Below are 115,343 nucleotides of genomic sequence, written 5' to 3'. Positions count from 1 at the left end.
AAACAAGCTCATCAAACTTCAGCCCGTTACGATAAAGACGAGTCTGAGTTTGATGCTACAGGGTTAACGCCTGAATACTTAAACGACTTTGCAGCGCCTTTTGTAAAAGAAAGCCGCTTAAAGTACTCGGTTAAATTTGTAGAAAACCAACATTTAGCCATCAATGGGACTGAGCTCGTTATTGGCGAAATTATGGATGTTTTTGTTGATAAAGCCGCGCTGCAAAGCGATGGTTTCCTAGATTTACAAGCAATAGAAACAGTGGCAGTAACCGGGCTTGATAGCTACCACACAAGTAATAAACTCACGCGTTTACCTTACGCTAAAAAATAATATGACCTTTTAAGAGGTTATTATTTTATAGCCTCTTATCGCATAACATTGAATTTTACCTTGGTATTAATCACACTAGCTAAAAATCCAAGGAGAAAAACATGACCACTACGGGCATAGGTACACAATCAAGCGAGCAAGCGCTGGCAAGCCTAAGTAATATGACGCAAACGCTAACCCCTATTGCAGCTGACGAACATTTAGAGCGCATAGCCAAAGCGCAAGCTTATATGCTTGCAAACAACATAGATGCAATTTATTTAAACGCTGGCACCAACCTAACCTACTTTACAGGTATGAAATGGTACGCGAGCGAGCGCATGGTTGGCGCAATACTACCGGCCCTTGGTGAAGTACAATACATTGCGCCTTATTTCGAAATTGGTTCACTAAACGGGTTTAAAGTAATAGAGGGACCTATTCATGGGTGGCAAGAGCACGAAAATCCTTATGCACTTTTTGTTGAAGTACTAAAAAAGTTAAATATTAATGAAAACGCAACCATTGGCATTGATGAAAGCGCACAATTTTTTATATTCGACGGCATTAATAAAGCGCAAACGGGTTTAACACTCATAAACGCACAACCTGTAACGGCGCATTGCCGTATGCATAAATCAATTCACGAGCTTAGCTTAATGCAGCGCGCGATGGATATGACCTTAGCCGTACATCAAGCCACAGCAAGCATGCTTTATGAGGGAATAACCACCACCGAAGTAGAAGCCTTTATTAAGCAAGCACATCAAAAAGTAGGCGCGCCAGGTAACTATTTTTGTATTGTTTTATTTGGTGTTGCAACGTCTTTTCCGCACGGTGTTAAAGACGCGCAAGTGCTTAAAAAAGGCGATATGGTATTAATAGATACCGGCTGTAAAGTACACGATTACCTATCAGATATAACCCGTACCTATGTATTTGGCGAACCGACAATGCGCCAACGGATGTTTTGGGATCATGAAAAAGCAGCGCAAATGGCCGCGTTTAATGCCGCTAAAATCGGTGCTACCTGCGAAGACGTAGACGCGGGCGCACGTACTTATTTAGCGGCGCAAGGGCTAGGTCCGCAGTACCAAACACCGGGTTGCCCGCATCGAACGGGTCACGGCATTGGGCTAGACATTCACGAATGGCCATACTTAGTTGGCGGTGATAAAACCCCACTTGCCCCTGGCATGTGCTTTAGTAACGAGCCAATGTTAGTTATACCCGATGAATTTGGCGTGCGTTTAGAAGATCATTTTTACATGACCGACAACGGCCCTCATTGGTTTACACAACCAAGTTATAGCATTGACGACCCATTTGGGCTTAACGCCTAAAACTGAATACCTTCAAGAGCAGCTGTTTAGCTGCTCTTTTTAGTTTGGTATTGATAAAGTGCAGTTCATCCCAATATCCCCTGTTATACCAAAGCAATCCTCAAAAGGATAAATATGAAAAACTTTAAAATTGATATCGTTTCAGACGTAATGTGCCCTTGGTGTGTAGTGGGTTATAAAAACCTAGAAACTGCACTAGAGCAACTTAAAGACGAAATGAGCGCAGATATTACATGGCATCCTTTTGAACTAAATCCAGATATGCCAATTGAAGGTCAAGACTTAAACGAACACTTAATGCAAAAGTACAACCTAAGTGAAGAGCAAGGCGACGAAAATCGTAAAAACATGTTCGAAGCCGGTCAGCGTGCTGGGTTTACCTTTAATTTTGATGGCAAACGTATCATGATCAACAGCTTTGATTTGCATCGTTTATTAATGTGGGCACGTGAAGAAGGTAAGCAAACCGAGTTAAAACTCGCCTTTTTTGAAGCGCACTTCACAGATTTAAAATACTTAAATCAAGAAGAAGCGTTGCTCGACGTTGTTGAAAAAGTGGGTCTTGATAAAGAAACTGCGCGCGGTATTCTACATTCAGACAAATACGTACAAGACGTACGCCAAGAGCAAGACAACTTTAAACAGATGGGTATTACTTCTGTCCCTACGTTTATCATAAACGATAAATATGCACTCACTGGCGGACAACCAAGCGACTCATTCATTCAAGCACTAAAACAAATTAGTGAAGAAGAAGCCAAGCAAGACGCTTAACGAGTAAAATTGTTGTTTAATACTTAAAAAAGGCTGCACATTGCAGCCTTTCTTATATATTTATCAGTTCAAAAATAATACAAAGTTGTTATTTACCTTAGATCTCTTTTGGTGTCATTATAGAAACTACATTTAACAAATCGATAACAATACCTATAAAGGGATTTATAATGAAATATATAATTACAACATTAACTTCACTGTTTCTTTTAACCGCATGTTCAACAACACCTTTAGCTGATAACCCTCGCTCTACGCTAATAATGCCCAGTCCTCCGGAGTATCCAATTAAAAGTGTCCGTGAAAAAATTGAAGGTAGTGTGACAATGTCTTTTGATGTAAATGCATCTGGTAAGCCCATTAATATTAAAGTGATTAAAGCTGAGCCTGTGAAAATTTTTGATAAAGCAGCGATTCGCTCTCTTTCTAAATGGCGTTACGCACCTAAAGTAGTTAATGGTATTGCGGTAGTTGATGAGAATTTAGAAATGACTATAGATTTTAATTTAGCAAAATAATAACTAACTAAAACAGGCTGCACATTGCAGCCTTTTTCTATATAGCCAAGGTTACTTCTTACTAAAAAGTAAACTAAGTACGATAAAGCACTTTAATAACATGCCAGCCGAATTTTGTTTTAACTAGGTGGGGTTCTAAAATTGCACCTTTAAATGCAATTTTGTCAAACTGTGGGACCATTTGCCCGCGTCCAAATTCACCTAAATCCCCGCCTTTTTTACCCGATGGGCATGATGAATACTTTTTAGCTAAGGTTTGAAACTTTGCACCTTTACCCAATTGCTTAATAATATCTTCTGCAATTTCTTTGTGCTTAACCAAAATGTGAAGTGCATGTGCTGTGTTTGCCATTAAAAAAGCCTTTTATACCGTTAGCTAAAATTAAACGCGGCGATTTTAGCACAGCCACCTAAACCTAGCATCTACTTATAGCTAACCAATCTAATAATTGGCAACACTCAATAGTACACTTTAATTCACGAAACCTGATATTTGATCTAAGCAGCTATATTCAGGGTCTGAGAATGGGCTTAACCTAGTTACTTTCCTTATTCGTGGTGCTTTACTTTTTTCATGGCTGGAAATAACGCCCTCCACTAAAAGCATTCTATTGCTACAACGCTTAACAAACCCCTCAGTTACATCACCGTAAAATGGGAATACTAAGTATTGCTTTGACATATTCTCTAAAGCTGCACGATCTTCATAAAAATCAAGGTGTCCATAATATCCAACTAAGCACACTTTAGTTCCAATCAGCTCACTTTGATTCTTAAACAGTTGACCCCATGATACTTTTTTACATTCAATATTTTCCTGTAAAGGAAATGCTTTTACAGAAAAAACAGCTACTATTAAAAATAACAATTTAGACATAGATATAAATTTTTTCATATTTTCCTCCTATGTTTACAATAAGAAAAATTATACATTTGGCTTCTATTAATTTTCGGGGAGGATAGCCCTATAACGCATCCGTACACTCTAACCTGAGAGGCCTAGCCATTTTATAACCTATCAATTTGTATAAATTAATACCTCAAGATTAGCAGTAATCAACCAAAGGCAAGAAAAAAAAACCCTAACAGCTGACCGATGCATAAGCAGCTTATATTGCATCATTGCGGTTATTCCACTGCTTAAAGTATTTGTCTAATGGAGCACTATGATTCAAAACATTAGTAAATTTCTTTACCTGCGTTCAGGTTAAATAATGTTTAGCATCCTCTGGGTTGGGAATTCTGCAATACTGATATTTTCCAAATAACGAATACCTATTTAAAGCAACCCTATCGTATAACCAATTATTAAACCTATTTGGCAAAATACTAAATACGTTTGCTAGCTTATATGGGTAACCTAGCTGCTTAACAACGTTAAAAAAAGCATGGCTTTGCGTATACGCTTTACCGTTTTCTAGGTAAACCATTGAGGCATATTCAATTGTTGAAAAACCAAAGTGTGCTAACAACAGTTCTCCTTTTGGAGATTGCACACTACATAATCTAAAAATGGTATTGACATCATTGTTAATAATAAAATTACACCACGCGCTGCACAGCTTACATTGCGCATCAAATAATATAATTTTTTGATTTTGCATTAATGTAGCTGCATCATCGCTCATAACACTTTCCTTAAATTAAGTACTAAATTACTGCTGCACCGGCTTTTTTTGTAACTTGCGCTGCAAAGTACGTCTATGCATATTAAGTTGCCGCGCGGTAACCGACACATTGCCATTATTACTGTGCAGTACTTGTTGAATATGCTCCCACTCTAAGCGCTCCGGCGACATAACTGCATCATCAATAACATTCGATGCCGATGCCACAGGCTCGGTGTTAAGCGCTTTTAATAATGTTGCCATATCAACCGGTTTAGTAAGGTAATCGTTTGCACCTAAACGCATTGCCTCTACTGCGGTTGCTATACTTGCAAACCCAGTTAGTAAAACAATATGAGTTTGGGGGAGCAAACTACGCAGCGGTTTTATGAGTGCAAGTCCGTTATCGCCGCCTAGCTTCATGTCTAATAAAACAAAGTCGGGCAATAGTTTACGCGCGGTAAGTAACGCATCACTTTGATTATGCGCCACCTCACAGGTAAAGCCTTGTTTAGTTAAACGCCTTGCCAGTGTGCTGGCTAAATTTATGTCGTCTTCAATTATAAGTAACTTCATGAGGCGTTATTCTCAGTGTTTACAATAGCGAGTTTAACTTTGGCGACAGCGCCGCCATCTGCATGGTTAAACAAGGTAAGCGAGCCATTTAAACGCTCAAAAGTAACGTTTGATAAAAGCACAGCAAGCCCCATTCCTTGATCGCTTGGCATAAGTTGCCCGCCCAGCTCTGCTAATTGCGATGACGAAAAGCCACAGCCAAAATCACGAATTAACAAGTAAACGCATTCGCTATGTAAGTTATCTTGCTGCCAACTCAGCTCTAACTGGGTTTGACCTTGTTTTTGATTAGCAAGCGCGGCGTTTTGCAATAAATTTAAAATAGCGGGCAATAACATCGCATCACTCAATAATGTTGCCGCAATTGGTGGCGTAATCCATTTAATTTGCTGATCAGGGTATTGCAATAAAAGTGTGTCTGTAATTTGTGTTTGCAGTTGCTTTACCGTCACATGTTCTTGTGAATTTTTAAGGCGTAACTGCTCCGAGAGCTTTCTAAAGTCGTTAAGTTGTGTACTGCACTGAGTAAGCGGCGCTTGCATGTGCTTAACAATAGGATTGTTTGGTTGATCCTCTAATAACTCTTCAAACAGTAACTGTAAATTTGCAATTGGGGTCGCTAGTTGATGGGTTATTTGTGCAGCAGCCCCATCAAGGGTAACAAGCTGTTCATTACGTAATTGTTTTTCACGCACGTTAGCAATAATACGCTCTCGCTCTTTAAGTGCCCTGCTCATTGCGCCAATCACTAATGCGATTACGCTAGCACTTAAAACAAAATTAACCCACATACCAATAAAGTGACCACTCATATTCATTTGATGCATACTGTGATCGGGCATCTTTATCAGTAAAAAACTGTATGCGGCAATGGCTAATACCGCAATATAAGCTAATCCTTTTTCTCGCAGCGTCACAGCGGCTATCATTATTGGGAGCAATAACAGTGATACAAATGCATTGGTTGCACCACCGCTTAGCGAGAGTAAAACCGTTAAAAATAATACATCAGCGGTTAATTGCATCAACATACCCAAAGGTTTAGCCTGGCTCACATTACGATAAGCAAATAGACTAATAAGCTGAAACACAGCCTCAACGGCAATAACAATCAGTAAAGGCAGTAATGCAATTTGATGTTCTAGTAAAAAATAAACGCTAAGCACCGCAATTAATTGCACGGCAATTGCGCCGCTTCGCAGCATTAATAGTCGACTAATGGTGGGGTCGGTTTGCATTAACAAGAGGTAATTACCCAATCAAATGTTTAATAAGGTTATTTTAACGGTTATGTGATTTTTAATCATCATCCATCGAAATTGAAAACGGTGCACAAGGCGTTCCTTGATGAAACACCATCTTCCATTGCCCATTAGTTTGGCGCCAAAGCGACATACGCAATGAATAATTAAATTCACTGCGAGCAGAGCGCCTATAAGCAGCTTGATAACTAAGTTGCACTACATCATCGCTCAGCATTCGGCCCTTAAAATGCTGATTATAAAACTGTGGCACAACCTCGGTAGGTAAGCGGGTAAGTACTTGGTATTTATTAAATGTAGTGCCATTGGCAGCAATTTCGATAAATTCATCATCGAGTAAAGCATCTAATGCGCGCTCAGATTGGCGAACTTCTGGGTCGAGTAACTGGCGCTCAGCGTCAATTAAATGATTAAATAACGACACTTTTATTTTGCTGCTCATAACCTTCCCTATTGTTTATAAACTTGCCCGGCTTTCATAACAAATTGCACGTTTTTAAGTACGTCGATATTTTTAAGCGGTGAGCCATTCACACTGATAATATCTGCTTGTTTACCAACACTCAAGTCGCCAATGAATGCGCTTTGCCCCAGCAGTTTAGCTGCATGTATGGTTGCTGATTTAATAGCTTGGGCTTCGCTCATACCATTGTTTACCATTAAACTAAATTCGTTAGCATTAAGCCCATGACGCGACACACCTGAGTCTGTTCCAAAAGCTATATTAACCTTGTTTTTCAGTGCAAGTTTAAACGAAGCTTGCATTTTTGGAGTCACTTCACGCACTTTGTCGGCTATTGCCGGTGGCATATTTGGATTTGTAAGCACCTCTTCACTTACCGTTGCACCCGCTAAAAGCGTCGGTACTAAATAAGCTCCCGTTTTTTTAAATAACTTTATTGCCTCTTTATCTAGATAAGAGCCATGCTCAATAGAATCTACACCGGCTTTTATGGCCGCTTTTATACCTTGTGTACCGTGTGCATGCGCTGTAACTTTACGCCCCAAGTGATGAGCAGTATCAACAATTGCAATCAGCTCTGCATCTGTAAGTTGTTGGTTAACACCAGCAGCGGTATTACTTAGTACTCCACCCGTGGCAGTAATTTTAATTACATCAGCGCCACTTTTAATTACCTCGCGTACCGCACGGCTACAATCATCCGCGCCATTACATATACCAATCCCGCCTGTAACCGCATCTGTAATATCTTTTCGATAACCGTGCATATCTGCGTGTCCACCGGTAGGCGATATTGTATTACCCGCTGCAAAAATGCGAGGGCCGTTAATATCATTTCGCTCAATAGCACGTTTTAGCGGAAATATAACTTTGTGATCGCTACCTAAATCTCGCACTGATGTAAAACCCGCATCGAGCGTACGTTGTAAATATTTAATTGAGCGCAAAGCATAATCGGCATCATATTCTGTTGCCCAGCGGTGAGGGTTTGCTTTAGCATCTCGCTCAAACGTAACGTGAACATGCATATCAATAAGACCAGGCATTACAAATTGATTTTTAAGATTTATAATATCGGCATCAGGTAGGTTAAGTTCTACTTTTGTGAGGTAGCCGTTTTTAATGGCTGTTATTGTATTATCTGTTATGACTAACGTTTGCTCTGTTTTTACTTTTTGATCCTCGGATGCAAGTAAACTGCCCGCATAAATAATTTTATGCTGTTGAGCAAAAGCCCCATTTGCTATTAATGCCAGCGTTATTGCAGTGAATGTTGTTATTAGTGTTGTTTTCATACTTGCTCCTTTTTTATACTAGCATTACCTTAAATAACCTGTAATTGCGAATATTTACGACACAAAGCATGCTATAAACTAGTCTTGAAAGCCGTTTTTTGGTATAACTCACCCATTAGTAATACATGTCAGACCACCTTAAGAGAACATACTATGCCTTACGCACATATCACTGGTTGGGGTAAATGCATTCCACCAGCAAGCATTAGCAACGATGAAATTAGTGAAATAGTTGATACCACCGACGAGTGGATAACCTCGCGTACAGGCATTAAATCTCGCCGAGTGAGCCATGTAAGTACCGCCGAGCTGGCAACCGTTGCTGCTAAGCATGCTATTGCGTGCGCAGGCGTTGATCCTAAAGATATTGATTTAGTGATATTAGCAACCTGTACACCTTCTACTGTTGTGGCAAATACCGCCTCACAAGTGCAAAAAAACATTGGTGCAACAGGCGCTGCCGCAATGGATACAAACGCGGCATGTTCGGGCTTTTTATATGCATTGCAAGCTGCTACAGCACAAATTCAAGCGGGTATGATCAAAAAAGCAGTGGTAATAGCCGCTGAGCGTATGACCTGGTACGTAAACTGGGCACGCCGTGACAGCGCTGTATTATTTGGCGATGGCGCAGGTGCAGTAGTACTTGAAGCGGCAGATACGCCAGCTGGTTTACTAGCAACCAAAACTGGTTGTGACAGTGAAGACCGCGATATTTTACACATCACTAACTTTGGTAGTGATTTAAATAAATATGAGCCAATTGGTCCATCTGATTTATTATTTGAAGGTCGTGAAATTTTCAAACGTGCTGTTAAAGGCATGAGCGAAGCATGCGACGATGTACTTAAACAAGCCGATTTGAGCCTTGATGACATTAATGTACTCGTTCCACACCAAGCTAACTTACGTATTATTCAAGCTATTCAGCATCGCTTAAAAGTACCTGACGAAAAAGTAATGGTTAACATTGGTGAGTATGGTAATACCTCTGCTGCTACGATTGCTATTGCGTTATGTGAAGCCGTTGAGCAAGGGTTAATTAAACCGCATTCAAACATTATGTCTGCTGCATTTGGTGCAGGTCTTACGTGGGCTGCAAGTTACATAAAATGGGGCGAACGTGTAACGCCTATTAGTGTAAGCGATGCCGCTTTACCGCCATGTGATAAAACCGGTTTAGAACTTGTAGCACCGGCCGTTAAAGCATGTAAAGAAGCGCAGCCAAGCTAACACAACATGTAGTAAGCAACATATAAAACGCACTTAATTAAGTGCGTTTTTGCTTTTTAAGGAATTAAATTTGAAACTTTTAGGTATTCACCACGCTGCTATTATTTGCAGTAACTATGCACGTTCTAAACACTTTTATAGCAATGTACTTAAACTTAACGTTATTAATGAGCACTTTAGAGCTGATCGTAATTCATATAAATTAGATTTAGCCATGCCCGATGGTAGCCAAATAGAGCTATTTTCGTTTGATGGATCGCCCGCAAGACCAAGCTATCCCGAAGCACAAGGCTTAAGACATTTAGCTTTTAAGGTAGCGGATGTACAGAGTGCAAAAACGTATTTAGAGTCGTGCGATGTAAACGTTGAGGATATTAGAGTGGATGAAATAACCGGCAAAAAGTTTACCTTTTTTGCCGATCCAGATAACTTGCCACTTGAGCTTTATGAGGTTTAAAACTCATAAGCTCAAGTTCTTACTATTGAATCAAAAACTTATTTATTAAAACGATTTTGTAAGTAGTTAAATACAGCACGAATACCTAATGCTTCACCACCCGTTGGACGACCTGGTAATGCACGTAAGTTCCACGCCATTACATCAAAATGTACCCACGGTGTTGTTGGCTCAACAAATTCTTTTAAGTAAAGCGCTGCAGTAATAGCACCACCAAACGGTGTACTTGCACAGTTTGCCATATCGGCCACATCACTTTTTAGTAAGTTTTTGTATTGCTCAAACAACGGAAGTTGCCAAACAGGGTCATGTACACTTAAACCTGCATCAATAATACCATTTGCTACATCGCGCTCTGTTGAGAAAAAGCCCGGAAGCTCCGTGCCTAACGCAACACGACATGCACCCGTGAGGGTAGCAAAATCAATAATTAGCTCAGGATTATCGTTTTGTGCTTCGCTTAATGCATCACACAATACTAAGCGCCCTTCTGCGTCTGTATTATCAATTTCGACCATAATGCCTTTGCGTGTTTTAACAACATCGCCAGGGCGAAATGCATTGCGCGATACTGCATTTTCAACAGCGGGTACAAGCACTCGTAATCTAATTGGTAAGTTAGCTGCCATAATAAGCTGTGCTAGTGCAATTACGTGCGCCGCGCCGCCCATGTCTTTTTTCATGTTACGCATGCCAGAGCTTGGTTTTAAATCAAGTCCGCCCGAGTCAAAACATACGCCCTTACCTACTAGTGTAATTAATGGAGCATCTGTTGCGCCCCATTTTAAATCAAGTAAACGCGGTTTATTTTCGCTTGCACGACCCACCATGTGAATAGTCGGGTAGTTTTGCTCTAGTAACTCATCGCCAATCCACTGTGAAAATTCGCCATTGTAAGTTGCAGCTAAATCTTCCATTACTTGCGATAAATGTTGCGGCATCATATCTACCGCTGGCGTATTAACTAAATCACGTGCAAGTGTAATGGCATCAGCTTGTTGCCTAATACGCTCAAACAACGCTTTATCGCTAATGGCTAATTGCGCTTTTGCTGTTGGTTTTTCTTTATATTCACTAAATTCGTAACCACCAAGCACAAACCCTAAAGCAACTTGCTCTACAAAAGCGCTCTCGCCTTGAATTTGATAAGTACCAGTAGGAAGTGTATTTGCTAAATTACCCGCAGCCCAAAAATCATCGCTACTTTGCATTAAACAAAATACCTGGCTTAACTCGCCCGTTTTAGCATCAGGGATTAAAGCAACACCTTGCTTTTCGAAACCTGTATTAGTTAACCAATTTTGTATAAATGCAGGCTGCTGTGCTTGCCAGTCAGATAATTCGTTTTTAAGAATAAAAGATAAAGGAATACCAGAAGATGTATGACGTAGTAATGCACTCATTAAAAAGCTCATATAATATAAAAATGGTACTTAAGAGCATATCAATAAGCGCACCTAAAAGGTATCGCTAATTTGAAGGGATTTTAGCTACTTTTTTAAGCTGTTTTTGGATTCTTGCTTTTGATTTTCTTGATCTATTTTAGCATCAAGTTCTTTAATAGATTTGTTTATATTAAACGAGCTTGGCAGTACATCAACTCCCACTAAACTCCCTAATTTAACAACTAAAGGAATTGTAAGCGGGGCAAAAGGTAATACAGCAAACACACCGAGCCCTAGCCCTTTTAGAATATCAACAAACTGTTCATTAGCGCGTTTTAACTCCTCTTTACTTGTTTGGCCTTGGGTATAGCGCCTATAAATAGAGAGCATTTCTTTGGTTTCTTGTTTTTCTTGGGCAAGTGCGATTTTAAGCGCCACCATAGCACGACGAAAACGCAGCTGTTGGCGTTTCTTACTAATTTTAACTACCCGCCAAGGCGCACGGTGAATAACTTTATATAATCGCATAGCTTTTATTTTCACACAGCGGCGCAGGTTCACAAAGAATAATTTACTTGCTACGGCCTTTCACTTACTCTTATTGCACCAAATTAGTATTAAATACATACAATAATGCAAAATTTATCAAGTCAAATACCGCAAAAACCTGAAAAAACAAAATCTGATGAATGTTGTGGTGGTGGCAGTTGCTGCCCCTGCGTGTGGGATGAATATAAAGAGAAATTAGCAACTTGGCGATGCGCACAAAACATTGAAAACCCCACCAAAAAGAAACAAATAAATAACATTTAAATACTGATAACGCATTAATTTTCCTCTCAACAACCCTATTTGCACTTATTTAGTTCATTTTAGCTTTACTTTGCACCATTGTTGCATTTTTTCTTAAATTGAATCTTTTTGTTATCAAATGGTTAATTAGTAATTGCCCTTCCCGTTTTTTACCTATAGTCTGTAAATAGGACTTCACAAAAAGTAAGCTTAATTGATTAGGCTTTTGAGCTAAACCCTCAAACTTATGTGAAACAAAAAATTAAGTTAAAAATAAATGATGTGAAATTAGCATCAAAAATAAGAATTATTCTAACTGGGGAAAATTAGAATGAAATTAAAAAATAATGCGCTAAACCAAGCAATCAAATTTGCTTTAGCTACAACCACTGCAGGGTTGTTTTTTTCAGGCACTGCTGTTGCAGCAGACGAGCAACAACAAACTAAAGTAAACAAAAACGTAGAGAAAATTGCCGTAGTAGGTACGCGCTCAGCTCCACGTTCAATCGGTGACTCACCAGTGCCAATTGATATTATTGGTGGCGAAGAATTAGAAAGATCAGGCAATACCGACATGCTTGAGCTATTAAAAGGTGCAGTGCCATCTTTTAACGTACATCAAAATCCTATTAGCGATGCGGCCTCTCTTGTTCGCCCAGCTAACTTACGTGGTTTACCATCAGACAGCACATTGGTTCTTTTAAACGGCAAACGTCGTCATCGTGCTTCTGTAATTGCATTTTTAGGCGGTGGTATTAACGATGGCGCGCAAGGCGCAGATATTTCAGTTATTCCAAGCATTGCTATTAAACAAGTAGAAGTACTTCGTGATGGCGCAGCTGCACAATATGGTTCTGATGCAATAGCCGGTGTAATGAACTTCCAACTAAAAGACGCTTCTGAAGGTGGCAAATTAGAAATCCGCCATGGTCAATTTTATGAAGGTGACGGCGATACAACACAAGTGTCGGGTAACGTGGGTTTACCGTTTACCGACAATGGCTTTGCTAATTTAAGCTTTCAATATAAAACAGCTGATGCAACAAGCCGCTCAGTTCAACGTGCCGATGCCGCAGCACTTTCAGCTGCCGGTGTTCCTGATGTATCTTCTCTTGCACAAGTATGGGGCGCACCAGAAGTAAACGACGATATTACAATTTTTGGTAACGTAGGTTTAGAGCTAACAAACGATTCTGAATTTTACATGTTTGGTAATTACTCTGAACGTGATGTACGCGGCGGCTTTTACTACCGTAACCCTCAAACGCGTTCTGGTGTTTATTCAAATGATGGTGGCGAAACTCTGCTTGTTGCAGATTTAACACCTGATATGAGCGCTAACTGTCCTACTATTGCAATAACAGATGGCAACGTACTAGATGATCCAGCTTACATAAATGGTGTAGCGAACAATCCAGATTGTTTTGCATTTAACGAATCGCTTCCAGGTGGTTTTACACCTAACTTTGGCGGCAACATTACTGATACTTCTTTAACTATCGGTACTAAAGGGCGATTCACTGGTGGTTTCTTAAAAGATACTTACTATGACTTAAGCGGTACTGTGGGTTTAAATGAATCACGTTACTTTATTTACGATACGGTTAATGCCTCTTTAGGTGCAGATACACCACGTGATTTCAGCCCAGGTAAATATGAGCAACTAGAGAAAAACTTTAACTTTGATTTATCAAAGGGTGTCGACTTTGGTTTAGCTTATGATGTAAATATTGCCGGTGGTTTTGAATGGCATGAAGAAACATTCACTATCATTTCTGGTGATGAAGAATCTTACACAGCAGGCCCTTTAACAGAACAAGGTTTTGGTATTGGCTCTAACGGCTTCCCTGGTTTTAAACCATCACAAGCAGGTGAGTTTTCTCGTCGTAACTATGCAGCATATGTTGATGTTGAAGCACCGTTCACTGAAGATTTCCTAATGGGTGTGGCGCTTCGCTTTGAAGACTACGACAGCTTTGGTACTACAACTAACTACAAAGTAATGGCTCAATACCATTTAACTGAAGATTTAAATATTCGTGGCTCTGTAAGTAGCGGTTTCCGTGCACCTACAGTTGGTCAAGCTAACGTAAGTAACGTACAAACAAGCTTAGACAGCGGCGTGTTACAAGATTCAGCGCTTCTTCCACCAACAAACCCTATTGCAGTGCAATTAGGTGGTACAGAGCTTGAGCCGGAAGAATCACAAAGCTATACGCTTGGTGCTGTATACACAATCGGCGAGTTATTTTTAACGCTTGATTACTACAACATTCAAGTAGATGACCGTATTAGCCAATCAGATAAAATCAACTTAAGCCAAGCAGATAAAGATACACTTACAGCGGCTGGAGTTCCTAATGTACAAGGTCTTGCTCAGGTAAGCTTTTTTACAAATGACTTTGATACAACAACACAAGGTATCGATTTAGTTGCCAACTATACAGCTGAACTAATGGGCGGTAGCTCTACATTTAGCCTTGCTTATAACTGGAATGATACTGAAGTAACTCAATTTAGTGAGATTACAGGTGCGTTTAAGGTTAAGCGCTTAGAAGAAGATTTACCTAACCATCGTGCAACGTTCACATTGTCTCAACAATGGGAATCAGTTTCTGCATTTGCTCGTGCAAACTACTACGGCGAATACCAAGGTGTTCACGTTGATTATGATGCAACAGCTAAAACAGCAGATGCTGCAGTCACTATTGATGCTGAAGTAACTTACTTCTTAAATGAATCAGTTAGCTTCTCTGTAGGCGCTCAAAACTTATTCGACCAAGATGCTGAAAAACTTGATTTTGCAGATGCAACGGGTATCCCTAATAACAACTGGGGTGGTCAGTTCTACGAAACATCTCCGTTTGGTATTAACGGTGGCTTTTACTACGCTAAAGCAACATATACTTTTTAAACTATTTTCATGAAGAACCAAAGGCGAAATGTTAAAGACATTTCGCCTTTTTAATTTTATAGTTAATAAAAATAATAATAATGTCTAACTATGTTAATTAATAAAGCCAACCAATTATTTCAAGAGAATAAACTCAAAGAAGCCGAGTTCCATTTTAAAGCGATTTTAAATAGTAATCCCGAAAATGGTGAAGCTTTATTTGGCTTAGGCAGAATTGCCCTACGACTAGAGCGTTATGACGCTGCCGTATACTTACTCCAAAAAGCGTGTGAGCGCATGCCTCATATGCTTGAACCATTACATGCCCTTGCTGATGCATTTAACGGTGTTAATTCGCCAAACGATGCGTTAACGGTGCTCGAATACGCAAAAAAATTAGCAAGTCATAACCCAGAGCCTCATTATTACTTAGCACAGCACTATTTAACACATGGCGAGTTAGATAAAGCCCATACAACCTTTGCTCATGCACTCAGTATTGGGGTATACCCTGTAACAGCTTATATTTTATTTGAACTTGTGCAGTTAGGCCGCTTTGATAAAGAGCATAATTATGTAAGTAATTTGCACCACTTACTAACTCAAACGAGCAATTTACGTTTAAAAATGGTGTGTTACTACGCATTAGCAAACAGTTACGATGCACTTGAAGATACCGAGCAAGCATTTAATTATTTTATATTGGCGAATAAATTACAAAGAAAATTAAGTGAATTTAACACTAAAGATTTAATCCCTTTTTACAATGAAATAATAAAATACAACACCGAGGAATTTATTGCCTCTGCCGATAAAAAATTTACAGGTAATATTACACCTGTATTTATTATTGGTATGCCTCGTAGTGGCTCTACCCTCCTGGAGCAAATGTTGGCAAGCCATAGTCAGTTTTCGAGCCTAGGAGAAAGTACGAGTATTAGTAATAACGCGGTTGCTTTTATCGAGCAAAAAACGGGAGTTGCTTACCCGCAATGTTTAGCGCATTTAACGCCTGACTTAATCAAAAAAGCCCGCGAGCTTTATATCACAACATTAAAAACAGCATCGCCCATCAGACCTTTTATAATAAATAAACTGCCGAGTAATTATCAGTCGCTCGGACTAATATATATCCTATTTCCAAATGCCAAATTTATAAACTTAAGTCGTAATTTTAATGCTACAGCGTTTTCTATTTTCACTAATTACTTTGCTGAAAACGAGCCTTATTTTTGCTCACTATCTGAGTTTAAGCTTTACCATAGTGTGTATGAAAAACTGATGAGCCATTGGCACTCCTTTAAAGGTATGCCAATTTATGATGTCAGTTACGAAGATTTAGTGAGCAACCCAAAAGAGCAGCTAACGCAGTTACTTGGCTTTTTAAACTGTCATTTTCAAGAGCGCTGCTTAGCGTTTTATAAACAAAAAACACCGGTAACCACGTTGAGTAAACATGCTATTCGCCAACCTATTAATAACGCCGCAATCGCTAAGTGGGAGCGTTACAAAACACCGCTTTTAAAGTTACTTGATGAGAATTAATCGGACGTGCTTTAAACCAATTAAGTAAATCTTTAAATTGATCATCACGCGCACTTGGGTGGGTAAGCATATTAATATGATCGTAATCAAAATTATGCCCGTGTTTACGACCGTAAATTCGCATTTGTTGAATGCCAGGCCCTGATTCGTCCATAAACTTTTGAATATCGATTGGTTGCGCTAATGCTTTATCTTTTACCGCAGCAATATGAAGCGTTGGCGGTAAATGCAGGTTGTTTAGAGCTTTTGCATAATCAAAATTATCATCAGAATCTATCCATGGCTTCTTTTTAGCCCATTGCATACTTTGATAATGCGACTTTTGAGTTTCGTTATCGCTTCCCCACTTATAACCTTTAGCATTTAAATAGCCGTGTTTTTTAGCAAGTAAAGGTGCCATAAAATACCAAATTAAATTGGCTTGTAATAATTTTTGAGGATGATTATTAAATAAAGAGCGCTTAGAGCCAAAATACACACACGCTTTTACATCATTAATATATTCTGGAAAACGTGCAAACGCGCTGTTCATCAATACCCCGCCCCAAGAGTGAGCGACCCAGTAGTCAGGCTTCTTGCCTTCAATCAACTCTATTTGCTTAATAAAGGCAGGAATGTCTTCTAGGATAGACTCAGTTTGTCCATATTCTGACTCACTTGAAATAACCGGTTTACTATCACCTCGTCCACGTAAATCAGCCACATAGCATCGGTACCCATGCTCAGCCAAAAAAGGGGCTAGCCCTTTATTAGAATGGGTGTAAAAAATTTTACCGTTTTCTACAGCTCCATGCATAAAAAATACGACAGGCCCTTGCTGATTATCATCGCTGATTCGACGTAAATGAAGTGTTTGGTGAGCGTCTAAATTGATAATTATTGATTGCTGAGAAATCGCCACAGTTATTCCTTTTTATTATTTTCAACTCATCCTACCAGCAATATTAAATATACCAAAGGAAATGTCTGCACTTTACTCATCAGCATTTGTTACAATCACCACATCATATCTGTTGTTAAAATGAAGCCATGAAAGAAAATAAAGCACGTTCAAAATTACACCCTCGTAACCTACATAAAAATGGGTACGACTTCGATTTATTAACAACAGAGCACCCTGCTCTACTGCCTTTTGTTATAACCACACCTGCAGGTACTAAAAGTATTGATTTTAGTGATAACAAAGCCGTTAAAACACTCAATCAAGCTCTTTTAAAAGCACATTATAATATTGATTTTTGGGATATTCCTGAGCACAATTTATGTCCACCTATACCTGGGCGTGTTGACTACATTCATTACTTAGCCGACTTATTAAGTGATGATAATCAACAACAAATACCTTTAGGTAAGCAAATTAAAGTGCTTGATATTGGCACTGGCGCTAACTTAGTTTACCCGCTTACTGGTACAAGTGAATATAAGTGGCATTTTACAGGGACTGATATTGATGCAGCCTCAGTAAAAATAGCAAAACAAATTGCTCAGTTTAATGGTTTAAAAATAACCCTAAAACAACAAAAAAACGCATCACATATTTTTAAAGGCGTTGTAAATCAAAAAGATTTATACCACTTAACGCTCTGCAACCCTCCGTTTCATGCAAGCGAAGAAGAGGTAAGTAAAGGCAGTGAACGCAAGTGGAAGAACCTAGGAAAAACACCCAGTAGCACGCTTAATTTTGGTGGTCATAATAATGAATTGTGGTGTGAAGGCGGTGAAGTACAGTTTATCTCTAATATGATTAAAGAAAGCGAAGACTTTGCAGAGCAAGTACTGTGGTTTACGTCGTTAGTCTCTAAAAAAGATAATATTGCAGCCCTTGAAGAAGTATTAAAAGCTCACCCAATAGCACAGTATAAAATAGTTGATATGGCACAAGGTCAAAAAATTAGCCGCTTTATTGCATGGAGCTACTTTGATAAAGAAACCCGTGAACAAATATGTAGTGAACTGGCTTAATACCAATTTTATTAAAAACAATAAAAAGGATAAGGCAATCATGATAGATTTTCGATCTGATACAGTTACAAAGCCCTCAAAAATAATGCGCGATATTATGCACAACGCACCGGTTGGTGACGATGTATATGGCGATGATGAAAGCGTTAACCAACTAGAAGCCTATGCGTGTAAGCGTTTTAACTTTAAAGCCGCTCTTTATTGTAGCTCAGGTACACAAGCTAACTTACTTGCAATAATGGCGCATTGTGAACGAGGTGACGAATACATATGTGGCCAAAATGCTCACAATTATAAATTTGAGGGTGGCGGCGCAGCTGTATTAGGATCTGTGCAACCACAGCCTATTGAAAACGATGCTGATGGCAGTATCCCTTTTAGCAAAATAGCGGCGGCTATAAAACCAGACGATTGCCATTTTGCAAAAACGCGATTGCTCAGCTTAGAAAATACCATAGGCGGAAAAGTACTCCCGCTTGAGTACTTAGCCCAAGCTCGTGACTTTGTTGACACACATAATTTAGCGCTGCACCTAGACGGCGCACGTGCTTTTAATGCCGCTGTTGAGCTAAACATTGATATCACTGAAATTACAAAACACTTTGATTCAGTTTCTATTTGTTTATCTAAAGGTTTGGGGGCGCCCGTAGGCTCTTTATTATTAGGCTCACCAGCACTTATTAATAAAGCAAGACGATGGAGAAAAGTACTTGGTGGCGGTATGCGCCAAGCCGGAATGCTTGCAGCTGCCGGGCAGTTTGCACTTGAGCACAATGTAGAGCGCCTAAAAGACGATCATGAAAATGCACGCTATTTGGCTCAACAATTAAGTGAAATCAGTGGCTTTACTGTAGATATGAGTAACACCACTAATATGGTTTACGCAACATACACTAGCAGTATAAACATTGAAGAGATTGCTGAGGCACTTAAACAACAAGGTATACTATTTAGCCCAAGCAAGCAGCTTAGGCTAGTAACGCATTTAGATATTACGCGCGAAGATATTGATACATTTTTAAATGCTTTGTCGGCCCATATTTAACGCGGCTTTATAATGTTTGCGGCATACCGAAACGTATCGGTCATTGCCGCCAATTTCTACTTGGTTACCATCGGCTATTGCTTCACCATTTTCATCGGTACGCAGTACATGGTTTGCTTTACGTCCACAGTGGCATACAGTTTTAAGCTCAACTAACTTATCAGCCCACGCAAGCAAATATTGCGACCCTATAAATAGCTCGCCTCTAAAGTCGTTACGCAAGCCATAACACAATACCGGTATACCTAATTCATCAACCACATCGGTTAATTGCATTACTTGTTCTTTTGATAAAAATTGGCACTCGTCAACTAACACACAATGGCGTTTTTTTTCATTATTGAGTGATTGAATAAGATCAAAAACATCTTTGCTAGCATCAAATACATGCGCATCTGCTTGCAAGCCAATACGAGACGATACTTTACCCACGCCTTGTCTATCATCAATGGCAGCAGTAAGGATCACAGGTTCCATGCCACGTTCTTTATAATTAAATGCAGATTGTAATAACGTGGTTGATTTACCTGCATTCATTGCAGAGTAGTAAAAGTATAATTGAGCCATTGTGGTGCCATTTTATAAAAAGTGCGCTTATGCTACCTTAATATTAAATTAATACCAATTTACAAACGCGAATTTAATGAGGTTATTAGGGCCTGTTGACCTTTCAGGATTAAAATTTGTTCAACCTAGGGGCTATTTAATCGCGGCGTGAGGTTTGTAACCTAGCGGGCTAAGTAAAAACCGAACAACAAAGAGTAAATTGCCCCTAGGCAGAACCCTTCGGGCAGCGCATGTTTGGCATTTATGCTGCGTTATCGCCTATTTATGGGGAATAACCACACTATATAGACTCTGCCTTACCTAAATACCAAACAGTCTGCTGCAAATTCAACCTCGAAAGATAAACAGGCCCTAAGTGTTTGTAAATATTTAATATAGATAGGTGCACTTTCAAATTTTGATAGCCAATGCCATATTTCCCAACTTAGAGTGTTATTTTCTTCGTAGAATTTTTTTGAAAAAACAAGGTAACCATGGCTGGTTTCGTAAGGGGGATAAATAGGTTTGACATTATTACCCTCATACGGATAACTCGACACTTTTAAGCCATCAACTTGGCATAGATCAACGCTCGCCTGCACCACGCCCTTATCTAGCAACTCAAAAGCTTTGCTTTTAGAAAACGTATTATGAATAAAAAATGGCTCTTCTTTTAACGCGCTATTTAGTCCATAGCCATTAGGAATAGCTATCGTAAATGCTTTATTTTGAAATACTTCGCGAGTCTCCCATTCTTTATGAAATTTATAACGCCCTATAAGGCAGCTACTAAATTCACTTACTGCATAGTCATCTTGTAACTTACCTTGCTGATCAACAGGGTAAACAGCAACGTTTTCTCGTCCTTTGCGGTAACTGGCAATAACAGCATTAACTCGATTAAATTCTAAATCGCTTAAGCATCTACGCCATGGTTTTCTAACAAACTTAATCTCAACACCATCAATCGCTTTATCTAATAAACTTAAAACCTCAACTGAGGCATCAGGTTGATCAATAGGTATAGCCTTATCAACACCTAAAAATAGTGGTGCTGCGTTTTTATCTTCATAACAAAAAAGTAATTCTTTGGCCGTAACGCCATCGCAAAAAACAATACACTTCAAAACAAAAATATAAAGCAACGTTCTAATTTTCATAGTGATTTTTATTTATAAACTAAATCTACAGTGTAGTATGTAGAACTAAACATACAAAATATTCGTTACATTAATTTACATTAATCCTTCGTGTTTCAGCAACCAAAGCTTCCTATCAAGCCCACCAGCATAGCCCGTTAACTTTGCATTTGCGCCAATAATTCGGTGGCAAGGCACTATAATACTAATCGGATTTTTACCATTCGCAGCGCCTACTGCCCTCACTGCTTTTGGGTTATTGAGTTGGTTTGCAATATAGCCGTATGTTTGCGACTGTCCAAAAGGTACCGTTAATAGTGCTTGCCATACGCTTTGTTGAAATACTGTACCGTTAGTATCAAGTGGTACATCAAAAGTAGTGCGTTTTTTTGCAAAGTACTCATTTAACTGCGCAGCGCAAATAAGCACCGCCTTGTTAGCGACTTGCTCAAATGGCGTATGAGGGTGCTCAACTGGAGGATAAAACCCAACGTAACTCACTCCTTTATCTGTCGCTTGAATAATTATGTCGTCTATAGGGCTCGAAATTGATGTTTGAATGATCATTATAATTGCTGCCAAAGTTGAAACGTTAGGTAAGAACGAAAAGGAGCGCTGTTAGCAGATACGAAAGGGTTTGCCGCCGCTTGAGCTTTTTTAACACCTAAGTCGCCATCAAGTAATATATCGGGCTGGCTTTGCCCTCGCAACTTTGCATAATTTACCGTCCAAGGACCAATTCCCTTTAAATTAAGCCATTCGTCTAAATCGTCATTTTCAGGATTTAGTGCACAAAACTGGGCTAAGTTGTGTAGCGCATTTTTACGTGCTTGTGGCATTTTAAAAAATGCAAAATCACTATTAGCAACAATTTTAGCCGAAGGAAAATAAACGGTATCGCCCTCTTTTTCGCCTAATTCATCAACTAACTTTGTTACTAAATTATGCGCCGCAGTAACACTCACTTGTTGTCCGAGTACCGCCCTTATACCGGCTTCAAAACTTGACCAAATCCCTGGAAGTCTGAGCCCTTCACACACTGTAAACGCATTGTTTATATTGGCGCTTAAATGCGTTTCAATTAAATTAATATCGACATCTAAATCAAGCACACGGCGTATATTATTTATAACAGGTTGTAAGTACACCGTATTGTCTATATTGATAGATACACTAAAGTGATTTTTACTCGCTATAAATTCAGCGGTAAAGCTTCCTTTATATTCCTCACTTGCAAAAGTACGTCCGTAGCTCGTTTGTGTTATCCACTCCATTGGTTTTATCAAGCGCCTTTGTAAAAAGCCCTGCAAAGCAGGCCAATTATAAGGCGGCCTAAATGGCAGGGTTAAAGTGAGTGTTGACGTTGGTTTTTTATCGCCACTGCGCAGCTTCGAGGGAGCTATATTTAACTGCTGTAAAAATGCATCATTAAAGCGCCTAATGCTTTTAAAGCCAGCTGCAAACGCTATTTCGGTAAGGGGTAAATGTGTTTCTTGAATCAGCTTTTTAGCAAAGTGACATTGGTTAAATAATCGATATTGCGTAATCGACACGCCAAAATACTGCTTAAACAACTGTCTTAAATAACGACTACTTACACCTAGACGAGCTGCTAATTTTTCGCAGTCGTGCTCGTCATTTTGATCTATTAACTGTTTTGCTCTAAGTGCAGTCGTTTTTGTACCCTGCCATGCTGCGCTGCCAGGAGCACTATCGGGCCTGCATCGAATGCAGGGTCTAAAACCATCTTGCGCCGCGTTATGGGCAAACTGATAATAAGCAACGTTTTTTTCGTGAGCCGTTGGTGCAGGGCAAATAGGTCTGCAATAAATACCGGTACTTTTTACCGCTACGTAAAAAAGCCCGTCAAAACGAGGATCGCGACTCTGACGTGCTTTTTGCCAATGTGAAGTGTCCATAAACGGCTCTATAAGTTAACCTAATAAAGCCTAGCTTATACAAAAAAACTCACATTACTAGCCATATTCGGCACTTAACCAATAGCCAATAAATAGCGATTTTGTACTTCTTGCCAATTAATTACATTATAAAATGCATCAATATAATCAGGGCGCTTATTTTGATACTTTAAGTAATAGGCATGCTCCCATACATCAAGTCCCAAAATAGGGATATTTCCCTGCATTAAAGGACTATCTTGATTAGCACTATTTTCTACAATCAACTTTTCATCTGGCGTTACACATAACCACGCCCAACCACTACCAAATTGGCTAATTGCCGCAGCTGTAAATTGGTCTTTAAATTTATCAAAACTGCCTAGTTGCTCAGTTATAGCCTGAGCCACAATACCACTTGGTTGACCTCCTCCTTGTGGGCTCATTACTTGCCAAAATAAGCTGTGATTAAAATGCCCTCCTACATGCTCTTGTACTGCTTTTTGTAAATTACTAGGCAGGCTGTTTATTCCCTTAAGTAATTTTTCAGCATTTGCGTTTGCATATACAGTATCGGCTAAAGCAGCATTGGCTTTATTGATATACGTTTGATGATGCAATGTGTGGTGAATATGCATCGTTTTACTGTCTAAATGAGGCTCAAGCGCATCATATTCATAATCAAGTGCTGGCAATGTAAACGCCATAAATTACTCCTTTATTTTAATGTAGCAGGCTGTTTGTTGAGTCTTTAGAGCATAAGCAAAAATTCACTTGCTCTATTAGCTCAGGTAAAAAATGATAACGTCTTGCAAATGACACAAGTTCAGAGGAAGTTTTAATGTAATGATGCTTACTCACTTTTTGTATATCGTAATGAGTATGCTTAATTAATGAAGAGAGTGTTAAGTGTACTTCGCATAGCCATTTGCATGCATTTTCAGGCTGTTGCATAGCTATATAAGTATCAGCTAAATTATGTGACGCAACAACAAGTGCGGGTATACAGTGCTCAATAGCATGAATGACAGTGTTATTAATCTGAGCATATAAAAATTGCTGAAGAAGATGATCTGCAAGTGTTTTAGCTAATAAGTATTTATCGCGGGCTTCGAGAAGTGCACCTTGTTCAAATGCATAATTACCTTGCATTATATTCGACTGCCAAGGGCTTAATGCTTGATCAAGATAAAGTAAATCTGAGTGGGGTTGTTTTTGACTTGAGATCATATAATCATCTGCACGTTTATTTATGAGTGTGTATTTAACTTACACACCCACAAAACTAAATGCAAATGATTTTCATTAACTATTTAGCGAAGTCTAATAGTTCCTGCCCTGTTAAGCGATATATAATCCACTCGTTTTGCGGCTTTGCACCAATGCTATTGTAAAAATCGATAGCGGGTTTATTCCAATCAAGCACTACCCATTCAAAACGCCCACAGTTATTACTAATCGCCTTATTAGCTAAGTGCTTCATAATGGCTTTACCTGCGCCATTGCCACGGCTATCTGGGCTTACGTATAAATCTTCAAGGTATAGGCCATTTTTACCTAACCAGGTAGAGTAATTATAAAAATATACCGCAAAACCAATTGGCTCATCACCTTCTAAACAAATTATGCTGTGCGCAGTTGCACCTTCACTAAACAGAGTATCTAAAATTGCCTGCTCGTCTGTTTTTACTGCATCAGGTTCTTTTTCATATATGGCAAGTTCGGTAATAAAGTGCAAAATTGTTTTTGCGTCACTTGGTTTTGCATCACGTATTATAACGGGTTGGCTCATTGTATTTTTACCTTAAATATACTGCTCTAATTTATCTTTTAAAATATCTAATTGAATAGGTTTACTCAAGTAGTCATCCATTCCAGCTGTTATACAACGCTCTTTATCTGAGTTCATTGCATTTGCGGTGATAGCGATTATTTTAATGTTTTTATGCTGTATGCCCGCCAAGCCTTTACGAATAGCAGCGGTTGCAGCAAAACCATCCATAACAGGCATTTGGCAATCCATAAGTACGAGCTTAAAGTATCCTGAATCATGCGCTTCTAATATATCAATCGCTAATTGGCCATTCCCGGCAATAGTAACGTCACAATTAAGCTTTTTGAGCATTAATTTAGCCACCTGTTGATTAATAGGATTATCTTCCACCAGTAGTATTTGGGAAAACTCCTGCGCCTTTTCTTTTTTAAGTGACGAAATATAGCCTGACGTAACAAGTGGGAGCGTCTCGCCTGCATCATTACTCGTTATAACCGACAGTGCAGAAATTAAATCGGCAGTGGTTACTGGTTTAGGAAAATATGCCTGAAAGCCAGCATCAGAATAACGCTGCGCGCCTTCCATACCTGCAATACTGGTCATCATTACAAGTGGCATTGATTTATAATGTTCATGTGCTTTTAGTGCTTTACACAGCTCTATGCCATCCATTCCTGGCATTTGCATATCAAGCACTGCAATATCATACATGCAATTTTTATCTTTATAGTGCTGCGCGCACATATCAAGTGCTTCATGTGCATCACATGCGAGTGCAACCTTAGCGCCCCAATGTTCAAGCTGTTGTGAAATTACAATTCGATTTGTCTCGTTATCGTCAACAACTAAAACTGTTAGCTCTTCCATATTAATATTAGGAATATAACGCTCTTTTTGATCTCCCGGAGTTAGCATTATAGTGGCGGTAAAGGTACTCCCTTTACCTGCTTCACTTGTAAGAGAAATTGCTCCTCCCATTAACTCACAAAGCTGCTTACAAATAGCCAGCCCTAAGCCACTGCCCCCGTATTCACGCGTTGTTGATGCATCTACCTGAGAAAAAGGGGTAAATAACTGCTGTTGCTTTTCTTCACTTATTCCTATGCCTGAATCTTTTATACTTGCAACAAATTCTAAACCTTGAGCCACTTTATTAATTTTGGCGCTTACCACAACCTCGCCCTTACTCGTAAACTTAACGGCGTTACTCAGCAAATTAGTAAGTACTTGTCGAATCCGCCCAGGATCTCCGCATAACTGCGAAGGCTCTAGCGCTACCAAATCTAAAATTATTTCTATACCTTTTTCTTGAGCAGTCAATGCTTGTGCGGCAGCAACTTCGCCAATTAAATCACGTCCATTAAAGTTAATCTCTTCAAGTTCAATTTTACCCGCTTCGGCTTTAGAGAAATCTAAAATATCGTTAATTACACCCAATAAAGAGTGCGCACTTGTTTTGGCTATACCTACTTTTGTTTCTATTGGTTTAGGGAGTGACTCTAATTGAACAAGTTCTAGCATACCGAGTACACCATTCATTGGCGTTCTTATTTCATGGCTCATGGTTGCTAAAAATTGGCTCTTCGCAATGGCTGCATCTTCTGCTTTTACAAGGGCTACTTTTAACTCCTCACTGATTACTTTTCGTTGCTGAGAAATTAAAGTACTTCCCACTAAAGTAGCCAATGATCGAAGATAAGTTTCTTCACTTTGCGTCCAATTGTGATGTTCGCCTACCGTTTCAGCGCACAAAATACCTAAATTACCATCACCAGTTGCTATTACTGCATCAAGCATCGATTTAATATTTAATGGCTTTGTATACGCTTCTATAAAATCAACAGTTGCTGGATGGGTATAAACATCATCAATGGCTACTAAGTTTTGCTTATAAATGGCGCTATAATATGCAGGGTAGTCTTTAGCAGTTAAAACAGCATCTGTATCTACAAACCCTTGTCCATCTATGTATAAACTATGACATGTCATTACATCTCGTTGATCGTTAAAAATCCATACCGACGCACGTGCAACATTTAGCACTTCGCACATAGATTTAACGGCTAGCTTTTTAACTTGCTCTACATCACTATTTTGCACTTCAGGTGCGACTGTAAGCGCGGCTAAATTTTTGTTATAGCGGTTTGCTTTTTCGCTTTCGAGTTCAAGGCGCTTATGTGCATCAATACTTTGAAATGAGCCAAAAACACGTACGCATTTACCATCTTTAAGCTCTGCTTGGCCCATTGATTTAACCCAACGCTCTTGCCCCGAATAGGTCAAAATAATAAGCTCTACACTCCAGCTTTCACCTAAAGTCACAGCGCATTCAAATAAGGTACTTATAGTGTCTCGGTGTATTCCTGGTTTATAAAAATCAATAGCAGTATCTATCCTCGGCTCAAATCCCTCTGGTACTTCGTGGATAACTTTAACTTCATCAGACCAATAAAGGGTATGCGCATCTAGGTCCATCTCCCATGCACCAATCTGGCCTTGCTTACTCATTGATTCAAGCAGGCTTTGCTGACGGCTTATTTTTAATTGTGTATTGTAACGTTCTGTAATATCTAAAATAAATCCATCTAAATACAATATATTGCCATCATCTGCGTAAATCGCTTGGCCTTTTTCGTTTACCCAATGCAAAGAGCCATCGCGGGCTTTAATTCTATACTCAACAGACCATGACTGCTTAGCGCTAACACAATGGACAATTTCATCTTTTATTTTTTGAGAATCGTCTTCACATATTAAATCAAAGAAGCAAAGGTCTTCATTGTGTATCAACTCATCGGGTGAATAACCGGTTATTTCACTCGCTTGCTCGCTCATGTAAAGCATGCTTAATTTGTCATCAAACTTACATCTATAAATTATGCCGGGGATATTTGATACCAAAGATGCAAATCTGTCTCGACTTCCTTGTAGCTCAAGCTCTGTAGATTTTCGATCTGATATATCTAAATGCGTACCGATCATGCGTTTTGGAGAGCCATCGGTATTCCACTCAACTATTTTTGCAGTATCGAGAACCCAAATCCAATGTCCATTTTTATGCTTCATGCGGGCTTCACTAACATAATAGTCAGTCTCGCCGGAAAAATACGCTTGAAGTTTTTTCTCCGACATAGCTAAATCATCAGGGTGCGCATAGGTATACCAAGTATCTATAGTACAAGGTTCAATATCACTGAGCTTGTAACCTATAATCTCGGCCCAGCGGTTATTAAATGTCACCTTTTTAGTATCAATGTACCAATCCCAAATACCCACTGCTGTTGAGTCAATCACTAGTTGTAGCTGTGTTTTGTGCTGTTCAAGCTCTAGCTCTTGTAACTTAAGCGCTGTAATGTCGGTACGAATAGCAATATAGTTTTGTGGTATACCGTTTTCATCTAAAAATGGTGCAATGGTGGTATCTACCCAATAAAAACCACCATTTTTAGCTTTATTACAGATTTGCCCGTTCCATACATCACCGCGTTTAAGCGTTTTGTACATATTTTTAAAGAATTCTTTTTCGTGTTTCCCTGAATTTAATAAGCGATGGTTTTCGCCTATTAATTCATGTTCGTCGAAACCACTGATCTCACAAAACTTCTTATTTACAAAAGTAATAGTGCCATGTAAGTCAGTTACCGCAACAATGGCATGTTCATCTAATGCACTTTTTTGTTCTGCTAATTGTTTTAATGCAATTTGAAGTGCCGAACGTTGTTTTTGTAATATACTTTGTTGTTCTTCTTTTACAGCTACTAACTTACGTAAGCCCAATGAAAGCTGATTAAATTCAATGCTATCGTTTATTATTGGAACTTTAACTAAATCGCCTTTTGTAATATTTTCGACAATTTTAGCTAAGTTAATTAAAGGCTGAGACAGCCGGCGACCAAACCACCACGACAACGTTAATATCAGCAGTAAGGCACCTGAATTAGTTAATACAGCGAGCTGCTTATAATAATTAGCACCTTGTAGTGCGACTTCTTTTGGTTTTGATACAAGTAGCTGCCAGCCAGACTCATTTAAAAACTCTAATGAATTAATATACCCATATAAAGTGACTTCATTTTTATCAATATAAGAAAAAACACGTTGTATTGGTGAGCTATTTTGAGAGAAAAATGATGGTTGGGTATCGTCTGAAGTATTACTTTTTTGAATTTTATTATTGTGCATAACATAAAATGTTATGTCTTTATTAGCAGCGTGTATTTTACTTAGATTATTTAATAAGCCATTTAAATTTATATCTGCAAGCAATATTGCTTGTAACTTATTTTCATCATTTAATATCGGTAAGCCAATAATATGATATTCACGCCCTGAGGCAGTCATTGACTGGAATTGGATTTTACCTGTATTTATAATCCCAGAACGTATGTTATTAAAGCGCGGCTCTTTAATAACATTTAAAAAAGGTGATGAAGGTAGTGAATTAACGAGGTTTACATCAATAAGCTCTACATGATTAACAAAATCATACTGCTCAATAAATTGATTAATTAATTTTTGCTTTTTATTGGGGCTGATATCAAATTGTGATCTAAGCAAATATAAATCTTTAACATGGTCTGTAAACCAAATATCAGCAAATTGCTTACCTATATTATTAAGCTCGTTAAGTTCAGTGTCTGCATTTTGTTTAAGCGTGCTATTTACATGTTCAAGACTAAACCACGTAAGTATACAAAGTGGCCCTAAGGCTATAATTATAAAGGTTATAATTAACTTACTTCGAACAGACTGTCCTTTACCTGTTAATTCACCAAAGTTTAAACCTTTGTCCATGCTTAATATCCAGCAACTTATAATCATTTAATATTACTTACATTAATGCACTAAATATATAAAGACGCAAGTTTTGAGCGGTAAACTCCTTAAAAACTGGGTATTTAGCGTTACAATCTTAAATTCACATTTTTTAAAAAATACGCCTTTATTACTAACTTATAATTACACTTGCTTACGCTACAACTTCTGTAGCTGTTTTAAACTCCTCGTGATATAAGCAGTATTTAATCAATGCGTTTGAGGGCATTATGGCGCACGATCACTCACATAGTCATGTAGACGAAAACCAAAGCAATAAACAGCTCACCGTCGCTGTGGTTATTAATGTATTGCTAACCGTAGCCCAAGTTATTGGCGGGATATTTTCGGGCAGCTTGTCACTTATAGCCGATGCCCTTCATAATTTAAGTGATGCTGCCGCTATATTTATAGCCTTGGTTGCACGTAAAGTTGGTAATAAGCCTGCTGACGGCACTCATCATTTTGGCTATAAACGCGCTGAAATACTTGCCACACTTTTTAATAGCAGTACATTAATATTAATTGGCGTGTATTTAATTTTTGAAGCCATTTCGAGCTATTTAAACCCTCAACCAATTAATGGCTGGATAGTTGTGTGGGTGGCAGCAATAGCGTTGGTAATTGATTTAGCAACAGCGTATTTAACCTACCGAGCTGGAGCAAATCACAGTATAAATATAAAAGCGGCCTTTATTCATAACGTATCAGATGCAATGGCATCTATTGTTGTTATTATTGCAGGCACCTTAATTATTTTATACCAATGGTATATTGTTGATTTAATTGCCACTGTGCTTATTTCTGTGTATGTAATTTATCATGGCATTTTACTATTAAAGCAAAGCTGCAAAATTTTAATGCAAGCAGCGCCTAGCAACATTGATACACACGCAATATCACATGCTATTAGCAATGAATTTAATATCGAATCGGTAGTTAGCATTAAGCTTTGGCAACTAGATGATAAAGAAAATTATTGTGAGCTTGTTATTAGCACTCAGCACTTAATTAATTTGCCAACAATAAAAAGCTTTTTACACGACAATTTTAATATCGAAAATTGCATAATAGAAATCCGACCAATCGCAAATTAAAGCCCAATTTAATGTTCTTAATAACAAGCTAAACCAAATACATAACTATTTAATTGAAAACAGCTCGTATTATCATTTACAATATTGCCATTAACTCATAATGAGATACCGTTTTTGAAACTTTGGTTACGTAGAATTCATTTAGGCCTTGCCCTTATTAGCGGACTATTTTTATTAATAGTGAGCTTAACCGGTGCTGTTATGATTTATGCAAAAGATATACAGCACTTAATAGAGCCTGCAAAATGGCAAGTAACACCACAAGAAAATTTAATGCCTTACGATGAACTTATACAAAATGTACGAGCTCAAACTAAGCAAAAAATCACTTTTTTTATGCCCGAACAAGCGCCAAACGCCGCATGGCAATTTAGGTTAGCCAATAAATATTACGCCAGTGTTAATCCCTACTCTGGGAGTGTACTAAACGTCTATGAATCAACAGATACTATTTATGGGTTTGCGATGGGATTGCATCGCTGGCTGTTGTTTGAAAACAGTAAGGGTGAAAAAACCTTTCGAAATTGGATGTCGGTGTGTGCATTGCTACTTTTAATAAATGTATTACTCGGCTTTTATTTATGGGTAAAGCCCAAAAACAGAGTTAAACGTTTAGCTATAAAACCAAAAGCCAAATTTAGAGTGCTCATGTATCAATTACATACAGTGCTTGGTGTTTACTTTTTTATACCCCTTATGCTTATTGCCTTTACTGGTATGGCATTTAACTGGAAAACACAAACTCAATCTGTATTAGAATTTGTAACGTTTAATAAAGTAGAACAAAGACCTGAAGCGCCAAAAATAATAGCCGCTTCTCAAGCTGCGTTAAACTACAATGAAGCAATTAAAAATGCAGAGAACGTATTTCCGGATGGTAAAGTATATAGAATTTACTTACCTAAAAATGATGACGAAGTAATTGCACTGAGAATGCAAAACCCTGGCGAAAGCCACGCTTACAGCTGGGTTTGGACTAACCCATTTACTGGTAAAGTATTAAACTCATTTGACGCCAGTAAAACCAACTTCACAACACAAGCATGGAACTTTAAGTATAAGTTTCACATTGGTGATTTTGCAGGTCCTATTGTGCAGTTTTTATGGTTATTAATAGCCCTTTCACTCGCATTTTTTATTGTAAGCGGTGTATATTTTTGGTTAAAACGCCATAAATGGAAATAAATCTCATTAACACTTGCGTCATTAGTTGATAATAATTACCATTACGTAAATTGTTATCAACTAAGACACCCCATGTTAAAAACTTCGCTTTGCCTTATTGCTGTTGCAATAAGTACTAACACGTTAGCAAATGAAAATAATAAAAATGAATACACTTCTGATCAGTTAGAGCATGTCATTGTATCTGGCAGCCGCATATCAGAGAACATTGACGAAGTACCTGCCTCGATTACCGTTATAAATCAGCAACAAATACAACAGCATTTAAAAGTAAGCTCAGAATTGGGGAGCTTACTCGCGCAAATGGTTCCTGGCCTTGCCCCAGATACTGGCAGTTCAAGTAATTCAGGACAAACACTACGCGGCCGTGCGCCATTAATAATGATTGATGGTGTACCGCAATCAACACCTCTTCGTAATGGTTCTTTAGGCGTAAAAACGCTTGATGCAAGTGCCATAGCGCGCATTGAAGTCATAAAAGGCGCAACGTCTATTTATGGTAATGGTGCCTCAGGTGGCATTATTAACTACATAACAAAACAGGCTCGCAGTGATGGTAAACCGGAAGGTGAAATAAGTATTTCAAGCCGCTTTAGCGCTGTTAAATTAGCAGAAAGTGGCGGCGGTAGAGTATCAGCCGCAGTAAACGGTAAGCTCGACCAACTAAGCTACCTGCTAACGGCAAGCTATGAAGAAAACGGCGTACAACGCGATGCAGAGGGCGATATTTTAGGCTTGCAATATGGTTTATCAGACTCTGAAACTCAAAACTATTTTACCAAACTAACTTATGATTTTGACGACGAAAAGCAACTGCAGTTTAGCTATAACTTTTACAGCTCACAGCAAAAAACTGATTTAGGCGATGTTACTGGCGATGGCAATATAGGGGAGAAAACATACGCTATACACGTCCCCTTAGAGCTTCAAAAACAAGGTAAGCCGCAAGGCCCAGAAGGCAACGAAAATATAACCCTAAAATATGTTGATTACGCGCTGTTTGAAAACACACAAATGACCCTCGATCTGTATAAACAAAATATAGAAAACGTATTCTTTTTCTCAACCGCTTTAGCCAATCTTGATGAAGGTTATAGCGGTGGTCAATCGGTTATTAAATCAGACAAGCAAGGTGCCAGAGCTACATTTAATAGTCAGTTTGATTTTGAAAACGTAACAGCCACCCTAATCTACGGTATTGATGCCTTAAACGATAAAACATCGCAACCTTTAGTAGATGGCCGTGTGTGGGTGCCAGAAATGGACATGGAAAGTGTGGCTGGCTTTTTACAAACCAAATGGGTAATAAACGACGACATTATTGTAAAAGCGGGTGTAAGAAAAGAAAGCATTGATTTGAGCGTAAGTGACTACCAAACGCTAAAACTTTGCAAAACCGCATCGCAATGTTCAGTACCATTAAATGTGCGTGGCGACACCATTAATTACGATGCAACAACTTATAACGCCGGTATTAAATATAACTTAACAGATGCCTTTAGCCCGTTTTTTAGCTACTCACAGGGCTCTGATATTTCTGATATTGGTCGCTTACTTCGCGCTGCAACCGTTGACGACATTGCACTTATTCAAACACAAGCCTCAATAATCGACAATTACGAAGTTGGTTTTACCTCACAGTTTGAAAACGTACGTTTTGAATTTGCTCTTTACAGAAGTACCTCAGAGCTTGGTACAAGTAATGAGTATAATGAAGTAACAGGAGTTTACGAACCTGTGCGTGCGCCACAAGAAATATGGGGTTACGAAGGACTAGTTAACTACACTATTACCCAAGACCTTAAATTAAGTGCTACTTACAGCTATGTTGAAGGTAAAAACACCGAAGCTGATGACTATCTAGGCGCAAGCCAAATTAGTCCACCTAAAGCAACAGCGAATGTAACGTGGCAAACAAATGACGAACTATCACTTGCTATGAGCTTTTTATATGTAGGCGACAGAAAGCGCTTTGATAAAAATGCGCAAGGCCAATACTCTGGCGATCAGGGCCCTGTTAGTAGCTACAACACATTTAACTTAAGTGGCCAATACAATGTTAACGCCAAGTGGAGTGGGTATTTTGGAATAGAAAACCTATTCAATAGTGATTACTACCCTGCCCGCGCACAGGCTTACACCTACGGTGGATATAACATTAAAGGATTAGGAACAACGGCTACCCTAGGTGCTAAATACCAGTTTTAATTAGTGATAGACTCAATAAATAGGCATCAGCATGCCTATTTATTTAAAAAGATAATATGAAAAGCAGTATCTCTACTTATTATTTATAAATACCTCTAGTAATCATTCTCAGATACTAATACAAATAAAAAACTGTCCATAAACCAAGCAGTAACGCAAACTTAAATAAGAATCAAAACCAATAGTAACGCAATGATTTTTATAGAGAAAACTTGCAATATAGGCTATTTGTACTACACTGCATACAATTGAAATAGTTAAGGCGATTTATCATGAAAGGTAATCAAAAAGTAATCGATGCGTTTAATACATTGTTAGCTAACGAGTTAGCAGCAATCGATCAGTATTTTATACACTCGCGCATGTATGACGACTGGGGTTTAAATAAGCTATACGAGCGCCTTAACCACGAGATGGAAGAAGAAAAAGATCACGCAGACTGGCTTATTAAGCGCATCTTGTTTTTAGAAGGTGTACCAAATATGACTAAGCGCCGTGATTTACTTATCGGTAACGATGTAAAAAGCATGATGCAAAACGATTTAACACTAGAGCTTGAAGTAGTTGCGTGTGTTAAAGACGTCATCGCAATATGTGAAGAACAACAAGATTATCAATCTCGTAGCATTTTAGAAAAACTGTTATTTGATACCGAAGAAGACCATGTTTACTGGTTAGAGCAACAACTTGGCTTAATTGATAAAATTGGTTCTGAAAATTATCATCAAGCACAAATGGCTTAGTAGGAGCATATTATGAAAGGCGATAAAGACGTTATTGCAGCGCTTAATAAAGTACTCGCTAATGAGCTTGTTGGTATTAACCAATATTTTTTACATGCACGCATGTTTAAAGATTTTGGCTTTACGCAACTAGACAAAGCAGATTACAAAGTATCAATTCAAAAGATGAAAAACGCCGATCGTTTAATCGAACGTATTTTGTTTTTAGAAGGCTTACCAAATCTTCAAGACCTAGGCCGATTACGTATTGGTGAAAACAGCGAAGAAATGATTGCAGCTAACATGAGTTTTGAACTTGATACTATTGGCGAGTTGCAAAGCGCAGTAAAACTGGCTGAAAGCAAAAAAGATTACATTACCCGTGAAGCCCTTGACCACATTTTAAATGAGCAAGAAGAGCAAATTGATTGGTTAGAAACCCAACAATTGCTTATTAAAAATACGGGTATTAAAAACTACTTGCAGTCTCAACTGTAAATAGTAACAAGCATAAAAAAAGCAGCTAAAAAGCTGCTTTTTTTATATCTAAGTTTTTATATGTAATTAAGCAACTTGATCCGTTACATCAGCAATTTGAATAAGTCTGCGATTAAGGATCTTTTTAGTACAACCACAACACTTACCGCATTGGCTGCCTACTTTAAGCTCTTTAGTTAATTCACGCATGGTCGTTGCACCATCGTCAATTGTTTGCTCAATTTTTTTATCAGTCACACCGTGACAAAGACAAATATACATGAATACAAACCACTCTCAATTTCATTTAGTGCGTACATACTAATCTAAACGAAAATGGTTATCAATTGTTATTTAACTAATATGTATTATTTTAAACTTTTTTTGGCCAGTGCCACTTAAATTGAGAATTCGCGACAGCTTTAAAAAACTAAACTAAATTCAGCTAAAGTATAGTGCATAAATTGAGCATTGTTAATTAGAGCCTACCTTAAATGTAAGTAAAATTAGGTTTAGCTAAATATTTGAATGGTTGAAAATTAATTACATTAAGGCTTAAAAACCTTAATGTATAAATACGGAATTTATGGAGGGGTGATTTCCGGTTTGTGCCATGAGCGGATATTGGTAACGCTTTGAATATGGGGATTTTACAAGCGCTTTGGCCGAAGGCCAGCGAGTAAAATTCCCTCCATAATGTTTTTGTTAGCCTTCATTTTTAGAATTTCTGAGTTCTTTTAATATTGGTAAAGCTGTCTGCTCAGTGTGTTTGATAATGGAGGCTTTTGTCTTCCCACCAGTTACAACTAGAGCGCCAGCAGGAATTACATAAAAATCCTCTAGTTCATGGGTCCATTCATAATAGTAAATTTCACCAGACTTAAAATCTTGCTCAACTGAAGTTTCATTCGCCCAATCTGTTTCAGTTACTTTTGGTAATTTAATAACTCGCTTACCTGGAGGAGTTTCCACTCTCAAAAAGCCCGCATTCTTGATACACCCAATATCAGAATTGTTTACTAATACAGTTCGACATCCAGCAGCACCAAGAAATTTATCCTGCCTCATAAAATATATAGTGGCAGTCTTTTTGTTGATCAGAGTCGGTTCAACAAATTTTACGCCGGTAGCTGAACAGCCACTTATTAAAATAGCTAATATAATTCCATATAGTTTCAAAGTTTTCTCATCCCTATCCTATGAAGGCTAACGAGCCTGTAGATTAACTCGTTTTTAAATTTGTTTTTATTGATAAACAAACCATAGCTGAGTTCCTATTTTGGTTCAATTGATTACTGTATTTTTACGCAGAATATAGAAGTGTTTGATATTGTTTTAATTGGCGTTTTGGAAGGGATTACGGGTGTTTGAGTGGCTTTTATTTAGAGTAAGAGGGCTTACCCTTCTTAATGCATCGTGTTTTGCAGCTTTTCTGTATTATGAACAAGGTAATACATTTGCCATTGCGCATTCACTTTCGTTTGTCCTCGCAAGGTCAGTTTATTCATGCCTTTGTTCACTGTAATGTTCCGCTTTTTTATTTAAAGGACAGCCGGTTCGATACAGCCGAGTCGTTTGCTATATTGTCGTCGACCTATCGGACTGTCTATTTTTACTTTCATCTTATCAACATAGCTCAGTTTTTTGCGTAACTAATTATTTATAAAAATGCACTCTTCATACTGTTTTTGTTGGCTTTTTTCATAATAATTAGGATGGGTGTCATCCTAATTACTAATTAATTTATTAAGCGGACGGGCGTAACCTTAGATTCTTGTAATATTTACGTTTAAACAGCACTGTTTTTTAAAAGTAAATGTGACAAAAGTAGTGACAGTAAACTATTAATCAATTGAGAATTGCTTTCGCTAGTTTTATTGAGTGAAACCCAGCCATCAGTTCCCATAACTTCGATTGATTTAATTTTGATATTTTCAACTTCAGGTTTTTCTGAACACCAATCACCTGATACACGAGAAATCCCAAAGTCTGTATTTAAACGGCCAATGTTGAAAAACTGTATTTCATCATTTTTTAACAGCTTGTTATGCATATTTGAACACCACATGTTTAGCTAGTGTTGGTATTTTAAGATACTCATATGCAGCATTAACTTTTTTAATAAAATGCTCATCATTGGATAAAAGGAAATTACAAAATGATGCTATAGATGCGTGACTATTATCACTTGCTGCTGCAATAAATCGTCTTTCTTTGTGTACTTTTGAATCTGGATAATACCCCAGAGTGTTTAACATATTATAAATCCCCGTCACTTTTTGGTGTTTAAAATATGGCTGTTCTGGGTAAATAGGATTCTTCTTTAGTTGAAACAAGTCATCAATATCCATGTTTGCTTGGCTATAGGTTGGGAGACTTTTTAGTTTACCCCAAATTTTGACAAGTACATTTGGTGGTTCAATATTATTGAGTTGCTTGGGGCCAATTCCGACCTGTGAACGGAAATCTTTAATTCCATCCCAATTTTTATCATCTTCAATATTCTCAATCATCATGTTTTCAGTTCTTTCTAATGTTGCTTTGTACTGAGAAATCATTTCCTGAGTGTAGCTTTGCAATTGTCTTTGAGTCTCTACGGGAAACTCGTCAGAGTTATCCATTACTGATTCCATTAGCTCGGAGAATGCAGAGATTTGTTCATTATGAATATCATTTATGCTATCGCCTTTTCTGCCACCAGAGAATTTGAACAACCATTGTTGCATTGCATTTTCTATGTCGACACCATCGTCAATATTTTCACAGTATTCTTTATAGACAACAAAAGGATCACGTTCACTTATTGTGGCGTTGTCAGTGATGGTAAAGCTAGGTGGCTCAACAATTAATTTTAAATAGTTAGCTTTAAGATCTTTAAGCACGTTAAGGAAAATCTCTTCAAAACCTTTAGAACGCCGAATTTCCTTAAGCGTTTCATCTGAATAAACTACTTGATAATCTTTTATAAGCATTTGGCCGAATTCACCTAATCCTTGTGTCGTGAAAAAATCTAAAACATTCTGATCAAGGTAAACCGTTGGCTTTCCTTCGTATGGTGGAATTGACTCCATTACTTAATCCTTTATGCATAACTGCTTATTGAACAGCATTTTAGTGGTTTATAGCATATCAAAACGGGGGATTACATACCCTGATAATTTCACCAACAATTACTTTTGTAAACAAGTAATTAAACAGCTAGGAATTAAGGATCTTATTTTGCCCCAAAGCGGCGTTTAATAATGTTATTGGACAAAATTAGATTTCTACTCGAAACACAGGAATAAATTTAACTTTTTCAGTGTCCGGTTATCGCTCTTTCCTGACTATCAACTAATTACTAAAAGCTAACGTTATTACTCCCAAATAAATTAACTATGTATGATTCTTAATATTTACCGCACAAAAGTTTTGTGGAATAATGCCCGCCTCTTAGGGGAGTAGCCCGCTCAGTAATGAGTAAACTTATCAACATAATTGCACCTCATGTGCATGGTAAGTTTGTAATGTTGTAGCAAGCGTTATCGGCGAGACCTAGGTAGACACTATCCTCATGGCGGGAGATAGTTGTTTGCCTTGGTTTAGTATTCCCGCCTGTAAGAATCAATAATGGAAGTTTTTTTAACCTCAACCGTCACTGTCACACTTGCCGAAATAGGCGATAAAACCCAGCTTTTATCGCTCCTGTTAGCCGCCCGTTTTCGTAATAAAGGCGCGCTTATTCTTGGTATTTTAGCCGCAACCTTACTCAATCATGGTTTATCAGCGTGGTTTGGGCAGTGGTTAAGTAATAGTTTTTCTTCTGAATATTTACCTTGGCTTGTAAACATCAGCTTTATTGTTGTTGGCCTTTGGCTATTAGTCCCAGACAAAGACGAAGCTGTAAGTAGTAAATACGATAGCTACGGGGCTTTTTTAGTCGCTTTTGTATTATTTTTTATTGCAGAAATTGGTGATAAAACACAAATAGCGACGGTGTTGTTAGGCGCACAATATCAGTCTGTGTTTTGGGTAACGGTAGGAACCACGTTAGGTATGCTAATTGCTAACGTGCCTGTTATATACGCTGGTAATGCATTACTAAAAAGAATATCGCTAAACACCGTACGTGCTATTGCTGCTTTTGTGTTTGTGTCATTAGGTATTTATGGCTTAGTTACAATTTAATCAATATTAAAGCTCGCAACTGTTGATTTAAGTGCGAGCTTTAGTTTATCGATACGTTATTTATGCATTATTTACACAGTAACATCCCTTGGTTTGTGTAATTAAGAGATTTGAGTTAAAACCAGCAGCTAAATTAGTGACCGCAGTTTCAACAAAACCACTTCCTTGGGCACAAGCTAATCCTTCAGAGAGCGGCCCAGCATAAACAAACTCACCGTTTTTATTAATAATAACGGCGGCAGGCGTTGCCGGAATAACGTGTTTAAGCTTTGGTGTTAATTCAACTTGTACAACCTTCATAGCTTTATTGGCAGCAAAAGAGGTTAACGATGAAATATGCGGCTTAGCTTGTATAGTACACCCGCATTTTTTTTCTGTTATAAGCACTAAAGACGGCTCACCAGTATTAACCCAATCCAATTGCTTTTTAAAGTTATTAAACCAGTGTTTTTGCAATAAAACTTTTGAGCTATCAAACGGTTTAAGCTGCTCTAATTGAAAATAAACTAACCCTGCAACAACACAAATAAGCCATGTAGCTATAAGCGAAAATACGAAAGTGTTGGATTTATTTAAACTTGGCAATGCTTTGCTCTAACACATCAATACTTACATCGATTAACTGCACCTTGGCGGTTAACTGCTGCACTATTTGCGTATCTTGGTACTGATTTTGGCGCATAGTATCAGTACTGCTTGCTATTAACTCAGTATTACCTGCCTGCTCAGCTACAACTTGTGCAACTGAATCAGAGCTTGAAGATACTGCGGCTATTTGCTCGCTCATTGCTGAAATATTCTCTTTCATTGCAGCACTAATACTTGTTAAATCAACTACAAAGCTCACACACTGACTCATTGATTGTGTTGACGTTTTACTATTATTAACAAGATCTTTTAATGTTAGACTAATTTTATCTGTTGTTGCTTTACTATGGTTAGCTAAAGATCTTACCTCATCAGCAACGACAGCAAAACCTCGACCATGTTCGCCTGCACGGGCAGCTTCAATAGCGGCATTTAAAGCAAGTAAGTTTGTTTGCTCAGCAATACCTGATATCTCATTAAGAAGACCTGAAATAACATCGCCCGCTGCCACTAAGTGGTTTATTTTTTCTTCAGTATGGTTAAGTAGTGTTAACAGCTCTCTACTTTTAGCATCTGTTTGAAGTACTTCTTTTAATGCGTCGCTCGCAGCTTGTGTAATATGGTCTACTTGACGCTTAAGCACCTCACTTTCTTCTTCTACAAGTTTAAAACCATTAGCAACTTGAGCGCCAGAATTAGCAATATCATCAGTTTGTTGTGTACGCTGCACTGCACCACCGGCCAGCTGATCATGAACATGTATAAGCTCTTGTGAGTTTTTTTGCAGTGATTCTGATTGAGTTTGTACCTGCTTAATAACATCAGATAAGTAATCTAGTAACGTGTTAAACCCTGCTACAGCCTCACTTTTAGTGTCATCAGCGCGAAGAGAGAGTTTAATATTTTCAGGGTCTTGCATGATTTGCTCTGTCGCATAACTTAAAGATAGGCCCGCACGACGTTCACGTTGCAACATTACGGCAATGTAGCCTGCAACTAACACTTCAACTATTGCGTATCCAGCATGAATAAGCACCGTAGTAAAAGCAAGCCTATCAGGGTCAAATACGTAAAACCCTGTATTTTGAGTTTGTAAATAATAAAAAGACAAATGATGAACTGCCACGAATACAATTGCAGTAATAAACACTCGCCATTGTACAAAAACAATTAACATGGGCATTAAAATAAATATTTCAAAATGGACTTCAATCAACCCAAAAGTTTGTTGTATGTGCAAAAAAGAAAACATCATTATGGCGGCAGCTACGACATGCGGGGTAACAGGGCTGTCCCCTTGTGTGTTTAAAAGCCATATAGGTAATAAACACAATGGCAAACCTATCATAAAGGCCTGCGCTAATGTGTCGAAATACAAGCCAATAGCGATAGACTCGACAAACAAAAGACTGAAAATAATTGTAAATAACCGGCCAATACTAGACATAAAAACCTTAAAATTGTTGTTTGCATTGTTGTTTTATAAAGCAGTCTGCAATATACGTGTAAAAACGAGTTTCAGTTCACTGAACACAATAATAAACTACCGACACATCAAAAAAAATAATACATTTAATTTACATTATATACATGCGGTCTACTTAATTATAGGCAGTATTTTTTTAAACGTAGGCGTTGCTGCTTTTTTTGTCCATTGAAAAATAACTATTTCAGCGCATGAAATTACCGCACCCGCTTGGCGTAGCTGTTCAATCGCCAAATTTTTATGTTGCGGATTTCTCGAGCCAACTCCGTCGTGTACGATAATAACTTCAAAACCATTTTCTATTAAATCTAAGCATGTTTGTAAAACACACACATGCGCTTCAGTGCCAACAACAATAACTTGCTTTTTACCATAGCTTTTTAACTTATCAACAAAGCCAGGCTCTGCACACGCACTAAAGTACGTTTTATGAAAATACGTAGCATTAGGTAACGTATTTTTAATTTGCTGATTAATCTCGCCCAACCCCTTGACATATTGCTCGGTTATTAAGACTGGGACACCGTGAATAATACCCGCCTGCGCTAACTGCAGTGTACTTTTTAAAATATTCGGAAAGTCTTTAATTGCAGGAGCAAGCAACTCTTGTAAGTCTATTATTAATAACACGCTATTTTTTGCATCAATATTAGATAAAACCACTATACTCTCCTTATGAACATTAACTGTTATCTATATAGATTAGCTCACTATTTGAAAATAGAGCTTTTAACTTTACGTATATTATTTGTAATTAAAAAATAAAAACTTATGCTATATTTACTATCTAGCTAAGTATCATCCTATCCTCCACTGAGAGTGTTTATAAGTGCGTTTGAGCAAACTTTTTTTTCATATCACCATTGTTTTTTTACTATGCATCCAAAGCACTTTTGCATCACAAAACTATGCTCAACAATTACAACGAATTTCTACTGACGAAGGCCTATCGCAAAGTTACGTTTTGCAGACTCAAGAGGATGATATTGGTTATATTTGGATAGCAACCCAACAGGGTTTAAACCGTTTTGATGGTTATAATGTAAAAACTTTTAATGGTGGCTTTGGCTTAGATAAACACTATATTTATGCGTTATTTAAAGCCGAAGACGGAAAAATCATTGTCTCAACTGATCTTTCTGGTGCGTATATAATAGATCCCCTCACTTTAAAAACCGAAAAAATCTATTCTGGTCAAATAGATAAAGAAAAAAAGATGTTTTCTCCAATCTCCGCGATGACCCAAAAACAAAATACTTTTTACTTCGCCATAGATGGTCAAATATATACATTTGATGAGACGAGTAAACGCTTTACACTTAAACTAGCTCTACCAAATGAAGGTGACTACATTAGGTCATTAACGATATATAAAAACACTTTATATATTGGTACAAATGATGGTTTATACACTGCAAATATAGATAATTCAGAACTTGTAAAAATCCCTCTTCACCCCCCTGAAAAAAATACGATAGATAATATAAACGTCAAATTCTTAAGTGTTGATAATGAATTAGGATTACTTGTTGGTACTGTTGAAGGCATGTATCAATTAGCATTCGATAATAACAAAAATATATCTGCAGCAAATATTACAACTTTAATCCCTGATTATAATATATGGGATTATGCCAATACTGTTTACGGGGAGTTTGTAGCAACCGAAAGTGGATTGTTCAGTTATCACCGCGAAACCAAAGAACTAGAGTTCATATTAAATTATGAAAAAAGTAAGTTTAATATTAGTGAAAACTCAATCAACGATCTAATGATTGATAAGTCCGGCGTGCTTTGGCTCGCATCTAGAACCCAAGGGGTGTTTACTTGGCCAGTCAAAACTCAACGGTTTAAACATATTTTTTTACCAGGGAATAATACTGTTCATGCTGCCTATCAAGATAAAAATAATATTATATGGTTAGGGACCGAAGATGGTATTGCGCGCTACGACAAAGTTACAAATAAAAGTAAAGTATATTTAAGCTCGACCGACTCAAAAGCCATATATGGAGCATCTGCGGTATTTGATATTTTTGCGTCTTCGATTGGAGATGATCAGTTTCTTTGGCTTGTTACTTTTAACGGGTTTAAACTTTTTGATAAGCAGACAGGTAAAGTTGTTGAAAACCAAGACACAGAGAATGATGTAATTAACCGATCCAACTTATTTGGCTTTGCCCAATTATCTGCAGACACATATGCATTTATGTCTGATGATAACTTTTATCTTTTTAATGAAACAACCGGAAAAACAAGAATTATTAAGGGACTCAAAGAGCAAGTCGACCCTTTATTTTCTTACGCTTTTTATAAACACCTCGACACACATCCTGAAGAGTTTGTGCTTGGTACATCAAAAAGTTTTTTTAGGTACAACGAAAAAACGAAAACTTTAACGACTATATTTCAGTCTTTTAATCCTAAAGAAGATATTTTTTACACTGTAGAAAACTTTTACTTAGACTCAAAACGGAATACTTTATGGTTGGCAACCACCCAGGAAGGCTTACTTGGTGTTGACCCAGTTACTTATGAGAGAAAACACTACATAGGATTAAAAAATTCATTTAATACTGACTCTATCTATTCGTTACTTCCTGATGAAAATGGTTTTTTATGGGCAAGTACCGACAATGGTTTATATCAAATAAACCTAGATACACTTAATGTGGTGAGTTATTCAGTGAAAGACGGGTTGAACATAAACCAATTCACACAAATTGCAGCAACAACATTAAATGATGGCAGGTTAATTTTTGGCAGCAATGCCGGAGCTCTACTATTTAACCCTGTAGACTTTAATGAAAAAGAACAACTGAAAAAAAGCAATCTAGCCATTACTGATATAGGCCTCTTTACTAAGGAGCTCAATTATCACCCTCATAAATACCTTAGCAAACCGCTTGAGCTAGATCATGAAGATATGGGGTTGACGGTTAGTTTTTCTAACTTTTCTTACCCCAATATAGACAAAGCGTATTATAAAGTTACCCTTTTAGGGCCTACGTCCCTTACATATGAAGACTTACAATCTAATCAAGTATTTTTCACAAAGCTCCAACCGGGTAGTTACTCACTAAAAATATCAGCACATAATCGCGATGGTATTGTTACAAGCGAACCAGTCACGCTTAACATCAACGTAGCTTATGCTCCATGGAAGTCGCCCTTTGCTATTGCCGCCTATATAACCTTAATGCTAGCCGTGTTGTTTTTTATTTTTTGGCAATACCGCAGCCGCCAAGTTGCAATTGAACAAGCCCATAGAGCGACTATTCATTCGCAAAAGCAAACAGAACTCGCGCTTAAAAATAACAAAAGTGGCGTGTGGGATTATAATTTTAAAGATGCTTCCGTAAGTACGCTCAGAGGAAGTGAATTAGGCTATACAGGCTTGCCTGTACGCGTACACATAGAACAATTTTTAGCGCTAATACACCCAGATGACCGACGTCGTTTTGAAAACCAATGGGAAAACTACTTCAAGTACAAAAAACAACAAAACTGGCAAGCAACTTATCGTCTACAGCATAAAAATGGGCATTGGTTATGGTATCAAGATACAGGACAAGTTATATACGATCCTCAAACAAATGAGCCGCTATATGTTTCTGGCATATATACCAATATCACTGAGCAACGGGCTAATGAGCAACAAGCAAAAATTCTAGGTGAAGCGTTTAGCCAAATAAACGACTGGTTACTTATACTCGATAAGCATTTAATGCCATTTTCTGCGAACAACAGTTTTATTGAAACGTTTTCAAATGAACAAGCAGCCACTAAAATTAGCCCAAAATTATTTATTAGGGCCATTGGTAAAGATAAGTGTAGAGAGTTTGCAAATATTTTAAAAAAATTAAAAGCTACAGAAAACTGGCAAAGTGATGCTTATATAAAAACAGCAAAAAGTAACGAACATCCAATACATATAAGCGCCACAGCCGTAACAAAAGATACTGCAAGCTACTACGTAGTTGTTATTACAGATTTAACTGAGCAAAAACGTGCAGAAAACGAACTGCGCTATTTGGCTAATTTTGATCCTCTAACGCATCTACCTAATCGTAGTTTAATGTATAAAAATATTGAAGACGCGATTAAACATGCCAATGAAAGTAATACACAATGCGCATTATTATTTATTGATTTAGATAAGTTTAAACCTGTTAACGACTCTTTTGGCCACGCAGTTGGCGATAAGCTACTTTGTAATATTACCCAAAGAGTAAACGGTATGCTTGGCGTAAACGCAAAACTTGGCCGTCAAAGTGGTGATGAATTTTTAGTGCTGATTCAAAATATAAAATCGCTTCAGTCTCTTCGCGATACAGTAAGAAAAATTAGTAATGAGTTAGCTAATAAAGTAATTATTGAAGACTTCTCTATTAATATTTCAGCAAGTATTGGCGTAGCTCTATACCCATTTGATGCTGTAACCACCGATATACTTATCCGTAATGCCGATGTTGCGATGATGCACGCTAAACAAGGCGGGAGAAACGACTTTAAGTTTTTTAGCGATGAAATGAATGAGCTGATAAAACAAAAGTTACTGCTCGAAAATGATTTAAAAGATGCAGTAAAAGACAACCGATTTTTTAATCACTATCAGCCCATTATCGACATAGAAGAAAAAACGATAAATGGCGTGGAGTTACTCATGCGCTGGAAAAATCAAGGACAGTTGGTATCCCCAGCACTTTTTATACCGGTAGCAGAAGAAACCGGTTTAATAGAACTCCTTACTGAGCAAGCATTGCAACGAGCTCTTATTGAACTTGCACCTATACTCAGCGAAAACCCATTGTTTTACATATCTTTAAACTTATCGCCTAAACACATTTTAAAAACAAACATAACCCAAAGGTTAATGTCTATATTAGCGGACTCTCAAGTTCATCCAAGACAATTAAGACTTGAAATAACAGAGAGTATTTTACTAGAAGATAAACTCAAAGCAGCCAAGCAGCTACATAACTTAAAAGCTGCTGGGTTTAAATTACTACTTGACGATTTTGGTACAGGTTACTCGTCACTCACCTATTTGAGCCAATTTCCTATTAATGTTATTAAAATAGATCAAAGCTTTGTAAACAGTATTGGTATAGATAAAGGGGATGAGTCAATTATTAAGACCATTCTTTTATTGGCCGAAAACCTAGATCTTTACTGTATTGCAGAAGGAGTAGAAACGCGCGAACAGATGATCTTTTTAGCCGAGGTTGGGTGTACTGTACTGCAAGGTTATTACTTTGCAAGGCCAATGGATGCTAAAGACTTACGTAAAAGCGATTGTTTTAGCAATATCATTGATTTGATTTGATTTGATTTGATTTAAAACATTAAAAGCGTGCTAATCATTATTACACGCTTTTATATTAATTAAATGCTACTAATGGATGTGATGGCATTCGTGGCTTTCTATTTGTAATACACTATTGCGTACATTAAATTTTTCAGCTAACAGTTGTTCTACCTTCATACGACATGCTTCATCGTGTTTTTCAATAGTACAATGCTCTTTAAGTACAACGTGCGCCCCGACTACTACACCCTTATATTTACGCGTTACAGTGACGTTATGGACATTGTGAACATGCTCCATATCTGTAATCTCACTTTCAATATCTGCAACTTTAGGAAGTTTGGCCTTATTTAAGCGTAAACCTTTTATACAACTAATAATGACCTTAACACCGGTAAACAACACGAAAGAGGCGATTAACATGCTCGATAAAATATCGATAACAACCCAGTCCGTAAAATATATAAGAATACCAGCCACAAATGTCGATACGGTAGAAATCAAATCAAAGAATGAATGTAAAAATACCGCGTAAACATTAATACTCGCTTTGCGGCCTTTATATAAAACCCATGCAGCAGCACCATGAAACAAAAAACCAATAGCAGCAATAACCGACATTAAATAACTATTAATAGCCAGCTCATTTCCTTCATGCTGGTGTATATAGCGCTCACCACCTTCATACAAAATAATTAAACTGATTGCTAGGTATAAAAATCCGTTCACCAGACCACCCAAAAGCTCGGCTCTTTGATGACCATCGTTATAGGTTTTAGCAAAATGAATAGCGAGACTTGATGCAATCAGTGCGATGAATAACGAGCTATTGTGAACAAACAAATGCCCCGCATCGGCAAGTACAGCAAGCGAATTAGAATAATAAGCACCTATAACCTGAATTACCATAAACGAACACGTAATTGCTAGTGCAATAAGTAACCGACGACGAGAAGCTTGGTGTGTAGTGATTTCTGTCATGAAATGCTTGAATAACCTATACTTAAAGTGCAAATAAACCAAAGATGGCTTAGAGTAGAAAGGGGTAATGATATACAGTATCAATTATAATACGTACTGCCCTCAAACGCACTAAAAACTTAGTAAATCAAAAAAAATGTGCTAATAATTAGTAGGGCTTGTTGAACTTCGGTGGTTGAATTTACACCAGTATTTTTGTTTTTTAGGCAAGGCAGAGCCTATGTAGTGTGGCTATTCCCCATAAATAGGCGATAACGCAGCATAAATACCAAACATGCGCTGCCTTTTGAGCTCGATCTAAGGACGATTAACACGCCCAAGTAAAAACAATAAAAATACAATAGATAACAATTTAATTGTGGCTTAAACACATGGAGAGTTGAGTGAGTAATAACCTATCAAATGAAATATGGCGAAACTTGGAGTTACTGCCGTTTTGTGTATTACTTTATGATGCCAATGAAAATATATTTAAAGTTAACAGCCAAGCACAGGACTTGTTTGGCTTAAGAAATAAATCACATTTTAATAAAATTGATTTTTCACACATCACTTTAACCAATCATCACAGTAAAAAAGAACTATTAGTCGAGGAGCTATTCTTTGATTATTTCACTGCAAATAACCAATGCCAGTTTGTTTTATCAAAACAGGTATCTAAATTGCTACTCAATGTAAAATTTGCAAAATTACCTAACTCAAGCTCCATTATTATAATCGATGTATTGAATAATAATGTAGATGAACAATATGATTTTGATAATATTATTTCGAACATATCAACTGACTTAATTGATATTCAAAACGACGACGTTGATAAGCATATCAACTACGCATTAAAAGCTATTGGTACCGTTTGCCACGCAGATAGAAGTTATCTTTTTAAGTTTGCCGAGGATGGTAAAACCATAAATAACACCCACGAATGGGTCAATAATGATATACAAGCATTTAAAGAGGACTTACAAAACCTTCCGAAAAGCGATCTCCCATATTTTTTTAGTTTGATGGCACGTACTCACTTATTTAGAGTTAACGATGTAACGTCGTTACCCATTCAAGCAATGAGCGAAAAAACAATTTTCCAGCGACAAAAAATAAAATCAGTACTTTGCATTGGTCTACGTTATGACAAAGAGCTCGTTGGCTTTATAGGCTGTGATTGCGTTGTTCAAAAGCGAAACTGGACTGATTTAGACCTTATTCGCTTAAGGTTAGTAGGTGAAATGCTTGCTAATGCTTTCAAAAATTTAAATTACAAGCAAGAGCTACAACAAGCTCAGCAGCAACTCATTAATGCCAATCATAAACTTAACAAACAAGTTAATACTGATGGCCTTACAAACATTGCTAACCGACGCTGTTTTGATCAAACTTTAAAATGCGAAATTAAGCGCGGCGCACGTAATAAAGAACCCATTAGTTTAATAATGTGTGATATTGATTTTTTTAAGCGTTATAACGATAACTATGGGCATCAGCTAGGTGACGAAGTGTTAAAACAAGTTGCCAAAGCGCTACATGATCTTTGTAAACGTGAAGGTGATTTAGCCGCTCGTTTCGGTGGTGAAGAATTTGCGATAATTTTACCTGCAGTCGACACAGATCATTGCCAAAGATATGCTGTTCTTATTCAGGAAAAAATTGCAGAACTTGCAATTGAACATAACTTTTCAAGTGCCAGTAAATACCTCACTTTGAGTATCGGATTTTATAGCCTTATACCCAATCAAAAAACAACACCTAAAGAAGTTATAACTAACGCCGACATAGCCCTTTATAACGCAAAAGAAACAGGCAGAAATAAAATAGCCAGTTTTTAAAAAAACCGACTAAGCCGGCGCGCTACAGTGAGTTTTAGTGGTTAAAAGTTCGCTGTAGTGATAATCTATACACGCTGAAATTATAAACAATACAACCACTCAGCGTTTAATTATTATAAGGAATGTTTAAATGGATCCAGTCACACAAATTCTCGATATGGTTTTTACTGTTGAGGCTTTTTTACTTGTTTTTGTTATCGTGCTTTTAAAAAGTAGCGTTAAATTTGTACCACAAAACCGCGCCTGGTTAATCGAACGTTTTGGTAAATACCAATCAACTAAAGAAGCCGGCCTTAACTTTATTATTCCATTTATTGATAGAATCTCGGCTGATCGTAGCTTAAAAGAACAAGCTCAAGATGTACCATCGCAGTCAGCTATCACTAAAGATAACATCTCACTTATAGTTGATGGCGTACTGTACTTTAGGGTACTAGACCCGTACAAAGCAACGTATGGCGTTGACGACTATACGTTTGCAGTTGTACAACTTTCGCAAACAACAATGCGTTCAGAATTAGGTAAAATGGAGCTTGATAAAACATTTGAAGAGCGTGATTTACTTAATACCAACATTGTTGCAGCTATAAACCAGGCATCTGAGCCTTGGGGTATTCAAGTACTTCGCTACGAAATTAAAGATATTGTGCCGCCTAACTCTATTATGGAAGCGATGGAAGCACAAATGAAAGCTGAGCGTGTTAAACGAGCTCAAATTTTAGAGTCAGAAGGTGATCGCCAAGCAAATATCAACGTTGCTGAAGGTAAAAAACAAGCACAAGTACTTGCTGCTGAAGCCGACAAAGCCGAGCAAATTTTACGCGCTGAAGGTGAAGCAACAGCTATTACTACGGTTGCAGAAGCACAAGCAAATGCACTTATTAAAATAGGTGAAGCTGCAGATACAGAGCAAGGTCAAAAAGCAATTCAGTTAGATTTAGCAACTAAAGCAATCGCGGCTAAAGAAGCGATTGCTCGTGAATCATCAATTGTATTACTGCCAGACAACGCGACAGATGCAAGCTCAATGGTTGCCCAAGGTATGACAATCATTAATAGCTTAAATAAAAAGAATTTGGGTTAATAACTAAATAAAGAGGTTTGTATGGATTTTATTACGCAAAATTTACCGCAAACACTTATGGTACTTGGTATTGTTGCTTTAATAATAGAAGTAGCAGTACTTGGCCTTTCTACATTTATTTTGTTGTTTTTTGGATTATCGTTATTCCTTACAGGATTATTAATGAGTTTTGGTATTTTACCTGACTCATTAGCAACAGCCCTTTGGAGTAATGCGGTTGTAACAGCTGGCTTAGCCGTTGCACTTTGGAAACCATTAAAACAAATGCAAAATCGCGTAGATAAGAAGCAAGTGAATAGTGATTTTGCTGAACTTACTTTTGTACTTACTAGCGATGTAACAGAGCAAGGTTTAACTACACACCAATATTCAGGTATTAGCTGGAAACTCAAAAGTGAGCAACCAATTAGCGCCGGTACTGAGGTTTTAGTAACCAAAAAAGAAGTGGGTGTTATGTGGGTTAAGCCTAAAAGCTAACCATCACTTTAAAACAAGCACTGTGTATAATAAATTACAGTAAAACGGGCGGCTCAAACTGCCCGTTTTTTATGCCTGAGATTTGAAATACAGCGCCTTGTTCAGTAACAGTATTATTAATCGATTCATCAAATGCCGATGTCACAAGTAACAATTCAGCATTTTTACCACCAAATGCAGTGCATGTCGGTTTTATTGCACAAAGCTTTATTGTTTTAATTAGCTCACCGCCTGGGGATAAACATATAACACACCCCATTCCCCATACAGCTAGCCACAAATTACCTAATTGGTCAGTGACGCAGCCATCGGGGTCAACATCAGTATCATTAAATTGATAAAAAACACGTGGCTCAGAGCAAGGTTCGCCAGTTTGCTCATCCAAATCTAATACATAAATACAACTCGTTAAAGAGTCGCAGTAATAACCGCATAAACGTGGCTTATCAAAGCACAATCCATTTGGGATACTCAAGTTACTTACAACGACTTTAAGCTGGTGTTTATAATAACGGTATATTTTACCATCACTTTTTTTAGCATTTACGTCCATTGTACTTAACCAAAAACCACCCCATGGATCAGCGCGGCCGTCGTTTGAACGCCTATTTAGTTGTGTATTTTCAATATTAAGAATAAGGTGGCGAGTGCTCGAATTAATATGGTATTTGTATAAACCAGTACTTGTACCTAGCAACAAGTGCTGCTTATCAATCCACGCTATTGCACTGAGTGTATCGGGCATATTAACTGTTTTTAGTTGGCTTTCGCTGTGTATTTTTTTGCTTAAAAGTAATTTTTTATTTATGTCGACCCAAAAAAAAGTATTCAGCATAGGGTGCCAAAGAGGACTTTCTGCAAGCTGATTCTGTGTGCTTTCAAAAATGGTTACGCTAGGGTCAAACATAAATACTTATTCTTTATTATTAACAAAGCCTTGTAACCCAAACCTTACCAGAAAACAGTTGATTTCGCGATACGTACCTGGCTTTAATTTATCAACATGCCCTAGTGACTGCAAAATCAATATCATTGCACCACCGGCTAATTTTAAAGTTGGGCGTACCACTAAAAAGTTTGAAATACTTAATAGTGGTTACAACATGGGAATTGATACTGCTAAGGCCTTTTTAGCTAAATAACTGCATTATTTAACCTAATAATTGCGGTGCTTTACCCGCAATAACTGCGGTTAGTAAACCAGCTAACATAGCTCCCACAACGGTGCATATTGCACCGCCTAAAATACCGTAAACACTCATAAAACATATCAGCGCTAAACCAAATAGCAGTGCACTTAAAAATGTTTTAGTCGCTAATGTAAGTGTGTTTTTTCGTATATTGAGCATCATTAGTAGTAAACTCACCATCGCAATTGTAATTAGTAGCTCGTTCATGCGGGTTGTACCTCAATTTGTAATTTTTGTGTGTTTTTTATTTTTAAGGCAACAAACATACACACGATACCCACCACCATAAAGCTTATATCTACTACCGCAACAAGCGAGCTATTAAGGTTAATAACATTGCTCACTCCAAATATAATATTAAGCGGCAGCACCAAAGCAAGCGAAGCGCCGCATAATAAAAGAGTCAGCTTAAAGTAGTTTTTATAACCAATGGGCAATACACTTAAGAGTAACCATGCCAACCACGTATAAAAGAACACGGGTCCAAAAAAGCTATTTTGCGCCACACCAACAACGCTATAATTAAGTAAAACTTGCACAGGAAATAGCACAAAGCTTGCTAATACCAAACCGCCACAACTGCCAATAATAAAACGATTCCAGCGTGCATATGCCTGCATACTCAGTGAAGGGCTACTGCCACGTGTGCGCTTTGTTAGCCACATCATCATGCCCGAAATAGGTAAAAGCGCAGTACTTAAGCCAAGCAATACCCAAAGTAATTTTACAAACACTCCTGCAAAGTTCCCAAAGTGCAGCGGAAACATCAACTCAATTACTTTTATCGAAACACCTGAAATATCACCAAAACTACTCATCGACTGCACAAACTCACCATTGCCCTGATAATGCAGTAACTGAGAAGCAACAGCCTCGCCACCTAACAAACGCAAATATACCTGCGCATTCGCATCGTTATGCGCCATTATTGTGACATCCCTAATTATTGCTTCAGGGTAACGACTATGAGCATGCTCTAAAATAGTGTCTATTTTTGTAGGTTGCTTAATGTGGCTAACTACAGGCTCAGGAATAGCGGTAAACGTTTCTATTAACTTATCTTGATCGCCACCAAAGCTCACAAACGCAGCTGCTGGTAGTAAAATAATGGTCGCGAGCCCTAAAAATGATCCTGTAAAACCAATCACAATATTAAATACGCTGCCCCAAATACCTATAACCTTATGAGCATCGCTTACTGCAATATCTAACCCTTTATCTCGCCTAAACGTAAAGAGCTCTTTTATCAATTTGCGATGAATAAACAAGCCTGTCACTGCACTTACTAAAAGCGTTAAACCTAAAAACCCAGTGAGTATTAACCCAATTGGTCGCCCTAAATGCAAATCTGCATGAAACTCACCTATATAAGTTGGCGCATCCGTTTTTTTATTGGCGTAAAACTCTTTACTAGGCCCATAGTAAGTATTTTCCAGCGTCAGCGTATCGGGATGAAATTGAAATACTCTGGCCACCTCTTGGTCGTAATTTTCATCGCCATGGTGGGATTCAAATACCAACGTTAACAAATGAAAGTTATGCCCACTTGGTAAAAACACATGAATGTTTTCGCCAAATTCACTAGGTACTTTTTTATGGTATTCGTTTACTAGTCGGTTAATTTGCGCGCTGGCAACGTATTGGCTAGATTGTAGTTCTGGATTAGCCCATATTTTTAACTCAGGTCGCGACAGAACTGCTAACGCCCCACTAAATGCAACAATAAATAGCAGTACCGCAGTAATAATTCCTACCCAGCTATGTAATAAAAATAGCTTTTTTAAAGTAATCGACTTCATCCCTGCCCCTGCGTTAACGCCCAAAAACTCAATAAACCATGTAATACACACAATGCAATCATTACTACAAAAGGTTGCCATACTTTTTGCGCCAAATACGCATAAATAAACAACGCAGTCCAAATAATAGGAAAGAGTAAAATAGGCAGTAATATTTGTTCATTCATTTGAAACTGTAAATAGGTTGTCATACCCGGAATCATTATTACCGCTGTAACTAGCGCTAATACACACGCAATTAAGTGCCTTCGCCGTGTAGCTGTAAACGTTTTTTTATTATTCATTATTCGCTCAATAAATTTGCCCAAACATATACAAAACAGCACATGCAAATGATAACAATTGTCATTATATTGTGCATTTAATACTTAATGCAATTTATTAAACAAATTAAGTCTAAAAACACTGTTGGTTTACCTTAAGAGCTTTTATGCTACGCCTCGCAATTTAGGTACGCAGTAATGCGTCATTTCAGTTAAGCCGAGTTCGGGCTTTTTAATTTTTCAGGAAGCAGTAAACCGTGGATATAATTAACGCGATTATTTTAGGTATTATTGAAGGTATAACAGAATTTTTACCCATATCATCAACTGGGCATTTAATTGTAGCGTCAAAGTGGTTAGGCATTGAATCAACAGATGCTAACCTCGCCTTCGAAGTCATTATCCAACTTGCCGCCATTTTAGCGGTACTAGCCAACTATAAAGATAAGTTCAGCCCTAAACATTTCAATTTATGGGTGAAAGTTGCCATTGCATTTATTCCTTTGGGTATTATTGGTTTTATATTTAGTGATGTAATAAAAACACTGTTTAGCGTACCGGTAGTAGGTGTTATGTTTATTGTAGGCGGTGTGATTTTTTTACTATTAGAGCGCAGTTATAAAGAGACTCGCTGCACAACTACCGATGTAACCCAAGTTACTTATAAACAAGCTCTTTGGATTGGCGTAGCACAAGTATTTGCGTTAATTCCGGGAACTAGTCGTGCTGGGAGCTCTATTGTTGGTGCCATGTTGTGTGGTTTAAACCGAAAAACCAGCGCTGAATTTTCATTTTTACTTGGTTTACCTGTACTTGCAGCAGCCTCAGGGTACGACTTACTTAAACATTACCAACTGTTTAGCTTAGATGACCTAACTGCCCTTGCTGTGGGTTTTTTAACGTCTTTTATAGTTGCTTATTTTACTATTAAACTATTCATACGCTTTCTAGAAAATTTCACTTTTGTTAGTTTTGGTCTTTACCGAATCGTATTTGGTGTTATTTTACTAACTATAGCCTACACATAAGAGAATATTATGAGCGAAAAAATAAACGAAGAAGCACTCCACGCCCTAAAAATAGCTTTTACTTACATGCCTAAAGCGATTGAAGTAACAAAGTATGAATATGGCGAGCGCTACCAAAGCGTACTTGATCACATTGAAGCTGTACGTGAAACACTGCTTATTAACGATGTTGACCCAGAGGAAGTAGGCGGCGATATCAACCCGCAATATACCCCAAATTCAACGTATTAAAAGTATACCGCTGAGTATTATATGCTCGGCGGCATGCTACGCTATATACAAGGGCCTGTTTATCTTTCGAGGTTAAATTTGCAGCAGACTGTTTGGTATTTAGGCAAGGCAGAGCCTATGTAGTGTGGTTATTCCCCATAAATAGGCGATAACGCAGCATAAATGCCAAACATGCGCTGCCCTTTGGGTTCTGCCTAGGGACAATTTTTAATCCTGAAAGGTCAACAGGCCCTACTACTATTAATAAACCACTAACTTAGTTCATAAAAACATAAGGTTATAAAATTTAATACGTATCAATTTTAGTTATTAGTAATTAAAACTGCTAAACTGGATTTTAAACTAATACCAATGCCCTAATTGGCCTATGTATTATATAAATTGAACAAAAGCTTACGGGGTGTTTTCTTTTGAATTTTTTACGATGTTTTCACGATATAGTTTCTAATCAATCTCTTGATTTTGAAAATAAAATTAATAAGCTCTTAGTGTTTGGGTTAGAAGTATTTGACCTTGAGCTAGGTATTATTAGTAAAGTAGATAAAAACAGCTACACCGTTTTATATGCCAAAACCCCTGACAACTCACTTTTACCCGGTACCGTGTTTGAATTACAAGGCACCTATTGCGTACATACGCTCGCTGCAGGCTCTGCACTTGCTTTTCATAAAGCATCTCAAAGCGCAATTGCAAACCACCCCTGTTATATAAACTTTCAGTTAGAGTCTTATATTGGCGCGCCAATAAAAATTGGTGAAAAAATATTTGGTACCGTTAACTTTTCATCCATAAACAGCTCTCCAGCTTTTAATGATGCAGCCTATGATTATATTGAGTTATTTGCACAATGGCTTGGATCGGAATTTGCTCGCACCCAAGCTAAAGAACAACTCATAAAAAATAGTAATACTTTATTAAAGTTAGAACACGTTGCAAATATAGGTACGTGGGAGGTTGATCTAATCTCCGATAAAATTACCTGGAGCGAGCAAACATACCTCATACATGAGGTGGATGAACAATTTCAACCGCAAATGAATTCTGCAGTCGAGTTTTATAAAGAAGGTCCAAGTCGTGAAGGCATTACTCGCGCGGTAGAATTAGCCATAGAAAAAGGCAAAAAATGGAATCTAGAACTAGAAATAGTAACCGCTAAAAATAAACATTTATGGGTGGCTACCTTTGGTGAGGCCGAATTTGATGAAGGCCGATGTGTCCGATTATTTGGCACCTGCCAAGATGTAACCGAGTCAGTCAAGCTTCGAGAAGAGCTTAAACAAAAGCAAGCTCAAGCAGAGCGCTTACTTGAAGATAGAAGCATGCTATTTGCTAAAATCAGCCACGAATTAAGAACCCCTCTTAACGGCATCACAGGCATGCTAACCACATTAATTGATGAACATAGTGAAGAAGTACGTGCTGAAAAAATAAAAATAGCACTTAGAAGTGCTGATATTTTGCTTAGTATTATTAATGAGGTGCTCGATTTTTCTAAAATTAATCATGGTGAGCTAAAGCTAGAGCCTACTGACTTTTTGTTAAAAACAATTTTTACCGATTTAACTTCTTTGTATACACCTCTATTTAAAAACACGCATGTAACGCTACAAGTAAATAATACAATTGATGACAACTGCTGGGCGTTTAGCGACAACACACGCCTTAGCCAGATTGCTTCTAACTTACTGAGTAATGCACTTAAATTCACTGAAAATGGTTCAGTTACACTAAACACCAGCCTTTCTAAAGTAAAAACTAAGCTAAGTTTAAATATTGAAGTGTCTGATACAGGCCGAGGAATGAGTAAAGGCTTTTTAGAATCACTGTTTTCTCCTTTTTCTCAAGAAGTAGATGCTAAAAATTCAAAAGGTGGAACAGGCCTTGGCCTTGCAATAGTAAAAGAACTTGTTGAATATATGGGCGGCAAAATAAAGGTAAAAAGTACACCTAATAAAGGCACTACGTTTTTAGTAAATATTCCTATTGAGAAAGGGACAGAACAAAAACAAGAAAACCTCAAATCAACGTTAGATATCAATGGCAGTGAACTATCAGTACTTGTAGTCGATGATAACGATATTAATAGGTTGGTACTTCATGCTTCTTTAGGCAAACTTAATATAAAAGCCGACTCTGCAGTTGATGGCCAAGATGCTGTATTAAAATGTCGCCAAAAGCATTATGACCTTATTTTTATGGACTGCATAATGCCCATACTCGATGGATTTGAGGCAACAAAGCAGCTTAGATCAGAAAAAATCTGCTCGCATGAAGGAACCTACATAGTGGCTATAACTGCTAATACTTCATCACAAGATAAACTTGCCTGCAAACAAGCCGGTATGGATATGTTTATATCAAAACCTTTTAAACTACCCATACTTGAAAAAGCAGTTATTAACGCGCTTGAGCATACCGCTAAAGTTAGCTAACGTTTGTAGTCAACTGATTGGTTAAATAAGGATATAAAATTAAAAACATAATTAGAACTATATTACTAACAGTACTTATTGTTGCAGTATTTAAAGGCGTTTCCACTGGGCAATGGAGTTCATCAATAACAATAGTTATCGTATCAGGCGTATTGCTGTTAGTTACATTTATCAGTGCTAAGTCATCACGTGGATCATCAGTTTATACTGGCAGTGACTCACCAGTTTCCTCTAGCAGTAACTCAGCGCACTCTCACACAAATTGTAGCGGCGGTGATTCTGGTGGTGGGTGCGATTAAATCGTGTGCTAATTCTTAAGCATTAAAAAAGCCGCCTTTGGAGAAGGGCGGCTTGGGTTAACAAACAGCTATGGGTGTAGCCTTGCTGTTATATCAAGAGAGTTTTTACTAATTACATTAAGCAGCGCTTTGATCAGCTTCTTCAGAGTGACGAATTAAATAATCAAATGCACCTAAACTTGCTGTTGCACCGCTGCCCATTGCAATAATAATTTGTTTAAACGGAGTATTGGTTGCATCCCCCGCGCCGTAAATTCCTGGTAGTGACGTTGCGCCTTTAGCATCAATCAGTATTTCACCAAATTTACTTAATTCAAGGTCGCTGTCTTTTAACCACTCGGTATTTGGTATTAAGCCTATTTGTACAAATATACCGGCAAGTTCAAGCTCTTTGCTCTCTCCCGACACTCTATCTGTGTACATTAAGCCAGTTACTTTTTTACCATCACCAAGTACTTCGGTTGTTTGTGCACTTTTGATAATAGTAATATTAGCCATGCTTTTAGCTTTACGAATAAGCACTTCATCAGCACGTAGTGTGTCTGCAAATTCAAGTACCGTAACGCTTTGCACAATATTAGCTAAATCGATTGCCGCTTCTATACCCGAATTGCCACCGCCAATTACGGCAACAGGTTTACCTTTAAATAAAGGGCCATCACAATGTGGGCAATATGCCACACCATGGCCGCGATATTCTTGCTCCCCTGGTACGTTCATTTCGCGCCAGCGTGCACCAGTGGCAAGTACGAGCGACTTAGCTTTGAGTACTGCGCCATTTTCTAGTGTAATTTCGTAGCCATTGTTATAACCAAGTGCCGCTGCACGCTGATTATGCATTACATCTACATCGTATTCTTTAACGTGCTCTTCAAGCTGGGCAACCAATTTTGGCCCTTCAGTCGCCTTAATCGAAATAAAGTTTTCTATTGCTAATGTATCTGCAACTTGTCCACCAAATCTGTCGGCAACAATACCTGTATTTAACCCTTTTCGTGCTGAGTAAATCGCAGCCGATGCGCCCGCAGGCCCACCACCAATTACAAGTACATCAAATTTATCTTTTTTACTTAGCGATTCAGCTTGGCGCTGTGCCCCTTTGCTATCTACTTTATTGAGTATGTCGGTAAGGCTTAGTGCACCTTGGCTAAATGGTTCGCCATTTAAATATACAGCCGGTACAGCTAAAATATTTCGCTCTTCTACCTCACTTTGAAATAATGCGCCATCAATCATGGTCGCTTTAATATTGCTGTTTGTCGCTGCCATAGTATTAAGTGCTTGGACTACTTGCGGGCACGTTTGGCAACTTAAACTTATATATACTTCAAAGTTAAGTTCTTGAGTAAGCGATTGTATTTGCTTAATGTCTTCGCTTTTAGCTTTACTTGCGTGTCCGCCAGTATGTAAAAGTGCTAGCACTAAACTTGTGAATTCGTGGCCCATAGGTACGCCTGCAAACGTAATATGAGTGTTTTTAATAGGTGAATGTACAACCATTGACGGGCGACGCGCGCTTGTATCAGGATTGTTCATTACCGTAAATTTATCGCTCAGTGAGGCTAAATCGTTCGCTAAGCTTTCTACTTCTGCTGATTTTTTGCTGTCATCCAAGGCAATAAGCAGCTCAACAGGTTGAGTAAGCGATTCAAAATGGCTTTTTAATTGATTTTTTATGTTGTTATCTAACATGGCTTAACCCTTTTAGGAAAATTTAAACAGCAAGCCTCCCATGCCAAATAATGCATGTGCTTAAACAAGTATATTGATATAGGAGGCACCAACAAACGGATGTTCGTTGATTTAAGGGCAGTTACCTGCCCTTATAGTAGGAATAAATCTATACTTAGATTTTACCAACTAGGTCTAGTGAAGGTGCAAGTGTGTCTTCACCTGGCTGCCAAGATGCAGGACAAACTTCACCGTCGTGAGTTGCAATGTATTGTGCAGCTTGTACTTTACGAACAAGTTCTTTAGCGCTACGGCCAATACCTAAATCGTGAGTTTCGATAATTTTAATTTCGCCTTCTGGGTTCATTACAAATGTACCGCGAAGTGCTAAGCCTTCTTCTTCAATCATTACGCCAAAGCTACGAGTAATACGTCCTGTTGGGTCGCCAATCATTGGGTAAGTAATTTTACCAATTGTGTCTGACGTATCGTGCCATGCTTTGTGAGTGAAGTGAGTGTCAGTAGATACTGAGTAAACTTCTACGCCCATTTCTTGAAGTTGTGCGTAATAATCTGCGACATCACCAAGCTCAGTAGGACATACAAATGTAAAGTCTGCTGGGTAAAAGAAGAAGATTGACCATTTACCTAGAACATCTTTTTCAGACAATTCTACAAAGTCACCGTTGTGGTAAGCGGTTGCATTGAATGGTTGTAATTTAGTATTGATTAATGAAGTGCTCATGGTATTTCCTCATCTATATTTAATGTATTTAAAAAGTAATCAACGCTCTCGTTTAAAACGACCTTCTGCGTTGGCTTGGTTAATACAATAAGGCTAATGGATAATTAAATAAAATTGATTGTTTAGATTAAAACAATCGGTTTTTTGGATTGAACTATATAATCTCTTTTATCGTAAGCATTATTTGGATTGTAAACGCTGGCGAATTATTAAGATCGCTAATCGCAATACTGCTACAATAGCCGCGCTTCAAATAAGTCATTAAATATAAGGCACGCCGTAATGGAAAAATTTTTTAACCACATACAACTAGGTTACTTAGGCTTAATCCCGTTTTTAGGGTGTGTGGGTTGGCCGCTTATGTTTGGCAGTAATAGCCTTAACTTAGAGTTTTTTACTTTTTACAGTATCGCCATTTTAGCATTTATGGCAGGTAGCTTGTGGCGCGCCGGAGAGCAAAGCTATAGCAATGCAATTAAAGCGGTATTACCTGTTATCCCAGTTCCATTTTTATCATTTTTACCTGTAGAGTGGGCACTGGCTTGGCTAGGTGCTAGTTTTTGGTTAGTACTTATATTTGAAAAAGCCACGCCGCAATGGCAAACCTATCATAAAGATTATCAAAAAATGCGTGTAGTACTTACCTCTGTTGTGTTTGTTTGTCACATTCTGACTATTGGTATGAGTATTTATCCTAAGTAACCTGAGCTCTAGATAATAAATCTATCTCAAGCAGCTATTTTCAGCGCTAACTGCGTTGAATTTACTTGCAATAGGCCCGCTATTGACGCGTAAATTCGCCTTGTTCTCACAGAAAATCTCTGGCTAGAGAAAATAAATTTAAATATCACCATAATTCAATGCATTAGCAAATCTATTAACCAGAGTTCAGGTTAAATAGCAGCTGTAAACTTAAATATTGCGTGGTAATAAGGTAATATCCGCGCACTGCTATTTGAGGACACACCATGATTGACCAACTACGCCAACAACTCGACGAACTTGGCGAAAACTACGTAGAAAAAAACGCTGCATTTAAAATCAAAGTGATCCCATTTTTTTGTGCTATTCGCATTAAAAAAGATCATAAAAGCGAAGGTCGTTTAAGCTTTTATTCAAGTCAATTACTCGAAATATTTTTAGTCGTCTTATTTTTGCTATTCGGTTTAACACTGTACGATACAGATGCAGGATTCACTCACGGCCCTATTCATATTGCCTTTGCCATTTTAATTACCTTTAATCTTATTATTAAACAAATCGCAATTGAAGGGTTAAAAACCAGACTTGCGTTTCATCGTTTACTAGCAAAAGACTCACAAACAAATAGCGATATAAATAATACTGCTACAAACATAAACGCTAAATAAAATATGTATTTAAATCCTCAATGGCGAATACTCACCGTAGGCGATGGCGATTTATCTTTTTCGAACGCTATTTACACTCATCTATCGCCAAAAGCTTTGGTTGCATCCACTTACGATGACCAAACGACTATTGAGCAAAAGTACCAGCACAATGCACTTAGTAACTTAAAAGCGCATAATGTTGAGATACTTAATAGTTTTGATGTAACAAATCCCGCGTGTTGGCAAACTCTAAGTGAAAACCAGCACAGCTTTGACGTGGTTATTTTTCAGTTTCCGCTTATACCTGCGTTTGTTGGCCGTGAAGCATTTGAAAACAACACGCGCCAAACCAGTATGAACGTATTAAACCGCGCTTTGCTGCATCAATTTATTAAATACGCTAACGAATACGCGCTTGATAAAAATGGTCCAATGCTGTGTTATATCACTTCAAAGGATGTAAAACCTTATCGAGAATGGAATATAGAAGGGAGTTTAAATAACGGTTTAAACGCTGATTATTTAGGCCAAATCCCATTTGATATTAGCCATTTTGAAGGTTATAAAATTCGTAATGTTGACCGCGATAAACACGTAAAAGACACCAGCGGCATAACTTACGTTTTCAGCCCAAAAAGTATTGATACACATACTAGCGAATTAAGCTCACGTCTTACCAAACCTGCATACTTAACATCTAACCATTGCCCCCTTTGCCGCGTTGGACCCTATATGGCAAGCGAGGACGAAACCAAGCATCTAAACGCTAAAAAGCATCAGCAAATGCTGCACCTGGAAAGCGATTGGCAACAATGGCTAAATGAGTTTTATAGCTAATTAATAGCCCTACTACAGTTTATTTAATTATACATTTTCGCGTTTAATTAAATCAGCCGCTTTTTCAGCAATCGCAATTACCGGCGCATTTGTGTTGCCGGTAATAATAGTAGGCATAATCGACGCATCGACTACGCGTAAATTGCTTACCCCGTGTACTCGTAAATTAGTATCCACCACTGCCATTGAGTCTTGCCCCATTTTACATGTCCCGACTGGGTGATACTCGGTATCTGCAGTTTGGCGTATAAACTCAATTAGCTGATCATCATTATTTATATCAAGCGGATAGAGCATTTTACCGCATATGTTATCAAAAGCTTTGCTTTGCATAATAGCGAGTGTTTTTTTAAGACCAGCAAGCATTACAGTTAAATCATCTGGATGGCTTAAGTAATTAGGGTCAATAAGTGGAGCACTACGCGGGTTGTTATCAGCTAATGTAATAGTACCTCGGCTTTTGGGGCGCATAATACTGCTGTGTATACTGTAACCATGCCCAGTGTGTAATTTACGACTATGATCGTCCACCAGCCCAATTACAAACTCTAGTTGCACATCAGCCGCTGGCGAGCCTTCAAATAATTTAATAAACGCGTGCGACTCTGCAAAGTTACTGGTTAATCGCCCTTCTCGTTTACTAAACCAGTTAACACAGCCTTTTATAATGCTGGCAATGCCTAGCGGGCTTATACCAAATGTGCCTTTATTTGTTTTTGATTTATAAAGTGGCACTACTGTTAAGTGATCCTGTAAATTAGCGCCAACACCTTCAAGTACGTGCTGAACCTTAATGTTATGTGCACTTAAATGCTCTTTTGGGCCAATACCTGAAAGCATTAATATTTGAGGCGAATTAATAGCGCCAGCACTAAGTATTACCTCTTTTTTAGCACGTAAATTAATAACCTCTTTATTACGCTCTATTTGCACGCCTTGCGCTATCTTATTGGTTATATTTATTTTATTAACGTGGCTATGGGTTAATACCGTTAAATTGGGGCGGTTTAAATGCGGTGTTAAATATGCTTTTGCTGCACTACAACGCTCGCCATTGCGCTGAGTTACCTGCGATAGACGTGCGCCGCTTTGCTCTTTGCCATTTATATCGTCGCTTAAATTAACGCCCTGCTCAGCACAGGCATTTAAAAAGTATTGGTTTACATCGCTTGGGTTATTTAGCTCTTGTACATGTAGCAGACCCTTTGTCCCGTGCAGCTCATTATTTATAAACGCTTTATTGTTCTCAGCTTTAATAAAGTACGGGAGTAAACTATCAAAATCCCATCCCGTGTTGCCATTAGCAGCCCATTGGTCGTAATCGTACTTATTACCTCTTATGTAAACCATTGCATTAGTCGAGCTTGACCCACCCAGTACTTTGCCACGCGGCACAAAACCACAGCGGTTATTAAGCTCTTTTTGTGGCACCGTATTGTAATGCCAGCTATTTATGCCATAAGGCACACTCGCTGCTATGCCTGCTGGCATTTGCACAAATACACTTTTATCACTGCCGCCAGCTTCAATTAAGCACACACTTACATTTTTATCCTCAGACAATCGCGATGCCATAACGCAGCCGCCACTACCTGCGCCAATCACAATGTAATCAAATGTTGTATTGTTCATGGTGTACCTTAATAAAAGTTTTAAACGGCTTTAACAGTAATAGTGCATAGAAAAACTCAACAAAACTTGATATTTTTAGACATCATTTATTTGAGGTTAACCATGAGCAGCCTAATCAGAGCCACGTCATTACAAGGTATAGATACCCTAATTAGCGAATTTGGCGGCGATCCGCATGAAATAATGCAAAACTGTAATATTAATAACGTTGACTTTAAAAATCTCGATAACCAATATTTACCTTATCGAGATTACGCTGAGCTATTAGAGTACTGTGCTTGTAAGTTCAATTGTTCTAGTTTTGGCCTTAAGCTCGCAAGTAGACAAAATTTTGATATTTTAGGGCATATTGCAATAGCAGCTAAAAGTAGTACTAATTTAGGTGATGCACTTAATTGGGTTATTAAATACCTTCACTTGCACAGCCCTGCACTTAGCTTAAACTCGCACCCTTTAGAGAATGATAAAAGCTTGTTTTTATCATTCGAAATTAATTTAAAACCATTACCGAACATTAACCAAGTGATTGAGCTAACCATTGGTTTAGCATTGGCTGTTATTAAAAAGCTGAGTAATAACCGCTGCAAACCAATTAATATATTTTTGCCAAAAAAATTAAGTACTAATACTCGTGCCTATAACACTTACTTTGGTTGTAACGTTATAGAGCATCGCAACAGCGCTGGTATTGTAATCTCAAAAAGTGATTTAACTCTTGAGCTTGATCACCCTGAACTAAATAAAGTACAAGCGGCGCTAAGCTTCTTGGCAAAAAACAAAGAACACACACAACCATTGCCCAACCAAGTTAGTGCACTAATTAGGCCTATGCTTCCTATTTATCAATGTAGTAACCAAACTATTTCAGCTGCGCTGGGTATGCACCCGCGTACTCTGCATCGAGAACTTATCAAACATAATACGAGCTTTGTAAAACTTAAAGATGCCACTCGTCGCGCTTTAGCTGCACACTATTTAGCGCAAAACCAATTTACAATATCAACCATATCTGAGCTTTTAGGGTATCAGGAGCAAGCAACGCTAAGTGTTAATGTTAAACGCTGGTTTGGATGTTCTCCTCGAGCATATAGGACTAAAAAAATGTTAAACTAAACACTCTTATTATTATTTTTATTTAAGCTAAGGAGTGAGCATGAACTTTGTTATTGTTGGCACCAATTTTATTAGCGACACACTGTTAGCCGCTGCAAATACGTTAAACGATTTTAATTTATATGGGGTGTGCTCGCGCGCAGTATCAAGCGGCGAAGCATTTTTAGCCAAACACCCACAAAATGCACAAGCAAAAATTTTCACCTCAATCGAGCAAGTATGCCAAGATCAAAATGTTGATGCAGTCTACATAGCCGCCCCTAACAGCTTACACAAACAATATGCTATTATGTGTCTAGAAACGGGTAAACATGTCCTTGGCGAAAAACCATCAGCAGCCAATTCTAAAGAGCTTGCAAGCATTATAGCTACAGCAAAAAAGTATCAGCGCCTTTACATGGAAGCCATGATGACCACTCACTTGCCTAACTTTGCACGGCTGCAACAGGCAATAGTAAAAATTGGCACACCACGTAAATATATTGGCCAGTACAGCCAGTATTCGTCGCGTTACGATAAATACAAAAATGGCGAACGCCCAAATACGTTTTTGCCCGAGTTTGCTAATGGTGCTTTAGTTGATTTAGGGATTTACCCACTGTATTTATTAATTGCACTTTGGGGAGCGCCGCAAAGCGTAAGTGCCAGTGGCGTATTACTTGATACAGGTGTTGATGGTGCGGGGGATGTATTACTAAACTACGCTGATAAACAAGCCGTTATTAGTTACTCTAAAATATCGCAAGGCGACAACATAACCGAAATACAAGGCGAACTTGGACGCATACGTATAGAAGCCGTATCGCAACTTAAAAAGGTGGAGTTTATTGCTAATAATGGTGAGGTAGAGATTATATCCCAGCCGTTTAATGAGCACTTTATGAAATACGAAGTTGAACATTTTATGGCATTAGTGAAGCAGAATATCCTTGAGTCACCCGTTAATACGCACATTTTAGCCAGTAACGTAATGAGCGTACTTGATGAAGCTCGCAAACAGCTTGGGGTTGTGTACCCTAACGACTAACTAAATAAAATATGGGCGTTAACCAACGACAGTTAACGCCCAGAAGAAAGCTTAAATAGCTCTCGTACAACGACACATTTTACAAACACATTTAAAAATAGCGATCCCCATCCATGGGCAATCAAATACTTCTACAGCAAACTTAACACTAACAACCCAAATTCGGTTTATTACCAATATTTATTATTCAATAACCTTAAAACTAACCTAACACATAAAAACATTACCAATCAAGCTAGCCAATTGCATTATTTTAAACTAAATTGGTAATACAAGAATACAACCATTGGTGTATAGTGGTTTTTAACCATAACATCGCGTTAGAATTTTGACATAATAGTGAATTTTGAGGTAACCTCTGGTATTAACAGTTGGTTTTGACTTTTAGGCCCCAGAGGCCATTATTCCTTAAGGTAATGAAGGTAAAGTATGGGTAATCGTCGCTTATTTTGGCGCATAGTTGATAAAATTGAGTCTTTAATAAATCAAGGCGAATTTTCTGCTGGGAGTCGTTTACCACCTGAACGTGAACTTGCAGAAATGTTTGATGTAAGTCGCCCTACCATTAGAGAAGCTATTATCGCATTAGAAGTACGTGGCCGAGTTGAAGTTAAAACCGGCTCTGGTGTTTACGTAGTAGAACAAAAAAATGCATCTATAAAATCAAAAGAGATCAGTGCATTTGAACTTACTCAAGCTCGCGCATTAATTGAAGGCGAAATTGCCGCTTTAGCTGCTCAAAGCATTACAGAAGAAGAACTAGAGCAACTAAATAAAACATTAATTGCCATGGAAAAAGGCCTTTATGTTGAGCAAGCCGACCGTGAGTTTCATGAAATTATAGCTAGAGCAACGCGCAATAAAGCACTTGAATTCGCAGTGTCTAACTTGTGGGATTTACGTTTAACAAACCCACAAATTGTTGCTGACTATGGCAGTGTGTGTAAAAACAATAACGAGTGCGTTATGGACGAACACACCGCTATTTATACAGCCCTAAAGTCGCATGATGCAAATGCAGCGCGCACCGCAATGCACAAACATTTTAACCGCTTAATTAATGCTTTATTTGACGCTGTAGAATCGCGTGCACTTGAAGAAATTAAACGCAAAAATGATGAAAAACGAGGCCTCTACTCGCTTGATGGCTTAGTTAATAAAAGTGCCCACTAAGGCCTTTTAACCAACTGATTAAAGTTAGCAAACGCCTGTTTGCTAACTTTACCTCTTACTTTATTTACCCGCCCTATTTAATATACTTTTAATTGCGCTATTTTTGGTCGCAAACACTTACCTATAAATTTAAAAAAAGATACTATGCCGCCATTAATATCGGGCGGGTTTAGCTTTTATACTCCCTGCATTACAATTTAACTAATTGATAGAGTTACTCAACTCAAGGATAAAAATGCAAGCATCTTCAAAAAATTATTTACTGGCTATCGTGTGTGTACTGCTTGCAATGATGACCATTCAAACGGGCGCGTCATTTGCAAAACAGCTTTTTCCTATTGTTGGTCCTGAAGGCACGACAGCCCTTAGGCTTGGTTTTTCTGCCTTTATACTTTGCTTAGTGTTTAAACCTTGGAAACACTTACCTACTTCGGGTAATCGTATTCCTATAATTGTGTATGGTTTAAGTTTAGGCGGCATGAACATTTTGTTTTATTACGCCATTGAGCGCATTCCACTAGGCATTGGTGTAGCGCTTGAATTTACAGGTCCGCTTGCTGTTGCCTTATTTTCATCACGCCGTAAACGTGACTTATTTTGGGTTGCGTGTGCTATTGCCGGTATTTTGCTTCTGCTTCCTGATATGAGCGGCCAAGACAGCCTTGATCCATTGGGTGTAGCGCTTGCGCTTGGTGCTGGTGCATGTTGGGCAGGTTATATATTATTTGGTAAAAAAACGGGCACACAAAGCTCTGGTGGAGCAACTGTCGCATTGGGTATGACCGTTGCCGCTATAGTGCTAGTACCTTACGGCGGCATTATGCAAAGCGCCGCGTTTACGTGGGAAATTATCCCACTGGGTATTGGTATTGCTATTTTATCAAGCGCACTGCCTTACACACTTGAAATGGTTGCACTGCGTAACATGCCTTCACAAGGGTTTAGCGTAATGATGAGTTTAGAGCCTGCAATTGCTTCGCTCGCAGGGTTTATTATACTGGGTGAGTTACTTACTTTATGGCAGTGGCTCGCTATTTTACTTGTAATTATTGCATCTGTTGGTAGCTCGTTTTCAAACGCAAAAAAACAAACTACTTAATCAACTACCAAATAATCTAAATAACCTAAATAAAGTCACCACGCAACATGGTGACTTTATTGTGTTGTATCCAGTAATTTTTTAACTCACAGCCCTACTTTGCTTTTTAGTTGTAACCAAATAACCAATCAACGAAATAAGCGGCATGCCCGTCGCAACCAGTGCAATACCAGTCCAGCCGCCCGCTTCATATAATGGGCTGGCAATAAGCGAGCCTACTGCGCCACCTACAAATATACTCGTCATGTAAATAGCGTTTAAACGCGCACGGCTTTGTGGCTCTAGTGCATACACTGCACGTTGACCCAATACCATATTGGCCTGCACAGCAAAATCAATAAACACACCGGTTAATGCCAATACTATAATGCCGTAAGGTAGCTCAAATAAGCTTGGTAAAAAGCACACTGCTGCAATTACTTTGGCCAGTAACGATAACTGATGCGTATAGCCTTTATCGGCTAAACGACCAACAATTGGGGCTGCTACAGCACCTGCCGCACCCACTAGTGCAAACAATGCTATTTCTGATTGCGATAAACCATACTCACGGGCAAGCACAACCGGTACGCTCGTCCAAAATAAACTGAACGATGCAAACATTAATGCTTGAAAAAGTGAACGTTGGCGCAGCACTGGCTGGCTTATCATTAACTGTTTAAGCGATTTTAATAACTTAAAATACGTTGTTTTATGGGTAGGTTGCCTGCTTGGAATAGCAAAATAAATTACGCCTGCAATAAACACCATACACCCTGCTGCAAAGTAAAATACAGCGCGCCAACCAAAGTGATCGGCTATTAAGCTCGATATAGGTCTTGCCAGCAAAATACCTAGCAAGAGACCCGCCATAATATTGCCAAGAACCTGCCCGCGCTTCTCGTCAGACGATAAATGCGCAGCAAGCGGAATAAGCACCTGAACAGAAACCGAGCTCATACCTATCATTAAACATAAAATAAGCATTACATTAGGTGAGTCAGCAAGTGCCGTACCCACCAAACTCAAAAACGACACAGCTAAAGTAATAAGCATTAAACGCTTATTTTCAATTAAGTCAGCTAATGGCACTAAAAAAAACAACCCCAAAGCGTAGCCTATTTGTGTAAGCGATACGATAAGGCTAGCACTGTGCGCACTTAATCCAACTTCTGGGGCGAGTAACTCAATAATAGGTTGAGCGTAATAAATATTGGCAACAATAAGACCGCAACACAAAGCAATAATAGTAACGAGTGTATTGCTAAGTGGTTGCGCTGAAACGCCTGTTTGGGTCATGTGTGTCTCTACTTTATAAAAATAATAAAACCCAACCAGCAAACGCGGGTTGGGTTTTTACAAAAAGCTTCGTTTTACTTAATTGGTGATGGCTGCCCATGTGGGCTTGAGCGTAAATACTGTTTAGGTGCAATTACTGTAGCGCCAAGCTCTGCAGCTGCATGCCACGGCCAGTGCGGGTTATATAAAATACCACGCGCTAGTGCTACGCCATCGGCTTGCTGCTCACTAATAATATCTTCGGCTTGTTGCGCCTGTGTAATTAAACCCACCGCTATAACAGGCATATTCACAGCTTCTTTTATGGCTGTTGCAAACGGTACCTGAAAATTAGGTTTTACTGGTATTTGTTGCTCAGGACTTAAACCCGCAGTACTTACATGAATAAAGTCACAGCCGAGTTCATCAAGCGCTTTACTAAGCACTATCGATTGCTCTAAATCCCAGCCGCCTTCAACCCAATCGGTTGCCGAAATACGCACACCTACCGCTTTATTACTGGGGAATACCTCTCTTACCGCTTTAAACACATCAAGCAATAAGCGCATTCTGTTTTCTAGGCTGCCACCGTAGTTGTCATCGCGCTTGTTTGAAAGTGGCGACAAAAACTGGTGTAACAGGTAACCGTGTGCACCATGTAGCTCTATTAAATCAAGGCCGAGTTCATCAGCGCGTTTAGCTGCACTCACAAAGTCTTTAATTAATGAGTCTATGTCGTCTTGACTCATTGCTTTTGGCACTGGGCTGTTAGCGTCGTACGCAATTGCCGAAGGTGCCACGGTTTGCCAGCCATTAACGTCATCAGGTGCAATAGCATCGCCACCGTCCCATGGTTTTTCAGTTGATGCTTTGCGCCCAGCATGCGCCAACTGAATACCAATAGGCATAGGGCTATATTGTCTTACTGCTTTTAGGCTTTTGCCCAGGGCTTGCTGGGTTTCGTTATTCCAAAGCCCCAAATCGCCGTAGCTAATACGCCCTTCTGGGTTTACTGCTGTTGCTTCTAAAATAAGTAACCCTGCACCACTTAAACTCAATTGGCCTAAATGAATAGTATGCCAATCGCTAGCAGCGCCATTATTGGCTGAATACTGGCACATGGGTGCAATAATAATACGGTTATCTAACGTTACTTGCCCAAGTGATAAAGGCGAAAATAGTTGGCTCATTGTTAATCCTTAAAAACACGCACAAAAAAGTGCGGACAAAATAAAAAAAGAGAATACGAAGCGGCAATCAAACACGCTCACTCAAAAGCTTACACAGTTACTTATAAATACGACTACCACTCTTAATGGGGATAAAAACACACTTTAATAGTGCTGATAAAAGCATAACTAATGACATTATAAACTATTAATTTTAATGTAATAATTTGTTTAATGAGCACGTCATAAAGACATCTTTAAAAAATGAATGACTATTTACCTTTAAACAAGGGTGTGATTTTTAACCTAACTGTACCTAATAGCACTAAGCTATTGCTTGTATTGCCTATTAACTAAATAAAAACCCTACATATCAACCATATTTATTCTATAAAAGTGAATTAAAATTCAATTTAAATATTCCAAGCTACTTCACTCCCTGATAAACTGCTTAACTTAATTTACTAATGTAAAACATTTGAACTGGGGATCACTTTTTATGTTTAAACCAAGCTTGTTAACCTTGGCTATTTCGAGCGCTGTTTCTAGCGTATTTTTATTGCCTAATGCCGCACTTGCTCAAGAAGAAGTTGCAGCTAAAAACAAATCACTCGAAGTAATCGAAGTTACAGCAACAAGGCGCAGCGGCTCTGTGCAAAATGCACCGCTAAATATTACAGCCCTTGATGCAGATATTATGAAAGATCAAAATATCAATGAGCTTGCGGATGTTGCACGCTGGGTACCTGGTTTAACAATCACCGATCAAGGTGGTCGCTCTGGCTCACCTATTATTGTTCGTGGTTTAAATACAAACTCTTCTGGTCCATCGTCAGATGGTGGCACGGTATCTACTTACATTAACGAAATTCCGGTTTCGGTAGATATGCGCCTTGTAGATATTGAGCGCGTTGAAGTATTAATTGGGCCACAAGGCACCCTTTATGGTGCAGGCACATTGGGCGGTGCAATTCGCTACATGCTTAAACAGCCTGAGCTTGATTTTACATCGCTTGAAGTTTACGGCGACCTGTTTCAAACAAAAGAAAGTGACTCTTTAGGTGGCGAAGGCGGCTTTATATTTAACCTTCCTATTATTGAAGATAAATTAGCAGTACGCGCCAGCTTAAATGTATATGAAGATCCAGGTTTTATCGATTACGGCTACGTAGTACGCGAGCCAGGCGTATCGTTGCCAGATCCTGATTGGAGCGATAGCTCAGCAGTTAATAACAACCTTAAAAATGTAAAAGACGCCAACGGCGAAACCACCACAACAGGTCGTATTTCTGTTCGCTTTAAACCAAATGAGTCGTTTGAAGGTACGCTTAACTACTTTTACCAAAACCAAGACAGCGAAGGCCGCTCGATTGTTCATTACAACAGCCTTAACGCAAACAACGGTTTAAGCGACGTAATAGGCAAATACGAGTCAGCTTATCGCTTTGAAGAGCCTCGCGAGAAAAAAGATCAATTACTAAGCCTTGAACTAAAAGCCGACCTAGGTTTTGCAGAGCTAGTATCGGCAACCGGTATTTCGAGCTTTGATGCCGACGGTCAACGCGATCAAACAGACTTACTTATTCGTCTTGATTACGGTTATGAAGAGTTTCCTTCGTTTTCAACGTTTACCCGTGAAATTGACGAAGAAGATACCTTCACTCAAGAAATTCGCTTAGTGTCGCAAGGCGACAGCGACTTTAACTGGATTGTGGGTGGCTTTTACAACAAAACAGAAACCGAAGCATCAAGCAGAGAGTTTACGCCTGGGTTTGACCAATTCGCTATCGATAACTTTGGTGGCGAGCAGCTAAGACCTGACTCATTAGAATACTTAGAGCTTACAAAAAGTACCGTCACTGAGTCTGCACTATTTGGTGAAGTTGGCTACCAAGTTACCGACAAATTAGATGTGACCATTGGTGCCCGTTTTTACAAATACGATATAGAGTCGCAAGCGGCTTTTGACTTTCCGCTAGCCAATACACTGTATGGTGGCGCAGATCCTGATGCGATCACTGTTGAATACGAGAAAGATGAGGCTGACGATAACGGTAACTTATTTAAATTTAATGCTAAATACCAGTTTACTGACTCTGTAATGGGCTATGTAACAGTAAGTGAAGGTTTCAGAATTGGCGGCTCAAACGGTTTAGTGTCTTGTCCTGATCCAATTGTTGAGGATCAACAAACAGGCTGTGGCAAACCTGACGAATTATTATATGAAGCCGACACCACAACAAACTACGAGCTAGGCTTTAAAAGTACATGGTTTAGAAGCCAACTACACTTTAACGCCGCGTTATTTAACGTAGATTGGGATGATGCACAAATCACGGGCGCTACAGATATAGGCCAATTAACATATATTTCAAACGCAGGCAGCGCTAATGCAAAAGGGATTGAAATTTCAACCCGCGCTATTTTATCTGACTCGTTTTCAGTTTATGCTACGTACGCTTACACAAAAGCAGAACTAACATCAGACGCACCATTTTTGTTTAATGCCGATGGTACCGGTGGCGCAGAAGACGGCGACCGTTTACCTGGCTCACCTGAAAACCAATTTTCGATGGGTGTAAACTATCAAACAGATGTGTTTAACGACAAAACGCTTGATATTAACTACGGTTTAACCGCGCAAAGCGATGTACTTTCAAGAGTAGGGCTTCGTGATAACGGCGAAACACTACCAGGTTACAGCTTAAGTAATATATCAGCTAAATTAACAGCCGATGCATGGTCAACTACGCTATATGTTGATAACCTATTCAACAAATACGCGGTTACATCCGTTCGTCGTTCAGATGCAGATATAACATCAGCTAATGGCGCCGACATACAACGTAACTACGGCCATTACATTAATCGCCCGCTTACGGTAGGTGTTAAATTTAACTACAAATTTGAAATATAATTTAAGCGACTTTTAAACAGTCTCACTTTTTAAATACTGTTTTAAGGCTCAAATTTATTTGAGCCTTTTTATTTTCTTTTACAAAATAATAATTACCAAAACCATGCAGCCAAATTTAAAGCAACTTCATCAAAGCGCAATACACTCCCTAAACCAAGGTAAAATAGAGCAAGCACACAAAGCCCTAGTGGAGTTAGTTACACTCAAACCAGACTTTGCTGATGGGTATTTTTTGTTAGCTATGGTTAATTTAACTGTTGGGCAAATACACAAAGCAATAAAGCTCATCGAAAAAGCTCTTACCCTTGGCCAAAGTATTGAATATACCACGCAACTTGCTAAATGTTACGCACTTACTGGCGAATTACAAAAAGCAAAAAACACCGCACTATCGGTGCCATTAAAGCAAATAACTAAAGCCCTTGATGCCGACACACTTGGCGTTGCACTTACTCAAGCAGGCATTCACGAACACGCACTTAACTACTTTGAGCGCGCTATTACACTGGCTACAGCGGCTAACAAAGCTCAACCCCCGTTTTATTATAACTACGGTGTAAGCGCTAAGTTTTTAGGACTATTTGATAAAGCCCAACACGCTTTTGAAAATGCCATAGCGCTTAACCCACTGCACCATCAAAGTCATTTTGCATTAAGTGATTTAACTAAAGTAAGTAAGCAAAACAACCATATTGAGCGCTTAAAAAATGTATTTGAGCAAGTAACACACCCCGATGCAAAACTGCATATTGGCCATGCTTTAGCAAAAGAGTATCAAGATATTGGTGAATATTCAGAGGCTTTTAACGCGTTAGAGCAAGGTAAAGTAGCAAAACGTGCTGTGCAGCCGTTTGATCATAAAAGCTCAACTGAGTTATTTGAACATATTAAACTCTTAAGTGAACAGCACAAACAAGCGCTAACACAAGGCAACCCAACAGCCGAACCTATTTTTGTATTAGGCATGCCCCGCTCTGGCACCACATTGGTTGAGCGTATTTTATCGAGCCACAGCAACGTGCAATCGGCAGGTGAATTACAAGACTTTGGCCTAAGTGTTAAAAAGCTAAGCCAAACGCAAACACCGTATGTACTCGACACTCAAACACTCAGTAAAGCCTACGAGCTTGATTTTAATCAGCTTGGGTCAACCTATTTAAACGCAACACGCGTAATAACAGGCAGCCATAAACACTTTATTGATAAGCTCCCGTTTAACTTTTTTTATATCGATTTAATAACCAAAGCACTGCCAAACGCCAAAATAATTTGTATGCTGCGCGATCCAATGGACACCTGTATTGGCAACTATCGCCAATTATTTACCATTAATAACCCCTACTACGCGTACTCGCTCGACTTACTCGACACAGCAAAATTTTACAGCCGTTTTTACAAACTAATGCAGTACTTCAGCATGCAACACAGCAATATAAAATTAGTAAAATACGAAGAATTAGTCGCACAGCCCGAGCAACAAATTAAAGAGTTAGTCAGCTTTTGTAACTTAGAGTGGCAGGAGCAATGTATAGATTTTCACTTAAACACCGCACCGGTCTCTACTGCAAGTAAAATGCAAGTACGCCAACCACTTAACAATAAAGCAATTGGCCGTTGGAAAGCGTTTAAGCCGCATACTGATACAGCAGTGAAGTACCTTTTAAAGCAGGGTATTAGTATTGAATAAACGTTTTATTTTACCGGTGGGAAAATCCAAATAGGCGGCTTTGTGCCAATGTAGGTCAGATAAGCGAAGCGCCATCCGACACATTAAAATACCTTGCCAATTATTATCAACATTTTATGTTGTCGAGTGGTTGGAGAGTGGCCATAAGCGGACCTTCATTATTCAGTCAATTCAAGAGGAAAAGACCAGGTTATACATACAGGTACTGCCCCAGTATGAAAAGTTCACTTTCGGGCAATTAAACCGTGTATTGATGTTTACACAACTCACATTTTTACCCAACCTGCTGGCCACTTTGTCCCGTCTAAGACCGCAGCGGGACAAGAGATACGCGCCAATTTTATTTGACTATTAACACTGGGCAATCAGCTTTATTGGCGATCGTTTCTGCAACGTTAACATTCAAAAAATGAGAAAGTCCGGTTCTTCCATGACTGGCAATTACCACCATGCCTATATCACCGCTATTAGTCTCATCTAAAATCTCATTAATGGCATCACCATGTCGAATAACCGTTTCAATCTTTAAATCAGTATTCAACTGACCTAATAACTCATGCATTTTACTCGCCGCAGCGTCTTCCATATTTTTAGCTAACTCTTGGGGAGTTATCGCAAGGATCATATAATTCTCATTATCTGAAGGCTGATCAACAATGTGTAAAATACGAATGCCTACTTGATATAAATTCGCCATTTCAATGGCATATTGCAAAGCATGTGATGCAGTATCAGAAAAATCCGTAGGCCATAAAATATTACCTGTTCGCATATTATTCTCCTTCACAATCTAAAATCATATTTTTCAATGATATTACCAACTCCATAAGAATAGACTCGGCTCCATCTCAGCAAGTTAAGTGTAGTGAGTATTAAAAGGTTATCTATTGATTACGATCAATAAATAACAATAAGGCACTAAAAGTAACAATACCTCATCAATTTATGCTTATTGATTAGGCTGTGATTGCGGGGTTTATTACTCTGGTTGTCGTTGTTGTTTCTTTTATAAGATAATCAATATTTGGAATAATTGGGGCTGACAGTCAGTTTTTCGCTCACAGTTGAACTCACAGCCAAAAGCAGACATTGATGATCCCTGATGTGTGAAGTCCTGATTTGACCCCATTCGTTTTCATTAGTGTTTTGAAAGGGGTTACCGATATTTAAGTAATTAGAGAAGAGGATTACCATTCGAGGTGATAAGGGCTTACCACCATTATTTACTAACAGTTGTCATCGTTCTATTGGTTATGCACAACAATTACGGTTTCAGTATAAATTAATATGGGTGTCATCCTAATTTTATATTAAAACTAATGAAAACAATTCAATCTAGAAGATTGTAAAGTTCCTACTTCGAAAGCTTTAAAAACTAAGAGTAAATATCGATTAATTTATCTAGTCGAGTAATTATTTTAGAATATTTTTTACGGTAACGTGTTTCCAAGCAATTGTTTTTTTTATCAAACTGGATTATCGATAGTAAATAAGATCTATAACCAACAGCTTTATTAAATAATTGATCCATGCAGACTTTTTTAAAAAAAATCTCGTCTTGTTGAAATTGAAAGTTATAATTATTGATATTAACATTGAATAATTTATTCATTATAAAGACCGCTGATTCTTCTTTTACTAATGCAAGATAGGTTACCTTATTAATTAACTTTACTTTTTTATTAGATAACCTCAAACTTCCTCCAGCTTTACCAAATGCGATAACGTTTCCATTAAGAGATAAAGTATGGTTCTTCTTGAGTGTCTTTTTATTATTTAGCTTTAAGGATAACCTTTGTAATAATCTAGATATTTCTTCTTCAAATAAAGCATTATGAATATATATATTTGATTTTTTTGCTGAAAAAAGCATGTCGTCTGCATAACGCGTATAAATAATTTCATGTTTATAACAAATTTTTTGAATTTCTATATCAAGTTGTCTAAAAATAATATTTGAGATGACTGGGGAGGAAGGGAAACCGATAGGTAACACAACTTTTTCACTAAATTTAACATTTTTAGAATCTGTAGGGATCGTATAAGTACAGTATTTTAAGGCTTGATCTACCATTGTGGTATTATTTGTTAAACGTGACCCCATAAAATAGTGTTTTAAACAATTTCTTATCGCTCTAATTCTAAGTGAATGGAAATATGACTTTACATCTAAACGTAGGAATTTATAGTTGTTTTTGTGAGGAAACATAAAGTCGTAATAAGACATTCCTTGGCGAAAGGCTACAGCGGAGTCATTGAGAGGTACTTTATTAAAAACTAAAGATGTAAGGCGCTTATTTATAGAATATGATTCAAACTTTTTATCTATAGAGTAAGCAAAATCTTTACCTATCCTAACCTCTTGTATTGAATTATCAGGTATATCACCAGGAGGATTACTATTTAGAATATTTTCCATGAAATATTTTTTTGTAATTGTTTTCATCAATTGCTCCAATCTGATACATTTTCAGAGTTGCACATGTGACCTTGAGTACTCAGACACGCTGACAATGAACTGCTGACTGAGAGACTATTTATTTATTTATGAACTAGTTATATTAAGTTCATGAAGGGACAAGCCCTTACAATTAAGTTAAATTAATAACTAAACCGTTCCCATTACCTATCAGATTGAAGCCTTGTTATTATATCATGTAATTCAGGGAAGTAATTACTAAAAAGTTCTTCAAACTCAATTTTAGTATTCAAGGACTCTCTCTCTATTTCATTAATTGAAAAATTAAGGAACTGAGTAACCCAACCATCAGTTTTTTTCTTTTTTTCCGAATTTTTTAACAGACTTTCTAACTCCTCAAAGTACTTTATACCCCAGCCAGATATTGTGTCAGACTTACTTTTGATACGAAACTGCTTTTCACTCTTCAAAGTTTCTGATTTACCTTTAAACTTTATTCTTAGAAAGTCGATTAATCGTCTTTCATTGCTATTTTTTCTAGCTTTTTTAACAAAAAGGGTTAGATCTATATTTTTCTCTATTTTTAGCCATTGATAAAATAAACTAGCACTTGTTAAACATATTAAGCACCCTTCAAAAGTATTAGGTATCAGTTTTACATTTTTGGACAGTAGGTATTGTTCAACATTAGAATGGAAATTCAAATATGATTTTTGGTCGGTAAATCTTACGTTATGCCTTTCCACTTTGTGACTTTCTGAACTAAAATCTAAAATATTATTGATATTTTTATTTAAACGCTTAAATTCAGCACTGAATCCCTTTTTATAATATATCTTCTGCTCTACAAGATTTTGCTTACGTAGGTTAAATAATCGACCATTCTTTTCTAACTGGACCGTAAGTTCATTTTTACCTTTATCTTTGAAAGAATAAGCTTTATCAGCATCGAATAAGAATAGATATTTTATAGCAGCGTCAGTTGCACCTGGATTAATACTCTCACTAGTTGTATTACTACTAGTACTATATACATCAACACGACTCAAATGTTTAAAATGCATCCTTAATGACAAGTTTCCAAAAGCTTCTAGTTCTGTTTGACCTTCTACAAATAAAATATGATCACTAAAATAAAGCCTGGCTTCATTATCACTGAAAGTACTTAAAAAATTACTATCTTTATAAGTTGAATGTAATTTTTTTAGTAGTGATCCCTGCTCTTTATCTTTAGATATATGGAGTACTTGATGCTTACCCTGAAATTTAATTATTACTTCTTTAACTATATTAGGTGAATGCGTGGATATAAAAATACTTGGCATTTTAGTTTTAATCTTCACACCATTCTTTTTAAATCCGTACTTAATAAAATTTTCATGTATATTACTAATCAAACCTTCATTAAGTTTAGGATGTAAACCTAACTCTGGTTCATCAAGAAATATAAAAGGAGATATGTATTCTGAGCGAGTAAGTGCTATCAATAATGTTAAAAGTGTATTTGTAAAATTATAAGCGTTAGTTCCATCTGATTGTAAATCTAAGCTCTCTCCGTTAATTTCAAATTGATCGCCTTTAAGGCCTAATTTAATGTAATTTAAAATTCTTTCTTTATAAGTAAATTGTTTAGTGGAAATGGCATTATCGACAATTGATATAAGCTGACTATAAGATTTATTTTTTTCACCTAATTTTTCGTTAAAGAATAACTCTACGTCTTTCTTTGGTATTTTATTAAAGTTTATAGTTTTCAAACTACTTACAATATGCCAGATTTTATCCCATTCATGGAGGTTCATATGCCGCGCATCAACTTCGAAAAAAGGATAAATTGTACTCAGAAGATCAATAGCGTTCTTATTTTTTATCGACCATTCAGAAAGACCATCATTTCTTATATGTAATGTCAATGGATAACTAGAAACAAGCTGGGATTCGGTACGTAAAAAATTAGATAAAGTTTTTTTTTCATCCCTATCTAAAAAGAAATCTTTAAATAAAATAGTATTAATTCTTTTAAAATAAGGTACTTCCGAAGATCTAACTATCCGATGTAACCTCTCTGTGTCAAACTCAATAGTTATTGAACCATATGATGTGTAATTTGAATATAGCTCTGGCCCTAACTCTCTTTTACCTTCCAATTTCCCATAAAAAAACCTTAAAGCTTTTAATATATTTGACTTACCAACATTGTTTTTACCAACAATACAGTTAATATCTTTAACATCATCTATTTTCATATATTCATATGAAAATAGGTTTTTAATTTCGATAGATTTAATACTCATTTATTTCTTCTATTACATATAAATAATACTTCAACAACTAATAAATTAGCACTTAAAATGTATCATGGTTCAGGCCACATCTCATTATTTTTTAGCCGACCTAGTGACATAGAATCCCTTACAGCTTGAGTAGGATGATTCTTATTTTTATCTTTAAAAGAATCTATATCATAAGACCAGTATTTGGTATGTGATTGTAAGTACTCTTTGAAATAACCACTTATACCAACAGGAATATCGTTAACCCCTCTTCCAAAAATATTTTTTAAAGGGCCTCCAATCAAGTCTCCTTTAAATATTTTTCTGTGCGGGAAATAGATATTATTCCACCGGGTGCATATAAATGGAGCTGAGTAAGTTGGTACGCTTGATGTAGTTAAACCATTGTCTGGAGTTCTGTAGTTTTTTTTATAAAAAACCTTGTTAGAACCCACTGGCGGGCAGCAAGGGTATTCCCCTTCCTTTTTTAATTGTTCAAATTCAGCGCCATCGTTGGCCAATAAAAAGCTCCCATGAGCTAATGGTGAACCTATAGTTACAAAGTCCGTAACTAGCCACGGCCAATTACTCTCCCTAAGTTCGCGCCATAATTTTATTTGAAGATTTTGGTAGTCCTTTATGCGCTCATTCTCTGTTTGATAGTTTTGACAAGATAAAATATTATTGCTATCGCTTGAAAAACTATGGAGTAATTTTTGTTTTTTCGTATTTTTTCTTTTCTCAACCTCTATGCTCGCCCAATATAACCTCAATAAATCATAAGCAATAACAGAACCTAGGCTATGACCAACAACTACAATTCTCCGATATTTTTTAGATTTATGAAGCTTATCTAATAGTTCAATTCCTTCTTTTCTAATTTTATTACGTTGTTCAATATTATCTGGAGAGGGGCTCAAATAACGAGCGGCATCATCAATAGTCCCATAAATTATTCTCAAAACGTGATAATCAAAAAATAAAAAGCCAATTACAATTAACAATGAAGTTAAACTTATTAAAGATCCACCCTGTAAAAAATCTAATACAGAAGATAAAAAATAATACAGTATAGGGAAGAAAGTAATCCATAAAAAATAATAAATAGGTAATAAATTATTGCTTACATTCTTAGGCCTTTTCAGTAACAGTGAACGACTCCAACTAAGCACATGCCTTAACTTTGTATCTCGCATGTGATGGGCCCAATAGTACTCATAAAAATCTGTTAAAGGTTGATATCGCCCTTTACCAGGAACCTGGAGCCTCCTTAACTCGAAAGATGCAGACATTTTATCTGGTTTATTTCTTATATCTTTGCTAAATAAATTTTTGACGAAGCTCCGCAACGTATCCATAGGCCTTTGTTCGCCAATACCATGTATGATAATTACTGCCTGCCTATTACCTTTACACGAAGTCATCCATACACCTTTTTCTATTTAGTTAGACTATAATTTATTAACATTTACGATGAAGTTAATAAAAAACACGTTGAAAGTTCAAACACTTCATCAAAGTTATGAATAAAAACAGTATTTAAACTATGGATTAGAAATTATACCCTTTTAAAGCTGGTATAGTTATAAATCGTTACTCGAATACACACTTAAAATAGGGAATTTATAATCGGCAAACGATACAGTTACCGATTGTGTTTCGTTGCCTTTGAAACCGAGTTTAAATTCCATTGGCATGAATCGGCTGCCGTCAGCAAAAAGCGCAAGTAAGTGCTCCTCGCCTAATTCGCGATTGCCCGACGATAAGTTAGTTAGCGTTATAACAGCCCAGCGTTCGCCCTCTTCATTGCTCATTAATACATAATTAACGATTTTAAAATCCCCTTTTTTAGGGGTTATGTTGCTATCGTTTGCAAACGATAAGTGCATGCTATTTGGTACTGCACGGTCAACATTTAGCGCTTTGATAGAGTCGGCTTGGGTTGCCCACGAAAGCACCAATAAAATGATCACTAAGGCTTTATTCACTGTTAGTTCCTTTTTATTACCTAGTAAAATACCTAGTAAATTACTTAACAAATTACATAACAATAACTGTTTAAATTATATTTCGCATTCCATACCTATTATGTAAACAAACAATCATCGTTATTTACCCAGCGCTTTGGCTGCGCCATTGCAGACTAAGCGCTCATTCAGTGTGCTTGCGCTACTTTAGGGTAATAACGAGTGATAAGAGTAAATAATTCAAAGCTAACTTAAAGTAAAAAGCGCGATTAAACAGGAGTATAAACGTATGGCAAGCACACATAAAAACTCAACAATGGATTTATCTGATCCCAGTAATAGCATTCAAGTAAGAGGGGCACGCGTTCACAACTTGAAAAATGTAGACGTTGATTTACCTCGTAACGCATTGGTTGTTTTTACAGGAATATCGGGCTCTGGAAAATCGTCGCTTGCGTTTGGAACGCTGTTTGCTGAGTCGCAGCACCGTTATCTTGATTCAGTATCGCCTTACGCCCGTAGGTTAATAGATCAAGTTGATGAGCCCGATGTTGATTCTATTGAAGGGCTACCGCCTGCCGTTGCTTTGCAGCAGCAACGCGGCGCGCCCTCGGTTCGCTCATCCGTTGGCAGCATAACAACTATTTCTAACGCGCTACGCATGCTTTACTCTCGTGCTGGCGAATACCCCAAAGGGCAAAGCATACTTTACGCCGATGCGTTTTCGCCGAATACGCCACAAGGTGCGTGCCCAGAATGCTCAGGGATAGGCCGAGTGTTTGAAGTAACCGAAAAGCTACTTGTGCCAGACGATACAAAAACTATTCGCCAGCGCGCCATTGAAGCGTGGCCACCAGCATGGCAAGGTAAAAACCTAAGCCGTATTCTTACTTCCCTTGGTTATGACATAGACACACCTTGGAACAAACTTTCTAAAAAAGCACGCGATTGGATTTTATTTACCGACGAAACACCTACTGTGCCGGTATACCCAGAATATACCTATGAGCAAACACAAAATGCGATAAAAAATAGCGAAGATCCAAGCTACATGGGAACTTTTTCAAGCGCTAAACGCTTTGTTTTACAGTCTTTTGCTACTACGCAAAGCCCGCGTACAAAAAAGCGCGTATCACAGTTTATGCAAATATCGCAGTGCCCTACTTGCCAAGGTAAAAAATTAAAACAAGCATCGTTAAGTGTTAAATTTGCAGGGCTCGATATTGGCGAGCTATCTCAACTTACCTTAAACGAACTTGCTAAAAAATTAAGTAACGCCGCCAACACCAAAGTAAATAAAAATACAAAAAATCCAGAGCAAGCCATTGTTACGCAGCGCATTGCCAGTGACATTCTCACTCGTATTGAAGCACTAACCATGCTTGGTTTAGGGTACTTGTCGCTAGAGCGTACAACGCCAACGCTCTCACCCGGAGAACTACAACGATTGCGACTTGCCACACAAATTCGCTCTAAATTATTTGGGGTAGTTTACGTGTTAGATGAACCATCTGCGGGTTTACACCCTGCCGACACACAAGCACTTTTAAAAGCGCTCGATGAGCTAATAGCGGCTGGCAATTCTGTATTTGTTGTTGAGCACGATGTTAGCGTTGTTAAACACGCCGATTGGATTGTTGATGTAGGCCCTGATGCAGGTGTGCATGGTGGCGACATTATTTACAGCGGCCCTGTTGAAGGGTTAAGAAAAATAAAAAATTCGCACACCGGTCGTCACCTTTTTGCTAAAAACGCCAGTCAAGAGTCTACTCAAAACAGCGCGCAAAAAAAGGAGCATAGGCAGCCAAAAGCGTGGTTAAAATTGGCTGATGTTGAGCGTAACAATCTTAAAAAACTCAATGCAGAATTTCCATTAGGTGTTATGACAACAGTTACTGGGGTTTCGGGCTCTGGTAAATCAAGCCTAGTAAGCCAAGCGTTAGTAGAACTTGTTTACGAAGCACTTGGGCAAAAAGTAGTAACACAAGCGCCAACCGACGAAGCCGACTTACTCGAACAAGAGCTGCAAACACACACCAGCGGAAAAATCATTGAAGGTATAAATAATATAAGCCGCCTAATTACCGTAAATCAAAAAGCGATTGGCCGTACCCCTCGTTCAAACTTAGCTACCTATACGGGTTTGTTTGATCACGTGCGTAATCTATTTGCTTCAACACAAAAAGCAAAAGAGCGCCGTTACGATGCCGGTCGTTTTTCGTTTAATGTAGCTAAAGGCCGTTGTAAAAACTGTGAAGGCGTTGGCTTTGTAAGTATAGAACTGCTGTTTTTACCTAGCGTTTACTCACATTGCCAAGTATGTCATGGCAAGCGCTATAACGAACAAACGCTAGAGGTTACATATCGTGATAAAAACATAAGCGATATTCTCAATTTAACGGTTGAATCGGCGCATACCTTTTTTGAAAACGAACCTGCAATACTACGAGCGCTCGATGCACTTATGCAAGTAGGTCTTGGGTATTTACGTTTAGGGCAACCTGCAACTGAGCTTTCTGGCGGTGAAGCGCAGCGTATTAAATTAGCAACCGAGCTGCAACGTGCGCAGCGCGGTAACACACTTTATATTCTTGATGAGCCAACTACGGGTCTGCATCCATCGGATGTATCAATGTTAATGTCGCAGTTAAATAAATTAGTAGATGCTGGCAATACCGTTATTATGGTTGAACACGATATGCAAGTAGCCCGTAATAGTGACTGGGTAATTGATGTAGGCCCAGGCGCGGGGCAACAGGGAGGCGTGATAGTCGCACAAGGTACACCGCAAAAGGTGTCTGAGTCAAAACAAAGTAAAACTGCGCCATTTTTAAAAGCGCAATTAAGCCACACACACTCTGGTTAAGCGGTTTATCGTCAGTTTGCGTGTAATAAAAAAGAGCCAGAGGCTCTTTTTTATTAATCAAGGGCCAACCAAACGCCCACAAGTATCATTAAACTGCCTGCTATACGGTTCATCCATTTAATATTATCGCCACGGGCTAAAAATAAACGTAAGCTTTTACCGCCTGTTGCGTAAGCTAACATACTTAAAAACTCGGTGGTCATTATAACACCAAGCAATACTAAAAGCTGAGGGGCTACAGCATGCTCAACACTAATAAACGGCGGTAATAACGAGATCATAAACGCCCACCCTTTAGGATTAGCAATTGCGGTTACAAAACCTTGAGTAAATAACGACTTCCTACTTACGTCACTTGGTTTTGAGGTATCAACCGACATTTTGCCTTTAGCGCGCCACATATTTATACCAATATAAATTAAGTACGCACCGCCTACCCACTTTAAAATAGCGAACGCATCTGGGTAATTTAGCATTACGCTTGCAACGCCTAATACCGCAGCTATGGCAACACTTGCTACACCTAACAGCTCGCCTATCATCATCCATAATGTGCGGCGCACGCCAATGCTCATACCGAGTGTCATGGCAAGGGTCATACACATACCTGGGGTGATAGACACAAAAAAGAACGTAGGAATAAAAACCGCAAGAGCTGCAACATCAATCATTAATTTACTCTCATATTAAAATCAAAAACGCGGCTATTAGTAGCCGCGCTATTGCTTACTCATGTTTATTACTATTGCCCAGTACCTACTACGGGTTCAGTAATGACCTCTACTGGCTCTGCTGTATCATTTAGCAAATACTTATCTAACCACTGTTCTTGTTCCCACAATACATGTAATAAGCTTTTACGCGCACGGTAACCATGTGCTTCGTAAGGGAGCATTACTAAGCGAGCATCTTTACCTAAACCTTTTAGCGCTGCGTACATGCGCTCACTTTGCATTGGGAAGGTTCCTGAATTAGGATCTTCCTGACCGTGGATCATTAGCATTGGTTCGTTAATTTTTTCAGCATGAAAAAACGGCGACATATTAGCGTACACACTTTGTGCTTGCCAAAAATCACGCTCTTCTCCTTGAAAGCCAAACGGCGTTAATGTGCGGTTATACGCGCCACTGCGGGCAATGCCTGTTTTAAATAAATCGCTATGAGCCAATAAGTTAGCAACCATAAATGCACCGTATGAGTGCCCTGCTATGGCAATTTTATCTTTATCGGCAATGCCTTTTTTAACCAATACATCAACAGCTGCTTGCGCACTTGATACTAGCTGCTTTCTAAAGTTATCGTTTGGCTCGCTGCCATCAATACCCACTATTGGCATTTTAGGGTCGTCAAACACTGCAATCCCTTTGGCAAGGTAAGGCATTGGCCCCCAATAGCCAATATAGGTAAATGCATAAGGCGATTCGCGTACTTGTGATGCAACGGCTTTATCTTTGTATTCAAGTGGGTAAGCCCACATAAGTACCGGTAACGGGCCTTGTGTTTTATCGTACCCTGGTGGTAAATAAAGCGTGCCCGAAAGCTCAACACCGTCGTCGCGTTTATAACGTAATTGCTCTTTAGTTACGCCTTTAAATGCAGGGTACGGATGCTCAAATGTCGTTAATTGCGTTAGCGTGTCGTTATCTAAGTTGCGTATAAAAAAGTTAGGTTGCTCAGTTTTAGATTCGCGAATAGTAATAAAGCGCTCACCTTCGTCGTCAAGCAGTGCACGAACACGCTCATAGTATGGTGCTTCTGATTGCCATAAACGCTTGCTGCTATTTGTTTTAACATCGTATTGGTCTAAAAACGGGATATTACCTTGCTCTGAAGCTCCATTACCACGCAGATATATATAACGCCCGCCTACAATTTTAATTACGTTTGCGCCTAAATCGTTGCGCTCGTAAATTGCATTACCAGGGTCTTTATACGCATCGTTGTAACTACGCTCTGAAAATAAAACGCGGTTTCTGTCGGCATTTCGTGGTTGCACTATGTAAGTACGTACTTGGCGATCGCTAAAGCGCCAGTCTGTCAGCATGGCTACGTTTTCGTTGCCCCACTCAATACCAGAATAACGACGCTCTACTTTGGCAAATAATTTAGGCTCGCGTTTAAAGGGTGCACGTAAGCTGTAAACATAATCATGATGCTCAACGTCGGTTTTCATGTCGCCGCCATCTTGCGCCTGCGCCCAAATAACTTCAGCCCCTTGATCGGCTCGCCATTCAAAATCACGGCGGCCAGTGCGTACACTGTCGTAACCTTGTGGAATGTTATCGGCAAGTGGCTGTTTTGCCAGCTCTGCTAATGCATAGCCGCGCATGCCCCATATTTGCCATGTGCTTGCAAATCGGCTGTAAGGCACTTGATACGAAAACGGCTCATTAATACCCGCTACTAAAATATTGGTAGAATCAGGTGATACCGAAAACGATTTAAATAAAGAAGGGCTACCTATTGCTTGGGTATTGCCATCAAGCGTTATGTAAGCCAGCTGCCCTTGGCCGTAAAATTTAAATTGTGCTTCATCAAACGGGCTGGTTAATAAATTTTGGTAAGTACGTGCCGGTGCTTTTTCGCCAGTACTTTGTTGAATAACAGGCACTACATTTTGGCTGTTATTTTCAAGCTTTGGTTTACCAAAATTAACAGCAAGATTTGCAACAATGGCGCTGCTATCTGGCAGCCATTTATATGGTGAGGCAGTTAATACCGAATTTAATGCAGCGCTAGATAACTCTTTTGCTTGTTTGGTTTCAACGCTGTAAAGCCATAAGTTGGCTTGGGTTGGTTGCTCAACAACAAAGGCTAAATATTTACTGTTAGATGACCATTTAGGTGAGCGAATAATGCCATTAGGTAAGTTATTAATACTGATAACCGACCCGCTTTGAACATGCTTTAGCTCCACGGCACTAAATTTGGCACTCACACGAGAGCGCGAAAAATTAGCGGGGTTTAGCTTAATACCAGCAAGCTTAAGCTCTTCTTTTGCAAGTTCATCAAGGGTTACTACACGTTTGCGTTCAAAAAGCGCTAGCCACTGGCCATCGCTCGATAAGTAACTAGTGGGTGCTAACTTAGCGTCAACCAATGCTGCAAGTTCAGGTGATGGGGTTTGATAGCCCTGCTCGGCGTAACTTGTTGGTACTAATGCCGCACAACAAATAAAGGCAACTAACAGCCTAAAAGCGCTCATGTTTTTATCCTTTTGTTATTTTTTACTCTTATAGGCGTATATAAACACGTTTTGCTTTGTTCATAAAGTATTAAGGTAAGTTAAACACCTCTAAAAGATGACTTAATAGTGCTGATTAAGCTAAACTACAGCGCTATTTATTCACCACTGCGGTACTTAAAATACAATGCATAACAAAGCCAAATCAGTCACTATTTTTGATGTTGCAGAGCGTGCTGGTGTATCAAAATCAACCGTATCCTTGGTACTTACCCAAAGCGATAAAGTGGGCAATAAAAGTAAACAAAAAATACTAAAAGCGATTGATGAGCTAGGTTACGTTTATAATCGTGATGCCGCTGCTATGCGCTCAAAGCGCTCAAATTTAGTGGCCATAGTAATAAACGATTTAACTAACCCAGCTATGGCACACCTTGCTACCAGCCTACAACTTTTGTTAAACGACAACGGCCTACAAGCCATGATTGTAAGCAGTAATAATAGCCTTGAGCTACAAGCAAACGCAGTTAAAAACTTAAAAGAATACAACGCTGCTGCATTTATTATTTGCCCCGTTGCTAATACTTGCCCCAAATGGCTTGATACGCTCAGCGCGCAACACAAAGTAATTACCGTAATGAGCGAAGTGCCTTTTAGCGCAGCTCCTTGTGTATTACCCGACTATAAAAAAGCCAGCCACGTAGCCAGTATGCATCTGCTTTCACAAGGCGTGACAAACATTGCATTTATAGGCAGTGAACTTACTTTATACGACTCACAAGCACTACAAAGTGGCTTTAATACCGCTTGTGCGCAACACAGCATTACACCATTAGCACCCATTCACTGCGCAGTAAACACAGCCCTTAGCGCTAAAAATGCATTTATAGAAGCATATAAACACAACCCCACATTAAACGCAGTGGTGTGTGCAAACGATATTATTGCTCAAGGTGTTATTGCCGCTATTAACTCATTAACACATCACTGTATTAAAGTAGTGAGCTGCCACCACATTCCTAATAGCGCGGTTATAAATAATCACTTAACCACCGTGGCTATTAGTACAACTGATATAGCTAAGCGGTGCCTTTTAATACTGCAAGAGCTACTACAAAATACAGCCCCGCCAGTAAAAACACTGGTAAATGTAAACTTACAAATTAGAGATTCTAGCCAATGAAAAAAGTGCTGGTAATTGGCTACGTATGGCCAGAGCCAAATTCGTCTGCTGCGGGAACGCACATGATGTCGTTATTAAATGCCTTTAGAGCGCAAAACTGGGACGTTGAATTTGCAACGCCCGCGCAGCGCACCGATCACATGGTAAATCTTGACGACTTCGGCATAACCAGTCAAAGCATTGCACTAAACTGCGACAGCTTTGACGAATACGTTAAAGCCTATAATCCAGATATAGTCATGTTTGACCGTTTTATGATGGAAGAACAATTTGGCTGGCGCGTCGATAAACATTGCCCACACGCAATTAAAATTTTAGATACCGAAGATTTACAATGTCTGCGTAACGCTCGCCACGAAGCGCACAAAGGTGAGCGTGAATTTACAACCAGCGATTTACACTCAGACATAGCAAAACGCGAAATTGCCGCTATTTTACGCTGCGACCTAAGCTTAATTATTTCAAGTTATGAAATGAGCCTGCTAAATAGCGTATTTAAAATAGAGCCAAGTTTATTACACCATTTACCGTTTATGGTCGATTTAAGCTCACTGCCTACAAGTACAAAAACGTTTGAGCAGCGCCAGCACTTTATGACCATAGGTAACTTTAGACACGCGCCAAACTGGGATGCTGTACTTTATTTGCAAAAAATATGGCCACTTATTCGCAAGCAGCTACCAAAAGCAGAACTACATATTTATGGCTCTTACCCACCACCAAAAGCCACGGCACTAAATAACCCTAAAACAGGGTTTTTAATAAAAGGCTGGGCCGATAATGCGTTTGATGTAATGCAAAGCGCACGCGTATGTTTAGCACCACTGCGTTTTGGTGCAGGCATTAAAGGTAAATTGCTTGAAGCCATGATTATGCAAACACCCAGCGTTACCACCAATATTGGCGCAGAGGGCATGCATAACGGTTTACCATGGCCGGGTAAAATAGCCAACACCGCCGATGACTTTGCCAACGCTGCCATTGAAATGCACAACAATCAAAGTGACTTTGAACAAGCGCAGCAAGATGGCAACACGCTCCTTAATACGCTCTACAACAAAGTACAATTGAGCGCTGCGTTAATTCAAAAAGTCGATTCAATAAGTAGTGATTTAAACGCTCATCGCGAAAAAAACTTCACCGGTCAAATGCTCAAACATCATACAATGCGCAGCACTCAATACATGTCGCAATGGATAGCCGAAAAAAATAAAAAATTAGATTAAAAATGACTAGACACACACCAATTAGTGTTTAAAATCGCGCCCATCAAACGTGGGCATTTTTAGCTGTATTGTCTATATTTTTAGCTTAGTTATCGCAATATTTGGTCCAAAAAGATTTGAAAACTGCAACCTTTACAGAAAAACGCAAATTTATCGTTAAATTGGGTAAGATGCTTCACAAATATGGTACGCCTGCTTACCGCCTAGAAGCTCACCTAATGGAAGTGGCTACATACTTAGGACTTAAATCGTCGTTTGTTATGTCGCCAACCTCTGTAACGTTTGTTATTTGGACCGATGGTCACGAAGACGAGTACACCCACGTAGCACGTGTAGACCCTGGCGATCACGATTTAGGCTCACTTGCCGACACCGACGACCTTGTAAACCAAATGCTTGACGACAAGCTAAGTTTACAAGAAGTTGATGCGCAACTAGACGCTATTTTTGTAATGCCAAACCCATACAATAAACTTGTTACGGGCGTTGCGTTTGCAACTTCTGGTGGTGCGTTTGCAATGTTAATGGGTACTAGCTGGACTGATGTTATTTGGTCATCGCTACTTACTTTAGTTGTTTATGTGTTTGTGCTTTGGTCTGGGCGCTCAAAACGCGTAGCTCATATGCTTGAGCCATTAGTGGCAATAATATCAGCAATACTTGCGTGTGCAGTAAGCGTATACATAACACCTGAGATAAATATACGCTTAGTGGTACTTTCGGCCATTATTGTGTTTATACCTGGTTTAGCACTTGCGCTTGGTTTAGCAGAGCTTGCCGCACGGCATTTAGTGTCGGGCACTGCGCGGGTAATGGACTCGTTTATGCTGCTATTTAAACTGTATTTTGGCGGTTTTATTGGCATAGGTATTGGCTTTGCACTCTTTGGGCAAGCCGATTTTGTACAACCTGAGCCATTACCAAAATGGACAGCATGGCTAGCTATATTTTTACTTTGTAGCAGCCTAATCGTGATTTTTAGAACCAAACTTAAACATGCAGTTTGGTCTATTGCATCTGGCTTTATAGCGTATGGCACCAGTATTGGCTCGGCTATGTACCTTGATTACACGTTAGGTACATTTGTAGGTGCTTTATCGGTGGGTATATTTAGTAACTTGTTTAACCGCGTTGCTAATGCGCCGGCCTCTATTGTTGCCATGCAAGGCTTGATTGTATTAGTACCAGGTAGCAAAACCTATATTGGCTTAAACTCACTAATTGAAGGTCAAGACTTTGTATATGCAGAGCACATAGGCCAACAAACGTTTTTAATATTTATGTCGCTTGTTGCAGGACTAATATTTGCCAACGTAGCCCTACCGCCTAAAAAGAGTTTGTAAGTGATACTGAGCGCTCGCTTTACTTTGATTGAGTAAAGCGAGTGAAACGTTAAACTAAAACAACGACCAAGTAGCAATTGATGCCAATGCTAAGTGTTTTAGCTCTTTACATCGCACTTGAGTGAGCTCAAAAGCATCGTAGTGATTCCAACACTATACTAAAAAACCTTCCATTTTAATCATATCCTACTTCTAATTTACACTTCCCTATTGAGCAAAAATACTCAATAGGGAAGTAACTTAACTAGCGTGACCAGTTAGTTTTGGCAAGCTCTACAATCTCGTTACCTTTGCCATTTATCAGCGCTTTCATCATGTAAACGCTAAAGCCTTTTGCTTGCTCTAATTTGATTTGCGGTGGCATTGAAAGCTCTTGTTTTGCGGTATCGACTTCTAAAACAACAGGTCCTGAGTGGTTCATCATCTCGTTCATTGCCGATGGCAGTTTTTCAGGGTCGTCCACATGAATCCCTTTTAAGCCACAGGCCTCTGCAATTTTAGCAAAACTTGGGTTTTCTAAATCGGTATCGCTTGATAAAAACCCACTGGCTTTCATTTCCATAGCCACAAAACTAAGTGAGCGATTATTATAAACAACAATCTTTATTGGTAAATTAAGCTGCTTAAGTGAGATTAAATCGCCCATTAACATCGAAAAGCCACCATCACCACACATTGCAATGACTTGGCGGTCTCTATCTACAGATTGAACCCCCATTGCCTGCGACATGGCATTTGCCATAGAGCCATGGTTAAACGATCCAATTAAGCGGCGCTTTCCATTCATTGACAAATAACGCGCAGCCCACACTGTTGGCGTACCTACATCACAAGTAAAAACAGCATCGTCAGCCGCTTGCTCGTTGAGTAAACGCGTTAGGTATTGCGGGTGAATTAAATTTTGCGAGGTTTTGCCACTGGCTAGTTCATCAAGATCTTGTCGAGACTCTTTGTAGTTTCTAACACATTTTTGTAAGTGCGAACTTGTCCGCTCACCTTTAATATAATCAAGCAATGTGGTCACTGAATTTTTAGTATCCCCTAACACGCCACAGTCAATTTGCACGTGTCGCCCGAGTGACGCAGCCTGATTATCGATTTGCAATATGGTGGTATTTTCAGGATAAAAAGCACGATAAGGAAAACTAGTACCAATCATAAGTAACGTATCGGCTTCTTGCATTGCATGATAGCCCGACGCAAAGCCAATAAATCCAGTCATACCAACATCATAAGGGTTATCGTACTCAATAAATTCTTTACCACGCATAGCATGCACTATCGGTGCTTGTAATTTTTCGGCTAGCGCAACAATTTCGTCGTGGGCATCCTTACAACCAGCGCCGCACAACAAGGTTACTTTTTTACTTTTATTAAGATGAGTCGCCATTGCTTCAATATCAGATAAAGCGGGGGTATAAGTTGCTGGTTTTGGCACGTTCCATTTTGGCTTAATAGCTTTAGGCATATCTTTTAATGCAATGTCGCCAGGTAGCACAAGTACACTCACACCTTTGTTTAGTATTGCTTGTCGCATTGCGGTTTCTAGCAGGTACGGCATTTGCTCGGGGCTCGAAACCATTTCACAATACACACTGCATTCTTTAAATAATTCTTGCGGATGGGTTTCTTGAAAATAACTACTGCCAATTTCAGATGAAGGAATATGTGCGGCAATTGCTAATACCGGTACATTATTACGCTGACAATCAAATAGGCCATTAATTAAATGAAGGTTACCTGGGCCGCAAGAGCCCGCACACACCGCAAGCTCGCCTGATAAATGTGCTTCGCCACCAGCTGCAAATGCGGCAACTTCTTCATGACGTGTGCCTAGCCATTCAATTGTTCCCATTTTTCGCAGGCTTTCACTAATGCCGTTAAGTGAATCGCCAGTTACTCCCCAAATGCGCTTTACGCCCGCTTGTTCAAGGGTTTTAGTAATAAAACTTGCGATATTTTGACTCATAATATAGAACTCCTAAATATTCAGTTATTCTGTAAATTGATTTTTCGCCTCTGATCTATCAAGTAAGTCATCGTTTCGAAATGCGCTCAATTATTGAGAATCGATAAGCTTAGGTATTTTGATAATAATAGATATATTGCTACTGAGACTTTACTAACAAACGGTACTACTAGGTTTGCTGTGCCCCCATACTGATACATAAAACATGAATGTCCGCTTTAAAGTGTTTATGAATATGCGGGTGCGAGATTTTTAGTGGCTTAACTATGAATATGTTATTATGCGCTCAATTATTTTACTGAATGTTTTTCTCTTACTTCTATGTCAAATTCTGCTTCGTGCTTTACATTATTTTCTCAAAATATTGATTCTCTCGCGCTTCCTGAAAAGTTTACTTTCCCTTTTTATTACGAGCCGCAACCATTAGCTGTAGCAGCCACAAAACAATTACAGCAACAACTTGAAACGTTAACGCATTTAAAAGCAGAAAATGCCGGTAAAATGTTTGGGGTTTTAGTGGTGCAAAATGCTAAGCAACAATTAGGCTTTTTAAGTGCTTATTCGGGGCAAATTGAAGGTGATAAAGCCAATATTAGCTTTGTACCGCCAGTTTCTAGCATGCAACTGCAAGACGATAGCTATTTAGCTCAAAGTAAAATAATTAACGATATTAATGCTCAAATTGAGCAATTAGAAAATAGCGAACAACTGCATGAAGTTAATAGCAAACTTGATGATGCAACACAAAGCTACCAGCAAGCACTATTAGCCCAACAGGCAGTAATGCAAGCCGGTCGCCAGCAACGAAAAATACAACGTACCGAAGGCAAATTAGAGCTTAGCGAAAGTGATTTTGAGCAGTTAAAAAATAAGCTTGCAGGGCAAAGTATCGTAGAAAAAAAGCAACTGCTGGCACTTAAAACCTATTGGCAAAATATAATCGAGTCACTGCAGCAAACACACATCAATATTTCTGATGAAATTGCTCATTTAAAAAAACGCCGTAAAACGCTTTCTAAAAGCTTACAAAAAAAGCTATTTGCACAGTACCAATTTTTAAATGCAAATGGAGAAACTACAGACTTAAATGCCATATTTGCAGCACTGCCTGAGCACACTCCTCCTTCGGGTGCTGGCGATTGTGCTGCGCCTAAATTATTACAATACGCCTATAAGCATGGTTTAAAACCACTTGCTATGGCTGAGTTTTGGTGGGGAGCAGCACCTAAATCAGCAATTAGGCAACATAAAAACTACTACCCTTCTTGTTACAGTAAATGCCAACCAATACTTGGGCACATGCTAAAGGGTTTAGATGTTGAAGATAACCCGCTACTTATCAACCCAGCTCAGGGTAAAGATTTAAATATTGTTTATAAAGATGACGACTTACTTGTGGTAAATAAGCCCGCTGAGTTTTTATCTGTGCCTGGCGTAAATATTGAAGACTCAGTTTATATGCGAATCAAAACGCAGTTTCCAGAGGCTTCGGGCCCACTAATTGTACATAGATTAGATATGTCGACTTCTGGGTTATTGATGATTGCACTTAATAAACGCGTGCACAAAGCACTGCAAAAGCAATTTATTGACCGCACTATAGATAAACGTTATGTCGCATTAGTTAATGGTAACGTAGCTGAGGATAGCGGAGTAATTGATTTACCCTTAGTGCTCGACTTTGATGATAAACCGCGCCAAATGGTGTGTTACAAACACGGTAAGCCATCACTTACTACCTGGCACGTTTTAGAGCGTAACAACAATATTACCCGATTACAGTTATATCCTAAAACAGGTCGTACTCATCAATTAAGAGTGCATTGCGCGCACAGCTTAGGTTTAAACATGCCAATTATAGGCGACACACATTACGGGCAAAAAGCAGATAGATTACATTTACATGCAGAATACTTAGCATTTACTCACCCTATTACGGATAAACGATTAGAATTTGAAGTAGCCGCAGATTTTTAACAAAAGCACATAAACCGCTACCACTAAAACGTACAAATATTGGCTTTTATTAATTAAATTGATATTGTTTATGGTCTTATTTTTTCAATGATGAGTATAAAAAATTGTTCAAACCCAAGTTTATTAAGCAATGTGAATAATTATTTCAATAATAAAAATAAGTCAGCAAAGGATTAACATGGCTAACAATACACAAATAAAGATTTTAAGTAATACTTTGTGGGCAAAGTATATTGTTCTCATTTTATTTTTATTTTTAAGTAAGCCTGCCTCAGCTAACGGCGATTCATTAAGTGCAACTTTACATGCGCTAGACTTTGACACGACTCAAACCCTCATCAATAACATAAAACTAAATGAACTAGACTATCTTCAAAATGAAGACAAACTCACTCAAGCGTTTAAAATAAGCAAAGAGCAAAATTGGGAAAACCTTCATCTAGAAGCGGCCGCTTTGTATGCGGAGTTACTTTTTAGACAAGAAAAATACGAAGCGTTAAACACACACTTATCCTATTACTTAAAGAACAAAGAGTTACCAAACCAAAAAAGTGTATATTTATTATTTCTCGAATCACAACTCAAGTCTCTAGCTAGGGAGCCAAACCCAGCTCCAGCACAAACGCTAGCCACAAAATTAGAAGAGAGCTTGCAACAGCATTCAACTAAAGAAAAAATCATTATTTTACGAGCACTTGCTTACTATTACACCGATACAGATGCATTGAAAAAGACCCTAAATGTTGCACTAGAGGGGTTAGAATTAGCATTAAAAGATGACGATTCAGCATCTCAAGGATACTTTTTTAGAAAAATAGCCGATGCATATAATTATCTAAACGAAAAAGACAAAGCCGTATATTATGCAAAAAAAGCGGTTGCGGCATATGAGCAAACGCAAGATGGGCTTTTTACCTCAAAAGCATATTGGAGTTTAGGCAATGTATTGCTGGAGATTAAGAAACCTAAAGATGCCTTAATATACCTAGACAAAGCATTGCTCTATTTCAAAAAAGTTAATATGCAAAAAGGCTTAACCTTTGCTCAGTACTCAATTGCCAGTATTGAGTACTTACAAGCAAACTACGATAAAGCTTTAACTTTAACTAAAGAAAACATTGAGCTTGCTCGTTCTGCAGGTGTTTATGATATGCAACTCGCATCGCTCATTTTGTTAGCTGACATATATATAAAACTAGATTTAATTGATCAAGCAAATGAAGCAAACGATGAGGTGTTTTTAAAATTAGATAAATTCAGCCGCAGTATTTATAAAGCCGATTTTTTAAGTAAACGCTATGAGCTAAAGCGACGCCTTAACTACACTGACGAGGCTTTTGAAGCAATTGAACAAAAGCTCCTTTATACAAAAAAACACTACGAAGCAACCAGTGAAAATAATATAAAAACACTACAGATACAGTTTGAAGTAAAAGAAAAAGAAGAAAAAATACAGCAACTAGAGTACGCAAAAGATATTAGTGAGCTACAAGCTAAAGAAGAATATCATCAAAAAATAATTTGGCGACTTAGCGCTGCTATTGCGTTTATTTTAGTGATTGTTTCATTATTTTTATTTTATCGACAAGCTCGACAACGTCAAAAGTATCACGATATTTCATTAACAGATTACCTAACAAATTGCCCTAATCGAAGAGGAATAATGCGCGCAGCAGAAGCAAAGCTCAGTGAAGGTAAAATGACTATAGCAATTGTTGACTTAGACTACTTTAAAAAAGTTAACGACCATTTTGGTCACGATGTTGGCGATTTAGTTCTTATTGCCTTTGCAAAAGCTGCAAGAGAAACACTCTGTAATGATCATCAGTTTGGCCGTTACGGCGGCGAAGAATGGTTATTTGCACTAAATACGGCTGATGAACAAATAATTCGCGATATATTTAACCGACTCGCCATTAGCTTCGCCGAGCATTACAGTAATATAGAAGACTTTCCTACAGATACAAAAATCACTTTTAGTGCAGGAGCCTCTGTAAGTAGCCCTTTAAAAAGCACACTCGATATTCTTATTAAGCATGCAGATAAATTACTTTATAAAGCAAAAGAAAACGGAAGAAACCAAATCGTAGTTGATTAAATAAACACAGCTAAAAGTATTGGCTCACTTACTTGACTAAAGTTCGTCTAAAACCATTTGTTTAATTTTATGTGCTTTTACAAAATGATCTAATTTATGGGTGTGTATCCACCAAGTAGCAGCTTCCATAAGTAGCTCTGGATCGTCGTTTTTATTGGCAAAAAATGCATAAAAAGAAAGCCCTACATTTTCTCCTTTAACTGCTATTTTTTTATCGCATACGGTAATTATTTTTGCTCTTAGTTCTTCCCTCATACATACCTTATTTAGTTATATTTTTACTGTATATGTACTATTGAAATACACCATTTAAAAAGCCAACGATTAGCTGCAAAAGGCTTCTATCAACCAAGCCATGATTCTCAAGCTCTTTATTAGGCGTATTTACTTTTGTAGCTTTGCATTCATTATCTAATGTTCCATTTTTACGTGTATCGGTTTCGTATGCAATATCTGCTTGTTCCATACATTTTGCCGAGCCTGCGTAAGGCTGTGCCGCACAAGCGCTTAGTAATAAAAAAAGTGGAATTACTATCAACAATTGCTTCATAACCAATCCTATTTTTACGCAACTTATTTACTTTAAATCACAGCTGCAAGTTAGCCTATTTACTTTTCTACCACCATTACAAAAAATTCAAAAAAGAACGTACCGATAGCATCAAAAAAAGTGTCGTTTTTATCATCCTTTTTAATTTGTGCGCTAATGCATTCATTATAAACTTCTGAGCTTGTTTGAGCGCCATTTCGATCAACCATTTCAGCCTCTTCAATGCATAAGTTAGGGTCAGAACGCGAGGTTGTACTACACGCACTTAGTAAAGCGCACAGCAATAATGCGGCGATGGGGCTTTTTATGTTCATCCTTAAACTATCCTATTCAGTTAACGTGCTACCTGCATTTATACCTATATGTATTATATGTGGGAGTAATACATATAGGTTGTACCTAAATAATGTTGCTACTTTATCACTGCAATAAAATAAACAACCAGTAAATATTTGTAAGGTTCTGTAGGGATTTATACTCCCTTTATAATTGAACTATGTAAAATCCTGAAATTATTGCATTCATATCACTGTAAAATTTACAGTGATATGAGCATAAAAATAAAAAATCAAAATAAAAGCAATAAAATACATCAACTTAATATTTGGCATTTAGTTTGCACATTAGTGATATAAGCAAATAAATTGTAAAAGGATTAGTTATGAATATTTTTGAAGCACTACGTCACGATCATGACAAACAACGAGAATTAGTAGATGCGCTTATTCAAACGCACGGCGAAACAGAGAAGCGCCACACGCTAATGGACGAGCTAAAAACAGAACTAGAACAACACGCAAAATTTGAAGAACGTTACTTTTATAACCCACTTATGTTTGATGACTTAACTCATGAAAAAGCGCGCCACAGCGTAGCTGAACATCACGAAATTGATGAATTAATTGAACAACTTGAAGATACCGAAATGAGCTCGTCTGCATGGTTAGTTGCAGCTAAAAAGCTGCACCATTTGGTACATCATCACTTAAGCGAAGAAGAACACGAAGTATTTCAATTGGCTGGTAAAGCACTAACCGAAGGGCAAAAACAAAGCTTAGCAAAGCAATATAACGATGCAATGCACTAAATACTTTTTATTTGTGAGTAACTCTATTCACAAATAATTGAACCACCTTATATACACTCCCTTGTGTACTATTGGTTATAAGCCACTTGGCTTATAACCATTTTTTTAAGCCTATATGCTAACTCTTCTCTAGTAAGGGTGCTTCTGTCGGATCAAAAATTCGATAAGCCACTAGCTTCAAACCATCGTTAATAAAAAACCACACCAAAGCATATGCCCACACGGCAAGTGCCCACCCCCATCCTAGTGGGGTCATAAACATACCATAAACAGCAATAAGTGTTGCTATAACTTGCGTGCCAAATACGGCGACCATTAATATAGCAGACGGTTTAATAGACCAAAATGGACCTCGGGTACGCGCTAAAAATATAGTCAAATGCCCTGCTACAGAAAGTAATAAGTACATTAATGTTTGAAGATGAGGACGGTCGAGTTCAAATACTTTATCTCCCAAGTAAAATAAACCAAAGGCTGCAATTGGCCCTACAATTCCCAGCACAGATGCAATACCTAAAACGAGCCGCATATTCCATGTTTCGGGCTTATTTTGATAATGCACATTGTCGTATGCAATAGACAAAATGGCGGCATCGTTAAGTAAAGCAAGCATCACAATCATGACTGCTGTTAACGGATAAAAGTTAAAAATTAATATTGCCATTGTCATAAAAAGTAATACGCGCAGTGTTTCAGCAACCCTGTAAATAGCGTAACTGTTCATGCGTTGAAATATTTTTCGGCTTTCTTTAACTGCATCAATAATAACCGATAAGCCATCGGTCATTAACACAATTGATGCTGCTGAACGCGCTGCATCTGTAGCACCCGATACAGCAATGCCACAGTCAGCTTTTTTAAGTGCTGGCGCATCATTTACGCCATCTCCTGTCATGCCAACAATGTGCCCTCTATGCTGAAGCACATCAATAATATAGTATTTATGCTCAGGGAATACTTGCGCGAATCCATCAGCGCTCTCGATTGAGTCATCTAACTGTGTGGCTTGATGATGCTCAGTTGCACCAAATCCACTAGCATCAAGAATGTTTGTCCCTAAACCCAGTTTACTTGCAGTTTCGCGCGCAATGGCCACTTGGTCGCCCGTGACCATTTTAACGCTCATACCCATTTCTTTTGCATCGGCAATGGTTTGTATTGCTTCTTCACGCGGTGGATCAAAAAGCGGCAATACACCTATAAATTGCCATTTACCTTGCTCGTCTGTTTTAGCAACCGCTAAAGAGCGAAACCCACGTGCTGCAAATTCATCTATTGATGCCTCAACTTGAGTTTTAACTGCCTCAATATTAGCCGACAAAGCTAAAATAACCTGCGGTGCACCTTTGGTCACTTTAAATGTTTTGCCATCATCATTTTTAACGATTGCTTCAGTACGTTTGCTCACAGGATCAAATGGATGAAAATGCTCTATATGATAAGAATCTAGATGCTGCTCAGCTTTAACACTTTGTAATACTGCTAAGTCAATCGGATCGTTATTTTCTGAGCGAGATGCTAATGCCGCGTACAATATAACTTGCTCAGCAGAGCCTTTATTTATTGAGTTTTCGATATAAAACGGGTCACCTAACGTTAATAGGTTTTGTGTCAATGTGCCTGTTTTATCAGAGCACAGAATATCAACACCTGCTAGCTCTTCAATTGCAGCTAAACGCGTTACAACCACTTGCTTTTTAGCCAATAAACGAGCGCCTACAGCCATAGTAACTGATAGCACTGTTGGCATTGCGACTGGTATTGCCGCAACGGTTAATACCAGTGCAAACTGCAATGTGGTGATCATTGGATCATCGCGAAACAAAGCAACAATAACTATAAGCAGCACTAAAGCCGCAGCAAGCATTATTAAATAATTACCAATTTTAAGCACCGCACGCTGAAAATGACTTGCGGTTCGCTCCCCTTGCACTAACTGTGCTGTTTTACCAAAAAAGGTATTAGCGCCGGTTGCGTAAACTATTGCTTCTATTTCACCTTGGCGAATAATAGAGCCCGAATAAACAGTTTCACCCGCCGACTTTACAACCGGTAACGACTCACCCGTAAGTGATGATTGATCTACTTCTACTGGATCACCATTTAGCAAACGCGCATCTGCAGGCACTATATCGCCCATCCGCATTCTAATAACATCACCCGGTACAAGTTCGCTGGCACTTAAGTTTTGCCATTGAGTATCGCGGCGAACGCGTGCTTTGTTGGCTAATTTTGCTTTTAATGCAGCAATTGCATTACCCGCTTGATGCTCTTCCCAAAAGCCAACCAATACGTTAGACAGCAATAATACAAGAATAATAAAAAAATCAGCCCAGTGCTTAGCAAGCGCCGATAAAATAATAGCGGCCTCGATCATCCACGGTATTGGCCCCCAAAAGTAAGATAAAAACTTGAGTAATAAATTTGGTTTTTCTTCAACTAGTTCGTTAGGTCCATATTGTGCCAATCTTTGTGTGGCATCAGCTTGGCTTAACCCGTCGGATGATGTTTTTAGCTTTGCTTGTAATTGTACTAAATCAAGCTTGCTCCATTCATCGCAATTTTGATTGTGTGAAGACTTGTTCTCTGAACGATTTGATGACTGATGCGCCGACAAAATTTTAACCTTTTCCATACGAGCCTTCTATACAACATTGAGTTGAATAACTTGAGGTAATTAAAACCTACTAACCGTATAGCTAACATAAACTAAAGCTGTCGATATTGTTCTTACAAATATATTAACTTTGATCTAACGCAATATTTAAGATGAAATAATATAAAAAGGATTATTTTTAGAAGATGACAAAGAAATTGGATTATTAGAAGAAGTGCTCAAAGGCTATACATTGGGCTGAAATAGTAAATAACTCAGCCCAATGTATTTTTAGCTACAACCTTAAGGGTATAGCTATTGTTTTATTACTTTACAGTAAATTTTACGTCTTGGTCGCGTAATAAGTAAAGTGCGAAACACGCAGCCCACATTGGCCATGCAGTGAAGAATAATAAGTTATTAAAGCCATCTATATACTGGTTGTACGAAGAAAGCGTTGATAAGCCATGCATTACAAAAATGATACCGTAAGTTATACGCTTTTTAATACCCGCTAAAAATGCCAATACTAATACAAGTTGTAGAGCACCGATAACATAAGCAACTATGTCAGATGAGCCACTAATACCGTAAAAATGTTCGAAAATACGTGCGCTATGACCAGGGTTTACGAATTTATCGAACGTCCACATAACCATTACAATAAATACGCCTAAACGCAAAGATAAAAGTGACCATTGCAAACGGTTTTGCACATCAGAACTCATTGAACCTGTCATAAAATTTCCTTAAATGAATATTAATAAACGTTGAAGTAAGCTAGACCGTATAAGTTATTTTTTATTTCAAAAAAATTTAATTATTTTAAATAAAAAAGTAATTAAGCTTTGTAGTAATAAAAGTGAAGCTTATTTTAGGAATTAAAAAATGCTGCGTAAAAGTTAACAACTTTAAAATGTTAGCAGGTGAAAAGTAGTCTATAATTTAAAAAGCCCATTAAAAGCAAATATTTACATTCACTCTAATACAATCGCTGTATTAATATTTTATCAACTAATAAAACAATAGTACTTAATTACCAACTTTGTAATGCATCTGTTTTGTTATGTTCTAAAAAACAAAAAGAATCAAAATTTTACTGAAAGTTATTTTTAATCCTTTCGGTCTTTATCGCCAACAACATTTTAACCGTAGAGAGAAAACGTTTGAAACACGCATATTTAGCACTTTCCCTAGCCACCATATTAAATACACCACTTAATGCTTTTGCAGCCGAAGAATCAAAAACAACAAAAGATGGCGCAATAGAGCGCATTGAGGTGGCAGGCCAAGTTATTAAATCTCAAGGTCTTTCGGTTAAAAACGCCACTGTAGACGGCCCTTTTGGCGACAACTTAGCCCTACAAGATATAGCCCGCTCAGTCACACCAATTTCAAGCGAGTTAATAGAACAACTCAATATTACGACTTTACAAGATGTACTTGCAGTAAGCCCTAATACCTATTCAGCCAGTGGTTTTGGGGCACCCAGTTTACCTACTATTCGTGGGCAATTAGGTGAGCTTTTTCAAGATGGCACACGCCGCCAAGCCGGTAATAACGGCTTTGGTGTGCCCTTATCGTTCAACTCTATAGAACAGATAGACGTGGTAAAAGGCGCGCCGCCGGTATTATTTGGCTCAAGCCAACGCAACGGTGGTTTTGTAAACTTACATTCTAAAAAAGCATCAACTGACGAAAGTAAAGGCAAAGCAACTGTATCTGCAGGTCGATGGGATCAGTACAGTGTTTTAGTGGATTACAGTGCACCCATTGTAAAAGACAAAGTAGGTTTTAGAGTAAGCGCTGAACACATAGATAACGGCAGCTACTACGACTTTTCGGGCACAAAGAGCGACAGCTTATTTGCATCATTACGCGTATTACCCGATGACAAGAGCAGCTGGGATATTAACTTTGAGTTATACCAAGTTGAATTTACCGATAACGCAGGTATTAACCGCCCTACTCAAGCGCTAATAGATAATGGCCTTTATATTACCGGCCAAGGCGTGCAAGCAAATGGCAGCACAGTACCGGCAGCAGGTTCAATAATCTCACCAACTGGGCAAGTAAAAATAGACCGTAGTACAGTACTTACCGATCCTGATAATCAGAACGAAGCCACTACTTATTTACTACACAGCATTTATAAGCGTGAACTTTCCAACAACGCATCCATTAAAAACATCACGTATTTTCAGCACTTACAACGCGAAGAAATTGCACAAAATAGCTTTGTTGAAATTATAGATGGTGCCGATACCGCGCAAAACCGTACCGAGCTTACCTATCTTTGGAATAGCGACCAGCAAACAATTTTTGCATTTGATGTGCGTTATAACCGCGTATTAGGCTACAGCCAATTTACAACAGAAGCCGACTTACCTATTGATTTAACTGGCCCAATTTCAAATCGCCGCATTCCTTTAACTGATGTACAACAAGCGCGTTTAATTGAAATTAGCCCAGGTGTATTTGTATCCCCTGGTGGTCAATATGATATTAATAATGACGGCAGTGGCGACTTTAACTTATCAGACACTACCGATTCGCGCTCATGGCAAACAGGTTTTGCTATTCAGCAAGATTCTGATTGGACAGATAAGTTTCATACAAGCGTTGGCTACCGTATTGATTTTTATGACGTAGACGCGCACGACCCAATTGCGCCAGAGGGTGAAATTGCAGCTCGCGATAGCATTAATGATAAGCTACATTCGGGGCAAATAAGCTTTAACTACCGATTGAATGGTGATTACACCACTTATGGTGCAGCAAGTTACAACGAAGCCACATCAAATAGCATGGCTGGCGGCACGTCTCTTGGTGGCGACAACACAATTAGCGCACAAAACTTTTCAACCGAAAATACTTTAGTTGAATTTGGTTTAAAATACGCACCAACCGACAGCGATTGGTACGCCGATGGAGCAGTATTCAGCCAACGTCGTAGTTTACGTAATCGCGATGGTAGTAATACCGGCATTCGTACTACCGGCTTTGAAAGCCAAGTATTTTATGATGCTTACCCTTATTGGCTAAGTGCTGGCTACAGCTATATTGATGCTCGCTACGATAATTCTGCAAGTAGCCAAGATTCAGCTCAAGTAGCCGATGCATTTGACAACTCACGTCCAGATATTATTGAAGGTACCAGTGTTGGCGCACCTAGCTTTACCGCTTTTGCACCTTCAAACACCCGTGTACAGGGTATCCCTGAGCAATCGTTCAGCTTTAACGGAAATTATTCAATTAATTCGAAATGGCAAACGGGTTTTTCAGGTCTATATACAAAGAGTTACCCATTAGACTTTTTGGCGACAGTAAAAATTCGTGATCAGTACACACTAAACGTAAATACTAGCTATGCTTTTACGCCTAGTACCAAGTTACGATTAGATGTGAACAACGTAACGAATCAAAAAAACTGGCGCCCAGTATTTGAAGGCGGTTATTTTGGTGCAACTTTAGCTTTTCCTGAGTTGCCAATTAACGCCAAGTTAACCCTTACGCATAGTTTTTAAGAGAGAGAACATGATTAAAAAAATATTTTTATTATTGATTGCAGCGGCCGCCGTCGGCCTGTTCTTTCATTTTGACTTACACCAACTACTTACGCTTGATGGCTTAAAAGGGTCAATGGATCAGTTTAGCGATTACAAAGAGCAGTCACCGTTGTTGGTTATTGGTGGGTTCTTTTTACTATACGTAGTTGTAACTGCTCTCTCTTTACCAGGCGCCGCTATTTTAACACTTGCCGCAGGTGCATTGTTTGGCTTGGTAGAGGGTTTATTAGTTGCATCTTTTGCCTCAACTATTGGCGCAACGCTTGCCTTTTTAGTATCGCGTTACTTACTACGTGACACTATTAAACAACGTTTTCCTGAGCGCTTAGCCGCAATTGATGCAGGCGTTGAAAAAGAAGGTGGATTTTACTTATTTACTCTTCGTTTAGTGCCGGTGTTTCCGTTCTTTTTAATCAATTTACTAATGGGTGTTACCTCAATAAAGTCATGGACTTATTACTGGGTCAGCCAAGCAGGTATGCTAGCCGGTACATTTGTATTTGTTAACGCAGGTACGCAACTGGCGCAAATAGATAGCTTATCTGGAATTTTATCATTCAACTTAATCTTATCATTCGCTTTACTGGGCATTTTCCCATTCATTGCTAAAGGAATCTTAAACGTGTTTAAAAAACGTCGCGTATACAAAAACTACACTAAGCCTAAAAAATTCGACCGTAACATGATTGTTATTGGTGCAGGCGCAGGTGGTTTGGTAACAAGTTATATTGCTGCTGCTGTTAAAGCAAAAGTAACCCTTATTGAAGCCGGCGAAATGGGCGGCGACTGTTTAAACTACGGTTGTGTTCCAAGTAAAGCAGTTATTAAAAGCGCTAAAATTGCAGAACAAATTCGCCATGGTGAAAACTACGGCCTAGAAAACGCCACACCGCAGTTTTCGTTCAAAAAAGTAATGGCACGTGTACACAAAGTAATTGCAGATGTAGCACCACACGACAGTGTTGAGCGCTACACAGACTTAGGCGTAGATGTAGTAAAAGGTTACGGTAAATTAATAGACCCGTGGACTGTAGAAATTAAACTTAACGACGGTGGCACGCAAACACTCACCGCTCGTACTATTGTGATTGCCACTGGCGCACGCCCATTTGTACCGCCACTACCTGGTATTGAAGAAACTGGCTATGTAACAAGCGATACATTGTGGAATAAATTTGCAGAGCTAGATGAGGCACCTAAAAAACTTGTAGTACTAGGCGGTGGTCCAATTGGTAGCGAATTAGCACAAAGCTTTGCACGTTTAGGTTCAAGTGTTACGCAAATTGAAATGAGCGAACGTATCATGATCAAAGAAGATCTTGAAGTGTCTACTTTTGCTCACGAAGCGTTAACCGAAAGTGGCGTTAATATTTTAACATCGCACCAAGCACTTCGCTGTGAAACGCGCGATGGTAAAAAATATATTGTTGTTAAACATAACGACAAAGAAATAGATATTGAATACGACGAGCTATTATGTGCTGTTGGTCGAAGTGCGCGCCTTAAAGGTTACGGTCTTGAAGAGCTAGGCATAGAAACAAACCGCACAGTAGTAACTAACGAATACCTAGAAACACTGTACCCAAATATTTTTGCAGCAGGCGATATTGTAGGTCCATACCAATTTACACATGTGGCAGCCCATCAAGGTTGGTACGCAGCGGTAAACGGCTTATTTGGTCACCTTAAAAAGTTTAAAGTAGATTACCGTGTTATTCCGTGGACTACGTTTATTGACCCAGAAGTTGCACGTGTTGGCTTAAACGAGCAAGACGCAAAAGACAAAGGCATAGATTACGAAATTACTCGTTTTGAATTTGAAGAGCTAGACCGTGCAATTACCGATAGCGCCACAAAAGGCTTTATTAAAGTAATTACACCCAAAGGCAAAGACAAAATATTGGGCGTTACCGTAGTATCTGAACACGCTGGCGATTTAATTGCTGAGTTTGTACTGGCAATGAAACACGGCTTAGGTCTTAACAAAATACTCGGTACTATACACAGCTACCCTACTTGGGCTGAAGGTAACAAATACGCAGCAGGTGAGTGGAAACGCGCTCATGCACCTGAAAAAGTGCTTAACTTGCTTGAAAAATACCACACTTGGCGTCGAGGTTAATTATGTTTAAAACACCTCTAAAAGCATTGCTACTTGGTTCGGCTTTAGTTGTAACATCGTTTGCAACATCATTTTCGGCCCAAGCCCAAAACATGCACGATAGCTGGAATGCATTGTTAAATAAGCATGTTGTCGCTATTAACCATAATCACAGTACTGAGGTTGATTACGCTGCCATAAAACGTGAGCATGCCCAGCTAAAAACGTATTTAGATTCGTTAACGGCTGTAACGCAAAGTGAATTTGACGCATGGGAAAAGCCTAAGCAACTCGCTTTTTTAATCAATGCTTATAATGCGTGGACTGTTGAACTTATATTGACTAAGTACCCTGATATTAAGTCAATTAAAGACTTAGGGAGCTTTTTTAGCTCACCATGGAGTAAAGAGTTTGTGCCATTACTTGGCAAAACTCGCAGCCTTGATGATATAGAACATGGTTTAATACGTGGCAGCGGTAAATACAACGACCCACGCATTCACTTTGCAGTAAATTGCGCGAGTATTGGTTGCCCAGCGCTTCGAGAAGAAGCGTATACAGCCACTGATTTAGAAAGCCAATTGCAAGAGCAAACAGTGCGCTTTTTATCAGATATGACACGTAATATGGCTCAAGAAAATACGCTAAGCGTGTCTTCAATATTTAAATGGTACGGCGATGACTTTGAAAAAGGTTTTAGAGGCGCAAACACGCTACAGCAGTTTTTCTTGCAATACAACGATGCTCTTAAACTGATACCCACTCAGCAAAAAGCACTTAAAAATGATGACATGAAAGTTAAATTTTTAGACTATAACTGGGATTTAAATGTTCGCCATTAAGTTTTGGCAAACACAGGCGCGATACAGCTTTTGCTGTGTCGCGTTTTGCGTTTGTACAATCGCAAATTTAGCTGTTTTTTCGAGCACTGCGTTTGCTAATACCGTTATTAACTCAAATAATAAAAGTAATTTAGTAATAAACACACAACAGGGATCTCGCTGGCAACAAGTTCAAACACTTGGTCGCAATCAATATGTATACTTTTATGCATGGGGTGGCGACGCGCAAATAAATGCTTATATTCAATGGGCAGCGCAGCAAGTTAAAACTAAGTACAACATTAACCTAGTGCATGTAAAATTAAGCGATACCAGCGAAGCAGTAAGCCGTGTACTTGCCGAAAAATCAGCAAACAATAACAACCAAGGCAGCGTAGATTTAATGTGGATCAACGGGGCTAACTTTGCCACCATGAGTGAGCACTCTCTGCTTTTAAAGCAATGGGCGAGTAAACTCCCCTACTTTGCATTAACCGATCCGGCTAATAACCCTGCTGTAACCTTTGATTTTGGTTTACCTACCAATGGGATGGAGGCTCCATGGGGGCAAGCGTCACTTACGTTTTATTACGACAGCATTGCAATAAATGGTAAGGCAAACAATAAATTGCCGACGACATTAAACGAATTATTAAACTGGAGCGCGCAAAACCCTGGTCGCTTTAGTTACCCAAAGCCGCCTGACTTTTTAGGTATGAGCTTTTTAAAATACGCCTTAGTTGTACTGCATCAGCAAAGCAGCGAAAACATTAAATCGCAGCTAAACCAACCAGCTACAACTAAAAATACGGCACAAGTATTAAACCCACTGTGGGACTTTTTAGATAAACTACACCCAACGCTTTGGCGTAGTGGCAGTCATTTTATGCAAAGTGGTGCTCAAATGCGCCGCCTTGTGGACGATACAGAGCTAAGTTTAGCCTTTACTTTTTCAGCACCTGAAGTACCGGCAGCTGTAAAACGCTATGATTTACCAAACAGCATTCGCAGTTACGCAATGAGTGATGGCAGTTTAAGTAATACTCATTTTGTGGCAATCCCTTACAATGCAAGCCACCAGCAAAGTGCGCAATTAGTGGCTAATTTTTTACTCAGCCCTGAGGCGCAAGCTGAAAAACAAAAAGCGCATATATGGGGCGATAAAAGCGTACTTATTCAATCAACGTTAACGCCTGAACAGCAAGCCTTATTTAAAACAGCTAAACCGCATCCAAGTGCACTGCCTTTAAACAGTATTAAACGCACATTGAGCGAACCTCATCCAAGCTGGGTAAACGCCATTATGCAAGGTTGGCAAACCCGTTATGGAGTAAGCCAATGAGCGTTATTTCAAAAAGTGCACCAGTAAATACCAAAGCAACAACGCAGTGCAGCACCGATATGTTTACGCGCATTGTAAAATTTAGCCCGCGATTTTTACTCGCTTTACTTATACTACCCGTACTTGGTGGCTTAATTAGCGTATTACTGCCTGCCTTTGGTTATGCGCCCGTACTTGAGCAAACAACGTTTAGCTTGCAAGGTTTTAACGCCCTTTGGCAAACACCCGGCCTTACCCAAATGGTTACCTTAAGCGTTGCAACGGGCTTAATAAGTACTCTGCTTGCATTTATCATTACCTTAATGATTTTAGCTGCGTTTTTTAATAGCCCGTGGCTTAACCGAATTCAGCGTTTATTGAGCCCTATATTAGTGATACCTCATGCCGCAGCCGCTATTGCGGTGGGGTTTTTAATTGCCCCTTCAGGTATGATTTCACGCTTAGCGTCGCCTTGGTTAAGCGGCTGGGAACTTGCGCCAAACGGTATGTTTCCGCATGATTCGTTCGGTATTAGTATTATTTTAGGCTTAACACTAAAAGAGCTTCCCTTTTTATTACTAATGGCACTGGGCGTACTTGCTCAACCTGAGCTTGGCAAAAAATTACGCCAACAACATAAGGTTGCGCTTAACTTAGGTTATTGCCCAATGACCGCCTTTTTTAAAGTAATACTGCCAAGCCTTTATCCGCTACTACGTTTGCCCCTTTTAGCAGTGCTTGCCTATGCAAGTGCCAGTGTAGAAATGCCACTCATTTTAGGCCCAAATACACCACCCACGTTGGCCGTTGCAATAATGCATTGGTTTAACGATGTTGATTTAAACCTGCGCATTAAAGCCTCAGCGGGTGCTTTATTACAACTGGCTGTTACAGGCGGGTTATTAGCCCTTTGGCTTGGCGGGGAAAAGGCCGTAAAAGTGTTATTTAGCGACTCTCTCACTAATGGAGTGCGCGAATACGGCGGATTTTATTGGCAAAAAATAACGGTAGTACTCACCACATTAGTAATTAGCTTTATACTATTGTCGCTTATTGGTTTAGTTATGTGGTCGGTTGCAGGTTTTTGGCGCTTTCCAGATGCAATGCCTGAGCAATTTACACTACTGCATTTTAAAAGTGCGCTAATGCAAATGGGCAGTCCGCTTTTTAATACGCTAGCAATCGGTCTAGTAACCACACTATTTGCCATTATTCTTACTTTATTGTGTTTAGAATCAGAGCAGTTGAGTGACAAACCTATTTCTCGTTTTACCAGTTTAATTATTTACTTACCGTTATTAGTACCCAGTATTGCCTTTTTGTTTGGGCTAGTATGGATACAACAATTGGTAAATAACCAAGCCGCATTTTTTAATGTGGTACTTACGCATTTACTGTTTGTGTTGCCTTATGTGTTTTTGTCACTTGCGAGCAGTTATAGGCGCTTAGATCCTCGTTTTGCTCATGTTGCAGCAAGCCTAGGCGCAGCGCCATGCAAGGTGTTTTTTAAAGTAAAACTACCTCAGTTGTTTGCCCCGATTTTAATTGCAGCCGCACTGGGCTTAGCAATTAGTTTTGGACAATACCTCCCCACGCTTTTAGCTGGCGGCGGGCGCATAGCCACAATAACAACCGAAGCCGTTACGCTTGCCAATGGCGCAAGCAGACGCACCAGTGCCGTGTACGCTATTATGCAAATGGCGTTGCCACTTATTGGATTTATACTGGCATGGGGTTTACCTAAATATTTTTTCAAAAGTGCACGTGTTTAAACGTGCACATATTTAAAGCACCCATGTTTAACACTATCAGGGTTAAGGTTTTTTAATGCAGTCATCGTTACAGATTAAAAATTGTCAGCTTTATCGCCAAAATGAGCTGTTACTTAGCTTAAACGAGCAAGTTAATGGCGGTGAAATTCTGACTATTATGGGCCCATCAGGCAGTGGTAAATCAAGCTTATTAAATTGGCTTACGGGTACTTTACCAAGTAGCTTTAAGGCTAATGGTGAGGTGTGGCTTAATGGTCAAAATATCGATAACACCCCTCCACACTTACGCCATATTGGAGTGCTTTATCAAGACGCTTTATTGTTTTCGCATTTAACTGTTGCTGGTAACATTGCCTTTGCAATGCCCAAAGGTAATAAAAAACAACGCCTTGAAAAAATAGAACACGCACTTGAGAAAGTCGGCCTTAAAGACATGGGCAATCGCCACCCCGACAACCTCTCAGGTGGGCAACAAGCCCGTGTTGCATTATTACGTATGCTGCTGAGCGAACCTAAAGCCATTTTACTTGACGAACCCTTTAGCAAACTCGACACCCAACTGCGTGTTGATACACGCGAACTCGTGTTTAGCCAAATACGCGATCATAAGCTACCTGCAATTATGGTTACTCATGATCATAGCGATGCCGACGCTGCAAATGGCAAGCTCATTACGTTAAGTGCAGCTCTTTAATATGGCTTTAATACACAGCTTTAAACGCATAAGGCAACAAACATGCTAGACAAATTTATCACCCCTGTAATTAAGCCACTGTTAACACCTGTGGTTATGCTTATGCATAAACGCGGCATAACCGCCGATCAGCTAACCGTGGTTGGCTTTTTAGTTGGCTTATTAGCCGTGCCATTACTGGCGTTTGAAATGTGGTACGGCGCATTAGTTGCCATTGCTTTAAATCGAATTTTAGATGGACTTGATGGCGCATTAGCACGCTATGCAAACCAAAGTTCAAGCGCAGGTGGCTTTTTAGATATCACACTCGACTTTTTATTTTACGCGGCTATTCCGCTTGGCTTTATTTTGGCAAACCCTGAGCAAAACGCGATAGCGGGATCGTTATTACTTACTACTTTTATTGGTACGGGTTCAAGCTTTTTAGCTTTTGCGATTGCCGCCGAAAAATTTAAACTCGAAAAACCGCAATTTAAATACAAAAGCTTTTACTACTTAAACGGCTTAACCGAAGGCACTGAAACAATAGCGCTATTTATTGCATTTTGTATTTGGCCGCAGCACTTTGCGGTTATGGCGAGCATTTTTGCTATTGCGTGTGGCATAACTATTTTTACCCGTATACATGGCGGTTATCACACACTTAAGCAACAAGAAGCCGATGCTAACAAAGCAGCTGAAAACGTGCCTAGCAGTTCAAATTCTGAGGTAATAGATGACTAATGAAGTATGGTGGCGCTTAGGCTTCTTTTTTAGCATTTTAGTTATAATGATGCTGCTTGAAGCGCAAAAACCAGCGCGTAAATCACCAATAAAAAGCAGTACACGTTGGTTTGCTAACTTTGGGTTAGTGTTTGCTTCATCAGTTGTTGCGCGCTTAGTGGTTCCCATTGGGCTAACCGCCGTAGCACTTTACAATCAAGAGCACGGCATAGGCTTATTTAATCAAATAGCTCTACCAAGCAGTTTAATTATTATATTGAGCATACTTTTACTCGATATATTAATTTATTGGCAGCATAGATTATTTCATCAAGTACCTATTTTATGGCGCTTACACCGTGTACATCACGCCGATGCACACGTAGATACCAGTACAGGGCTGCGCTTTCACCCTATCGAAATTGTACTGAGCATACTTATAAAACTCATTGCAGTAACTGCTCTTGGCGTACCTGCCATTGCGGTACTTATATTTGAAATAGCACTAAATGGTTTAGCATTATTTAATCATGCAAATATACGCCTACCTAATGCTATTGAAAAACCACTTCGTTTAATATTAATGACGCAAATATTGCATCGAATTCACCATAGCCAAGTGGTTAGTGAAACTAACTCAAACTATGGTTTTAGTGTAATTTGGTGGGATAAATTATTTGGTAGCTACAAAGATAAAGCCAAAAAAACCGACGCAGATATAAATATTGGCTTAAAAGAATACCCAAGCAAAAAGCAAAATGCCTCATTGTGGGGCTTATTGATCATGCCTTTTAAAAATAAGTGAGCATAAGCTCACTTAGTTAATATATTACATCAGGTTATTTACTTTTTATATTTTTTATTGCTTTTAAAATGTCGTCTGGGCGCTGAAAAACTGCCATATGATCGCTATTACTTAGAGGTATATATTGCCCACCCGATTGCTCACTAATTTGCTGGCTCCATAAAGAACCCTCTTGTTGCCATAATACTAAATTATCGACGAATTCAGGTTCTGCATTTTTAATATCATACGACTCAAAATCAGTATCTATAACGGAGATTGGAGTGGATGTCGCTATATCGGCACTAATAACACGATTTAAATCATCATGATAATTCATAATCTCTCTTGCTCGTGTTACTTGTTTATCAATTTGAGTACGGCTTTGGCTTATTAAATCAAAATACGGCCAATCCATTTCTGCTTTATACTGTGAAGGGATGAGTGTTTCGGTCGTTGTACGTTCATCAGTTAATTTATCTCGAGTCCTTTGCGTCCAATTACCTTCTTCTATATGTGTGATTAAGGTATCACCTGCATCTCTATACCAATATACGGGCCAATCTTGATACAAGCTAATAGAGTGTGGCAGCAAAACATCGGGGTCAATCCACACCATACCGTTAAGGCTAGTTACAAATTGTGAATCAGGTGAATTTTGCCATAAATGAGCCAAAATA

97 protein-coding genes and 2 pseudogenes (2 of these 99 running past the window's edge) are annotated in these 115,343 nt (G+C 38.5%); 49 read left to right on the top strand and 50 right to left on the bottom strand.

All coding sequences use genetic code 11. The features are described from left to right. The 4 genes from I6F47_RS07215 to I6F47_RS07200 form a co-directional block, all read left to right on the top strand. A protein-coding gene (locus I6F47_RS07215; RefSeq protein WP_024605704.1) for a flavin reductase family protein crosses the window boundary here: on the top strand, positions 1–333 show its 3' portion. It extends 276 nt beyond the left edge of the window; only the last 333 of its 609 coding nucleotides appear in the window; its start codon lies beyond the left edge, outside the window; its stop codon occupies positions 331–333. 101 nt (positions 334–434) lie between these two features. Next, positions 435–1,655 (top strand): M24 family metallopeptidase, encoded by a 1,221-nt coding sequence (locus tag I6F47_RS07210; protein ID WP_197183602.1) that lies wholly within the window; start codon positions 435–437, stop codon positions 1,653–1,655. A gap of 114 nt (positions 1,656–1,769) precedes the next feature. Continuing rightward, positions 1,770–2,429, top strand: a complete 660-nt coding sequence (locus I6F47_RS07205; RefSeq protein WP_008134379.1) for a DsbA family oxidoreductase — start codon at positions 1,770–1,772, stop codon at positions 2,427–2,429. Between the two features lie 170 nt (positions 2,430–2,599). After that, complete coding sequence (locus I6F47_RS07200) at positions 2,600–2,947, top strand: energy transducer TonB (protein ID WP_197183601.1); 348 nt, start codon at positions 2,600–2,602, stop codon at positions 2,945–2,947. Between the two features lie 73 nt (positions 2,948–3,020). Here I6F47_RS07200 and I6F47_RS07195 read toward each other — a convergent pair whose 3' ends face one another. From I6F47_RS07195 to I6F47_RS07165, 7 genes are all read right to left on the bottom strand, one after another. Then, positions 3,021–3,299, bottom strand: a complete 279-nt coding sequence (locus I6F47_RS07195) for a peptidylprolyl isomerase (protein ID WP_008171402.1) — start codon at positions 3,297–3,299, stop codon at positions 3,021–3,023. 120 nt (positions 3,300–3,419) lie between these two features. Then, positions 3,420–3,842: a hypothetical protein gene (locus I6F47_RS07190; RefSeq protein ID WP_008171404.1), complete on the bottom strand. Its 423-nt coding sequence runs from the start codon at positions 3,840–3,842 to the stop codon at positions 3,420–3,422. Between the two features lie 307 nt (positions 3,843–4,149). After that, positions 4,150–4,575, bottom strand: a complete 426-nt coding sequence (locus I6F47_RS07185; protein WP_197183600.1) for a thiol-disulfide oxidoreductase DCC family protein — start codon at positions 4,573–4,575, stop codon at positions 4,150–4,152. A gap of 27 nt (positions 4,576–4,602) precedes the next feature. Beyond that, positions 4,603–5,130 carry a response regulator transcription factor gene (locus I6F47_RS07180; RefSeq protein WP_197183599.1) on the bottom strand — a complete coding sequence of 176 codons (528 nt, stop codon included), beginning with the start codon at positions 5,128–5,130 and terminating at the stop codon, positions 4,603–4,605. Then, a complete protein-coding gene (locus I6F47_RS07175; RefSeq protein ID WP_197183675.1) occupies positions 5,127–6,368 on the bottom strand; it encodes a sensor histidine kinase in 1,242 nt (413 codons plus the stop codon). Before I6F47_RS07175 ends, I6F47_RS07180 begins: the two co-directional genes overlap by 4 nt. 61 nt (positions 6,369–6,429) lie before the next feature. After that, positions 6,430–6,834, bottom strand: coding sequence for a nuclear transport factor 2 family protein (locus tag I6F47_RS07170; RefSeq protein ID WP_101216128.1), 405 nt, complete (start codon positions 6,832–6,834; stop codon positions 6,430–6,432). A gap of 8 nt (positions 6,835–6,842) precedes the next feature. Continuing rightward, a complete protein-coding gene (locus I6F47_RS07165; protein WP_197183598.1) occupies positions 6,843–8,150 on the bottom strand; it encodes a metal-dependent hydrolase family protein in 1,308 nt (435 codons plus the stop codon). A 153-nt stretch (positions 8,151–8,303) separates the two neighbouring features. Between I6F47_RS07165 and I6F47_RS07160 the strand changes: the two genes are divergently transcribed. Together I6F47_RS07160 and gloA2 are read left to right on the top strand one after the other, a co-directional pair. After that, positions 8,304–9,383, top strand: a complete 1,080-nt coding sequence (locus I6F47_RS07160) for a ketoacyl-ACP synthase III (protein WP_010553987.1) — start codon at positions 8,304–8,306, stop codon at positions 9,381–9,383. Between the two features lie 70 nt (positions 9,384–9,453). After that, complete coding sequence (gene gloA2 / locus I6F47_RS07155) at positions 9,454–9,840, top strand: SMU1112c/YaeR family gloxylase I-like metalloprotein (protein WP_197183597.1); 387 nt, start codon at positions 9,454–9,456, stop codon at positions 9,838–9,840. A gap of 38 nt (positions 9,841–9,878) precedes the next feature. Here the strand turns inward: gloA2 and I6F47_RS07150 are convergent, their stop codons facing one another. Then, on the bottom strand, positions 9,879–11,243 hold the full coding sequence (locus I6F47_RS07150; protein ID WP_197183596.1) for a leucyl aminopeptidase family protein: 1,365 nt from the start codon (positions 11,241–11,243) through the stop codon (positions 9,879–9,881). A gap of 87 nt (positions 11,244–11,330) precedes the next feature. Continuing rightward, complete coding sequence (locus I6F47_RS07145; RefSeq protein WP_024600540.1) at positions 11,331–11,753, bottom strand: hypothetical protein; 423 nt, start codon at positions 11,751–11,753, stop codon at positions 11,331–11,333. 105 nt (positions 11,754–11,858) lie between these two features. Between I6F47_RS07145 and I6F47_RS07140 the strand changes: the two genes are divergently transcribed. The 3 genes from I6F47_RS07140 (at position 11,859) to I6F47_RS07130 (ending at position 16,455) form a co-directional block, all read left to right on the top strand. Next, positions 11,859–12,038 carry an oxidoreductase-like domain-containing protein gene (locus tag I6F47_RS07140; protein WP_197183595.1) on the top strand — a complete coding sequence of 60 codons (180 nt, stop codon included), beginning with the start codon at positions 11,859–11,861 and terminating at the stop codon, positions 12,036–12,038. Between the two features lie 310 nt (positions 12,039–12,348). Beyond that, positions 12,349–14,931: a TonB-dependent receptor plug domain-containing protein gene (locus tag I6F47_RS07135; RefSeq protein WP_197183594.1), complete on the top strand. Its 2,583-nt coding sequence runs from the start codon at positions 12,349–12,351 to the stop codon at positions 14,929–14,931. 90 nt (positions 14,932–15,021) lie between these two features. Next, positions 15,022–16,455, top strand: coding sequence for a tetratricopeptide repeat-containing sulfotransferase family protein (locus tag I6F47_RS07130; protein WP_197183593.1), 1,434 nt, complete (start codon positions 15,022–15,024; stop codon positions 16,453–16,455). Here I6F47_RS07130 and I6F47_RS07125 read toward each other — a convergent pair. Then, the gene (locus tag I6F47_RS07125; protein ID WP_197183592.1) at positions 16,403–17,356 is read right to left on the bottom strand and encodes an alpha/beta fold hydrolase; all 954 of its coding nucleotides are present in this window, start codon (positions 17,354–17,356) and stop codon (positions 16,403–16,405) included. The genes I6F47_RS07130 and I6F47_RS07125 overlap by 53 nt on opposite strands. A gap of 128 nt (positions 17,357–17,484) precedes the next feature. Here I6F47_RS07125 and rlmF point away from each other — a divergent pair, with 128 nt between their 5' ends. After that, positions 17,485–18,417, top strand: a complete 933-nt coding sequence (gene rlmF, locus I6F47_RS07120) for a 23S rRNA (adenine(1618)-N(6))-methyltransferase RlmF (protein ID WP_197183591.1) — start codon at positions 17,485–17,487, stop codon at positions 18,415–18,417. Between the two features lie 40 nt (positions 18,418–18,457). Then, positions 18,458–19,462 (top strand): low-specificity L-threonine aldolase, encoded by a 1,005-nt coding sequence (gene ltaE / locus I6F47_RS07115; protein ID WP_197183590.1) that lies wholly within the window; start codon positions 18,458–18,460, stop codon positions 19,460–19,462. On the opposite strand, the gene I6F47_RS07110 is transcribed toward ltaE, so the two are convergent. The 8 genes from I6F47_RS07110 to I6F47_RS07075 form a co-directional block, all read right to left on the bottom strand. Further along, positions 19,436–20,029, bottom strand: coding sequence for a thymidine kinase (locus I6F47_RS07110; protein ID WP_010553997.1), 594 nt, complete (start codon positions 20,027–20,029; stop codon positions 19,436–19,438). The two genes, ltaE and I6F47_RS07110, sit on opposite strands and share 27 nt — an antisense overlap. Positions 20,030–20,325: 296 nt before the next feature. Further along, positions 20,326–21,168, bottom strand: coding sequence for an amino acid ABC transporter substrate-binding protein (locus I6F47_RS07105; protein WP_165722639.1), 843 nt, complete (start codon positions 21,166–21,168; stop codon positions 20,326–20,328). 75 nt (positions 21,169–21,243) lie between these two features. Further along, positions 21,244–21,714, bottom strand: coding sequence for a methylated-DNA--[protein]-cysteine S-methyltransferase (locus tag I6F47_RS07100; RefSeq protein ID WP_007582340.1), 471 nt, complete (start codon positions 21,712–21,714; stop codon positions 21,244–21,246). Then, entirely contained in the window at positions 21,714–23,066 is a 1,353-nt protein-coding gene (locus I6F47_RS07095; protein ID WP_197183589.1) for a DNA-3-methyladenine glycosylase 2 family protein, read from the bottom strand. The genes I6F47_RS07100 and I6F47_RS07095 overlap by 1 nt, the downstream gene beginning before the upstream one ends. Positions 23,067–23,140: 74 nt before the next feature. After that, positions 23,141–23,752 (bottom strand): superoxide dismutase, encoded by a 612-nt coding sequence (locus I6F47_RS07090; RefSeq protein ID WP_197117137.1) that lies wholly within the window; start codon positions 23,750–23,752, stop codon positions 23,141–23,143. Positions 23,753–23,768: 16 nt separating this feature from the next. Next, entirely contained in the window at positions 23,769–24,275 is a 507-nt protein-coding gene (locus I6F47_RS07085) for a hypothetical protein (RefSeq protein WP_007582333.1), read from the bottom strand. Between the two features lie 79 nt (positions 24,276–24,354). Further along, the gene (locus I6F47_RS07080; protein ID WP_024593105.1) at positions 24,355–24,837 is read right to left on the bottom strand and encodes a GNAT family N-acetyltransferase; all 483 of its coding nucleotides are present in this window, start codon (positions 24,835–24,837) and stop codon (positions 24,355–24,357) included. 12 nt (positions 24,838–24,849) lie between these two features. Next, entirely contained in the window at positions 24,850–29,613 is a 4,764-nt protein-coding gene (locus tag I6F47_RS07075; protein ID WP_197183588.1) for a PAS domain-containing protein, read from the bottom strand. Positions 29,614–29,864: 251 nt separating this feature from the next. On the opposite strand from I6F47_RS07075, the gene I6F47_RS07070 reads away from it, so the two are divergent. From I6F47_RS07070 to bfr (I6F47_RS07050), 5 genes are all read left to right on the top strand, one after another. After that, the gene (locus tag I6F47_RS07070) at positions 29,865–30,731 is read left to right on the top strand and encodes a cation diffusion facilitator family transporter (RefSeq protein WP_024591861.1); all 867 of its coding nucleotides are present in this window, start codon (positions 29,865–29,867) and stop codon (positions 30,729–30,731) included. Positions 30,732–30,845: 114 nt separating this feature from the next. Next, positions 30,846–31,916, top strand: coding sequence for a PepSY-associated TM helix domain-containing protein (locus I6F47_RS07065; RefSeq protein WP_007582328.1), 1,071 nt, complete (start codon positions 30,846–30,848; stop codon positions 31,914–31,916). Between the two features lie 72 nt (positions 31,917–31,988). Further along, the gene (locus I6F47_RS07060; RefSeq protein WP_197183587.1) at positions 31,989–34,124 is read left to right on the top strand and encodes a TonB-dependent receptor; all 2,136 of its coding nucleotides are present in this window, start codon (positions 31,989–31,991) and stop codon (positions 34,122–34,124) included. Positions 34,125–34,396: 272 nt separating this feature from the next. Then, the gene (gene bfr / locus I6F47_RS07055) at positions 34,397–34,867 is read left to right on the top strand and encodes a bacterioferritin (RefSeq protein WP_002958985.1); all 471 of its coding nucleotides are present in this window, start codon (positions 34,397–34,399) and stop codon (positions 34,865–34,867) included. 12 nt (positions 34,868–34,879) lie between these two features. Further along, positions 34,880–35,344, top strand: coding sequence for a bacterioferritin (gene bfr / locus I6F47_RS07050; RefSeq protein ID WP_024593101.1), 465 nt, complete (start codon positions 34,880–34,882; stop codon positions 35,342–35,344). Positions 35,345–35,410: 66 nt separating this feature from the next. Here bfr (I6F47_RS07050) and I6F47_RS07045 read toward each other — a convergent pair whose 3' ends face one another. The 5 genes and pseudogenes from I6F47_RS07045 to I6F47_RS07025 all read right to left on the bottom strand — a co-directional run bounded on the left by I6F47_RS07045 (position 35,411) and on the right by I6F47_RS07025 (position 38,394). Then, positions 35,411–35,605, bottom strand: a complete 195-nt coding sequence (locus I6F47_RS07045; protein WP_002960627.1) for a (2Fe-2S)-binding protein — start codon at positions 35,603–35,605, stop codon at positions 35,411–35,413. A 423-nt stretch (positions 35,606–36,028) separates the two neighbouring features. After that, positions 36,029–36,502, bottom strand: a complete 474-nt coding sequence (locus tag I6F47_RS07040) for a DUF2846 domain-containing protein (protein ID WP_101216113.1) — start codon at positions 36,500–36,502, stop codon at positions 36,029–36,031. 227 nt (positions 36,503–36,729) lie between these two features. Next, positions 36,730–36,972: pseudogene (locus tag I6F47_RS20760) on the bottom strand (transposase); the annotation flags it as partial. Between the two features lie 140 nt (positions 36,973–37,112). Beyond that, on the bottom strand, positions 37,113–37,376 hold the full coding sequence (locus I6F47_RS07030) for a hypothetical protein (RefSeq protein WP_206006128.1): 264 nt from the start codon (positions 37,374–37,376) through the stop codon (positions 37,113–37,115). Continuing rightward, a complete protein-coding gene (locus I6F47_RS07025; protein ID WP_197183586.1) occupies positions 37,369–38,394 on the bottom strand; it encodes a hypothetical protein in 1,026 nt (341 codons plus the stop codon). Before I6F47_RS07025 ends, I6F47_RS07030 begins: the two co-directional genes overlap by 8 nt. A 538-nt stretch (positions 38,395–38,932) precedes the next feature. Between I6F47_RS07025 and I6F47_RS07020 the strand changes: the two genes are divergently transcribed. Continuing rightward, on the top strand, positions 38,933–39,490 hold the full coding sequence (locus I6F47_RS07020; RefSeq protein WP_101164254.1) for a TMEM165/GDT1 family protein: 558 nt from the start codon (positions 38,933–38,935) through the stop codon (positions 39,488–39,490). Between the two features lie 60 nt (positions 39,491–39,550). On the opposite strand, the gene I6F47_RS07015 is transcribed toward I6F47_RS07020, so the two are convergent. The 3 genes from I6F47_RS07015 to I6F47_RS07005 all read right to left on the bottom strand — a co-directional run bounded on the left by I6F47_RS07015 (position 39,551) and on the right by I6F47_RS07005 (position 42,227). Further along, positions 39,551–40,075, bottom strand: a complete 525-nt coding sequence (locus I6F47_RS07015) for a DUF6436 domain-containing protein (RefSeq protein ID WP_197183585.1) — start codon at positions 40,073–40,075, stop codon at positions 39,551–39,553. Continuing rightward, positions 40,059–41,525 (bottom strand): methyl-accepting chemotaxis protein, encoded by a 1,467-nt coding sequence (locus tag I6F47_RS07010; RefSeq protein WP_197183584.1) that lies wholly within the window; start codon positions 41,523–41,525, stop codon positions 40,059–40,061. Before I6F47_RS07010 ends, I6F47_RS07015 begins: the two co-directional genes overlap by 17 nt. Before the next feature lie 150 nt (positions 41,526–41,675). Then, positions 41,676–42,227, bottom strand: a complete 552-nt coding sequence (locus I6F47_RS07005; RefSeq protein ID WP_197183583.1) for a hydrolase — start codon at positions 42,225–42,227, stop codon at positions 41,676–41,678. A 166-nt stretch (positions 42,228–42,393) separates the two neighbouring features. Here I6F47_RS07005 and I6F47_RS07000 point away from each other — a divergent pair, with 166 nt between their 5' ends. After that, on the top strand, positions 42,394–46,893 hold the full coding sequence (locus I6F47_RS07000; protein WP_197100714.1) for an EAL domain-containing protein: 4,500 nt from the start codon (positions 42,394–42,396) through the stop codon (positions 46,891–46,893). Positions 46,894–46,962: 69 nt separating this feature from the next. Here I6F47_RS07000 and I6F47_RS06995 read toward each other — a convergent pair whose 3' ends face one another. Then, positions 46,963–47,856: a cation diffusion facilitator family transporter gene (locus I6F47_RS06995; RefSeq protein WP_197183582.1), complete on the bottom strand. Its 894-nt coding sequence runs from the start codon at positions 47,854–47,856 to the stop codon at positions 46,963–46,965. Positions 47,857–48,239: 383 nt separating this feature from the next. Here I6F47_RS06995 and I6F47_RS06990 point away from each other — a divergent pair, with 383 nt between their 5' ends. The 3 genes from I6F47_RS06990 to I6F47_RS06980 all read left to right on the top strand — a co-directional run bounded on the left by I6F47_RS06990 (position 48,240) and on the right by I6F47_RS06980 (position 51,240). Beyond that, complete coding sequence (locus tag I6F47_RS06990) at positions 48,240–49,679, top strand: diguanylate cyclase domain-containing protein (RefSeq protein WP_154902943.1); 1,440 nt, start codon at positions 48,240–48,242, stop codon at positions 49,677–49,679. Positions 49,680–49,809: 130 nt separating this feature from the next. Further along, positions 49,810–50,763 (top strand): slipin family protein, encoded by a 954-nt coding sequence (locus I6F47_RS06985; protein ID WP_197183581.1) that lies wholly within the window; start codon positions 49,810–49,812, stop codon positions 50,761–50,763. 21 nt (positions 50,764–50,784) lie between these two features. Continuing rightward, a complete protein-coding gene (locus tag I6F47_RS06980; RefSeq protein WP_024605673.1) occupies positions 50,785–51,240 on the top strand; it encodes an NfeD family protein in 456 nt (151 codons plus the stop codon). Positions 51,241–51,274: 34 nt separating this feature from the next. Here I6F47_RS06980 and I6F47_RS06975 read toward each other — a convergent pair whose 3' ends face one another. Then, positions 51,275–52,147 carry an SMP-30/gluconolactonase/LRE family protein gene (locus tag I6F47_RS06975; protein WP_197183580.1) on the bottom strand — a complete coding sequence of 291 codons (873 nt, stop codon included), beginning with the start codon at positions 52,145–52,147 and terminating at the stop codon, positions 51,275–51,277. A gap of 100 nt (positions 52,148–52,247) precedes the next feature. On the opposite strand from I6F47_RS06975, the pseudogene I6F47_RS20570 reads away from it, so the two are divergent. Continuing rightward, positions 52,248–52,382, top strand: a pseudogene (locus tag I6F47_RS20570) (DUF6363 domain-containing protein); the annotation flags it as partial. A gap of 9 nt (positions 52,383–52,391) precedes the next feature. Here I6F47_RS20570 and I6F47_RS06970 read toward each other — a convergent pair. The 3 genes from I6F47_RS06970 to I6F47_RS06960 are packed head-to-tail and all read right to left on the bottom strand — an operon-like array spanning position 52,392 to position 54,513. After that, a complete protein-coding gene (locus tag I6F47_RS06970) occupies positions 52,392–52,637 on the bottom strand; it encodes a hypothetical protein (protein ID WP_197113724.1) in 246 nt (81 codons plus the stop codon). Next, positions 52,634–54,229, bottom strand: coding sequence for a PepSY-associated TM helix domain-containing protein (locus I6F47_RS06965; protein ID WP_197183579.1), 1,596 nt, complete (start codon positions 54,227–54,229; stop codon positions 52,634–52,636). Before I6F47_RS06965 ends, I6F47_RS06970 begins: the two co-directional genes overlap by 4 nt. Continuing rightward, positions 54,226–54,513, bottom strand: a complete 288-nt coding sequence (locus I6F47_RS06960) for a hypothetical protein (protein ID WP_197183578.1) — start codon at positions 54,511–54,513, stop codon at positions 54,226–54,228. Before I6F47_RS06960 ends, I6F47_RS06965 begins: the two co-directional genes overlap by 4 nt. Before the next feature lie 236 nt (positions 54,514–54,749). Between I6F47_RS06960 and I6F47_RS06955 the strand changes: the two genes are divergently transcribed. The 3 genes from I6F47_RS06955 (at position 54,750) to I6F47_RS06945 (ending at position 58,183) form a co-directional block, all read left to right on the top strand. Further along, positions 54,750–55,520 (top strand): undecaprenyl-diphosphate phosphatase, encoded by a 771-nt coding sequence (locus I6F47_RS06955; RefSeq protein ID WP_197183577.1) that lies wholly within the window; start codon positions 54,750–54,752, stop codon positions 55,518–55,520. Positions 55,521–55,529: 9 nt separating this feature from the next. Continuing rightward, a complete protein-coding gene (locus tag I6F47_RS06950; RefSeq protein WP_007581825.1) occupies positions 55,530–55,751 on the top strand; it encodes a hypothetical protein in 222 nt (73 codons plus the stop codon). Between the two features lie 410 nt (positions 55,752–56,161). Then, on the top strand, positions 56,162–58,183 hold the full coding sequence (locus I6F47_RS06945) for a hybrid sensor histidine kinase/response regulator (protein ID WP_197183576.1): 2,022 nt from the start codon (positions 56,162–56,164) through the stop codon (positions 58,181–58,183). A gap of 416 nt (positions 58,184–58,599) precedes the next feature. On the opposite strand, the gene ahpF is transcribed toward I6F47_RS06945, so the two are convergent. Beyond that, entirely contained in the window at positions 58,600–60,174 is a 1,575-nt protein-coding gene (ahpF, locus tag I6F47_RS06940) for an alkyl hydroperoxide reductase subunit F (protein ID WP_165721659.1), read from the bottom strand. 154 nt (positions 60,175–60,328) lie between these two features. Next, positions 60,329–60,898 (bottom strand): alkyl hydroperoxide reductase subunit C, encoded by a 570-nt coding sequence (ahpC, locus tag I6F47_RS06935; protein ID WP_007581822.1) that lies wholly within the window; start codon positions 60,896–60,898, stop codon positions 60,329–60,331. A gap of 282 nt (positions 60,899–61,180) precedes the next feature. Here ahpC and I6F47_RS06930 point away from each other — a divergent pair, with 282 nt between their 5' ends. The 3 genes from I6F47_RS06930 (at position 61,181) to I6F47_RS06920 (ending at position 63,087) form a co-directional block, all read left to right on the top strand. Next, positions 61,181–61,600 carry a DUF3429 domain-containing protein gene (locus tag I6F47_RS06930; protein WP_165725021.1) on the top strand — a complete coding sequence of 140 codons (420 nt, stop codon included), beginning with the start codon at positions 61,181–61,183 and terminating at the stop codon, positions 61,598–61,600. A 266-nt stretch (positions 61,601–61,866) separates the two neighbouring features. Further along, a complete protein-coding gene (locus I6F47_RS06925) occupies positions 61,867–62,268 on the top strand; it encodes a hypothetical protein (protein WP_002960599.1) in 402 nt (133 codons plus the stop codon). 3 nt (positions 62,269–62,271) lie between these two features. Next, positions 62,272–63,087, top strand: coding sequence for a class I SAM-dependent methyltransferase (locus I6F47_RS06920; protein WP_007581819.1), 816 nt, complete (start codon positions 62,272–62,274; stop codon positions 63,085–63,087). Positions 63,088–63,114: 27 nt separating this feature from the next. On the opposite strand, the gene I6F47_RS06915 is transcribed toward I6F47_RS06920, so the two are convergent. Further along, positions 63,115–64,719, bottom strand: coding sequence for a GMC family oxidoreductase (locus I6F47_RS06915; RefSeq protein ID WP_197183575.1), 1,605 nt, complete (start codon positions 64,717–64,719; stop codon positions 63,115–63,117). A gap of 102 nt (positions 64,720–64,821) precedes the next feature. On the opposite strand from I6F47_RS06915, the gene I6F47_RS06910 reads away from it, so the two are divergent. The 4 genes from I6F47_RS06910 (at position 64,822) to I6F47_RS06895 (ending at position 69,131) form a co-directional block, all read left to right on the top strand. Further along, the gene (locus I6F47_RS06910) at positions 64,822–65,832 is read left to right on the top strand and encodes an AraC family transcriptional regulator (protein ID WP_197183574.1); all 1,011 of its coding nucleotides are present in this window, start codon (positions 64,822–64,824) and stop codon (positions 65,830–65,832) included. 40 nt (positions 65,833–65,872) lie between these two features. Continuing rightward, a complete protein-coding gene (locus tag I6F47_RS06905; RefSeq protein ID WP_197183573.1) occupies positions 65,873–66,859 on the top strand; it encodes a Gfo/Idh/MocA family protein in 987 nt (328 codons plus the stop codon). A 429-nt stretch (positions 66,860–67,288) separates the two neighbouring features. Beyond that, positions 67,289–68,032, top strand: coding sequence for a FadR/GntR family transcriptional regulator (locus I6F47_RS06900; RefSeq protein WP_024591884.1), 744 nt, complete (start codon positions 67,289–67,291; stop codon positions 68,030–68,032). A gap of 235 nt (positions 68,033–68,267) precedes the next feature. Next, a complete protein-coding gene (locus I6F47_RS06895) occupies positions 68,268–69,131 on the top strand; it encodes an EamA family transporter (RefSeq protein WP_197183572.1) in 864 nt (287 codons plus the stop codon). Positions 69,132–69,212: 81 nt separating this feature from the next. On the opposite strand, the gene I6F47_RS06890 is transcribed toward I6F47_RS06895, so the two are convergent. Then, positions 69,213–70,409, bottom strand: a complete 1,197-nt coding sequence (locus I6F47_RS06890) for an MFS transporter (protein WP_197183571.1) — start codon at positions 70,407–70,409, stop codon at positions 69,213–69,215. A 74-nt stretch (positions 70,410–70,483) separates the two neighbouring features. Continuing rightward, complete coding sequence (locus I6F47_RS06885; RefSeq protein ID WP_197183570.1) at positions 70,484–71,578, bottom strand: NADH:flavin oxidoreductase/NADH oxidase; 1,095 nt, start codon at positions 71,576–71,578, stop codon at positions 70,484–70,486. 478 nt (positions 71,579–72,056) lie between these two features. Between I6F47_RS06885 and I6F47_RS06880 the strand changes: the two genes are divergently transcribed. After that, complete coding sequence (locus I6F47_RS06880; protein WP_197183569.1) at positions 72,057–74,474, top strand: TonB-dependent receptor; 2,418 nt, start codon at positions 72,057–72,059, stop codon at positions 74,472–74,474. Positions 74,475–74,577: 103 nt separating this feature from the next. Continuing rightward, positions 74,578–76,161, top strand: a complete 1,584-nt coding sequence (locus tag I6F47_RS06875; RefSeq protein WP_197183568.1) for a tetratricopeptide repeat-containing sulfotransferase family protein — start codon at positions 74,578–74,580, stop codon at positions 76,159–76,161. 340 nt (positions 76,162–76,501) lie between these two features. Here the strand turns inward: I6F47_RS06875 and I6F47_RS06870 are convergent, their stop codons facing one another. The 5 genes from I6F47_RS06870 to I6F47_RS06850 form a co-directional block, all read right to left on the bottom strand. After that, on the bottom strand, positions 76,502–76,933 hold the full coding sequence (locus I6F47_RS06870) for a universal stress protein (protein ID WP_008165663.1): 432 nt from the start codon (positions 76,931–76,933) through the stop codon (positions 76,502–76,504). Positions 76,934–77,536: 603 nt separating this feature from the next. After that, entirely contained in the window at positions 77,537–78,607 is a 1,071-nt protein-coding gene (locus tag I6F47_RS06865; RefSeq protein ID WP_197183567.1) for a reverse transcriptase domain-containing protein, read from the bottom strand. Positions 78,608–78,783: 176 nt separating this feature from the next. Next, positions 78,784–80,874, bottom strand: coding sequence for a retron Eco8 family effector endonuclease (locus I6F47_RS06860; RefSeq protein WP_197183566.1), 2,091 nt, complete (start codon positions 80,872–80,874; stop codon positions 78,784–78,786). A gap of 62 nt (positions 80,875–80,936) precedes the next feature. Next, the gene (locus tag I6F47_RS06855; protein WP_182673663.1) at positions 80,937–82,277 is read right to left on the bottom strand and encodes a hypothetical protein; all 1,341 of its coding nucleotides are present in this window, start codon (positions 82,275–82,277) and stop codon (positions 80,937–80,939) included. A gap of 159 nt (positions 82,278–82,436) precedes the next feature. After that, the gene (locus tag I6F47_RS06850) at positions 82,437–82,841 is read right to left on the bottom strand and encodes a hypothetical protein (RefSeq protein ID WP_007375644.1); all 405 of its coding nucleotides are present in this window, start codon (positions 82,839–82,841) and stop codon (positions 82,437–82,439) included. Positions 82,842–83,109: 268 nt separating this feature from the next. Here I6F47_RS06850 and uvrA point away from each other — a divergent pair, with 268 nt between their 5' ends. Further along, a complete protein-coding gene (gene uvrA / locus I6F47_RS06845) occupies positions 83,110–85,686 on the top strand; it encodes an excinuclease ABC subunit UvrA (protein WP_197183565.1) in 2,577 nt (858 codons plus the stop codon). Between the two features lie 53 nt (positions 85,687–85,739). On the opposite strand, the gene I6F47_RS06840 is transcribed toward uvrA, so the two are convergent. Both I6F47_RS06840 and I6F47_RS06835 read right to left on the bottom strand, forming a co-directional pair. After that, the gene (locus I6F47_RS06840; protein WP_197183564.1) at positions 85,740–86,357 is read right to left on the bottom strand and encodes a LysE family translocator; all 618 of its coding nucleotides are present in this window, start codon (positions 86,355–86,357) and stop codon (positions 85,740–85,742) included. 71 nt (positions 86,358–86,428) lie between these two features. Further along, complete coding sequence (locus I6F47_RS06835; RefSeq protein WP_197183563.1) at positions 86,429–88,891, bottom strand: S9 family peptidase; 2,463 nt, start codon at positions 88,889–88,891, stop codon at positions 86,429–86,431. A gap of 166 nt (positions 88,892–89,057) precedes the next feature. Between I6F47_RS06835 and I6F47_RS06830 the strand changes: the two genes are divergently transcribed. The 3 genes from I6F47_RS06830 to I6F47_RS06820 all read left to right on the top strand — a co-directional run bounded on the left by I6F47_RS06830 (position 89,058) and on the right by I6F47_RS06820 (position 92,622). After that, on the top strand, positions 89,058–90,053 hold the full coding sequence (locus I6F47_RS06830; protein WP_197183562.1) for a LacI family DNA-binding transcriptional regulator: 996 nt from the start codon (positions 89,058–89,060) through the stop codon (positions 90,051–90,053). After that, the gene (locus I6F47_RS06825) at positions 90,050–91,279 is read left to right on the top strand and encodes a glycosyltransferase family 4 protein (protein ID WP_197183561.1); all 1,230 of its coding nucleotides are present in this window, start codon (positions 90,050–90,052) and stop codon (positions 91,277–91,279) included. Before I6F47_RS06830 ends, I6F47_RS06825 begins: the two co-directional genes overlap by 4 nt. Positions 91,280–91,395: 116 nt before the next feature. Continuing rightward, on the top strand, positions 91,396–92,622 hold the full coding sequence (locus I6F47_RS06820) for a threonine/serine ThrE exporter family protein (RefSeq protein WP_010553647.1): 1,227 nt from the start codon (positions 91,396–91,398) through the stop codon (positions 92,620–92,622). Positions 92,623–92,866: 244 nt separating this feature from the next. On the opposite strand, the gene poxB is transcribed toward I6F47_RS06820, so the two are convergent. After that, a complete protein-coding gene (gene poxB, locus I6F47_RS06815) occupies positions 92,867–94,591 on the bottom strand; it encodes a ubiquinone-dependent pyruvate dehydrogenase (protein WP_197174324.1) in 1,725 nt (574 codons plus the stop codon). Positions 94,592–94,912: 321 nt separating this feature from the next. Here poxB and I6F47_RS06810 point away from each other — a divergent pair, with 321 nt between their 5' ends. Both I6F47_RS06810 and I6F47_RS06805 read left to right on the top strand, forming a co-directional pair. After that, the gene (locus I6F47_RS06810) at positions 94,913–96,568 is read left to right on the top strand and encodes an RluA family pseudouridine synthase (RefSeq protein ID WP_197183560.1); all 1,656 of its coding nucleotides are present in this window, start codon (positions 94,913–94,915) and stop codon (positions 96,566–96,568) included. 178 nt (positions 96,569–96,746) lie between these two features. Then, a complete protein-coding gene (locus I6F47_RS06805) occupies positions 96,747–98,666 on the top strand; it encodes a tetratricopeptide repeat-containing diguanylate cyclase (protein ID WP_197183559.1) in 1,920 nt (639 codons plus the stop codon). Between the two features lie 36 nt (positions 98,667–98,702). Here I6F47_RS06805 and I6F47_RS06800 read toward each other — a convergent pair whose 3' ends face one another. Genes I6F47_RS06800 through I6F47_RS06790 form a run of 3 tightly spaced genes read right to left on the bottom strand, consistent with a single transcriptional unit; the run spans position 98,703 to position 99,530 of the window. Continuing rightward, on the bottom strand, positions 98,703–98,921 hold the full coding sequence (locus I6F47_RS06800) for a DUF6500 family protein (protein ID WP_024600489.1): 219 nt from the start codon (positions 98,919–98,921) through the stop codon (positions 98,703–98,705). A 37-nt stretch (positions 98,922–98,958) separates the two neighbouring features. After that, the gene (locus tag I6F47_RS06795) at positions 98,959–99,216 is read right to left on the bottom strand and encodes a hypothetical protein (protein WP_197183558.1); all 258 of its coding nucleotides are present in this window, start codon (positions 99,214–99,216) and stop codon (positions 98,959–98,961) included. 59 nt (positions 99,217–99,275) lie between these two features. After that, positions 99,276–99,530: a hypothetical protein gene (locus I6F47_RS06790; RefSeq protein WP_197183557.1), complete on the bottom strand. Its 255-nt coding sequence runs from the start codon at positions 99,528–99,530 to the stop codon at positions 99,276–99,278. Positions 99,531–99,877: 347 nt separating this feature from the next. Between I6F47_RS06790 and I6F47_RS06785 the strand changes: the two genes are divergently transcribed. Next, entirely contained in the window at positions 99,878–100,303 is a 426-nt protein-coding gene (locus tag I6F47_RS06785; RefSeq protein ID WP_197183556.1) for a hemerythrin domain-containing protein, read from the top strand. Between the two features lie 118 nt (positions 100,304–100,421). On the opposite strand, the gene I6F47_RS06780 is transcribed toward I6F47_RS06785, so the two are convergent. Together I6F47_RS06780 and I6F47_RS06775 are read right to left on the bottom strand one after the other, a co-directional pair. Then, on the bottom strand, positions 100,422–102,938 hold the full coding sequence (locus I6F47_RS06780) for a plasma-membrane proton-efflux P-type ATPase (RefSeq protein ID WP_197183555.1): 2,517 nt from the start codon (positions 102,936–102,938) through the stop codon (positions 100,422–100,424). A gap of 287 nt (positions 102,939–103,225) precedes the next feature. Further along, positions 103,226–103,639 carry a hypothetical protein gene (locus I6F47_RS06775; protein ID WP_007581772.1) on the bottom strand — a complete coding sequence of 138 codons (414 nt, stop codon included), beginning with the start codon at positions 103,637–103,639 and terminating at the stop codon, positions 103,226–103,228. 426 nt (positions 103,640–104,065) lie between these two features. Here I6F47_RS06775 and I6F47_RS06770 point away from each other — a divergent pair, with 426 nt between their 5' ends. The 8 genes from I6F47_RS06770 to I6F47_RS06735 are packed head-to-tail and all read left to right on the top strand — an operon-like array spanning position 104,066 to position 114,684. Further along, positions 104,066–106,426, top strand: coding sequence for a TonB-dependent receptor (locus tag I6F47_RS06770; RefSeq protein WP_197183554.1), 2,361 nt, complete (start codon positions 104,066–104,068; stop codon positions 106,424–106,426). 10 nt (positions 106,427–106,436) lie between these two features. Further along, positions 106,437–108,590: an FAD-dependent oxidoreductase gene (locus tag I6F47_RS06765; protein WP_101216402.1), complete on the top strand. Its 2,154-nt coding sequence runs from the start codon at positions 106,437–106,439 to the stop codon at positions 108,588–108,590. Positions 108,591–108,592: 2 nt separating this feature from the next. After that, positions 108,593–109,411 carry a DUF547 domain-containing protein gene (locus I6F47_RS06760; RefSeq protein WP_197183553.1) on the top strand — a complete coding sequence of 273 codons (819 nt, stop codon included), beginning with the start codon at positions 108,593–108,595 and terminating at the stop codon, positions 109,409–109,411. Beyond that, positions 109,398–110,732, top strand: a complete 1,335-nt coding sequence (locus I6F47_RS06755; RefSeq protein ID WP_197183552.1) for an ABC transporter substrate-binding protein — start codon at positions 109,398–109,400, stop codon at positions 110,730–110,732. Before I6F47_RS06760 ends, I6F47_RS06755 begins: the two co-directional genes overlap by 14 nt. After that, the gene (locus I6F47_RS06750) at positions 110,729–112,483 is read left to right on the top strand and encodes an ABC transporter permease (protein ID WP_197113188.1); all 1,755 of its coding nucleotides are present in this window, start codon (positions 110,729–110,731) and stop codon (positions 112,481–112,483) included. The genes I6F47_RS06755 and I6F47_RS06750 overlap by 4 nt, the downstream gene beginning before the upstream one ends. Positions 112,484–112,538: 55 nt before the next feature. Continuing rightward, on the top strand, positions 112,539–113,177 hold the full coding sequence (locus tag I6F47_RS06745) for an ATP-binding cassette domain-containing protein (protein ID WP_170071288.1): 639 nt from the start codon (positions 112,539–112,541) through the stop codon (positions 113,175–113,177). Positions 113,178–113,219: 42 nt separating this feature from the next. Continuing rightward, complete coding sequence (locus I6F47_RS06740; protein WP_197183551.1) at positions 113,220–113,900, top strand: CDP-alcohol phosphatidyltransferase family protein; 681 nt, start codon at positions 113,220–113,222, stop codon at positions 113,898–113,900. Then, on the top strand, positions 113,893–114,684 hold the full coding sequence (locus I6F47_RS06735) for a sterol desaturase family protein (protein ID WP_197183550.1): 792 nt from the start codon (positions 113,893–113,895) through the stop codon (positions 114,682–114,684). The genes I6F47_RS06740 and I6F47_RS06735 overlap by 8 nt, the downstream gene beginning before the upstream one ends. Positions 114,685–114,718: 34 nt before the next feature. On the opposite strand, the gene I6F47_RS06730 is transcribed toward I6F47_RS06735, so the two are convergent. Continuing rightward, positions 114,719–115,343 carry the end of an alpha/beta hydrolase gene (locus tag I6F47_RS06730; protein ID WP_197183549.1) on the bottom strand. It continues 1,157 nt past the right edge of the window, so only the last 625 of its 1,782 coding nucleotides appear in the window; its start codon lies beyond the right edge, outside the window; the stop codon is at positions 114,719–114,721.

The sequence above is a fragment of the Pseudoalteromonas sp. NZS37 genome (genome assembly GCF_015864265.1).
In the GTDB taxonomy this organism is placed as follows: Bacteria; Pseudomonadota; Gammaproteobacteria; order Enterobacterales; family Alteromonadaceae; genus Pseudoalteromonas; species Pseudoalteromonas arctica.
Note: the sequence above shows the minus strand (reverse complement) of the source record. Positions and strands in the feature narration are given on the sequence as shown.

Bases quoted from the DNA above. Each gene is read 5' to 3' on its own strand.
- I6F47_RS06775 (WP_007581772.1), bottom strand. From the start codon at position 103,639: ATGACAGGTTCAATGAGTTCTGATGTGCAAAACCGTTTGCAATGGTCA.
- I6F47_RS06825 (WP_197183561.1), top strand. From the start codon at position 90,050: ATGAAAAAAGTGCTGGTAATTGGCTACGTATGGCCAGAGCCAAATTCG.
- I6F47_RS06875 (WP_197183568.1), top strand. From the start codon at position 74,578: ATGCAGCCAAATTTAAAGCAACTTCATCAAAGCGCAATACACTCCCTA.
- I6F47_RS06735 (WP_197183550.1), top strand. From the start codon at position 113,893: ATGACTAATGAAGTATGGTGGCGCTTAGGCTTCTTTTTTAGCATTTTA.
- I6F47_RS06905 (WP_197183573.1), top strand. From the start codon at position 65,873: ATGAACTTTGTTATTGTTGGCACCAATTTTATTAGCGACACACTGTTA.
- I6F47_RS06740 (WP_197183551.1), top strand. From the start codon at position 113,220: ATGCTAGACAAATTTATCACCCCTGTAATTAAGCCACTGTTAACACCT.
- I6F47_RS07060 (WP_197183587.1), top strand. From the start codon at position 31,989: ATGTTAAAAACTTCGCTTTGCCTTATTGCTGTTGCAATAAGTACTAAC.
- ahpF (WP_165721659.1), bottom strand. From the start codon at position 60,174: ATGTTAGATAACAACATAAAAAATCAATTAAAAAGCCATTTTGAATCG.
- I6F47_RS06930 (WP_165725021.1), top strand. From the start codon at position 61,181: ATGGAAAAATTTTTTAACCACATACAACTAGGTTACTTAGGCTTAATC.
- I6F47_RS06915 (WP_197183575.1), bottom strand. From the start codon at position 64,719: ATGAACAATACAACATTTGATTACATTGTGATTGGCGCAGGTAGTGGC.
- I6F47_RS07205 (WP_008134379.1), top strand. From the start codon at position 1,770: ATGAAAAACTTTAAAATTGATATCGTTTCAGACGTAATGTGCCCTTGG.
- I6F47_RS06830 (WP_197183562.1), top strand. From the start codon at position 89,058: ATGCATAACAAAGCCAAATCAGTCACTATTTTTGATGTTGCAGAGCGT.
- I6F47_RS06980 (WP_024605673.1), top strand. From the start codon at position 50,785: ATGGATTTTATTACGCAAAATTTACCGCAAACACTTATGGTACTTGGT.
- I6F47_RS06895 (WP_197183572.1), top strand. From the start codon at position 68,268: ATGCAAGCATCTTCAAAAAATTATTTACTGGCTATCGTGTGTGTACTG.
- I6F47_RS06840 (WP_197183564.1), bottom strand. From the start codon at position 86,357: ATGATTGATGTTGCAGCTCTTGCGGTTTTTATTCCTACGTTCTTTTTT.
- I6F47_RS07130 (WP_197183593.1), top strand. From the start codon at position 15,022: ATGTTAATTAATAAAGCCAACCAATTATTTCAAGAGAATAAACTCAAA.
- I6F47_RS06880 (WP_197183569.1), top strand. From the start codon at position 72,057: ATGTTTAAACCAAGCTTGTTAACCTTGGCTATTTCGAGCGCTGTTTCT.
- I6F47_RS07150 (WP_197183596.1), bottom strand. From the start codon at position 11,243: ATGAGTGCATTACTACGTCATACATCTTCTGGTATTCCTTTATCTTTT.
- I6F47_RS07110 (WP_010553997.1), bottom strand. From the start codon at position 20,029: ATGGCTCAATTATACTTTTACTACTCTGCAATGAATGCAGGTAAATCA.
- I6F47_RS06900 (WP_024591884.1), top strand. From the start codon at position 67,289: ATGGGTAATCGTCGCTTATTTTGGCGCATAGTTGATAAAATTGAGTCT.
- I6F47_RS06790 (WP_197183557.1), bottom strand. From the start codon at position 99,530: ATGAACATAAAAAGCCCCATCGCCGCATTATTGCTGTGCGCTTTACTA.
- I6F47_RS06860 (WP_197183566.1), bottom strand. From the start codon at position 80,874: ATGAGTATTAAATCTATCGAAATTAAAAACCTATTTTCATATGAATAT.
- I6F47_RS07200 (WP_197183601.1), top strand. From the start codon at position 2,600: ATGAAATATATAATTACAACATTAACTTCACTGTTTCTTTTAACCGCA.
- I6F47_RS06765 (WP_101216402.1), top strand. From the start codon at position 106,437: ATGATTAAAAAAATATTTTTATTATTGATTGCAGCGGCCGCCGTCGGC.
- I6F47_RS07210 (WP_197183602.1), top strand. From the start codon at position 435: ATGACCACTACGGGCATAGGTACACAATCAAGCGAGCAAGCGCTGGCA.
- bfr (WP_024593101.1), top strand. From the start codon at position 34,880: ATGAAAGGCGATAAAGACGTTATTGCAGCGCTTAATAAAGTACTCGCT.
- I6F47_RS06785 (WP_197183556.1), top strand. From the start codon at position 99,878: ATGAATATTTTTGAAGCACTACGTCACGATCATGACAAACAACGAGAA.
- I6F47_RS07185 (WP_197183600.1), bottom strand. From the start codon at position 4,575: ATGAGCGATGATGCAGCTACATTAATGCAAAATCAAAAAATTATATTA.
- I6F47_RS07105 (WP_165722639.1), bottom strand. From the start codon at position 21,168: ATGAAAATTAGAACGTTGCTTTATATTTTTGTTTTGAAGTGTATTGTT.
- I6F47_RS07100 (WP_007582340.1), bottom strand. From the start codon at position 21,714: ATGATCATTCAAACATCAATTTCGAGCCCTATAGACGACATAATTATT.
- I6F47_RS07135 (WP_197183594.1), top strand. From the start codon at position 12,349: ATGAAATTAAAAAATAATGCGCTAAACCAAGCAATCAAATTTGCTTTA.
- I6F47_RS07180 (WP_197183599.1), bottom strand. From the start codon at position 5,130: ATGAAGTTACTTATAATTGAAGACGACATAAATTTAGCCAGCACACTG.
- I6F47_RS07070 (WP_024591861.1), top strand. From the start codon at position 29,865: ATGGCGCACGATCACTCACATAGTCATGTAGACGAAAACCAAAGCAAT.
- I6F47_RS07020 (WP_101164254.1), top strand. From the start codon at position 38,933: ATGGAAGTTTTTTTAACCTCAACCGTCACTGTCACACTTGCCGAAATA.
- I6F47_RS06890 (WP_197183571.1), bottom strand. From the start codon at position 70,409: ATGACCCAAACAGGCGTTTCAGCGCAACCACTTAGCAATACACTCGTT.
- I6F47_RS06745 (WP_170071288.1), top strand. From the start codon at position 112,539: ATGCAGTCATCGTTACAGATTAAAAATTGTCAGCTTTATCGCCAAAAT.
- I6F47_RS06885 (WP_197183570.1), bottom strand. From the start codon at position 71,578: ATGAGCCAACTATTTTCGCCTTTATCACTTGGGCAAGTAACGTTAGAT.
- I6F47_RS07090 (WP_197117137.1), bottom strand. From the start codon at position 23,752: ATGGCGTTTACATTGCCAGCACTTGATTATGAATATGATGCGCTTGAG.
- I6F47_RS07190 (WP_008171404.1), bottom strand. From the start codon at position 3,842: ATGAAAAAATTTATATCTATGTCTAAATTGTTATTTTTAATAGTAGCT.
- I6F47_RS06755 (WP_197183552.1), top strand. From the start codon at position 109,398: ATGTTCGCCATTAAGTTTTGGCAAACACAGGCGCGATACAGCTTTTGC.
- I6F47_RS07075 (WP_197183588.1), bottom strand. From the start codon at position 29,613: ATGGACAAAGGTTTAAACTTTGGTGAATTAACAGGTAAAGGACAGTCT.
- I6F47_RS07095 (WP_197183589.1), bottom strand. From the start codon at position 23,066: ATGGACACTTCACATTGGCAAAAAGCACGTCAGAGTCGCGATCCTCGT.
- I6F47_RS06970 (WP_197113724.1), bottom strand. From the start codon at position 52,637: ATGAACGAGCTACTAATTACAATTGCGATGGTGAGTTTACTACTAATG.
- I6F47_RS07045 (WP_002960627.1), bottom strand. From the start codon at position 35,605: ATGTATATTTGTCTTTGTCACGGTGTGACTGATAAAAAAATTGAGCAA.
- I6F47_RS06870 (WP_008165663.1), bottom strand. From the start codon at position 76,933: ATGCGAACAGGTAATATTTTATGGCCTACGGATTTTTCTGATACTGCA.
- I6F47_RS07160 (WP_010553987.1), top strand. From the start codon at position 8,304: ATGCCTTACGCACATATCACTGGTTGGGGTAAATGCATTCCACCAGCA.
- I6F47_RS06795 (WP_197183558.1), bottom strand. From the start codon at position 99,216: ATGAAGCAATTGTTGATAGTAATTCCACTTTTTTTATTACTAAGCGCT.
- uvrA (WP_197183565.1), top strand. From the start codon at position 83,110: ATGGCAAGCACACATAAAAACTCAACAATGGATTTATCTGATCCCAGT.
- I6F47_RS06920 (WP_007581819.1), top strand. From the start codon at position 62,272: ATGTATTTAAATCCTCAATGGCGAATACTCACCGTAGGCGATGGCGAT.
- I6F47_RS06800 (WP_024600489.1), bottom strand. From the start codon at position 98,921: ATGAGGGAAGAACTAAGAGCAAAAATAATTACCGTATGCGATAAAAAA.
- I6F47_RS06865 (WP_197183567.1), bottom strand. From the start codon at position 78,607: ATGAAAACAATTACAAAAAAATATTTCATGGAAAATATTCTAAATAGT.
- I6F47_RS06925 (WP_002960599.1), top strand. From the start codon at position 61,867: ATGATTGACCAACTACGCCAACAACTCGACGAACTTGGCGAAAACTAC.
- I6F47_RS06835 (WP_197183563.1), bottom strand. From the start codon at position 88,891: ATGAGCGCTTTTAGGCTGTTAGTTGCCTTTATTTGTTGTGCGGCATTA.
- I6F47_RS07030 (WP_206006128.1), bottom strand. From the start codon at position 37,376: ATGCATAACAAGCTGTTAAAAAATGATGAAATACAGTTTTTCAACATT.
- I6F47_RS06960 (WP_197183578.1), bottom strand. From the start codon at position 54,513: ATGAATAATAAAAAAACGTTTACAGCTACACGGCGAAGGCACTTAATT.
- I6F47_RS06995 (WP_197183582.1), bottom strand. From the start codon at position 47,856: ATGACAGAAATCACTACACACCAAGCTTCTCGTCGTCGGTTACTTATT.
- I6F47_RS07080 (WP_024593105.1), bottom strand. From the start codon at position 24,837: ATGAGCCAACCCGTTATAATACGTGATGCAAAACCAAGTGACGCAAAA.
- I6F47_RS07165 (WP_197183598.1), bottom strand. From the start codon at position 8,150: ATGAAAACAACACTAATAACAACATTCACTGCAATAACGCTGGCATTA.
- ahpC (WP_007581822.1), bottom strand. From the start codon at position 60,898: ATGAGCACTTCATTAATCAATACTAAATTACAACCATTCAATGCAACC.
- I6F47_RS06975 (WP_197183580.1), bottom strand. From the start codon at position 52,147: ATGTTTGACCCTAGCGTAACCATTTTTGAAAGCACACAGAATCAGCTT.
- I6F47_RS07010 (WP_197183584.1), bottom strand. From the start codon at position 41,525: ATGTCTAGTATTGGCCGGTTATTTACAATTATTTTCAGTCTTTTGTTT.
- I6F47_RS07025 (WP_197183586.1), bottom strand. From the start codon at position 38,394: ATGGAGTCAATTCCACCATACGAAGGAAAGCCAACGGTTTACCTTGAT.
- I6F47_RS06760 (WP_197183553.1), top strand. From the start codon at position 108,593: ATGTTTAAAACACCTCTAAAAGCATTGCTACTTGGTTCGGCTTTAGTT.
- I6F47_RS07195 (WP_008171402.1), bottom strand. From the start codon at position 3,299: ATGGCAAACACAGCACATGCACTTCACATTTTGGTTAAGCACAAAGAA.
- rlmF (WP_197183591.1), top strand. From the start codon at position 17,485: ATGAAAGAAAATAAAGCACGTTCAAAATTACACCCTCGTAACCTACAT.
- ltaE (WP_197183590.1), top strand. From the start codon at position 18,458: ATGATAGATTTTCGATCTGATACAGTTACAAAGCCCTCAAAAATAATG.
- I6F47_RS06950 (WP_007581825.1), top strand. From the start codon at position 55,530: ATGAGCGAAAAAATAAACGAAGAAGCACTCCACGCCCTAAAAATAGCT.
- bfr (WP_002958985.1), top strand. From the start codon at position 34,397: ATGAAAGGTAATCAAAAAGTAATCGATGCGTTTAATACATTGTTAGCT.
- I6F47_RS06805 (WP_197183559.1), top strand. From the start codon at position 96,747: ATGGCTAACAATACACAAATAAAGATTTTAAGTAATACTTTGTGGGCA.
- I6F47_RS07145 (WP_024600540.1), bottom strand. From the start codon at position 11,753: ATGCGATTATATAAAGTTATTCACCGTGCGCCTTGGCGGGTAGTTAAA.
- poxB (WP_197174324.1), bottom strand. From the start codon at position 94,591: ATGAGTCAAAATATCGCAAGTTTTATTACTAAAACCCTTGAACAAGCG.
- I6F47_RS06965 (WP_197183579.1), bottom strand. From the start codon at position 54,229: ATGAAGTCGATTACTTTAAAAAAGCTATTTTTATTACATAGCTGGGTA.
- I6F47_RS07175 (WP_197183675.1), bottom strand. From the start codon at position 6,368: ATGCAAACCGACCCCACCATTAGTCGACTATTAATGCTGCGAAGCGGC.
- I6F47_RS07140 (WP_197183595.1), top strand. From the start codon at position 11,859: ATGCAAAATTTATCAAGTCAAATACCGCAAAAACCTGAAAAAACAAAA.
- I6F47_RS06780 (WP_197183555.1), bottom strand. From the start codon at position 102,938: ATGGAAAAGGTTAAAATTTTGTCGGCGCATCAGTCATCAAATCGTTCA.
- I6F47_RS07170 (WP_101216128.1), bottom strand. From the start codon at position 6,834: ATGAGCAGCAAAATAAAAGTGTCGTTATTTAATCATTTAATTGACGCT.
- I6F47_RS06750 (WP_197113188.1), top strand. From the start codon at position 110,729: ATGAGCGTTATTTCAAAAAGTGCACCAGTAAATACCAAAGCAACAACG.
- I6F47_RS07085 (WP_007582333.1), bottom strand. From the start codon at position 24,275: ATGATCTCAAGTCAAAAACAACCCCACTCAGATTTACTTTATCTTGAT.
- I6F47_RS06910 (WP_197183574.1), top strand. From the start codon at position 64,822: ATGAGCAGCCTAATCAGAGCCACGTCATTACAAGGTATAGATACCCTA.
- I6F47_RS06810 (WP_197183560.1), top strand. From the start codon at position 94,913: ATGTCAAATTCTGCTTCGTGCTTTACATTATTTTCTCAAAATATTGAT.
- I6F47_RS06985 (WP_197183581.1), top strand. From the start codon at position 49,810: ATGGATCCAGTCACACAAATTCTCGATATGGTTTTTACTGTTGAGGCT.
- I6F47_RS06855 (WP_182673663.1), bottom strand. From the start codon at position 82,277: ATGACTTCGTGTAAAGGTAATAGGCAGGCAGTAATTATCATACATGGT.